Source organism: Rhizobacter sp. OV335 (genome assembly GCF_900142965.1).
Taxonomy (GTDB): domain Bacteria; phylum Pseudomonadota; class Gammaproteobacteria; order Burkholderiales; family Burkholderiaceae_C; genus Rhizobacter.
In genome coordinates, this window is record NZ_FRCQ01000029.1 from 1 (window position 1) to 104123 (window position 104123).

At 67.7% G+C, this 104123-nt stretch carries 100 protein-coding genes and 1 tRNA gene; 44 read left to right on the forward strand and 57 right to left on the reverse strand.

What is annotated here, in order from left to right; genetic code table 11:
• Positions 1 to 211: 211 nt before the first annotated feature.
• Positions 212 to 424: a hypothetical protein gene (locus tag BUE42_RS33175; RefSeq protein ID WP_073467951.1), complete on the forward strand. Its 213-nt coding sequence runs from the start codon at positions 212 to 214 to the stop codon at positions 422 to 424.
• Positions 425 to 776: 352 nt separating this feature from the next.
• On the opposite strand, the gene BUE42_RS24690 is transcribed toward BUE42_RS33175, so the two are convergent.
• The 14 genes from BUE42_RS24690 to BUE42_RS24765 all read right to left on the reverse strand — a co-directional run bounded on the left by BUE42_RS24690 (position 777) and on the right by BUE42_RS24765 (position 19162).
• Positions 777 to 1421, reverse strand: coding sequence for a dihydrofolate reductase family protein (locus BUE42_RS24690; RefSeq protein ID WP_073467952.1), 645 nt, complete (start codon positions 1419 to 1421; stop codon positions 777 to 779).
• 66 nt (positions 1422 to 1487) lie between these two features.
• Positions 1488 to 2654 (reverse strand): AAA family ATPase, encoded by a 1167-nt coding sequence (locus tag BUE42_RS24695; RefSeq protein ID WP_073467953.1) that lies wholly within the window; start codon positions 2652 to 2654, stop codon positions 1488 to 1490.
• 3 nt (positions 2655 to 2657) lie between these two features.
• Entirely contained in the window at positions 2658 to 3566 is a 909-nt protein-coding gene (locus tag BUE42_RS24700; protein ID WP_073467954.1) for an RNA ligase family protein, read from the reverse strand.
• Between the two features lie 185 nt (positions 3567 to 3751).
• Positions 3752 to 5617 (reverse strand): protein-disulfide reductase DsbD, encoded by a 1866-nt coding sequence (dsbD, locus tag BUE42_RS24705; protein WP_073467955.1) that lies wholly within the window; start codon positions 5615 to 5617, stop codon positions 3752 to 3754.
• The gene (locus tag BUE42_RS33520) at positions 5614 to 6756 is read right to left on the reverse strand and encodes a hypothetical protein (protein ID WP_200799020.1); all 1143 of its coding nucleotides are present in this window, start codon (positions 6754 to 6756) and stop codon (positions 5614 to 5616) included. The genes dsbD and BUE42_RS33520 overlap by 4 nt, the downstream gene beginning before the upstream one ends.
• On the reverse strand, positions 6753 to 8258 hold the full coding sequence (locus BUE42_RS24715) for a pectate lyase family protein (protein ID WP_200799021.1): 1506 nt from the start codon (positions 8256 to 8258) through the stop codon (positions 6753 to 6755). The genes BUE42_RS33520 and BUE42_RS24715 overlap by 4 nt, the downstream gene beginning before the upstream one ends.
• Positions 8259 to 8313: 55 nt before the next feature.
• On the reverse strand, positions 8314 to 10017 hold the full coding sequence (locus tag BUE42_RS24725) for a glycoside hydrolase family 6 protein (protein WP_143171735.1): 1704 nt from the start codon (positions 10015 to 10017) through the stop codon (positions 8314 to 8316).
• Positions 10018 to 10055: 38 nt separating this feature from the next.
• Positions 10056 to 11360, reverse strand: coding sequence for a glycoside hydrolase family 5 protein (locus tag BUE42_RS24735; protein WP_073467959.1), 1305 nt, complete (start codon positions 11358 to 11360; stop codon positions 10056 to 10058).
• Between the two features lie 18 nt (positions 11361 to 11378).
• Positions 11379 to 12554, reverse strand: coding sequence for a DUF3570 domain-containing protein (locus BUE42_RS24740; RefSeq protein WP_073467960.1), 1176 nt, complete (start codon positions 12552 to 12554; stop codon positions 11379 to 11381).
• Complete coding sequence (locus BUE42_RS24745; RefSeq protein WP_073468042.1) at positions 12541 to 12768, reverse strand: DUF4266 domain-containing protein; 228 nt, start codon at positions 12766 to 12768, stop codon at positions 12541 to 12543. Before BUE42_RS24745 ends, BUE42_RS24740 begins: the two co-directional genes overlap by 14 nt.
• A gap of 5 nt (positions 12769 to 12773) precedes the next feature.
• Positions 12774 to 13265 (reverse strand): TlpA family protein disulfide reductase, encoded by a 492-nt coding sequence (locus BUE42_RS24750; RefSeq protein ID WP_073467961.1) that lies wholly within the window; start codon positions 13263 to 13265, stop codon positions 12774 to 12776.
• Positions 13265 to 15850 carry a choice-of-anchor D domain-containing protein gene (locus BUE42_RS24755; RefSeq protein WP_083614530.1) on the reverse strand — a complete coding sequence of 862 codons (2586 nt, stop codon included), beginning with the start codon at positions 15848 to 15850 and terminating at the stop codon, positions 13265 to 13267. The genes BUE42_RS24750 and BUE42_RS24755 overlap by 1 nt, the downstream gene beginning before the upstream one ends.
• A 4-nt stretch (positions 15851 to 15854) precedes the next feature.
• Positions 15855 to 17345, reverse strand: coding sequence for a DUF1552 domain-containing protein (locus BUE42_RS24760; protein ID WP_073467963.1), 1491 nt, complete (start codon positions 17343 to 17345; stop codon positions 15855 to 15857).
• On the reverse strand, positions 17342 to 19162 hold the full coding sequence (locus tag BUE42_RS24765) for a DUF1592 domain-containing protein (protein ID WP_083614532.1): 1821 nt from the start codon (positions 19160 to 19162) through the stop codon (positions 17342 to 17344). The genes BUE42_RS24760 and BUE42_RS24765 overlap by 4 nt, the downstream gene beginning before the upstream one ends.
• 244 nt (positions 19163 to 19406) lie before the next feature.
• Between BUE42_RS24765 and BUE42_RS24770 the strand changes: the two genes are divergently transcribed.
• On the forward strand, positions 19407 to 21713 hold the full coding sequence (locus BUE42_RS24770; protein WP_073467965.1) for a winged helix-turn-helix domain-containing protein: 2307 nt from the start codon (positions 19407 to 19409) through the stop codon (positions 21711 to 21713).
• A 21-nt stretch (positions 21714 to 21734) separates the two neighbouring features.
• On the opposite strand, the gene BUE42_RS24775 is transcribed toward BUE42_RS24770, so the two are convergent.
• Positions 21735 to 23279, reverse strand: a complete 1545-nt coding sequence (locus BUE42_RS24775) for an ankyrin repeat domain-containing protein (RefSeq protein WP_143171736.1) — start codon at positions 23277 to 23279, stop codon at positions 21735 to 21737.
• Positions 23280 to 23382: 103 nt separating this feature from the next.
• Between BUE42_RS24775 and BUE42_RS24780 the strand changes: the two genes are divergently transcribed.
• Both BUE42_RS24780 and BUE42_RS24785 read left to right on the forward strand, forming a co-directional pair.
• Entirely contained in the window at positions 23383 to 24036 is a 654-nt protein-coding gene (locus BUE42_RS24780) for a hypothetical protein (protein ID WP_143171737.1), read from the forward strand.
• Between the two features lies 1 nt (position 24037).
• A complete protein-coding gene (locus tag BUE42_RS24785) occupies positions 24038 to 27898 on the forward strand; it encodes a hypothetical protein (RefSeq protein ID WP_073467968.1) in 3861 nt (1286 codons plus the stop codon).
• On the opposite strand, the gene BUE42_RS24790 is transcribed toward BUE42_RS24785, so the two are convergent.
• From BUE42_RS24790 to BUE42_RS24850, 12 genes are all read right to left on the reverse strand, one after another.
• Positions 27895 to 29010, reverse strand: a complete 1116-nt coding sequence (locus BUE42_RS24790; protein WP_073467969.1) for a Fic family protein — start codon at positions 29008 to 29010, stop codon at positions 27895 to 27897. The genes BUE42_RS24785 and BUE42_RS24790 overlap by 4 nt on opposite strands.
• 40 nt (positions 29011 to 29050) lie before the next feature.
• A tRNA-Sec gene (locus BUE42_RS24795) sits at positions 29051 to 29143 on the reverse strand.
• Between the two features lie 9 nt (positions 29144 to 29152).
• On the reverse strand, positions 29153 to 31072 hold the full coding sequence (selB, locus tag BUE42_RS24800) for a selenocysteine-specific translation elongation factor (protein WP_073467970.1): 1920 nt from the start codon (positions 31070 to 31072) through the stop codon (positions 29153 to 29155).
• A 17-nt stretch (positions 31073 to 31089) separates the two neighbouring features.
• Positions 31090 to 32289, reverse strand: a complete 1200-nt coding sequence (locus BUE42_RS24805) for a ferritin-like domain-containing protein (protein WP_235002588.1) — start codon at positions 32287 to 32289, stop codon at positions 31090 to 31092.
• The gene (locus BUE42_RS24810) at positions 32267 to 33127 is read right to left on the reverse strand and encodes a phosphate/phosphite/phosphonate ABC transporter substrate-binding protein (protein WP_073467972.1); all 861 of its coding nucleotides are present in this window, start codon (positions 33125 to 33127) and stop codon (positions 32267 to 32269) included. Before BUE42_RS24810 ends, BUE42_RS24805 begins: the two co-directional genes overlap by 23 nt.
• Before the next feature lie 440 nt (positions 33128 to 33567).
• Positions 33568 to 34683 (reverse strand): acyl-CoA dehydrogenase family protein, encoded by a 1116-nt coding sequence (locus BUE42_RS24815; protein ID WP_073467973.1) that lies wholly within the window; start codon positions 34681 to 34683, stop codon positions 33568 to 33570.
• Positions 34684 to 34696: 13 nt separating this feature from the next.
• Complete coding sequence (gene selA, locus BUE42_RS24820; RefSeq protein ID WP_073467974.1) at positions 34697 to 36175, reverse strand: L-seryl-tRNA(Sec) selenium transferase; 1479 nt, start codon at positions 36173 to 36175, stop codon at positions 34697 to 34699.
• On the reverse strand, positions 36175 to 37194 hold the full coding sequence (gene fdhE / locus BUE42_RS24825; protein ID WP_073467975.1) for a formate dehydrogenase accessory protein FdhE: 1020 nt from the start codon (positions 37192 to 37194) through the stop codon (positions 36175 to 36177). Before fdhE ends, selA begins: the two co-directional genes overlap by 1 nt.
• A 13-nt stretch (positions 37195 to 37207) precedes the next feature.
• Positions 37208 to 37831, reverse strand: coding sequence for a formate dehydrogenase subunit gamma (locus BUE42_RS24830; RefSeq protein WP_073467976.1), 624 nt, complete (start codon positions 37829 to 37831; stop codon positions 37208 to 37210).
• Positions 37828 to 38727: a formate dehydrogenase subunit beta gene (gene fdxH, locus BUE42_RS24835; protein WP_073467977.1), complete on the reverse strand. Its 900-nt coding sequence runs from the start codon at positions 38725 to 38727 to the stop codon at positions 37828 to 37830. The genes BUE42_RS24830 and fdxH overlap by 4 nt, the downstream gene beginning before the upstream one ends.
• Before the next feature lie 3 nt (positions 38728 to 38730).
• The gene (fdnG, locus tag BUE42_RS24840; RefSeq protein WP_143171739.1) at positions 38731 to 41820 is read right to left on the reverse strand and encodes a formate dehydrogenase-N subunit alpha; all 3090 of its coding nucleotides are present in this window, start codon (positions 41818 to 41820) and stop codon (positions 38731 to 38733) included.
• An 85-nt stretch (positions 41821 to 41905) separates the two neighbouring features.
• The gene (locus BUE42_RS24850; protein WP_073467979.1) at positions 41906 to 42208 is read right to left on the reverse strand and encodes a hypothetical protein; all 303 of its coding nucleotides are present in this window, start codon (positions 42206 to 42208) and stop codon (positions 41906 to 41908) included.
• 360 nt (positions 42209 to 42568) lie between these two features.
• Here BUE42_RS24850 and BUE42_RS24855 point away from each other — a divergent pair, with 360 nt between their 5' ends.
• Positions 42569 to 43669 (forward strand): hypothetical protein, encoded by a 1101-nt coding sequence (locus tag BUE42_RS24855; RefSeq protein WP_073467980.1) that lies wholly within the window; start codon positions 42569 to 42571, stop codon positions 43667 to 43669.
• A 57-nt stretch (positions 43670 to 43726) separates the two neighbouring features.
• Here the strand turns inward: BUE42_RS24855 and BUE42_RS24860 are convergent, their stop codons facing one another.
• The 4 genes from BUE42_RS24860 to BUE42_RS24875 form a co-directional block, all read right to left on the reverse strand.
• Entirely contained in the window at positions 43727 to 44128 is a 402-nt protein-coding gene (locus BUE42_RS24860; protein WP_073467981.1) for a hypothetical protein, read from the reverse strand.
• Between the two features lie 376 nt (positions 44129 to 44504).
• Positions 44505 to 44795, reverse strand: a complete 291-nt coding sequence (locus BUE42_RS24865; protein WP_143171740.1) for a hypothetical protein — start codon at positions 44793 to 44795, stop codon at positions 44505 to 44507.
• 187 nt (positions 44796 to 44982) lie between these two features.
• The gene (locus BUE42_RS24870; protein WP_143171741.1) at positions 44983 to 49602 is read right to left on the reverse strand and encodes a PIN domain-containing protein; all 4620 of its coding nucleotides are present in this window, start codon (positions 49600 to 49602) and stop codon (positions 44983 to 44985) included.
• 125 nt (positions 49603 to 49727) lie between these two features.
• A complete protein-coding gene (locus BUE42_RS24875; protein WP_073467984.1) occupies positions 49728 to 50888 on the reverse strand; it encodes an IS30 family transposase in 1161 nt (386 codons plus the stop codon).
• A 343-nt stretch (positions 50889 to 51231) separates the two neighbouring features.
• Here BUE42_RS24875 and BUE42_RS24880 point away from each other — a divergent pair, with 343 nt between their 5' ends.
• A complete protein-coding gene (locus BUE42_RS24880) occupies positions 51232 to 52587 on the forward strand; it encodes an FRG domain-containing protein (protein ID WP_073467985.1) in 1356 nt (451 codons plus the stop codon).
• 151 nt (positions 52588 to 52738) lie between these two features.
• On the forward strand, positions 52739 to 53563 hold the full coding sequence (locus BUE42_RS24885; protein WP_073467986.1) for an abortive infection family protein: 825 nt from the start codon (positions 52739 to 52741) through the stop codon (positions 53561 to 53563).
• A 160-nt stretch (positions 53564 to 53723) separates the two neighbouring features.
• On the opposite strand, the gene BUE42_RS24890 is transcribed toward BUE42_RS24885, so the two are convergent.
• Positions 53724 to 54149, reverse strand: coding sequence for a GNAT family N-acetyltransferase (locus BUE42_RS24890; protein WP_073467987.1), 426 nt, complete (start codon positions 54147 to 54149; stop codon positions 53724 to 53726).
• 39 nt (positions 54150 to 54188) lie between these two features.
• Positions 54189 to 54434 (reverse strand): hypothetical protein, encoded by a 246-nt coding sequence (locus tag BUE42_RS24895; protein WP_073467988.1) that lies wholly within the window; start codon positions 54432 to 54434, stop codon positions 54189 to 54191.
• 119 nt (positions 54435 to 54553) lie between these two features.
• Between BUE42_RS24895 and BUE42_RS24900 the strand changes: the two genes are divergently transcribed.
• The 7 genes from BUE42_RS24900 to BUE42_RS24930 all read left to right on the forward strand — a co-directional run bounded on the left by BUE42_RS24900 (position 54554) and on the right by BUE42_RS24930 (position 59352).
• Positions 54554 to 55216 (forward strand): uracil-DNA glycosylase family protein, encoded by a 663-nt coding sequence (locus BUE42_RS24900; RefSeq protein ID WP_073467989.1) that lies wholly within the window; start codon positions 54554 to 54556, stop codon positions 55214 to 55216.
• Positions 55217 to 55330: 114 nt separating this feature from the next.
• Positions 55331 to 56542: a hypothetical protein gene (locus BUE42_RS24905; protein WP_159445497.1), complete on the forward strand. Its 1212-nt coding sequence runs from the start codon at positions 55331 to 55333 to the stop codon at positions 56540 to 56542.
• Between the two features lie 85 nt (positions 56543 to 56627).
• Positions 56628 to 56840 carry a hypothetical protein gene (locus BUE42_RS24910; protein ID WP_073467991.1) on the forward strand — a complete coding sequence of 71 codons (213 nt, stop codon included), beginning with the start codon at positions 56628 to 56630 and terminating at the stop codon, positions 56838 to 56840.
• A gap of 10 nt (positions 56841 to 56850) precedes the next feature.
• Entirely contained in the window at positions 56851 to 57342 is a 492-nt protein-coding gene (locus BUE42_RS24915; RefSeq protein ID WP_073467992.1) for a hypothetical protein, read from the forward strand.
• 77 nt (positions 57343 to 57419) lie between these two features.
• On the forward strand, positions 57420 to 57938 hold the full coding sequence (locus BUE42_RS24920; protein ID WP_073467993.1) for a YcxB family protein: 519 nt from the start codon (positions 57420 to 57422) through the stop codon (positions 57936 to 57938).
• Between the two features lie 63 nt (positions 57939 to 58001).
• Positions 58002 to 58460, forward strand: coding sequence for a hypothetical protein (locus BUE42_RS24925; RefSeq protein WP_143171742.1), 459 nt, complete (start codon positions 58002 to 58004; stop codon positions 58458 to 58460).
• A gap of 343 nt (positions 58461 to 58803) precedes the next feature.
• Positions 58804 to 59352, forward strand: coding sequence for a hypothetical protein (locus tag BUE42_RS24930; RefSeq protein WP_235002590.1), 549 nt, complete (start codon positions 58804 to 58806; stop codon positions 59350 to 59352).
• Here BUE42_RS24930 and BUE42_RS24935 read toward each other — a convergent pair.
• Complete coding sequence (locus tag BUE42_RS24935) at positions 59336 to 59914, reverse strand: hypothetical protein (RefSeq protein ID WP_143171743.1); 579 nt, start codon at positions 59912 to 59914, stop codon at positions 59336 to 59338. The two genes, BUE42_RS24930 and BUE42_RS24935, sit on opposite strands and share 17 nt — an antisense overlap.
• 247 nt (positions 59915 to 60161) lie before the next feature.
• On the opposite strand from BUE42_RS24935, the gene BUE42_RS24940 reads away from it, so the two are divergent.
• Entirely contained in the window at positions 60162 to 60488 is a 327-nt protein-coding gene (locus BUE42_RS24940; RefSeq protein ID WP_073467997.1) for a DnaJ family domain-containing protein, read from the forward strand.
• Between the two features lie 16 nt (positions 60489 to 60504).
• Here the strand turns inward: BUE42_RS24940 and BUE42_RS31755 are convergent, their stop codons facing one another.
• A complete protein-coding gene (locus tag BUE42_RS31755; protein WP_083614540.1) occupies positions 60505 to 60954 on the reverse strand; it encodes a hypothetical protein in 450 nt (149 codons plus the stop codon).
• 53 nt (positions 60955 to 61007) lie between these two features.
• The gene (locus BUE42_RS24950) at positions 61008 to 61553 is read right to left on the reverse strand and encodes a GNAT family N-acetyltransferase (RefSeq protein ID WP_073467998.1); all 546 of its coding nucleotides are present in this window, start codon (positions 61551 to 61553) and stop codon (positions 61008 to 61010) included.
• A gap of 150 nt (positions 61554 to 61703) precedes the next feature.
• Here BUE42_RS24950 and BUE42_RS24955 point away from each other — a divergent pair, with 150 nt between their 5' ends.
• Both BUE42_RS24955 and BUE42_RS24960 read left to right on the forward strand, forming a co-directional pair.
• Positions 61704 to 62081 carry a VOC family protein gene (locus BUE42_RS24955; protein ID WP_073467999.1) on the forward strand — a complete coding sequence of 126 codons (378 nt, stop codon included), beginning with the start codon at positions 61704 to 61706 and terminating at the stop codon, positions 62079 to 62081.
• A 555-nt stretch (positions 62082 to 62636) separates the two neighbouring features.
• A complete protein-coding gene (locus BUE42_RS24960) occupies positions 62637 to 62990 on the forward strand; it encodes a hypothetical protein (protein ID WP_143171744.1) in 354 nt (117 codons plus the stop codon).
• Between the two features lie 2 nt (positions 62991 to 62992).
• On the opposite strand, the gene BUE42_RS24965 is transcribed toward BUE42_RS24960, so the two are convergent.
• Genes BUE42_RS24965 through BUE42_RS24985 form a run of 5 tightly spaced genes read right to left on the reverse strand, consistent with a single transcriptional unit; the run spans position 62993 to position 65421 of the window.
• Positions 62993 to 63436: a hypothetical protein gene (locus tag BUE42_RS24965; RefSeq protein WP_073468001.1), complete on the reverse strand. Its 444-nt coding sequence runs from the start codon at positions 63434 to 63436 to the stop codon at positions 62993 to 62995.
• Positions 63437 to 63466: 30 nt separating this feature from the next.
• Entirely contained in the window at positions 63467 to 63829 is a 363-nt protein-coding gene (locus BUE42_RS24970; RefSeq protein WP_073468002.1) for a hypothetical protein, read from the reverse strand.
• 2 nt (positions 63830 to 63831) lie between these two features.
• Positions 63832 to 64227 (reverse strand): GFA family protein, encoded by a 396-nt coding sequence (locus tag BUE42_RS24975; RefSeq protein ID WP_073468003.1) that lies wholly within the window; start codon positions 64225 to 64227, stop codon positions 63832 to 63834.
• Between the two features lie 21 nt (positions 64228 to 64248).
• Positions 64249 to 64764: a hypothetical protein gene (locus BUE42_RS24980; protein WP_143171745.1), complete on the reverse strand. Its 516-nt coding sequence runs from the start codon at positions 64762 to 64764 to the stop codon at positions 64249 to 64251.
• A 36-nt stretch (positions 64765 to 64800) separates the two neighbouring features.
• A complete protein-coding gene (locus tag BUE42_RS24985; RefSeq protein WP_073468005.1) occupies positions 64801 to 65421 on the reverse strand; it encodes an FMN-dependent NADH-azoreductase in 621 nt (206 codons plus the stop codon).
• 75 nt (positions 65422 to 65496) lie between these two features.
• Here BUE42_RS24985 and BUE42_RS24990 point away from each other — a divergent pair, with 75 nt between their 5' ends.
• From BUE42_RS24990 to BUE42_RS25000, 3 genes are all read left to right on the forward strand, one after another.
• Positions 65497 to 66918 carry a MocR-like pyridoxine biosynthesis transcription factor PdxR gene (locus BUE42_RS24990; protein ID WP_073468006.1) on the forward strand — a complete coding sequence of 474 codons (1422 nt, stop codon included), beginning with the start codon at positions 65497 to 65499 and terminating at the stop codon, positions 66916 to 66918.
• Between the two features lie 108 nt (positions 66919 to 67026).
• The gene (locus BUE42_RS24995; RefSeq protein WP_073468007.1) at positions 67027 to 67485 is read left to right on the forward strand and encodes a carboxymuconolactone decarboxylase family protein; all 459 of its coding nucleotides are present in this window, start codon (positions 67027 to 67029) and stop codon (positions 67483 to 67485) included.
• Position 67486: 1 nt separating this feature from the next.
• Positions 67487 to 67804, forward strand: a complete 318-nt coding sequence (locus BUE42_RS25000; RefSeq protein ID WP_073468008.1) for a DMT family transporter — start codon at positions 67487 to 67489, stop codon at positions 67802 to 67804.
• On the opposite strand, the gene BUE42_RS25005 is transcribed toward BUE42_RS25000, so the two are convergent.
• Positions 67797 to 69410: an esterase/lipase family protein gene (locus tag BUE42_RS25005; RefSeq protein WP_073468009.1), complete on the reverse strand. Its 1614-nt coding sequence runs from the start codon at positions 69408 to 69410 to the stop codon at positions 67797 to 67799. The two genes, BUE42_RS25000 and BUE42_RS25005, sit on opposite strands and share 8 nt — an antisense overlap.
• Positions 69411 to 69440: 30 nt before the next feature.
• Here BUE42_RS25005 and BUE42_RS33180 point away from each other — a divergent pair, with 30 nt between their 5' ends.
• Positions 69441 to 69860 (forward strand): hypothetical protein, encoded by a 420-nt coding sequence (locus BUE42_RS33180; protein ID WP_073468010.1) that lies wholly within the window; start codon positions 69441 to 69443, stop codon positions 69858 to 69860.
• Here the strand turns inward: BUE42_RS33180 and BUE42_RS25015 are convergent.
• Entirely contained in the window at positions 69841 to 70593 is a 753-nt protein-coding gene (locus tag BUE42_RS25015; RefSeq protein WP_073468011.1) for an SDR family oxidoreductase, read from the reverse strand. The two genes, BUE42_RS33180 and BUE42_RS25015, sit on opposite strands and share 20 nt — an antisense overlap.
• Before the next feature lie 100 nt (positions 70594 to 70693).
• On the opposite strand from BUE42_RS25015, the gene BUE42_RS25020 reads away from it, so the two are divergent.
• Both BUE42_RS25020 and BUE42_RS32590 read left to right on the forward strand, forming a co-directional pair.
• A complete protein-coding gene (locus tag BUE42_RS25020; protein WP_073468012.1) occupies positions 70694 to 71614 on the forward strand; it encodes an AraC family transcriptional regulator in 921 nt (306 codons plus the stop codon).
• A 48-nt stretch (positions 71615 to 71662) separates the two neighbouring features.
• Complete coding sequence (locus BUE42_RS32590; RefSeq protein WP_143171747.1) at positions 71663 to 72322, forward strand: hypothetical protein; 660 nt, start codon at positions 71663 to 71665, stop codon at positions 72320 to 72322.
• Here BUE42_RS32590 and BUE42_RS25030 read toward each other — a convergent pair.
• The gene (locus BUE42_RS25030) at positions 72317 to 73261 is read right to left on the reverse strand and encodes an AraC family transcriptional regulator (protein ID WP_073468014.1); all 945 of its coding nucleotides are present in this window, start codon (positions 73259 to 73261) and stop codon (positions 72317 to 72319) included. The two genes, BUE42_RS32590 and BUE42_RS25030, sit on opposite strands and share 6 nt — an antisense overlap.
• 99 nt (positions 73262 to 73360) lie before the next feature.
• Here BUE42_RS25030 and BUE42_RS25035 point away from each other — a divergent pair, with 99 nt between their 5' ends.
• The 3 genes from BUE42_RS25035 (at position 73361) to BUE42_RS25045 (ending at position 74899) form a co-directional block, all read left to right on the forward strand.
• Positions 73361 to 74110: an SDR family oxidoreductase gene (locus BUE42_RS25035; RefSeq protein ID WP_073468015.1), complete on the forward strand. Its 750-nt coding sequence runs from the start codon at positions 73361 to 73363 to the stop codon at positions 74108 to 74110.
• A 176-nt stretch (positions 74111 to 74286) separates the two neighbouring features.
• Positions 74287 to 74601 (forward strand): type II toxin-antitoxin system RelE/ParE family toxin, encoded by a 315-nt coding sequence (locus tag BUE42_RS25040; RefSeq protein WP_073468016.1) that lies wholly within the window; start codon positions 74287 to 74289, stop codon positions 74599 to 74601.
• Positions 74594 to 74899 (forward strand): helix-turn-helix domain-containing protein, encoded by a 306-nt coding sequence (locus tag BUE42_RS25045; protein ID WP_073468017.1) that lies wholly within the window; start codon positions 74594 to 74596, stop codon positions 74897 to 74899. The genes BUE42_RS25040 and BUE42_RS25045 overlap by 8 nt, the downstream gene beginning before the upstream one ends.
• A 27-nt stretch (positions 74900 to 74926) precedes the next feature.
• Here BUE42_RS25045 and BUE42_RS25050 read toward each other — a convergent pair whose 3' ends face one another.
• Entirely contained in the window at positions 74927 to 75922 is a 996-nt protein-coding gene (locus BUE42_RS25050; RefSeq protein ID WP_073468044.1) for an AraC family transcriptional regulator, read from the reverse strand.
• An 88-nt stretch (positions 75923 to 76010) separates the two neighbouring features.
• Between BUE42_RS25050 and BUE42_RS25055 the strand changes: the two genes are divergently transcribed.
• Positions 76011 to 77216 carry an MFS transporter gene (locus tag BUE42_RS25055; RefSeq protein ID WP_235002592.1) on the forward strand — a complete coding sequence of 402 codons (1206 nt, stop codon included), beginning with the start codon at positions 76011 to 76013 and terminating at the stop codon, positions 77214 to 77216.
• Positions 77217 to 77232: 16 nt separating this feature from the next.
• Complete coding sequence (locus BUE42_RS25060) at positions 77233 to 78270, forward strand: NADP-dependent oxidoreductase (protein ID WP_073468018.1); 1038 nt, start codon at positions 77233 to 77235, stop codon at positions 78268 to 78270.
• Position 78271: 1 nt separating this feature from the next.
• Here BUE42_RS25060 and BUE42_RS25065 read toward each other — a convergent pair whose 3' ends face one another.
• Complete coding sequence (locus BUE42_RS25065; RefSeq protein WP_073468019.1) at positions 78272 to 79114, reverse strand: helix-turn-helix transcriptional regulator; 843 nt, start codon at positions 79112 to 79114, stop codon at positions 78272 to 78274.
• 90 nt (positions 79115 to 79204) lie between these two features.
• Between BUE42_RS25065 and BUE42_RS25070 the strand changes: the two genes are divergently transcribed.
• From BUE42_RS25070 to BUE42_RS25080, 3 genes are all read left to right on the forward strand, one after another.
• Positions 79205 to 80095 carry an SDR family oxidoreductase gene (locus BUE42_RS25070; protein ID WP_073468020.1) on the forward strand — a complete coding sequence of 297 codons (891 nt, stop codon included), beginning with the start codon at positions 79205 to 79207 and terminating at the stop codon, positions 80093 to 80095.
• A 74-nt stretch (positions 80096 to 80169) separates the two neighbouring features.
• A complete protein-coding gene (locus tag BUE42_RS25075) occupies positions 80170 to 80397 on the forward strand; it encodes a hypothetical protein (RefSeq protein ID WP_073468021.1) in 228 nt (75 codons plus the stop codon).
• Positions 80394 to 80984 carry a hypothetical protein gene (locus tag BUE42_RS25080; protein ID WP_143171748.1) on the forward strand — a complete coding sequence of 197 codons (591 nt, stop codon included), beginning with the start codon at positions 80394 to 80396 and terminating at the stop codon, positions 80982 to 80984. Before BUE42_RS25075 ends, BUE42_RS25080 begins: the two co-directional genes overlap by 4 nt.
• An 8-nt stretch (positions 80985 to 80992) precedes the next feature.
• On the opposite strand, the gene BUE42_RS25085 is transcribed toward BUE42_RS25080, so the two are convergent.
• Positions 80993 to 82309, reverse strand: a complete 1317-nt coding sequence (locus BUE42_RS25085; RefSeq protein ID WP_073468023.1) for an aspartate aminotransferase family protein — start codon at positions 82307 to 82309, stop codon at positions 80993 to 80995.
• 159 nt (positions 82310 to 82468) lie between these two features.
• Here BUE42_RS25085 and BUE42_RS25090 point away from each other — a divergent pair, with 159 nt between their 5' ends.
• The 4 genes from BUE42_RS25090 to BUE42_RS25105 are packed head-to-tail and all read left to right on the forward strand — an operon-like array spanning position 82469 to position 84933.
• Positions 82469 to 83113 carry a hypothetical protein gene (locus BUE42_RS25090; RefSeq protein ID WP_073468047.1) on the forward strand — a complete coding sequence of 215 codons (645 nt, stop codon included), beginning with the start codon at positions 82469 to 82471 and terminating at the stop codon, positions 83111 to 83113.
• Positions 83110 to 83979: a LysR family transcriptional regulator gene (locus BUE42_RS25095; protein ID WP_073468046.1), complete on the forward strand. Its 870-nt coding sequence runs from the start codon at positions 83110 to 83112 to the stop codon at positions 83977 to 83979. Before BUE42_RS25090 ends, BUE42_RS25095 begins: the two co-directional genes overlap by 4 nt.
• A gap of 52 nt (positions 83980 to 84031) precedes the next feature.
• Positions 84032 to 84436, forward strand: coding sequence for a GFA family protein (locus BUE42_RS25100; protein ID WP_200799023.1), 405 nt, complete (start codon positions 84032 to 84034; stop codon positions 84434 to 84436).
• Positions 84433 to 84933 carry a hypothetical protein gene (locus BUE42_RS25105; protein ID WP_143171749.1) on the forward strand — a complete coding sequence of 167 codons (501 nt, stop codon included), beginning with the start codon at positions 84433 to 84435 and terminating at the stop codon, positions 84931 to 84933. Before BUE42_RS25100 ends, BUE42_RS25105 begins: the two co-directional genes overlap by 4 nt.
• A gap of 110 nt (positions 84934 to 85043) precedes the next feature.
• Here BUE42_RS25105 and BUE42_RS25110 read toward each other — a convergent pair whose 3' ends face one another.
• Together BUE42_RS25110 and BUE42_RS25115 are read right to left on the reverse strand one after the other, a co-directional pair.
• Positions 85044 to 85967 carry a hypothetical protein gene (locus tag BUE42_RS25110; protein ID WP_073468025.1) on the reverse strand — a complete coding sequence of 308 codons (924 nt, stop codon included), beginning with the start codon at positions 85965 to 85967 and terminating at the stop codon, positions 85044 to 85046.
• Positions 85968 to 86145: 178 nt separating this feature from the next.
• On the reverse strand, positions 86146 to 87324 hold the full coding sequence (locus BUE42_RS25115; RefSeq protein WP_073468026.1) for a Fic family protein: 1179 nt from the start codon (positions 87322 to 87324) through the stop codon (positions 86146 to 86148).
• A gap of 147 nt (positions 87325 to 87471) precedes the next feature.
• Between BUE42_RS25115 and BUE42_RS25120 the strand changes: the two genes are divergently transcribed.
• From BUE42_RS25120 to BUE42_RS25150, 7 genes are read left to right on the forward strand one after another with little or no spacing between them, the layout of a single operon-like run.
• Positions 87472 to 88206 carry a DUF1028 domain-containing protein gene (locus BUE42_RS25120; RefSeq protein WP_073468027.1) on the forward strand — a complete coding sequence of 245 codons (735 nt, stop codon included), beginning with the start codon at positions 87472 to 87474 and terminating at the stop codon, positions 88204 to 88206.
• A complete protein-coding gene (locus BUE42_RS25125) occupies positions 88203 to 89174 on the forward strand; it encodes an ABC transporter ATP-binding protein (protein WP_073468028.1) in 972 nt (323 codons plus the stop codon). Before BUE42_RS25120 ends, BUE42_RS25125 begins: the two co-directional genes overlap by 4 nt.
• An 8-nt stretch (positions 89175 to 89182) precedes the next feature.
• On the forward strand, positions 89183 to 90241 hold the full coding sequence (locus BUE42_RS25130; protein ID WP_073468029.1) for an ABC transporter ATP-binding protein: 1059 nt from the start codon (positions 89183 to 89185) through the stop codon (positions 90239 to 90241).
• Between the two features lie 22 nt (positions 90242 to 90263).
• Complete coding sequence (locus tag BUE42_RS25135; protein WP_073468050.1) at positions 90264 to 91778, forward strand: ABC transporter substrate-binding protein; 1515 nt, start codon at positions 90264 to 90266, stop codon at positions 91776 to 91778.
• Between the two features lie 7 nt (positions 91779 to 91785).
• The gene (locus BUE42_RS25140) at positions 91786 to 92727 is read left to right on the forward strand and encodes an ABC transporter permease (RefSeq protein ID WP_073468030.1); all 942 of its coding nucleotides are present in this window, start codon (positions 91786 to 91788) and stop codon (positions 92725 to 92727) included.
• 2 nt (positions 92728 to 92729) lie between these two features.
• A complete protein-coding gene (locus BUE42_RS25145) occupies positions 92730 to 93620 on the forward strand; it encodes an ABC transporter permease (protein ID WP_083614546.1) in 891 nt (296 codons plus the stop codon).
• 12 nt (positions 93621 to 93632) lie between these two features.
• On the forward strand, positions 93633 to 95252 hold the full coding sequence (locus BUE42_RS25150) for a gamma-glutamyltransferase family protein (RefSeq protein ID WP_073468031.1): 1620 nt from the start codon (positions 93633 to 93635) through the stop codon (positions 95250 to 95252).
• Positions 95253 to 95259: 7 nt separating this feature from the next.
• On the opposite strand, the gene BUE42_RS25155 is transcribed toward BUE42_RS25150, so the two are convergent.
• The 6 genes from BUE42_RS25155 to BUE42_RS25180 all read right to left on the reverse strand — a co-directional run bounded on the left by BUE42_RS25155 (position 95260) and on the right by BUE42_RS25180 (position 100577).
• Positions 95260 to 96570: a HipA domain-containing protein gene (locus BUE42_RS25155; RefSeq protein ID WP_073468032.1), complete on the reverse strand. Its 1311-nt coding sequence runs from the start codon at positions 96568 to 96570 to the stop codon at positions 95260 to 95262.
• A 201-nt stretch (positions 96571 to 96771) separates the two neighbouring features.
• Positions 96772 to 96831 carry a hypothetical protein gene (locus BUE42_RS34325; protein ID WP_083614554.1) on the reverse strand — a complete coding sequence of 20 codons (60 nt, stop codon included), beginning with the start codon at positions 96829 to 96831 and terminating at the stop codon, positions 96772 to 96774.
• Between the two features lie 175 nt (positions 96832 to 97006).
• Positions 97007 to 97750, reverse strand: coding sequence for a VWA domain-containing protein (locus tag BUE42_RS25165; protein ID WP_073468034.1), 744 nt, complete (start codon positions 97748 to 97750; stop codon positions 97007 to 97009).
• Positions 97750 to 98688 (reverse strand): hypothetical protein, encoded by a 939-nt coding sequence (locus tag BUE42_RS25170; RefSeq protein ID WP_073468035.1) that lies wholly within the window; start codon positions 98686 to 98688, stop codon positions 97750 to 97752. The genes BUE42_RS25165 and BUE42_RS25170 overlap by 1 nt, the downstream gene beginning before the upstream one ends.
• Before the next feature lie 34 nt (positions 98689 to 98722).
• Positions 98723 to 99364, reverse strand: a complete 642-nt coding sequence (locus tag BUE42_RS25175; protein WP_073468036.1) for a TerD family protein — start codon at positions 99362 to 99364, stop codon at positions 98723 to 98725.
• A gap of 7 nt (positions 99365 to 99371) precedes the next feature.
• Positions 99372 to 100577, reverse strand: a complete 1206-nt coding sequence (locus BUE42_RS25180) for a hypothetical protein (protein ID WP_083614548.1) — start codon at positions 100575 to 100577, stop codon at positions 99372 to 99374.
• 125 nt (positions 100578 to 100702) lie between these two features.
• Between BUE42_RS25180 and BUE42_RS25185 the strand changes: the two genes are divergently transcribed.
• Together BUE42_RS25185 and BUE42_RS25190 are read left to right on the forward strand one after the other, a co-directional pair.
• On the forward strand, positions 100703 to 101107 hold the full coding sequence (locus BUE42_RS25185) for a nuclear transport factor 2 family protein (protein WP_073468038.1): 405 nt from the start codon (positions 100703 to 100705) through the stop codon (positions 101105 to 101107).
• Between the two features lie 46 nt (positions 101108 to 101153).
• Positions 101154 to 101396: a glutaredoxin domain-containing protein gene (locus BUE42_RS25190; protein WP_073468039.1), complete on the forward strand. Its 243-nt coding sequence runs from the start codon at positions 101154 to 101156 to the stop codon at positions 101394 to 101396.
• Positions 101397 to 101402: 6 nt separating this feature from the next.
• Here the strand turns inward: BUE42_RS25190 and BUE42_RS25195 are convergent, their stop codons facing one another.
• Entirely contained in the window at positions 101403 to 101810 is a 408-nt protein-coding gene (locus tag BUE42_RS25195) for a DUF1801 domain-containing protein (protein WP_083614550.1), read from the reverse strand.
• A gap of 90 nt (positions 101811 to 101900) precedes the next feature.
• Positions 101901 to 104123: di-heme oxidoreductase family protein (locus tag BUE42_RS25200; protein ID WP_073468041.1), on the reverse strand; the 2223-nt coding region annotated here is incomplete at its 5' end.

The window sequence follows — 104123 nt, forward strand, 5'->3', positions numbered from 1 at the left end:
CCGACGATCAACGGATAGGCGTTGTCGCTCTTGTAGCCGGACGGAACGCGAACCCAGAAATCGCGCGTCACGCCATCTGAAGTCAGCGTGTATTTGCCGCTCGCGAACTGGGCGGCTTTGCCGCATCCGGCGCTCTTGTTGGAGGGAGCAGGAGCAGGAGCAGGAGCAGGAGCAGGAGCAGGAGCAGGAGCAGGAGCAGGAGCAGGAGCCGGTGCTGGTGCTGGTGCTGGTGCTGGTGCTGGTGCTGGTGCTGGTGCTGGTGCTGGTGCTGGTGCTGGTGCTGGTGCTGGTGCTGGTGCCGACCCAATCGGTGCCGCGGTGTCCGAGTCGTGGCCTCCCCCGCAGGCAGACAGCACCATGGCGCACAGCAGTGCACTCGTCGCAGTGGCGCGTCCGGGACGTCGGTTTGGCATGCTCATCGTGAAGATCCTGTTGCGTCAAAGTGGTTGCGACGCGCCCATCGCACTCGACATGCGGCGCCCTCGATTTCGGCGCTAGTGTGTGAGTCGCGATGTCAGCAAAGCTGACGAAACTTGCGGAGTCGACGGATGCCGCGCGGGGCGTTGGCGCAGCGAGACGTCATGCAACAGGATGCAATTTCGATTTACATCGAAATGCACAGCTCATTCGATGTGCTCACCCGCCATTTTCGGCCATTGTGTGAGGCGCAGTTTCAGGAGAATTGACGAGCCATTGACGATTCAATGGCCGCGGCATGGGTTGTTGCAACAGGATGCAAGCCCCTACCTCTCGCGTTCACCGACGTGGCTGGTGCCTCAGCCCTTCGCCAGCACCACGTGCTGCGCCTTCGCCGTCCCCACATGCTCGGTGCACCGGAACCCCTGTGCCGTGAGGTCGATGCCCGACAGCAGCGATTCGCCACGCCCCAGCAGCGTCGGCGAGACCGCGAGGTGCATCTCGTCGATCAGCCCGGCCTGCAGGTACTGGCGGATCGTCGCGACGCCGCCACCGACGCGCACGTCCTGGCCCTTGGCCGCATCGCGTGCGCGTTCCAGCGCCTCGTGGATCCCGCCGGTGACGAAGTGGAAGGTCGTGCCGCCCTTCATCTCCAGCGGCGCGCGCGCATGGTGCGTCAGCACGAACACCGGCACGTGGTACGGCGGCGTGTCGCCCCACCAGCCTTTCCATTGATCGTCGGGCCAGGGCCCGCGCACCGGCCCGAACATGTTGCGCCCGAGGATCCAGGCGCCCACGTTCTCGAAGCTGCGCTTCGCGAAGCCGTCGTCGGCATTGGCCTCGCCGCCTGCCTTGCCGAACATCTGCTGGAAGGTCGTGGTGCCGAAGAACCACTCATGCAGCGTTTCGCCGCCGACGCCGAGCGGGGCCTGCAGGCTCTGGTCGGGGCCGGCACCATAGCCGTCGAGGGAGATCGAGAAGGCAGCGACTCTGAGTCTGGACATGAGGGTCTCCGTGAGAGGGTGATGTCTGAAGGCGACGAACGAGGCCGGCCGGAATCGACAAGCTGCTCAGCGGATTCTGCCCGCCGCCGTGCTGCCGTCGTCCGCCAGGTACTCGACCCGATGCGCCTCCCACGGCATCGGCACCTCCCAGCGGTGCAGCATGCGCAGCAGGTCCTTGTTCGTCAGCGTCGTGTCGCGCTGCCGGTTGCGTGACAGCACCACCGCCGGCGGCACCTCCAGGTACACGAGCCGCACCTGCGCGTCGTACGCGTACAGCAGGTCGAGCGTCTTGCCTCGCATCTCGTTCGACAGGTGCGTCGCATTCCAGACGAAGGCCGCCTTCTCGCGCAGCAGCGACTTCGCCTTGTCGATCGCGTGGTGCGCCGCCCGGCCATCGTTCTCGCCATGCTTCAATCCGAGTTCGGCCTTGGCATCGTCGAACGACACCACCGGCAGCTTGGGCGCATGCTCCGCCACCCAGGTGTCCTTGCCCGACGCGGGCAGCCCGCACATCACCGTCACCTCGCTGCCCGGCACGCGGTGCAGCGGATAGGCGGGGTCGATCGCCATGCCGCGCGCGTACATCAGGCGCGTGTGCGCATCGGCCGCAGGCCAGGGCTGGTCCCAGCAACCCAGCTCGCGCGCGAGTTCGCCGAACAGCTCGATGTCGGCCAGGTGGCCAGCCTGGTCCTCGCAGCGGCGGCCCACCATGTCGGCACGCGCCACCGCAGCCAGCTCGCTCACATCGAGCTCCCACGACAGCCGGCGCACGATGTACTCCGGCGTCTCGCCGCGGCGGCTCGCGAACGCGAAGAACGGCACCTGGTGCACGGCGATGATGCGGCACACCGCCTCGCGCAGCGCGAACGGAACCCCGGCCCGCCACAGCAGCGCGCGCACGTCGATCGCGCCGCGCCGCGAATGGCCCGGCTGCCCGATCGCACCCGTCACCGGGTCGATCACCGTGGTGTCGGGCTTCGCGATGTCGTGCAGCAGCGCAGCGAGGAACATGACGGCCCGGCGTTCGGATGCGGCCGATTGCCATGCAGCATCGGCCAGCAGTGCATCGAGCACCATCCGCGTGTGGATGCCGACGTTGCCCTCGGCATGGTGCCGCGGGTCCTGCGGTGTCTGCTCCAAGGCCATCAGCCCCGGGATCAGCTCGCACCACGCCGCCCAGTGGCAGCTGGCGCCGGGTGCGGGGATGTGGGCTTGCAGTTGTTTCCAGTCCATGGCTCAGTCTCCGTGTTCGTCGACGTCAGCGCGTTCGGGCTTGAACGCCTTCAGCGCATCGAGCGACGTGATCGTGCGCAGGCCGAGCGTGGCCCAGTCGACATTCACGGTCGGCGCATACAGGTCCACGCCCTGGGCCAGCAGGTTCGGCAGGATGGGCCGCTGCAGGTGGTGCGAGCCCGAATCGAGGATCGTCTGCAGGAAGTCGTGCCGCACGAGCTTGTAGCGCGCCTCGACGTGGTCCGCGTTCTCGACCTTCAGGTACAGGCCTTCCGATGCATCGCTGTCGTTGGTCTGCTGCCAGGTCAGCGCGAGCGGCAGGCCCTCGCGCTGCACGTGCTGCTCGAAGCGGGTGCGCCAGCCGGCGCTCTTCGCGAGCGAGCGGAAGATCAGCTTGCGCAGCAGCTTCGGGTCGGTCGGCATCGGGCCGGCGTAGAGCACCGGCACCGAGACGATGGGCAGCCCGGCGAGCATCTCGTGGCGCCGCGCCGTCGACAGGAAGCGGCCGCTCGCCCGATCGAGCAGGTCGAACTCCAGCAGCAGGTGCGGCAGGCGGTCGTACCACACCGAGTGCTTCGCGTGCATCGCCTCGCCGTAGAGCAGCCAGCGATCCTCGAGCACATGCAGCAGGCGGTCCGCATGGGCATGCGCCCAGGGCTTCAGCCAGTTGAACTGGCGCTCGCTGCCGCCGCCGGTGAGGTAGTGGCCGCGCGACTGCAGCAGCAGCTCGCCGCCGTCGGTGAACGACAGGCCGCAGTTCGCGCCGTCGAATTTCTCTTCGATCACGACGTGGCGGCCGGCCAGCGCGCGCAACGGCATCTGGTCGGACGCGTCGTCACCATCTTGCAGCCGGCTGCCTTCGAGGTGGGCCGTGCGCGGGTATTTCGTGAGGTCCAGCGAGTGGAGGTTCATCGTCGTCTCCGAGGTTCAGGGGGATGAACCGACGACGATGGCCGTGGGGTACGGCAGCAAGGTGCAGACGCGGGCGCAGTGTTGCGCCTCGCGGATCAGGCGGGTCGTCGGTCAGGCGGTGACGAGGGCGCGGGGCACGTTGAACTCCAGCTGCACAGAGGCGTTGGGTGAAAAGAAGGGCGCGATCATAGCCCAGCGGCAGTCAGCGCCTCGCCGAACTCCGCCGGCGCCTGGAACCCCACCACCCGCGTACCCGCCTTCTCGCGGCCCGCGCCGTCGAAGAACACGATCCCCGGCGGCCCGAACAGCCCGAAGCGTTTCAGCAGCACCTTGTCGTCGGCGCTGTTCGCCGTCACGTCCACTTGCAGCAGCAGCGCGTTGTTCATGCGCGCCTGCACCGGTGCCTTGTTGAAGGTCAGGTGCTCCATCTCCTTGCACGAGACGCACCAGTCGGCATAGAAGTCCAGCATCGCCGTCTTGCCGCCCGCGCTGCCCAGCGCCGCGTCGAGCTCGGCCACGTTGCGCACGCGCTTGAAGGCAGGGCCTTCGACCGCCGCCTGCGCCACACCGCCGCGCGCGCCGCCACCGCTGAAACCCGCCAGCGGCTGCAGCAGGTCGCCGCCGCCCGACAGCGCGCCAGCCACCTGCGCCACGCCGACCAGGCCCAGTACCAGCGCCACACCGCGCAACAGGCGGTGCTTGCCCGACGATGGCGCCGAGCGGCCGTCGAACAGCCACGCCGCGCCGACCAGCAGCCCGGCCCCGACGATGCCCATCACGACCGCCGACGGCAGCACCGGCGACACGATCCACAGCGCCACGCCGAGCAGCAGCACGCCGAACAGGTGCTTCACGCCTTCCATCCACGCGCCGGTGCGCGGCAGCAGCGAGCCGGCCGACACGCCGACCAGCAGCAGCGGCACGCTCATGCCGGCCGCCAGGCTGAACAGCGCGAGCCCGCCGATCAGCACGTCGCGCGACTGACTGATGAAGACCAGCGCACCGGCCAGCGGCGCCGCGACGCACGGCCCGACGATCAGCGCCGACAGCCCGCCCATCGCGAACACGCCCACGTGCTGCCCGCCACGCAGCTTGCCCGCGCCGGCGTTCAGCTTCTCCTGGATCCCGCTCGGCATCTGCAGCTCGTACACGCCGAACATCGACAGCGAGAGCAGCGCCAGCAGCAGCGCAAAGGCACCGAGCACCCAGGCGTTCTGCAGCGCGGCGGCCAGCCCTTCGCCGGCCAGCCCGGCCGCGACGCCGAGCGCGGTGTAGACCATCGCCATGCCCAGCGAGTACGCGAGCGCCAAGCCGAACCCGCGCGCCCGTGACACCGGGCCGCTGGTGCCGACGATGATCGACGACAGGATCGGCACCATCGGCAGCACGCAGGGCGTGAACGACAGCAGCAGCCCGGCGACGAGGAACACGCCGGCGACCGTCAGCAGGTTGCCCGAGCGCAGCGCCGATTCGACGCGGCCGCTGGCCGACTCGGTCGCCGCAGGTGCCGCGGCGGTCGACGTGACGGGTGCTGCAGTGGTGGTGGCCGCAGCCACCGTGGCTTCCGGCAAGCCCTCCGGCAGCCACGACACCTGCTGCAGCGCGCCGTCCTTCACGCGCGCGCTGATGCCGGCGTTCTGCGGCGGATAGCACAGCCCCTTGTCGGCACAGCCCTGGTAGCTGATGGCGACACCGAAGTCACCGCTCGCGCTGCGCAACGGCAGCACCACCGTGACGGCACCCCGCAGCGTCTCGACGTACTTGCCGAAGCCCTCGTCGTACTCCTGCTTGCCATGCGGCAGCACCGGCTCGGCCAGCGCCGCAGCGCCGCCCGCCGTGGCGACCGGCGCACCGACCGTGATCCGATCACGGTACAGGTGATACCCCGGCGCCACGTCGACGCGCAGCTCGATGGTCTGCGCATCGCGAACCTGCACGCTGCTGCGAAACGCCTGCGCCGGGTCGAGGAACTCGTCCGCCGCAAAGGCCGGCGCCGCCAGCAGCGCCACGGTGGAAACCAGGCCACGCCACATCGAACGCCACCTCGTCATGATCCGCACCCGATGCGGCTGGTGTGCAGCGCGACGTCGTCGAGCCACACGGTGTTGCCATTGCCGCCGTAGGCTTCCCAGCCCAGCTTCAGGTCGGTGACCTGCGGCTTCCACGCAGGCCGGCTCGCGAGCCAGGCCTGGTCCACGTCGGCGGTCTGCGTCGAATCGAGCTGCAGTGCGGCCACGGCCGTGCCGTTGACCCAGGTCTGCATCGTGCCCATCGCCGAGTTCAGCCCGAACTCGATGCAGGTCCAGGTGGCGGCCGGCAGCTTCGCGCTCAGCGAGATGCCGGTCGGGCTCAGCGACGGCAGCGTCGCGTCGTCCTTCGAGCGGTTCCACATCAGGATGCCGCTCTGCCCGCCCATGCGCAGGTCCTGCATGCTGCCGTCGACCGATTCGATCGCGTCGTGCATCGACATGAAGGTCACGTGCGGGTCGCCCAGCGCCGTCGCGAGCCGGATGTAGAAGCGGCCGTAGACCACCGAGCCCATCGTCGCCACCTTGCTGTTGATGATGAAGGCGTGGCCGCAGTAGCTGCTGCCCGGGTCGATGCGCACCGATTGCTTGCCGCCGTGCGAGACCGCGCTGTCGATCGTCGCCTTGCCGCTGCCGTCGAAACAGTTCGGCCCGCCGACGCTCCACAGCGCCGGGTTCGGCACCGCGCCGGCGGTGGTCGACTCGAAGTCGTCGCACAGCGCGAGGTCGGTACAGGCCAGCGTGGCAGGTGCAGGGGCGGGCGCTGGCGCGGGTGCCGGGGAAGGCGCAGGCGCCGGAGCGGGCGTCGGCGCCGGGGCCGGCGCCGGTGTGGGAGCAGGAGCAGGCGCGGGCGTGGGAGCCGGCGCGGGGGCCGGTGCCGGGGAAGGCGCCGGTGCGGGCGCCGGTGCGGGTGCCGGTGAGGGAGACGGCGCGGGCGCGGGGGCCGGCGCAGGCGAAGGTGCCGGAGCCGGTGAAGGAGCAGCAGGCGACGGCGCGGGCGCGGGTGCCGGGGCAGGTGCCGGCGTGCCGGTCACCGGCCCGAGCTCCGAGCCGGTGCTGTTGCCACCGCTCCGGTTCGTGTCGTCCGATCCCCCGCCGCAGCCGGCCAGCAGAACGGCCGACACCGCGATGAACAACGGGCCCAGGCCCGCGCCGGATCTCATGGCTTGACCGTCAGCTTGCCGACGCCGGCTTGCGCCTGCACCGAAGCCTTCACCGATGCCGCCGGCAGCAGCGCGCTGCGGCTGTACGGCACCGTCCAGCCCACGTCGCTCGCGAAGCTGCACTGCGACAGGTTCAGCGCCGCGCCGTTCACCAGCGAGCCGGCGTCGGTGATCGCGCCGGTCTTGCTCGACGAGCCCGGGTTCTTCAGCACGCTCGCGCAGCTGTTGGCACCCTGGATCTCGAACACGTTGGCCTCCGAGATGATCTTCGCCAGGTAGGCCACGCCGATGCTGTAGCCGTGCGGGTAGGCCGCGTCGGCCTTGCTGCCCACGTACAGGTTGTTGTACACGTGCACCTTGCCGAAGCGGACGCGCGGTGCGCGCTCGGTGATGTTGGTGAACAGGTTGTTGTGGAAGGTCACCGTCAGGTGGCCGTTGTCGCTGGTCTTGCTGTCCGACGAGCCGATCAGGTTGTTCTTGTCGTGCTGGTCGAAGACGTTGTGCGAGATCGTCACGTAGTCCGAACCGTTCTTCACGTCCAGCGAGCCGTCATGGCACTGCTTGCGCTTGCCGTTGACGACCGGCAGCAGGTCGTCGGTGACCGGGGCGTCGGTGAACTTGTTGTGGTCGATCCACACGTGGGTCGAGTCGTCCACCGTGATGCCGTCGAACTCCGAGTTCCAGTTGCCGGTGGAGCCGTCGTTCGGGTCCCACAGCGGCGACACGTCGCACGGATCGATGATGGTCAGGTTGCGGACGATCACGTTGTCGACGCTGTTGATCTTGATGTTCGCGTTGACCAGGCCTGCGGTCGAGCCGACGCCGATCAGCGTCGTGTTGCTGCCGAGCTTCAGCTCGCCGCGATTGGCCTGGTCCGACGTGCTCTTGAACGCGCCGCCGTTGTCGGCTGCGGCCATGTCGATGCGGCCGGTGACCTTGATGATCTTGGCGTTGTCGCCGCCGGCCTTGATGGCAGCGAGCAGTTCGGTCGCGGTGTCGACCCGGTAGATCGCCGCTGCCGCAGCGGTCGAGCCGCCGCGCGTGCCGCCGGACTGGCTGGCCCAGCCGGTGGCCGGAGCGACTTCGGTGCTGGCGTCGGCCGACGGCGCGGGGGCCGGAGCCGGGGCAGGCGCGGGGGCCGGCGCAGGAGCAGGAGCAGGAGCGGGCGTGGGAGCCGGTGCGGGCGAAGGTGCGGGAGCCGGTGCCGGCGCAGGTGCCGCGGTCGGGCCGACCGCGCACTTCTTCGCCTTGCCGGGGTACGGGTCCGAGCCGAAGGTCGCGGTGGTGCAGGCGATGTTGCCCGACAGCGTCTTCGTCACGAACTTGTCCTTGATGCCGAACGAGACCGAGCGCTTGGCGCTGCCGGCCTTGCAGGTCTCTCCTTCATCGGCGCACTTCGAGTAGCCGGACGGCCAGTCCTTGGCGAAGGCGGGCGATGCGACGGTGGCGAACAGTGCGGCGACGGCAAGGGCCGCGGCGCGGGGGCGATGGGAAGGGTTCACAGTAGTTGCTCCTGGGTGGATGTCGAAGATGTCGAATGGGGTGATGCGCTGACCGTCACTTGATCGCCGGGTAGGCATTGCGCAGCAGCATCAGGAATTGGTCGTGGAACCACTGGCCGGCATGCGGCGCGCCGCTCAGCGCGTCGACGTTGCCCGAGCCGCACATCGCGTCGAAGCGCTTGCCGTCGGCGTTCGGCGTGTTGGCCGTGCTGTCGCTGGTGCCGTCGGAATCGCCGGGCGGCTTCACGAACACGAAGGCGTCCACGTAAGGGCGGTTCGCATCCGGATTGGCGCGCGGCCGTTCGCCGATGCCGGTGTTCTTCACGTTGCACCAGTTGCCGCGGTGGGCGCGACGGTCGACGCGCATGTCGTCGACGTCGGCGGCGGCCTGGGTGGGCCTGGCCGCGCCGCCCCAGCCGTTGCGCGAGGTGTCGACGAGGAACGACAGCGTGTTCGGAAAGCCGGCGTCCACGAACTTCGTGCGCAGCCTGTCGACATACGTTTGCTCGTCGACCACGTGGTTGTATTCGTAGAACTGGGTCGTGCCGCCGGTCTCGACGTACTTCGGGGAACCGTCGAAGAACGGCTCCTGCAGCGGCGTGTAGTTCGCGGTGTTGGTCGCGAAACCGCGGATGATGCCGAGGCTGCCGCTCGGCGTCGCGCCCTTCACCAGGTTGACGAAGCCGGTGATGGCCTTGCCGAGGTTGTCGTCCCAGCCGAGCCAGCCCGAGTGCGCGATGTCGAGGTACATGTACACGTTCTTCAGCGTCGACAGCTTGTTCAGCGTGTACTGGATGCCCTGCACGTAGACGCCCTTGCTGTTCACCGAGTCGCACACCGCCTTGCCGATGCCGACGTTGGTCAGCATGTTCGGGAACGAGTCCGGCTCGATCACCGTGACGATGCGCAGGCCGGCATACGCCGGGCGCGCGAGGATCTCGGCGATGCGGTCGATGTACTGGGTCTTGTACTTCGTCATGCCGTCGTTGGCCGAGCTCAGTTCGCCGTTCGACGCGAGCGCCGCGCAGTCGCGGTCGGGCAGGTCGTACACCACCAGCTGGATCGTCAGCGGCTTCAGCGTGCTGCCGCTCAGCGCCTTCTGCTGGGCAAGGGCCGCGTCGAGGTGGTCGACCAGGCCCATCGCGCCGCCGCTGGCCTTGGCGCCATCGATCGCGCCGATGCGGTCCAGCCACACGGCGGTCGGGAACTTGGCGGCGGCCTTCACCAGCGCGGTGTCGGTGGCCGACGCGGTCACGCGGGTCAGCGATTGCGCGACCTTGTTGCCGTAGTCGGGGTCGATGTAGAACAGCGCATCGGCGTACGGGTTGCCGGTGGTGATCAGGCCGGTCGCGGGGGCTGGTGCCGGAGCGGGCGACGGTGCCGGGGAGGGCGAAGGCGAAGGTGCCGGCGAGGGCGCGGGTGCCGGTGCCGGAGCCGGGGACGGCGTCGGTGCAGGCGCCGGGGCGGGCGAGGGGCTCGGTGCTGGAGCCGGTGCGGGCGACGGCGAAGGAGCCGGGGCCGGGGCCGGCGAGGGCGCAGGCGAGGGGGTCGGTGCCGGAGACGGCGCGGGTGACGGCGACGGGGCCGGCGAAGGCGACGGCGCCGGGGACGGCGTGGTCGTCGGTGCGGGCGCCGGCGCGTTGCTCGTCGGCGACGGCGCCGGGTTGTCATTGCCGTCGTTGCCACCGCAGGCGGCGAGAACGAGCGAGAACAGCAGGCTCACACCGGCGCGTCCGCGCTGGCGTTTTGGGCTTGTCATGGGGATTCCCTCGATGTGTTGAATTCAGGAAAAGCAGGTCACTGCAGGTACGGCTTCAGCACGGCCATCTGCGGCTTGTCGGTGCTGCCTGCGGGTTCGATCGAATACATGTAGCTGCCCCACCAGGGGCCGGCGGCCCACCAGACCCAGCCGGCCCAGACGTCGGCGTTGGTCTTCAGGTGGCCGAGCGCGCTGGCCACGGCCAGGTCGCAGGTGGCGTTCGATGCAGCGCCGACCTCGCCGAGCACGGCGCGGTAGCCGTTGCTGCGCGCCCAGGTCGTGAAGGCCTGCAGGCGCTCGGCGCCGATGGTGGCGCTGGCGCAGTCCGGCTTGGTGCCGGACGAGTCGGCGTCGAGGTACTGGTGCACCTCGAACACCATGTTCTTGCCCGGGTCGACGATGCCCTTCATCACGGTGCCGTTCGCGGTGCCGTACCAGTTCTCGAGCCAGCTGTGCGCGCCGGTCCAGGCGTTGCCCGGCACGGTGACGACGTTGGTGGCGCCGGTGCTGCGGATCGCGGCCAGCGCGGCGTTGGCGGCGGCCAGCCACTGCTCGGTCGCGATGTCGTGCGGCTCGTTCATCAGCCCGAACGCGACGTTCGGGTTGCCCTTGAACTGCGTGGCCAGGCGCGACCAGAAATCGGCGAAGGCCGCGTTCGGCACCTGGGCCGAGCCGATCAGGTTGCCGCGGTAGCGCGCGTAGTTGTGCGGATCGATCAGCACCGTGACGCCGGTGGCGGTCACGTCCCGCACGAAGTTGGTCAGGTTCGCCAGCTCGGTCGCGTCGAAGGCCTGGTTCAGCGACGGCTGCAGCCGCTCCCACAGGAAGGGCAGGCGCACCGCGTTCATGCCCTTCGCCTTGAAGTAGCTGACGCTCGCGGCCGTCGGGTAGACGTAGTCGGCGTTGTAGTTGCCGGGCAGGTTGCCGGGCGCGAACTCGGCGCCGGCCAGGCTGACGGCGCGCCACGAGAGCGTCGCCGCCGACGGGGCGGGTGCGGGCGAAGGGGCCGGTGCGGGCGCAGGCGTGGGGGCAGGCGCAGGCGCAGGTGCGGGTGCGGGAGCCGGTGCGGGCGCAGGCGCAGGCGTGGGAGCTGGTGCCGGTGCCGGTGCAGGGGTCGGCGCGGGCGCCGGTGCTGGCGTGGGAGCGGGTGCCGGCGAAGGCGTGGGCGCAGGCGCCGGTGCGGGCGAAGGTGAGGGAGCAGGAGACGGCGCGGGCGCGGGCGCCGGCGTGCCACCGCCCACCGGCGACGGCGCAGGTGCATCGTCATTGCCGCCACCGCAAGCGGCCAGCACCAGCAAGGCGCTCAGCGCGATTCGGCGGGAACGGAAGAGGGTGTCGTTCATGGGCGTGGTGGTGTCAGGTCAGAAGCGGGTCGCGAGACCCCACTGCACGATCGTCGCGTCGAAGGTGTCGATGCCGGGCGAGCCCTTGCCGCCGATGCGCCAGTCCGAGCGCTGCTGGTAGCGCTCGAGCTTCAGGTCGGTGGTCCAGTTGCCCAGGTGCAGCTCCAGCTTCAGCCCGAGCGTGATGCCGCCGAAGGCCGACAGCCGCTGGTCGGCCGACGAGAACTGCGGCGTGCCGACCGGCCCCGGGTACACCGCGGTGTCGGGCACCGGGTCGTAGTAGAACGACGCGGCGTTCTGCGTGTAGTAGCGGAACGAAGGCGTCACCGAGAACAGGTCCGACACCGGCTGCACCCACGCCGTCTCCAGCGTGTTGGAGCGGATGCCGAAGGTGTCGCTGTAGTAACGGTAGCTCGCGCGCAGCGTGCCCGACACCGACTCGAAGTGGTGGTTCCAGCGCAGCATGCCTATGCTCGCATCGCGCTCGCGCGGCCGGTGGTCGTACAGCTTGTAGGGGTCGTCGAAGTAGCCGCGGCCCACCGAGTAGGTCAGGCTCAGCTGCGCGATGTCGCGCGGCGACAGCGCCTGCGTCACGCCCAGCGTCAGCTCCGAGGTGTTCTTGCGCTCGTCCACCACGATCTCGTTGACCGGGTCGATGCGGTCGCGCGTGCCGGCGATGCCGATGTTGAACGTGGTGTTGTTGTCGGCGGTCGAGATGCGGCCCTCGAGCGAGATCGCGCTCGACTTGTAGTCGTGCTCGCTCGAATGCGCGGTGCCGAGCGCGAGCGCGCCGCGCTCGAAGTAGCGCGTCACCTTCAGGTCGCCGGCCTTGCGCTTGTCTTCCATGCCCGGCGAGCGCGAGGCGCCCGACACGTCGCTGTAGTAGCGCGGCGTCGCGCCCGACACGTCGTCGATCACGCCCGAGCCCTCGACCGACCAGCGACCCATCGGCACCAGCAGGTACAGCGACGGCGCCTTCACGGTGATGCGGTTCAGCCGGCTGCCTTCGCTGCCGTCGTAGTACGGGTAGCGCACGTTGACGGCCTGGCTGTCCTTGTACTGCAGGTACTTGAACGCGATCAGGCCGTGCTCGGGCGGGTCTTCGGCATGCGCCGCGCCCGCGGCCAGCACGCCCGGCAGCGCGATCGCGGCGGCCACGAGGCTGCCGACGCGTTGGCTCTTAGTTGCAGCCACAGCCACCTCCGCCGACGCCGGAGCCGCCTGAGGCTGCTTCCTTGCTGTTCAGGATGTGCACGTCGAAGCGGCCCTCGAGGGCGTCGCCGCCGAGCGTCATCTCGGGCTTCGCGAGCAGGCCCTTCTCCCACGGCTGCGGCGGCTGCAGCACGGAACAGCCGCCCAGGCCGGCGGCGAGCGCGAGCACGAGTGCGGTGGCGAGGGTCTTCTTCATGGCCATCACTTCAGTGCCGCGACGATCGCGTCTTCAAGCGCCTTGCGCTCGTCATCGCGGAAGCCGGCATGCATCTGGACGACCTTGCCGTCGGCGCCGATCAGCACCGAGGTCGGCATGCCCTTGATGCCGTAGCGCTTCGGCGTGTCGCCCTGCGCGTCGAAGGCCAGCACGAAGGTGGCCGGCACCTCGGCCAGGAACTTGTCGGCATCGGCGCGCTTGGAATCGAGGTTGATGCCGACGATCTGCAGCCCCTTCGCGCCGTACTTCGCCTGCATCTCGTTCATCCACGGGAACGACTGCTTGCACGGGCCGCACCACGAGGCCCAGAAGTCGAGGTACACGACCTTGCCCTTCATGGCACCCAGGTTCACCGCGCCGCGCGAGCCGTTCAGCTGGAACTCGGGGGCGGCCGTGCCGGCGTCGATGGCGGCTGCGGGCAGCGCGGCGAAGAGGCTGGCGCACAGGGCCAGCGTGAGGGCGGAGAAGCGGTTCATCAGAGCGTTTCCTTGGCGAAAGACACAGAAGCGGGATTCAGTGAAGCAGCGCTGCGACGGCGCAGCTGCAGCGCCGCGATGGCCAGCACCAGCAGCGCGAGCCAGCGGGCGTCGAGCGCGCCGGCGCCTTCGTTGGTCGACGGGGTGTCGGCCTGCGCCGACAGCGGCACCTGGGTGGTCTGGCCGGCCGCCGACGTCACCTTCAGCGTGCCCTGCATCGCGCCGCCCGTGCCGGGAGCGAACACCACCGTCACCGTGCACGATTTGCCGGCTGCCAGCGTCCACGGCACGCCCGGGCAGGCGTCAGCCGCCGAGCCGGACGCGACGATGAAGCCTGCCGTCGTCGTGACGGCCGAGATCGTCGCGGTGGTCGCCGAGCTGTTGGCGATGCGCACCGTCAGCGGCTCGCTGCGGTCGCCGGTGCGCACCGAGGTCGAGCGGTAGTCGAGGGCCGTCGGCGTCACGGCGAGCGTGCCGGTGGCCGGCGTGTCGGGCGGCGTCGTGCCGCCGCCACCACCACCGCCGGTGTTCGGCGGCGTGGTGCCCCCACCGCCACCGGTGTCGGGCGGCGTCGTGCCACCGCCCCCACCGCCGGTCGAGCCCGCCACGCCGCTGCCGCTCAGCGCGACCTCCGGCGGGTTGCTGCCGCTCGATGCCACCAGCAGCACCGCGCTGCGCACGCCGGCCACGTCGGGCACGAAGCTCACGATCACCGTGCAGCTCGCCGCCGCGGCCAGCGTCACGCCGCCCACGCAAGTGCCGCCGCCGACTGAGAACGCCTCGGCCTGCGCGCCCGAGGTGCCGATCGACGACACCGTCACGGGGCCTGGCCCGTTGTTCACCAGCGTCAGCGGGCTGCCCACCGCCGTCTTGCCGACCTCGGTCGACGCGAACTGCAGCGAGTTGGTGTTGCCCGACCAGGCCAGCACCGGCAGCACCGCCGTCGTGCCCTGGCCGGTCAGCACCACGCTGTTCGGCGAGCTGAACGCGTTCGACGTGATCGTCACCGTCTCGGCCGCGTTGTCGGTCGCCGGCGCGTAGGTCACCGTCAGCGTGCAGCCGATGCCCGGCGCAAGGCTGGCCGCGCAGTCGTGCGTTGCCTTGAACTCGGTCGAGCTGCTGACGATGCTGGCGATCTGCAGCGCCGCGCTGCCGGTGTTCGACACCGTCACCGTGCGCGGCACCGAGCTCGTGCCCATCGACACCTGGCCGAAGCCGATCGCCGGCTGCGACAGCGTCAGCTCCGGCGACGCGATCGCGATGCCGACCCCGCCGACCGACAGCGAAGCGGTGCCGCCGGGCGCGTTGCTCGCGATCTCGACGCTGGCCGAGCGCGGGCCGAGTGCACTCGGCTTCAGCGCCACCGTCACCGTGCAGGTGGCGGCCGGCACCACCGTCGCGGCGGCACAGGTGCCGCCGAGCACGATGTCGGCCGCGTTGGTGCCGCTCGCGCTGACCTTGCTGATCTTCAGGTCCGCCTGGCCGTTGTTCGTGACCGTCGCGGTGCGCGCGGCACCGGTGGTCGCGAGGCCTTGCGCCCCCAGGTCGAGCACGATCGCGTCCAGCGCCAGCCCGGGCTGCGCGTTCGCATTGCCGGTGCCGGCGAGCGACACCGCGGCGGCCGTGCTGCTCGCGCTGTGGCCGATCATCAGGCTCGCGGCGCGCGCGCCGGTGGCCGTCGGCTTGAAGCTGACGTCGATGAAGCAGTTGCTGCCGGCGGCGACGCTGCCGCCCGCCTTGCAGGTCGAGGCCGAGCCGATCGCGAACTCCGAAGCCTGCGCGCCGCTCACCGTCAGCGTGTTGACCGTCAGCGCCGCGGTGCCGCTGTTGCCCAGCGTCACGCGCAGCGGGTCCGAGCTCGTGCCCACCGTCTGCGCGAAGGTCAGCGCGGTCGGCGACAGCGTCACCACCGGCGAGCTGTCGACGCCGGTGCCCGACAGCGATGCGGCGCTGCTGCCGGTGGCGCCGTTGTGGCCCACCGTCAGCGTGGCCGAGCGCGTGCCGGCGAGCGTCGGCTTGAAGCTCACGGTGACCGAGCAGGCGGTGCCGGCCGCGAGCGACGTGCCCACCGCGCAGGTGCCACCGCTCACCGTGAAGTCGCTGCCGGCGGTCAACGCGATGCTCTTCAGCACCAGCGCCGCGCCCGCGCCCACCGAGTTGTTGACCGAGAAGGTCTGCGCGGCGCTGGTGGTGCCCAGCGCCTGGCTGGTGAAGCTGATGCTGGACGGGCTGATCGACGGCGCCGGCTCCGGCGTGGTCGGCAGGTAGCTCGGCGTGCGGCCGAGCTGCTGGCCGATGTAGGCCGCCAGGTCGTTCAGCTGCGCATCGGTGAGCTTGCCCTGCAGAAAGGTCATCTGCGTGTTCTTCGGGATGATGCCCTTGATGTTGGACGCGCTCGTGCCATTGGCGATGCGGTTCAGCGGGTTCGCCGGGATCGAGCCGTGGCAGGCGCCGTTGTTGCAGCTCTGCTTGCCGGCGACCAGCGTGGTCGTGAACAGCATCTGGCCGTTGGTGGCGCTCTGCGCGAGCACCGGCCCGGCGACTGCCATGAGGAGGAGAAGGGTGACGCGCTTCATGGAGTCCATCACGTCAGGCCTTCATCCACGGCAGGTCCTGCCCGGCCACCGACCAGATCGCGTCGGTGTGGTCGCCGTTGGCGCCGCGCACGTTCGGGTAGCCCCACGCGGTGGTATTGACGTCGCTGGTGCTGACGCCCATCGCGCGCAGCACCATGCCCATCCACTGCGTGTACAGCAGGCCCGAGTACCAGTGCGGGTCCGACGACCAGTTGAACGAGTTCAGGTCGCGGTAGTCGAGCGACTGGCCGGTCTTGAAGTAGCCGCCGGCATCGCCGAGCGCGATGATCGGAATGCAGCGGTTGTGGTGGTGGCCCGGGTTGCCGCCCGAGCCGAGCTCGAAGCCGCTCGCGATCAGCGCCTTGTCGAACAGCGTCTTGCCGTCGGCCGTCTTCACCTGGTCCATCTTCGTGGCCATGTCGAGCATGCAGCTCTCGAACTGCAGCTGCACCGCGGCGTTGAAGCCGGCGCGCTTGGCGCTGTCGTCCAGCGCGTGCGCGTAGTCGTTGTGCCACGCGTGTTCCGGCTCCGGGCCGAAGGTGTACGAGGTGGAACCGTTCACGTAGACGCGGCTGATGCCGGCCGAGAAGGCCGCCACCACGATGTCGTTCCACAGCTGCTCCACCTGCGCCTGGCTCGGCGGCTGGCCATAGAAGCCGGCCGCCGATTCCAGCGACGAGGTGTCGCTGGTCGGGCGCTGGAAGGTGCTGCTGACCGGCGTCTGCGCGAGCTTGCCTTCGACCTGGTTCAGCAGGTCGAGGTAGTCGCCGAGCCGCGACTTGCAGTCGGCCGAGCACGAGGCATCGGCCATCACCAGGTCGGCGTGTTCCTTCACGCGGTCGACCAGCACCGTCTTGTCGGTCGGCGTCGGCGTGCTGCCGCCACCGCCGGCGGCATTCTTGAACAGGCGGTCGAACAGCTTGACGTTGCTCTCGGCGGTCGGCGTCGTCTGCACGGTGGCCGTGCCGGATTTCGACAGCGACACCAGGTTGCGCACGATCGCCGGCTGCAGCACGGCGTTCGGGTAGAAGCTGCTCGCGCTGCCGAGCACCTGGTCGATGGTCGGGCTGGTGGCATCGCCGCCCAGCGTGCCGCCGCGGTTGTGGCCGCCGCTGACCGCGAAGTCGAGCCCGTTGATGATGTTCATGCGCGACAACATCCGCGCCGTCAGCTTCGAGCTCTTGGCCTGCAGGATGTCGCTGATCACCGTCAGGTCGCCCGAGGCCTTGGCGGCAGCCGCGAGCTGCGCCTGGCGGATCGTGATGCCGCCGTAGCTCTGCGTGGCCGCAGGCACCTGGTCGAGCAGCGGCCCGAAGAACTGGCTCTGGAACACGCCGTGCCAGGTGGTGGTGTGCACGAAGAAGCGTTCGGCCGATGCGGCCGCCTCGGTGGCGGCGCGCGCCTCGCGCGGCAGCAGCGAGGGCAGCAAGGGCAGGGCGAGCGCGGTGCCGCCGGCGCCGATCAGGAACTGCCGGCGTGACAAGGGGTTGAATGCGGGTTTCATTTCGCCCTCTGGATCGTGGTGAACTCGGTGCGCAGCGCGATCGAAGCGAACAGGCTGCGCAGGTTGGCGCCGTTGGCGGCCTGCACGCGCAGTGCTTCCATCAAGGCGCCGTCGGCGGCGGTCTCGGAACGGCCGAAGCTGTAGCGGACGTAGTTGCGTGCGAAGCAGCGCTCGAACTGGCCGCTGTCGAGGATGTACTGCTGGGTGGCCGACGGCGAGGCGACGGCGCGCGACGAGCCATCGGCCAGCCGCACCAGCGCGGCGGTGTCGATCGGCTTCTCGCCGAGCAGCCCGCCCTTGTCATCGAGCACGCGCTCGGTCTGGCGCGCCCGGCCCAGCGAGTCGAAGCCCTCGAAGGCGAAGCCCCACGGGTTCATCTGCGTCTTGTGGCAGCCGATGCACGAGGTGCCCTCCATTTCGGTGACACGCTCGACGCGCTGACGCGTGGTCAGCACGCCCGTGAGGTCCGCCTTCGAGTTCGATTGGTCCATCGCCGGGGTCGGCATCGCCTCGCAGGTCAGCCCGAACAGCACGCGGCTGCCGCGCGAGATCGGCAGCGTCGTGTCGGTCGAGCCCTGGGCGATGAAGCCGATGCGGGTGAGCAGGCCCACGCGCGAGGCTTCGGTGAACAGCGGCGGGGCGGTCTTGCCGTCCCACACCGCGGTCTTGTAGAGCGAGGCGATGTCGGCCGTCTTCGCGTACGAATGGCGGTCGGTCAGCACCTGCTGCAGCGAGGCATTGCGCCCCGCCAGGTACGAGACCATGTCCAGCACCTCGTTGACCGCCGCATCGCGCGAGGTCGACAGCGGCTTGAAGCTGCCTGCGAAGGCGTCGAACTTCGGGTCGCCGACCTTGCCGTCCAGCGCGACGAGTTCCTGCAGCCGGAACCAGCCGCCGAAGAAATCGCGCATCGCGCGGTCGGAGCGGCTGTCGGCCATCAGGCGCTGGATCTGCTGGGTGTAGACGGCCGGCTTCAGCAGCGAGCCGTCATCGGCCAGCGTGTTCAGCGCGGCGTCGGGCACCGAGTTCCAGAAGTGCAGCGCGAGCCGGGTGGCCTGCTCGTGCGCCGTCAGCGAGGTGCAGGTGGCGTTGGCATCGGTGGGCGTCTGGCCCTTCTCGACGACGAAGTAGAACTTCGGCGACGCGATCATCGTGCCCAGCACCTTGGCGACCGAGGCCTGGCTCGCGGCATTGCCGGCGGCGGTGCGGTAGACGTTGACCTCGGCGTCGGTCAGCGGCTGGCGGAACAGCAGCCGGCCGGCCTTGCGGATGAAGCCGGTGACGCACGCATCGGCGGTGCCGGTGCAGCTGCCGAGCAGCGTGTTCAGGCGCGTCGCATCAGCGGTCATCGACTTCGCCAGCGCCTCGGCGGTGTCGTGCAGTGCGGTCACCTGGCGCAGGTTCACGCTCGAGTCCAAGCGTTCGTAACCTTTGTGCCGGGATGTATCTGGATTGACCGCGACGTCCGGTGGGAACTGCGTGGTGTCGCGCACCAGCGGCCCGACGCTCGCGGCGAGCGTGGCATCGCCGGTGAGCGCTGTCGTCACGTCGGTCAGCGCGTTGACGACCTGGTCGCGCGTCAGCCGGCGCGGTGCGCCGGGCGCGCTGCAGCCGGGGCCGGCGACGTCGCCCGGCGTCACCGCGGCGATCGTCACCGCGGCAATCTGCGCATGGGGATCGGTGCCGGCGGGCACGACCACGGGGTTGCCGGCGCTGCCTGTTGGCGGCGTGCCGGCAGCGGGCGTCGATTCACTCGAGTCGCCATTGCAGGCCGCGGCTAGCGCGGCGACACAGAGGGCTAGGAGGTGCGATCGCATGGTGCTCTCGGTTGGATGGCTTGTTGCGGGGCTTCGGGGCGCGATTCTGTTGAAAACGCTACCAAGAGAATTGACGGAGGCGTGACTGAGATGTGGCTGTACGAGGAGAACAACGGCACGCAACCGGGCGCAACAGCTGTAACGGTGACGAGTTGAAACAGGCGTTCAGCGGCCTGCCGGCAGAATGCGAAGGCATCAAGACACCGGCATGTACCGGGGTCGGCACCAGTCGCAGAGGGAGTTGATGGACAACGAGGTGTTCGTTTTCGGCCGGTGCGAAGTTCGCGTCGCGACGCGCGAAGTGCTGCTCTCCGGGGCACAGCGGCCGATGGAGCCGCGGCCGTTCGAGCTGCTGGTCTACCTGATCCGGCACCGCGGGCGCATCGTCAGCAAGGACGAGCTGCTCGACAAGCTGTGGTCCTTCGATTTCGTCACCGCCAGCGTGATCGCCCGCGCGATCATGAAGATCCGCAAGGTGCTCGACGACGACGGCGACACCGGCGAGCTGATCAAGACGGTGCACCGCACCGGCTACCGTTTCATGGGCGAGGTGCGCGAGAAAGCGGTGCCGCCCGCGCCGGCCATCGTGATGCCGGCTGCGCCGTCGGCCGCTGCGGCCGCTGCTTTCCCCTCATCTTCCTCGGAGGTCTCGGCGACGTCGGGCGTGTCGATGCCGACCACGCTCGCGCTGCTGCCCTTCGAGAACCGCACCGGCAGCGGCGACCTCGACTGGCTCGAGCTCGGGCTGCTGTCGCTGGTCGTGCGCGACCTCGGCGCCCACCCGCGGCTGCAGGTGACCTCGATCCCGTCGCTGCTGAACGCCTTGCAGGCGGTGCCGAAGGAGGCCGCCTTCGCCGATCGCGCGGACGACCTGACGCGGCTGCTCGCAGTGCGCCACGTCGCCCGCGTCGAGGTGCATGGCGGGCCGCTGCGCTTCGAGCTGCGCTGCACGCTGGTCGGCGAAGGCCGCACCGAGAGCACGATGCTCGCCGCCACCGGCCTGCCCAACCTCGGCCGCAACCTGGTGCGCTGGCTGGAGGGGCGCTTCTTTCCCGGCGAGGCCGCCGCCGAGCTGCAGGCGGATGCCGGCGACAGCGTGCTCGGCCGCGCGCTGCAGGCCATTGCCGAGCAGAAGTGGACCCTCGCGCTGGAGCTGCTGGCGACGGTGCTGCGCCTCGAGCCGGCGCACCTCGGTGCGCAGGTGGAGCGGCTGCGCGCGCTGGTCGCGCTCGACGACAACGCCGCCTTCGAACTCGGCGACGCGCTGCTGGCGCGCCTGCGCGAGGAGCCGAACCAGGCGGCCGAGGCCGCGGTGCATTTCGAGCTGGCGCAGGCCCATGTGCGGCGCCGCGTCAACGACAAGGCCAAGCACCACCTCGAGGAGGCGCTGCACAGCGCACCAGGCAAGGCGGCGCGCGAGTCGGTGATCTCGACCACGCTGCTGCGGGCCAACATCGCGATCAACGAGTTCGATTTCACCGTGGCCTCGGCCTTGGCCGACCGGGCCGAGACACTGTGCAACGGCAATGGCAGCGTGTTCGACCAGCTGCGCATCCTGTCGCTGCGCATGGTGATCGAGGGCGAGACCGGCAGCATGGTGCAGGCGTGGACCCATGCGCGGCGTGCGGCCGCGCTGTACCGCGACCACGGCGTGCTGGTGGGCCAGGCGCGTGCCGAATGCAACGTCGCGAATGCGAGCGCGAGCCTGGGGCATTTCCGCATGGCCGAGGAGCACGGCGAGGCCGGCCTCGCGATCTCGCGCAGCCTGCAGGTGCCGACCGATTCGGCCGTGTCGGCGATGCTGCTGTGCGGCGTGTACCGGCAGCTGCGCAAGCCGGCGAGCCTGGCGCGGGTGCTGTCGATCCTGGAGGCGGTGGACACCGGCGATGCGCCGCGCAACGAAGGTTTCCGGCTGGTGGGCCGGGCGCACTACGCGCTGGCGATCGGCCAGGTCGGCGATGCGGCGTGGAAGCTGTCGCAGGCGGCCGACGAAGCGGCCGCGAAGGGGCAGGAGATGCAGCTGCATTTCGTGCTGCCGCTGCTGACTGGCGCGCTGATCCACGACGGGCAGCTCGACGCGGCCGATGACGCCTGCCGCCGCATCGCGTCGCTGACCAAGCTGGCGCGCGACCGCAACCTGCAGGGCGCGCTGTGGCACAGCCAGGCGCAGCTGGCGCTGGCGCGCGGCGACCGCGAGCGCGCGATCGCGCTGTTGCGCAAGGGGCGCGACGTGACGCCGCTCGGCTGGTGGAATGCGCACGCGCGGCTCGACGGCGCGTGGCTGTGCATCGAGCAGGGCCGCTCGACCGAGGCGGTCGAGCTGCTGCGCGGGCTGGAGACCTGGCTCGACGAGCACCCGGCCGGGCTGGCGCTGTCGGCGCGGCTCGCGCACGCGCAGGGCCGCGCCGGCGAAGCGCGCGCGGCGCATGCGCGGCTCGCGGCGAGTATCGATGGGGCCTTGCCCGAGTGGCTGGCCGAGCTGGGCGATTGCTACGAGGGTCAGCGCGTGACCGAGCTGCCGCGCGCGCCGTGCGTGGTGACGTGGATGTGAGGCCAGCGACCTGACAGCGGATCAGGCTGCGCGCCAGGCCAGGCGCTTCGTGTCGAAGATGAAGTCGGTCGTGTTGCGGGATTCGACCGTCTCGTCCCCGTGGCCGGTCAGCACGTTGCCGCCGCTGACGCGGATCTCGTGCGGTGACACGCGCGTCGCGCGATGGCGGTTGATCCAGCCGGGGCCGTTGTCGAGACCGAGCAAGGTGACGGGCTCGATGCGCCAGTCGCGCAGCCGCAACCGCCACACCGGCGTGTGCCCGGGTCGCCGCGCGGGCGGGTAGCCGATCGAGCCGATCAGCCAGATCGAATCGTCCATCAGCGTCGCGCTGTGGAAGTCGGTCGGCGGGAAGTCTTCTTCCGGGTAGCCGAAGATCTCGATGCGCCCGTCCGGGTGGTGCACGAACACGTCGTTGTAGATGCAGAAATCGGGGTCGTAGTGGTCTTCGTGCTCGCCGCCGACCTGCACGATGCGGCCGTCGGGCAGCACCGTGAGCGACTGGCCGAAGCGTTCTGCGCACCACACCGGCGGCGCATCGAACGACGACGGGCCGTCGAAGTGCTCCGTGGCCTGGTAGCCGCTGACCCCGGCGCGGATCATCGCGAGCCAGAATGGTTCGTCGATGCGCTCGGCATTCGTGCGGCCGAAGCGCGGGCTGCGGGCGCGCAGGAAATCGCCGCGCGTCACGCCATTCAGCGGCGCGATGTCCGGATCGGGCGGCAGGCCGATGAACGCGCGGCTGCCCTCGCGGGTCATGAAGCGCGGGTCGGCGCCGGCATCGAGCAGGCGCTTCAGCGTCGCGGGCCGGCGGGATTCGCTGAGCGCTGTGCTGCCGTTGTATTCGTGGTCGATCGATGCACCCGCTTGCAGCAGCAGGTCGATCGCACCGAGGTGATCGATCCGGGTTGCCTCGATCAATGCGGTCCAGCCGAATTCGTCGGGCTGGTCGATGCCGAAGCCGGTGCGCTCGTGGTCGCCCTGGTCGATCAGCCAGCGCAGCATCGGCAGCTGGCGGCTGTGCACCGCGTAGCTCAACGGCGCGTGGCTGCAGCGGCCGACGGCGTCCACGTCGGCGCCGCGCTCGCGCAGCAGCGCGGCCTTGTCGATGTCGCCGCGCAGCAGCGCGACCAGCCACGCGGTGCGCGACCACGTGTCGATGGCTTCCAATGCGGCGCCGTCGTCGAGGCAGGCGCGCACCTCGTCCAACGTGCCGATCGCGACGGCGCGGATCAAGGGTGTCCACCCGAGATGAGATTCGTCGGCACCGGCCGTGAGCAGCAATTGCACCGCATCGAAACGGCCGAGCCGTGACAGCACGCGCAGGCCTGATTCGCTGTACTTGCTGATGCCGCTCAATGCGACGCCGTGCGAGATCAGCACCTGCAGCAGATCAAGCAGGCGCGGGTCGGCGAACACGTCGCGGCTGTGCACCGCATTGATCAGCGCGTCGTAGCCGTCGGCATTGCGGTAGTGCAGGTCGGCGCCGAGGGCGACCAGCGCCTTGACTTCATCGGGGTCGCCGGCAGCGAGCGCGCGCAGCAGGGCGTGGTGGAGGTCGAGTCTCATCGGGTGCATTGTGGCGACCGGGCTTCTCCACAACGTGAAGGACGACGCGCGGGCGAGTCGTCGGTACAACGGGCACCCATCAGAAGACCGCCGGGAGGACCTCATGCGTTTACTGGGTTGCTTCGCTGCTTGCATGGTGGCGGTGAGCGCCGTGCTGACAGGGTGTGGTTCAGTGGCTGCCCGCAATTCGCTGCTTGCCGTCGCGGGAACGGCTCAGCTCGGGCAAACGCCGTCCAACACCATCAAGCAGGTGTACTACCTCGGTGTCTTCGACCCGCGCGACCAGCTACCGCCCACCATCTACCGGGTGAGGGTGCAGGGCCAGGCGAGCGCTCTGAACGCCACCAAGTTCGCATCGGGCTGGGTGCGCGCGGAGCTGGTGGACTCGTTGTCCGGCCAGGTGGAGTTTCCCGGCGAAGGCACGAAGACGCGCCCGGATGCGGCCGATGGTTCGGGCGTGGATGTGGTCGACAAGGGGCTGCTGACCGGGCGGCGGCTCATCATGTTCGGGCCCGAAGGGTTTCGAGAGGCGCCGAAGAACCACCGGCTGGTGGTCGTGATGGGCTCGAACCCGGACGCGTTCTTCTCCGCGGTCGACCAGGCGCTGGGCGTCGTGGCAAGCGTGACGCAAGGCGCACAGGCCGGGCCGGAGATCGAGAAGGCTTTGTGGGCTGATCTGGTCACCTTGAGGGAACAGGCGCAACGCCTGGACATCCTGCTCGACGGCGCGAAGAACGACTACTTCCCGGGAGGCTGACATGAAGCGCTACCACCGCATCGCGGCTTGCGCCGCAGTGGTCCTGTTCGCCGGCTGTGCGGCGATCGAGATCGACGTCGATGTGTACAAGGGGCCGCTTGCGCATGAGGAGGAGATTCAGTTGCGGCAGTTTGCCGCGACGGCGATTGCGGCCAAACCACTGCTGGTGACACTGCGGGATGAGCTGGAGCTCGCGAAGCGGCGGGAGACGCGGGACGACTCGGCGTTCTACCGGGCGGTGCGGCGAACCGGCGGCTCGCTGGACACCTTCATCAGCGGGGACGTGACCTTCCAGTCGCGGCTGGCGAAGTTCGTGAACGGGGCGACGTTCTACTACGAGGATCTGGGGGATGCCGAGGTGTCGAAGGCACGCCGGCATGTCGAGGAGGCCGCTCGCCTTCAAAAGATCATGATGATGACGGAAGGCGATCTGAAGCTCGCCGAGCAGATCGAGAAGGTGCGCAGTTCGTCCGACAAGGACAGTCTGCAATGGAAGCTGGCGGTTGCCTACCTTCAAATCGCATGCGGGGCTTTCGAACTGAAGGATTGCGCCGGTGTCGGCAAGCTCCCCTACCGTTCCGTGAGAGATCTTTCGCCGGCGTGCGAGGGCAACAGCCAGAAGCTGAACTGCCCCGCTGAGGGCGGTTCAAATGCCGGATACCAGTTTCTCAGCGACCCAAGGAACGCACGGGAGCACGCCAAGGCACTCTTCAAGAAGGACGATCCCGACTTCGTGACCCGTATCACCGAGTTGTCCCAGGCCTTCATCGGCATGCGCGTCTCGATGCACGGCATGCTGGTGCATTCGCTGAATGCATTGGAGCGTGCGCGGGAAGGCTCGCCGGAGCAGATCTACATCGCCAAGCTCGTGGCCGGGGCGACGCAACCGCGCATGCTGGCCTGCTACACGTCGCATCGTGCCAGTGTGGAGGCGCCGCAGGTGGCCTCGTTGCCGTCCGGCTTTGTCGAGTCGATGCGAGGACCGACGCAACGACCGAGCGGACTGTTTCTGTCGACGGCTTCGGGCACCGCACCTGTCCAATGGGACGCAGCGCGGTACGCCGCCGCCACTGAAGCCATTGAACGAACCGGTCCGCGTTACCCGAAGGAGCTGGCCGGCTTCCTGCGGGCCACCGACGCCACGCTGATGCAACTCGACCGGTCGCGCACCGGCGACAACCACGTCAGTGCGCTGAGCGGTTGTACCGCCGTCGATCCTGTGGCCGTCAAACCACGTGCCGGGTCTTCGCCCATTGCCACCCGCGTTTCCGAGTTCGATCACGTCGGTCGCCCGCATTCGCTGGATTTCGGCCTGGCGCGCGGACCCACTGACGATGTCCTGCGGCAGACCTGGGTCGAGTACATGGAGCTCACACTCTTCACGCTCACGTCCACCGAAGCCAAGACCGCCAGCGGCTTCGATCGTGCTCGCCTGCAAGACGGCATCGAGACGCTGACGCGCGAGTTCGAGAAGGCACTCGACGAGAAGGACGAGGAACCGAAGCTGCATGCCGAGAAGGTCACGAGGGCCCGGCAGCGCCTCGAAGAAACACTGATCTTTTTCGCCGAGCGCCTGCTGTTCGTGGCCAACAACATCACCTCGGCCACGTTGAAGGCCGATCTGGGCAAGGAAGACGGAACCGGGCAGGACGAGCCGCTCTACAACAAGGGAATCCCCGCCCGCGTCGCGGTGCTGGAGACGCTGGGGAACACGCTGGTGCTGCACGCGAACGACCTGCGCCGACGCCAGCGGCACAACCAGCAGCTGGTCGACGGGCTCGCATCGGAGCGGGCCGCCGCGTCGCGGGCCTATGCGCCCGGCACCGCCACCAGTTTCGACGCCGTGCTGCTGCAGGCGCGTGCCGAGCTGAAGGAGAGCGCCAAGGTCGCGGAGAAGGCCACGCCCGCGTTGGCGGCCGCCAGTGCGGCCGCTGCCGGGCTGGAGGCTGAACTGGGCACCGCGCGGGGAACGACGCTGTCGTCCCACCGCCAGCTCGAACAGAGAAGGGCGGATCTCGCGCCGCTGGAGAGCCTCGTGCGGACCACCGTGCCGAGCAAGAACCGGTCGGGCATCTACCGCACTGACAAGCCGCAGGAGGAAGACGGCGATGCCGCCGAGCTGGCCGCCTTCATCAAGCAGGAGCTGGATCCGGCCGCGAACACCACCGTGGTGCAGTACCTCGACAAGGTGTCGACATGGCTCGAAGTACAGACCAGTGGCCCGAGTGCCGACACGCCTCGGCTCAAGCGGATCGGTGCTGCGCGCGGCCTGTTGAGCAAGCAGCGCGAGGCGCTCGAGGCAGCGGTCTCGCGTGCACAGAAGCCCGATGCGATCGTCGTGGGCGTGCGCGAGGTGGTGCTGCGCTGGGCGCGCGATGCCGCGAGCGAGCTGGCCACGCTGGAGGGCAACGCCAAGGATGCCGCAACCAAGGAGGCCGCGCTCAAGAAGAAGGTTGAGACGGCCGCGACCATCCAGACCACCGCCAAGGCCAAGGTCGACAAATCCACGGCGACCAAGAGTCAGTTCGACAGGATCATTCCGGTGTTGGAGGAGCAACGCGATGCCGTCGTGCGCGAAGGCGAGAAGGTGGGCGCCGCCGACCCGCGCTCGACCGTGCTGCTGTTGCGCCACAGCCTCGCCGCGCGTCAGGCGGCGAAGAAGGACACGGGCGACAAGGCAACGGCCGTCGACGACGCGGCCAAGTACCTGGCCGGCTTCAACCCGCCCGACTGGTCGCAGGTGAAGGATGCGAAGAATCGCGTCGAGGTGCTCGATCACGTGATCACCACGTTGCAGCACCAGCACATCAGTGCGCTGGCGGCCGGCCACCCGGACGAAGCCAGGAATCTGACCATCGCGCTGAACGTGGCGTACCAGACCCGGGCCAACGCGGCGTACCTGCGGCCGTCGAGCGACTACCTGAAGAACGTCTACTCGGCGACGACGCTACAGGACGGCACGCCGTCGGAAGACAGGAACATGTTGCGAGAGTGGACCAGGAACTTCGGCAGGGCGGACGACTTCGACGTGGCCACCGCCCAGGCCAAGGAGAAGGTCGAGCGCCTCTATTGGCAGAACATCAACAGCGTCAAGCTGAACGGTGGCGGCTCGGTCAACTACGTGATGGCCAAGGACGACATCGGCAACTGGTACGTCAAGGCCTACAGCACCGATCCGTCGAGCATCTTCAAGTCGGCGCAGGGCTTGGCGCTCTTCAACACCGGCGGTCGGATGGGTGTCAACCTGCTGAAGCGGACCGAGCTGCAACGCGTGTTCGACGACAAGAGCACCTCGGTGGAAGACAAGGTGCGCATCGGCAAGGAGCTCTCCGGCACCTCGCCCGATGCGAACGCAGCGCTGCTGAAGGTGCGCGACCGCTACCGGGCACGCTATGCCATCGCTGCCGACACGGCGAGCGAGGCGTTGTTGCAGACGACCCAGGCGCTGCCGGAGGAACTGCGCACCGCCGTGAGCAAGGACGGCAACCTGGCCGAAGTGGATGCCGAGGCCTTGCTGAAACGCTTGCAGGCCGTGCAGGCCGCCGAGCTCGATGGCGTGGCGACGGCACTGACCTCGGCGCGTGCGCTGGCGGCCGACGACAAGACGCGTCTCGTCAAGCTGGAGGCGGCGATCGCCAACGGCGCGGTCGCACTGAGACGCTTCCGGCAAGTCGCGTTTTCCGATGTCAGCTCGAACGCAACCGTGTCGACCAATTCGGTCCAACGCGCGGCCGCGGCCTCGCTGGTACAGCGCAAGGTGCTGGAGAAGCTGACGACGACGCTTGCGCCGTACCGATTGGCGTTGGGCGCCTACGAGCAGGCGCTGATCAACGTCGGTGACGTCGCGGCGGCTGGTCCCTAGTCGGCCAGGTCATAGGCGGTGCTGCGCCCGCCCGCGGACGACTTGCGCAGCACGCCGAGCGCAAGCAACTGCGCGATATCGCGCAGTGCCGTGTCCGGCGAGCACTTGCCGATGGCGGCCCACTTGCTGCTGGTGAGCTTGCCGTCGAACCCGTCGAGCAGGCGGTTGAGCAGCTTCATCTGGCGTTCGTTCATCGGCGTGCCCGCCCAGCGTTGCCAGAACCGCGCCTTGGCCAGCACGCCGTCGAGCGTGGTCTGCGCGCTGGCGACGGCCCGGCCCAGCGTGCCGAGGAACCAGGCCAGCCAGCCGGTGACGTCCAGCGCGCCCTTCTGCGTGCGTTCGAGGATGTCGTAGTAGTCCTTGCGCTCGCGCTGGATCTGCGCCGACAGGCTGTAGAAGCGCTGCCTGGCGCCATCGGCACGCACCAGGAACAGGTCGCCCACGGCGCGCGCGATGCGGCCGTTGCCGTCGTCGAACGGATGCAGCGTCACGAACCACAGATGCGCGAGGCCGGCCTTGATCAGCGCGGGCTCGCCGGTGTCGCGGTTGGCCCAGGCGAGGAACCGCGCCATCTCGGTCGCGAGCGCGTCGGCCGGGGGCGCCTGGAAATGGACCTTGCTGCGGTTCACCGGGCCGGAGACGACCTGCATCGGGCCGGTCGCGTCATCGCGCCACTGGCCCACGGCGATCTTGCCCATGCCGGAGTAGCCGGTGGGGAACAGCGCGGCATGCCAGCCGAACAGCCGCTCGGCGGTCAAGGGCTCGGCGCTGCGCGAGGTGGCATCGAGCACCATCTCGACGACGCCGTCCACGTGCCGGTCCGCCGGCGCGAGTGCGCCGATGTCCATGCCGAGCCGGCAGGCGATGGAAGCCCGGACCACGGTGGCGTCCAGCAATTCGCCTTCGATCTCGCTGGTCTTGAGCACCTCGTCGGTCAAGGCGGCCAGGCTGGCCTGCTCGCGTTGCCCGGGCTCGCCGTCGGCCAGGCGGCCGAGCAGCAGGCCGTGGTCGCGGCGCACGTCGGCCAGCGACTGGGCGAGCGCGGGCAGGTCGACGCGCCACTGTGGCCAGTCACCGTCTTGCCAGACGTAGAGGTTCTCTCCGCGGTTCATGCGGAGATCAGGCCTTCGATTCCCCGCATTGGCAAGAGGGCGGAGGGGCATGGGAGTCGAACCCACCCGGCGGCGCATGGCACCACCCACCGGGTTTGAAGCCCGGCCGTCCCACCAGGGACGTTCCCCCTCCTCGGGTCGCTCAGCGCATCGCAGGTGACCTGAACAGCTCAGTGTCGCTGCGCAAACGGTGCTCGTCGCCGACGCGGCGCAGCAGGCCGATGCGGTCGAAGTACTCGAGGATCTGGATCGCGCGCTTGCGGCCGAGGGCGGTCGCGTCGCGGAAATGGGCGGCGGTCACGGCGCCGTCGGGAGCGGCGGCGGCGACGCTGCGCACGTGGGCTGCCAGCTGCGCCATCGCGGCGGGCGCGCAGTACAGGTCCTTCGCGACCTGGTGCAGCTCGCCGCGTTGCGCCAGCCGCGCGAGCGTCGTGCGCATCAGCAGCTCGCCCTCACGCGTGTCGCGGGCCAGGTCGCGCACCCAGCTGCCGTCGAAGCCGGCCGCCGCGAGCAGCGGGGCCACCTTCTGCGCGATGCGCTCGTCGGCGGCCGACAGGCGAAGCGCATGCTCGGGCAGGTGCACGAACGCGCCGCGCACCGTGACCGCGCCGTCGGCCTGCAGCTCGGCGAGCACGGCGCTCCACAGCGGCAGCGGCAGGCGCGGGGCCGCGAGGCGGCGCAGGCGGGCCGCGTCGGGGCCGGGCACCTCGGGGTCGCGGGCGTGGAAGCTGCGCAGCGTGTCGATCACTGCGGCGTGCACCGCCGCGCGCTGCGTGCGGCCGAGTGCCCAGTCCGGCGCATCGGCCTCGGCCTGGGGCGCCAGGCCTTCGGCACTGGCCCAGCGGTGGCGCGACAGGCCGTGTGGCGCAGCGTCGAGCAGCGCGTCGAAGCGTTGCGCCGCGGTCGGCAGCGACCATGCCGCCAGCTCGGCCAGGCGCTGCGGCGTGCGCCGGTACCGCACCGGCGCGAACGGGTCGAGCACGGAGCCGCCGGCGATCGTGCGGGTCGCCGAGTTGTCGCGCAGCACGATGCGGTCGCCATGCCAGGCGCCGATGGGCGCCTGCAGCACGATCTGCACGAAGGCGCGGCAACCGGGGGCGAGGGCGTCGGCCGCGGCGTCGACACCCGCGAGCACGGCCACCGTGCCCATCGTGTCGCTCGCGCCGAGGTGCACGTGCACCGGCGTGCCCGAGCGCAGAGGGCGCGGCTCGCCGTGCCACAGCGTCAGCAGCGCATCGAGCCGGTCGGTCGCGACGCCGGCCCCGGCCGACACCAGCCATTGCCCACGCGCCACCTCGTGCTTGTCGACACCGGCCAGCGCCACCGCGCAGCGTTGGCCGGCATGCGCCTGCATCGCGGCCTGGTTCTGCGTGTGCAGGCTGCGCACGCGGGCGTGGCGGCCGGTGGGCGAGGGGCACAGCGCCAGCTCGTCGCCGACCTGCACCCGCCCGGCATGCACCGTGCCGGTCACCACGGTGCCGACGCCGTCGAGCGTGAACGCGCGGTCGATCGCGAGTCGGAAGGCGTCGCTCGCACCGTCGCGTGGTGGCGTGGCACGCGCCGCGGCGAACAGCAGCTCGCGCAAGGCCAGCAGGCCCTCGCCGGTGGGGGCCGCGACGGCGAGCACCGGCGCAGCGGCGAGCGGCGTGCCGACCAGCAATGCGGCCACTTCGCCGCGCACCTGCACGAGGCGCGCCGCATCGACGCGGTCGCATTTCGTGATGACGACGGCCGCGCGCGACAGCCCCAGCAGCGACAGCACGGCCAGGTGCTCGCGTGTCTGCGGCATCACGCCGTCGTCGGCGGCGACCAGCAGCAGCGCGAAGTCGATGCCGGTCGCGCCGGCGAGCATCGTGTGCACCAGGCGCTCGTGGCCGGGTACGTCGATGAAGCCGATGCGCGGCACGGCTTCGTCGCCCGGCACGTCGAGGAACGCGTAGCCGAGCTCGATCGAGATGCCGCGCGCCTTCTCCTGCGGCAGGCGGTCGGTGTCGACGCCGGTGAGCGCGCGCACCAGCGTGGTCTTGCCGTGGTCGATGTGGCCTGCGGTGCCGACGATCATGCTCAGGCGTCCGGGGGCTACATGAAGTTGCGCGTGTGCAGGTCGGCCAGCCGCTCGGCCTCGGCGCGCTCGAAGCCGAGCCGGCTCAGCCGCGCGCGCCGCCCGGCTGCCATCTCGCGCTTCAGCTGCTGCACGGCCGCATGCCCGCGCGCCACCGCGTCCGGCGTCAACGCGCCCGCGGCCAGCAGCACCAGCGCATCGAACACCTCCTCGTTCAGCCCCGCAGTGTTCGCCAGCGCATCGAAGCGCTGCTCGATCGCGTTGCGCAGCCGCACCTGGTAGTCGGGCTCGACCGCGAGCCGGTACTCCAGGTGCGCCATCCCGAAGGCCACGTGCCGGCCTTCGTCGCGCGCCGCCAGCCGCGCGACCTGGCGCGTGACCGGATCGGGCCCGTGCTCGTGCAGGAAGTTCAGCAGGTTCACGAAGCTGCCTTCGCCGAGCACCGAGAGCAGGAAGGTCGCCGTCGAGAAATCCGGCGCGTCGAACAGCGTGCGCAGCGAGGCCTGCCCGCCGGCCGTCGACAGCGCCGGCGGCAGGCCACGCAGTGCGGCGCGGCGCGTGAACACCTCGACATGCCGCGCCTCGTCGGCGCACTGCAGCGCGAGCAGTTGCAGCACCTCGCGGTAGTGCGGGTGGATCTGCCCGAGGTGCCGCGCCGGCACCAGCAAGGCCGCGTTCTCGTTCTCGACCAGGTAGGTCATCACCTGCACGACGGCGGCCTCGATCTCCGGGGCGAGCTCGAACGGCGCGGTCCAGTCGATCGCGGTGGCCGGGTCCCACTGCGCGGCTGCCGCCTGCGCGTAGAGCTCGCCGGCGGTGGCGGCCCACAGCTCGTGGCGCTGCCGCAGCCCGAACGCGAACGCCGGGCTGCCGGCCTCCACCGTCGCGCCGCGCGCGGCGAGGCCCCAGTCGGCGCGCGCTTCGGGGGCGGTGGTTTCGTCGTCGGTCGTGGGGCCGGCGCGCTGCGCACCGCGCCAGCGACCTGCGGCCGACGGGCCGCGCGTCAGGATGCCGTGCAGACAACCCTGCGCATCGGTCTCGAAGCGCAGCGCATGGCCCTGCTGCCGGCACCACGCGGCCAGGTGCAGGTCCCACGCGTCGGCGCGGCCACGCACGCGCAGCTCGTCGCCATCGGCGAGGGTGGCCAGCGCGCGGCGCACCAGCAGCAGCGCGCCCTGGTCCAGCGCCAGCGACTCAATATCGATAGTCGCTGGCAAGGATGCGGCCGTCATCGCTGTAGAACCCTTCGTCGTCGACTGCTCGCTCGAGCAGCGTGTAGCCGCTGGTGCGGCCGGTGCGCCACGCGCGCAGCCCCTCCAGCTCGAGCAGCGGACGCACCTCCGGATCGTCCCAGCGCATCGCGAGCAGCAGCGACGTGAAGTGGTCGATCAAGGCCGCCGGCGCACCCGGGCTGGTCGTGAAGTTGCAGTGGTCGTAGGGATCGGTGCGCGCGATCACGCGCGTGCTGCCGGCCGGCAGCGTGCCGTCGAGGCCGAACGCGAGGTGGTTGCTGTCGATCAGGCAGCAGGCGTCGACCTCGCCGGCCAGCAGCGCGACGGCTGCATCGCGCTCGCCGCCGATGTGGTCGCCGTGCTTGCCGCCGAGCACGTCGAAGCGGCGCAGCGTGAAGTCGCGGCCGGCCACCAGCCCGTGCGCACGCAGCAGTCCGAGCGGAATCAGCGTGGCCTGCGGCGAATCGATCGCGCCGGTGCCCACGCGCGCACCGCGCAGGTCGGCGAGTGCCTGCAGCGGGCTGTCGGCACGCACGACGACCACCGAGCGCAGGTCGCAATCGGTGTCGCGCATCGCGACCGCCCGCACGGCCTGGCCGCGCGCGCGGGCCAGGCGGTCGGCGCGCACCCACGCGAGCGGCGAGTTCCAGGCCAGGTGGATCGCGCCGTCGAACTGCGCCTCGACCTGACGCTCGTAGTTTGAATAAAGCAGGTAGTCGAAGGCCAGGCCGTGGCGCGCGAAGAAGGCCTTGAAGCCTTCCCAGATCGTGACGACCTTGGGCGCGTAGGCCACGGCGCCCATGATCAAGGTGGAGTTGCTCATTGTCCTGGGTGTCCTTGGAGGCGAATGGGTCTGCGAATGCGTCGCTGGCATGGCGAACAGGGCTTCGACAGGCTCAGCCCGAACGGGGGAGGGGTGAAGATTCCGTTCGCCATGAGCACATCAGGTCCTTGAAGGGACCGGGCGGTTGCACGGAAACCCCGTTCGCCCTGAGCAGGGACTGAGCCTGTCGAAGGCCCGTCCGTCGAAGGGTTGTGCCCGAAGCGCGCGAGGCCTTCGACAAGCTCAGTCCGTCCCTTCGACAGGCTCAGGGCGAACGGGGAGGGGCTCAGGGCGAACGGGGAGGGGCTCAGCCCGAACGGGGAGAGGCCGAGCCCGAGCGGGGAGAAACTCAGCCCGAACGGGGCGCCATGCGCCAGTCGGGCAGGGTGCACGAATCGGTCGCCGTCCATGTTCCGGATTCCTTCGACCCTGCGTCGCTTTCAGAACAGCGGCAGGCCGGTGATGGCCTTGCCGATGAAGTCGTACAGCACGTCCGAGGTCGGCGCCATCACGCTCGATGCGCGCGCGTCGCGGAACAGCCGCTCGATGCCGGCCTCCTTGCGGAAGGCCGCACCACCGCACACGCGCATCGCGGTATCGGTCACCTCCAGCGCGGCTTCGGCCGCGGCGGCCTTCACCTCCAGCACGCGCAGCATCGTGTCGGCGCGGCCGCTGCCGATCGCCGCCAGCGTGTCGTCGATCAGCGCCTGCACCATGTCGGCTTTGATGCGCGCACGGGCCAGGTAGGCGCGGATCGTCGGCAGGTCGGCCAGCGAGCTGTCGAGGTGCAGGTGGCGGGTCTGGCCGACGTGGCCGATCGCGCGCGACAACGCACCTTCCATCAGCCCGGCCGAGCACGACGCGCTCAGCACCGAGAACCACGGCAGCACCACGCCCATCATCGTGTCGAAGCCCTTGCCGTCCTCGCCCAGCCGGTCGGCGGCGGCGATGCGCACGCCGCGCGCGGTGATCGGCGTCGACGCGTTGCCGCGCAGGCCCAGCCCGTCGAACGCGCCGGGCTGGCTCAGGCCGTCACTCCTGGCATCCACGAACCACAGCGTGCTTGCGCCGTCCGCCGCCAGCGGCTTGCTCGACCAGACGTAGCTGTCGGCCTCGAACGCCGAGGTGACCCAGCTCTTGCGCGCGTCGAGCAGCACCGCGCTGCCGTCGGCGCGGGCCGTGCCGGTCGGCGCCCAGAAGTGGCTGCGCGAATCGGCCTCGGAGAACGCGAGCGTGCTCAGGTGCCGGCCGCGCGCGATGGCCTCGCGGATGGCGGGCTTGTCAGCGGACTCGATCACCGCGACCGCGCAGTAGTGCATGCAGACGATCATCGCGGTCGACGGGCAGGCCTGCGCAAGGCGCGAGACGACCTGGCTGGCCTCCTTCAACCCCAGGCCGAGCCCGCCCACCGCTGGGGCCGACATCAGGCCGAGCAGCCCGGCTTCGCCCAGCGCGGTGATCGTCTCTCGCGGGAAGCGTCCCTCTCGGTCCGTGCGCAGCGCGAGCGGCTCCACGGTGTCGGTGACGATGCGGGCGAGCGTGTCGAGCGGATTCATCGGGTCTCCTTGGCTACATCAACAGTTCATGCAAGGCCTGCAGCTGGCGGGTGAACAACGAAGCGTCTTCCAGGCAGCGCAGGTCGAGCAGCAGCCTGTCCTGCGCGATGCGGCCGATCACCGGCTGCGGCAGCGCGCGCAACGCCGTTGCCAGCGCATCGAGCGCCGAGCCGATGCCCTTCTTCGACGCACCGGCCGGCGCGAACGCCAGCCCGGCCGACGGCAAGCGCTCCACCGGCAGCGAGCCGGAGCCGATCTGCCCCATCAGCTCGACCACCTGCACCTCGAAGCGCGGCGCCACCGCGGCCGCGACCGCCGGCAACAGCCCCGCGGCCATCGCGCGGATCGCGTCCGCCGGCCGCGTCAGCAGCCGCAGCGTCGGCAGATCGTGCGACAGCCGCTCGGGCCGCAGGTACAGCATCAGCGTCGCCTCCAGCGCCGCCAGCGGCAGCTTGCTCATGCGCACCGCGCGCTTCATCGGGAACTTGCGGATGCGCGCGATCGCGCCCTGGCTGCCGACGATCAAGCCCGCCTGCGGCCCGCCCAGCAGCTTGTCGCCCGAGAACGTGACGACGTCGCAGCCGGCCGCCAGCATCTCCTGCGGCAGCGGCTCGCGCGGCAGCCCGTACTGCGCCAGGTCGACCAGCGAGCCGCTGCCGAGATCGGTGGCCAGCGGCAGCCCGTGCGCATGCGCGATGCCGGCAAGCGTCGCCTCGTCGACCGCGTGCGTGAAGCCCTGCACCGCGTAGTTGCTGGTGTGCACCTTCATCACCAGGCCGGTGCGCGGCGTGATCGCGCGCTCGTAGTCCTGCGCGTGCGTGCGGTTGGTGGTGCCCACCTCGACCATCTCGGCACCGGCACTGGCCATCACGTCGGGCATGCGGAACGCGCCGCCGATCTCGACCAGCTCGCCGCGCGAGACGATCACCTCGCGCTCGCGCGCCAGCGCCGCGATCGTCAGCAGCACCGCCGCCGCGTTGTTGTTGACCACCGTCGCCGCCGCCGCGCCGGTGATCGTGCACAGCAGGTCCTCGACGATCGAATCGCGGTCGCCGCGGCCGCCCGACGCGAGGTCGTATTCGAGGTTGTTCGGCGCCGTCATCACCGCCAGCAGGTGCTGCAACGCGCTGTCGGCCAGCAGCGCGCGGCCGAGGTTGGTGTGGATCACGGTGCCGGTCAGGTTGATCACCGTGCGCAGCCGCGGCGCGAGCTTCGCCTGCACGCGCGCGGCGAGCGCCGCCGCCAGCGCGCCGGGCTGCAGTTCGAGCGAGGCAAGTTCACCGGCCACCGCCTGCGTGCGCAGGCCGTCGAGCAGCGCACGCGCCTCGCCGGCCACCAGCGTGTGGCCGTGCACGTCGAGCAGCGCGCGCGTGGCGTCGGTGCGCAGCAGCTTGTCGATCGACGGCAGGTCCTGCGGCCGGGCCCGCTCGCCGCGGTGCCCGTCTTCGCCCGACCCGCCGCCGTGAACCACGGACGTCTCGGGTCGGTCCATCAGCCGCCTCCGCCGTCGTCGCCGCTGGGGTCGTCAGGGTCGCCGAACAGCAGCATCAGGTTGACGCCGTGGCGCTGGAAGCCGGCCTCGCTGACCAGCAGGTCGAGCGTCACCGAGCCGAGGTCGTCGGCGACCGGTTCGACGAAGGCATCGCGTTCCATGTGGACGATCTTCAGGTAGTGCCCGCAGGCGTCGCAGGTTTCGGCCTCGATCGCCGGCTTGGCGTCGGTGCTGTCGGTGCCCACGCGCTGCGGCGATTGGTAGTGGATGCCCTGGGTGCCCAGGCAGTGCGTGCATTTGATCCGCACCATGTGCCACTGTCCAGCGCAGAGCGCGCAGTGCAGGTAGCGGAAACCCGCATCGCCGCCGATGCGCGAGATGCTGGCCGTCGGCCGGCTGCCGCAGCAGGGGCACAGCGTCGCGTCGTCGGTGCGGCCGAAGGGCGGCAGGCGGTCGGCGCCGCGCGCCTGCTGCGTCGCGAGCACGAGGTGGGTCCAGTACACCTGCAGCGCCGCGGCGATCAGCGGCGCGGCGGCCAGGTCCAGCCCGAGCATCACGCCGGTCAGCAGGCGGTCGGCCTGTTGATCGAGCCAGGCGTCGTAGCGGCTGCTGGAATCCTTCAGCGCACGCACCGCCGCCAGCGCGGGGCTGCCGGCCAGCCGCGGCAGCAGCGCATCGAGCAGGCGGCGCAGGCCGCCGCGCCACGCCGGGTCGCGCGGCCAGTGCTCGGCCGGCAGCGGCGGCAGGCCGGCGCGCGAGGCGGCGTCGAGCGCGGCCGCATCGGGCAGCGCGACCGCGGGGTACGCCTGCAGCAGCTCGTGCTGCACATGCGCCAGCTCGGCCATGAACACCAGGAAATCGCGCATCGCATGCCCGCCGGCGGCCAGCTGGCGCAGCCGCATCTCGCGCTCGGCGAACAGCGTGCTGCGTTCCGGCAGCCGCAGGTACGGCACCTGCTGGCCGGCCTGGACCGCGATCTCTTCGGGCGACAGCAGCCGTGTCGTGGAGCTCAGTGCCATCGCGCGCGGTTCATCATTTCTTTCCGGTGGTTTCCTGGTACCAGAGCGGATGATTCTGCCGCGCCCAGGCCTCGGTGACGGTGCCGCGCGTCATCGCCCGCATCGTTCCCTTGACCCAGATCGCGGCATACACGTGCACGATCACGCTGAGCACCAGCACCACCGCCGAGGCCGCGTGCACCACCACCGCGATGCGCCGCAGCGGGATCGCGAAGTAATCCGCGAACCACGGCTGCCAGAACACGAAGCCGGTGATGAACAACAGCAACAGGCTGATGCCGAACAGCCAGAACACCAGCTTCTGCCCGGCGTTGTACTTGCCCACCGCCGGCATGTCGCGCTCGTGGCCGGTCTGCATCAGGTGCGGTGCGGCCTTCAGCCACTCGGTGTCGCGCGGCTTCCAGGTGTTCTCGCGCCACACCTTCGCGAACAGCAGCACGAAGCCCAGCACCATCAGCACGCCGAAGAACGGATGCAGGATGCGCGTCCACGGCCCGCCGCCGAACAGCATCGTGAAGAAGTAGAGGGCAGGGTGGAAGAACGCCAAGCCCGACAACGCGGCGCAAAAGAACAGCATCGCCACCGCCCAGTGGTTCATGCGGGTGCCGTCGGCATAGCGCTGGATGAAACGCTTCATGGCCGTTCCTCCTCTTCAGCGGGTTCTTCGATCGGCCCGACCTTCGTGTAGTGGAAGAACCCGACCACCGCGGCGCCGATCATCGCGGCCAGCGCGAGCGGCTTGGCCGCGCCCTTCCACAACGAGACCCACGGGCTGATCGACGGATCGGCCGGTAGCCCGTGGTACAGCTGCGGCCGGTCGGCGTGCTGCAGCACGTAGACCACGTGCGTGCCGCCGACGCCGGGCGGGTCGTAGACGCCCGCCTGCGCATAGCCGCGTTCCTTCAGGTCGGCGACGCGCTCGCTGCCGTACTCCAGCATGTCTTCCTTGCTGCCGAAGTGGATCGCGCCGGTCGGGCAGGCCTTCACGCAGGCCGGCTCCAGGCCGACGCTGACGCGGTCCGAGCACAGCGTGCACTTGTAGGCCTTGTTGTCTTTCTTGCTGATGCGCGGCACGTCGAACGGGCAGCCGGTGACGCAGTTGCCGCAGCCGATGCAGTTCTCTTCGATGAAGTCGACGATGCCGTTCGTGTACTTCACGATCGCGCCCGGCGCCGGGCAGGCCTTCAGGCAGCCGGGGTCGTCGCAGTGCATGCAGCCATCCTTGCGGATCAGCCACTCGAGCTTCATCTCCTGGTTCAGCGATGGCTCCGGCGGCTTGACCTCGACCTCGGAGAAGCGCATCACCGTCCACGATTCGGCGCTCAGGTCGGCCGGGTTGTCGTACACGCCGACGTTGTTGCCCACCGTGTCGCGCAGGTCGTTCCACTGCATGCAGGCCACCTGGCAGGCCTTGCAGCCGATGCAGCTGGAGACGTCGATCAGCTTCGCGACCTCAGGCGTCGTCCGCGCCCGCGGGCTCGGCGTGGTGGTGGCCGAGCGCGCGGCGATGTCGAGAGATTGCAGTGAACTCATGGCTCAGGCTTTCTCGATGTTGACGGTGAACGACTTGTATTCCGGCGTCTGCGTGTTCGCATCGCCGACGAAGGGTGTCAGCGTGTTCACGAGGTAGCCCTTCTTCGCCAGCCCGACGAAGCCCCAGTGGTTCGGCAGTCCGACCGTGTCGACCTTGATCCCGTCGACGTCGAGCTGCGGAATGCGCTTGGTCACCAGCGCCACCGCCTTGATCGAGCCGCGCTTCGACGAGACCTTCACCGTGTCGCCGTTCGCGATGCCCTTCGCCTTGGCCAGCTCCTCGCCGATCTCGACGAACTGCTGCGGCTGGATGATGGCCGAGGTCTCGACGTTCTTGGTCCAGTAGTGGAAGTGCTCGGTCAGCCGGTAGCTGGTGGCGACCAGCGGGAAGTCCTTCGGCGAGCCCATCATCTCGAGATCGCCCTTGAACACGCGGGCCGCCGGGTTGGCGCGGGCCTTCGGGTTGTTCGGGTGCATCGGGTTGGTGGCCAGCGGCGATTCGAAGGGCTCGTAGTGCTCCGGCAGCGGTCCTTCGGCCATGCCGGTGGGCGCGAACAGCCGCGCGACGCCTTCGGACGTCATGATGAAGGGTTGCACGCGCTCGGCGTCGCCCGGGTTCGCATCGGGCCGGATGTCGGGCACGTCGGAGCCGCCCCAGGCGGTGCCGTTCCATTGCACCAGCTTGCGCCGCGCATCCCAGGGCTTGCCGTCGGGTGCGCTCGACGCAGCGTTGTACAAAATGCGTCGGTTCGCCGGCCAGGCCCAGGCCCAGCTCAGCGTCTGGCCGATGCCCCACGGGTCGCTGTTGTCGCGCCGCGCCATCTGGTTGCCGGCCTGCGTCCACGCGCCGCAGTAGATCCAGCAGCCGCTGGCGGTGCTGCCGTCGTCGCGCAGCAGGCCGAAGCCCGAGAGCTGCTCGCCGGCCTTGGCCAGCACTTTCGGCGGCGCCTTCGGGTCTTTCGGGTCGGGCGGGGCCAGCACGTCGGCCAGTGCCTTGCCGTTGTATTCCATCGCCAGCTCTTCGGCCGACGGGCTGTGCGGGATCTTGTACGGCCAGGTCAGCTTGACGATCGGGTCGGGGAAGGCGCCGCCGTCTTTCGCGTAGGCGGTGCGCATGCGGTTGAACAGGTCGGCGATGATTTCCGGATCGCCGCGCGCTTCGCCCGGCGGCTCGGCGCCCTTCCAGTGCCACTGCAGCCAGCGGCCTGAGTTGGTCAGCGAGCCGTCTTCTTCGGCGAAGCAGGTCGACGGCAGCCGGAACACCGTGGTCTGGATGGTCTCGCTCTTCACGTCGTTGAACTCGCCGAAGTTCTTCCAGAACTCCGAGGTCTCGGTGTTGAGCGGATCGATCGTGACGAGGAACTTCAGCTTCGACAGCCCCTCGATGATCTTCTTCTTGTTGGGGAACGAGCCGACCGGGTTGAAGCCCTGGCAGATGTAGCCGTTGAGCTTGCCCTGGCTCATCAGCTCGAAGGCCTGCAGCACGTCGTAGACCTTGTCGATCTTCGGCAGGTAGTGGTAGGCCCAGGAGTTCTCGGCGGTGGCCGCGGCGCCCCACCAGCTCTTCTGCAGGCTGACGAAGAACTTCGGGTAGTTCTGCCAGTAGCTCATCTGGTTGGGACGCAGCGGCTTCAGTGCCCGGGTCTTGTAGTAGGTCTCGAGGTCTTGCTCGGATTCACGCGCGAGCGACAGGTAGCCCGGCAGCGAGTTCGACAGCAGCCCGAGATCGGTCAGCCCCTGGATGTTGCTGTGGCCGCGCAGCGCGTTCATGCCGCCGCCGGCGATGCCGATGTTGCCGAGCAGCAGCTGCACGATGGCCGCGGTGCGGATCATTTGCGAGCCCTGGCTGTGCTGGGTCCAGCCGAGCGCGTACATGATGGTCATCGCACGGTTGGGCACCGCGGTGGTGGCGATCATCTCGCAGACCTTCAGGAACTTGTCCTTCGGCGTGCCGGTGATGCGGCTGACCAGCTCGGGCCTGTAGCGCGCGTAGTGGCGCTTCATCACCTGCAGCACGCAGCGCGGGTGCTCGAGCGTCGGGTCGACCTTGGCGAAGCCCTTGTCGTCGAGTTCGTAGCCCCAGCTCGCGCTGCTGTAGCTGCGCTTGGCCTCGTCGTAGCCGCTGAAGATGCCGTCCTGGAAGCCGTAGGCCTCGCCGACGATGAACGACGCGTTGGTGTACGCCTTCACGTACTCCTTCTGCAGCTTGTCGTTGCTGATCAGGTAGTTGATGACGCCGGCCAGGAAGGCGATGTCGCTGCCGGCGCGGATGGGGGCGTAGTAGTCGGCCATCGCGGCCGAGCGCGTGAAGCGCGGGTCGACGACGACCAGCCGGGCCTTGTTGTGGTGCTTGGCCTCGATGACCCACTTGAAGCCGCAAGGGTGGGCTTCGGCGGCATTGCCGCCCATGATCAGCACGAGGTCGGCGTTCTTGATGTCCACCCAGTGGTTGGTCATCGCGCCGCGTCCGAACGTCGGGGCCAGACTGGCCACCGTCGGTCCGTGTCAGACGCGCGCCTGGTTGTCGAAGACCAGCAACCCCATCGAGCGCATCACCTTGTGCGTGATGTAGCCCGATTCATTGCTGGACGCCGAGGCGCACAGCATGCCGGTGGAGGTCCAGCGGTTGACGACCTGGCCGGCGGCGTTGGTGGCCATGAAGTTGGCGTCGCGGTCGGCCTTCATCAGCGTGGCGATGCGCGACATGGCGTCGTCCCACGAGACGCGTTTCCATTCGGTGCTGCCGGCCTCGCGCACCTCGGGGTACTTGAGGCGGTTGGGGCTGTGCACGAAGTCGAGCAGGCCGGCGCCCTTGGGGCACAGCGTGCCGCGGTTGACCGGGTGATCGGGGTCGCCCTCGATGTGGATGATGTCGGCGACGACGTTCTTCGCCTTGTCGCCCAGGCTGTACATGATGATGCCGCAGCCCACCGAGCAGTACGGGCAGGTGTTGCGGGTTTCGGTGGTGCGCGCGAGCTTGAAGTTGCGCGTTTCGGCAAGCGCCGTGGCGGGCGAGAAGCCCAGCGCGACGAGGCTGGAAGCGGCGAGTCCGGCGCCGCTGACGCGGAAGAACTGCCTGCGGTTCATGTCCATCAAGGGCCTCCTGCGGGGATCGCGTGCTGCGCGAAACGTGGGAACGGCGATGTCGGATGCGAGCGGGGATCTTGGCGCGGAATCGTCAAGGCCGCAATGGGGCCGACGCGCTGCCGTCGCCGGCGGTGGGCGCGGGGGTGGCGGTTGCGCCGGACTTGGACTCGGTGGGGTGGGCTTCCATGCCACCGATGGCGGTGCCGCCGGCCGGGCCGCTGCCCGTGGCGGAGGCGGCGCTGTCACCCGGTGGTGGCGTGACGGCCGACTGCGGGGCGCTGGCCGCACCGCCTGCGGTGGTGGGCGGCGGTTCACTTCGGTTGCAGGCCGACAAGGCGAGCAGCAGGCCGGCAAGCCAAGCCACGCGGACCGCGCGAGCACGCATCAGGTTCATGCGATTCCCCCTACGACGACGACAAAGGGCAGCGAAGTAAGCCACAGGGGAGGGGTGACTGCAAGTTGAGGGTTTTGTGCGCGGATCGGGATCGCGTCAGGGCGGCGTCAAAGGAAGGAAGTTCCATGACCACACCGCTTCACGAACTCGAGGCGGGGTACTCCAAGCTGATTCCTGGATCTCAAGCCACGGCACGGGTGCGAGCGAGACTGCAGCAACCGGGCAGGTGATCGGCCAGCGGCTCGATGCCGCTGGCGGAACCCTCAAATCAGCTCAGAGCTGATGGCGTCGGGCGGGGAGCGCCGCTATAACGGCTCGCAACAGGGGCGCCATGCGCCTTGAACCTGCGAGGAGCCGACGATGAGACACACCCGCGCCACGCCGACCGCCGAACAGCACAACGCGGCAGCCGAGAAGCCTTCCACGTCGCGCGCGACGGCGCAGACGTTTCCGGACAAGCGCATCGGCGCCATCGACGACCACATCCACAACAGCCCGCGCATGCTGGCGCAGCGTCGGCAGCTCGGCCAGGCTTTGCCCGCGGCGCCGGTGCAGCGCAAGAACCTGGGCCAGACGCCGCTGGCGGGCGGCTTGACGCTGGTGCAAGAGGGTCAGCGCAGCTTGGTTGGTGATGGCCGCGGCGCGAACATCTACTACCGGTCGGCCGATGTCGATGGCGACCGCACCGATGCCCTCGTGGCGGCGGCGGCCATCAATGGAGAGGTGGGCAAGCGGGTGGACGTCTGGGGCCGCACCGGCCGGGTGGGAGAGCGCGAGGGTGTCGACTGGAAACAGAACCACATGTACACGCCTGCGGGAACTGCCTTCAACTCCGACCTGGTCGCGAACCTCGACCCCTACTTTCTGTACGTCACCATCCGCTATGGCGTGGGCGAGGAGCTGGAGCAGCTCGACCTGGTGTATCAGCACGCGCCGGCGTTCACCGGATACGTCGAGCAGATCATGGACAGCTCGAACGACAACACGAAGGACTACCCGTCGATGTTCACCAACGGCAAAGAGGTCTCCGGCACCAAGCTGGACACCGGCAATGTCGCGAAGGAGCGCAACCTGCAGTACAGCAACATCCACCACAAGGACGACAGCGACACGATCACCGCGATGACGGAAGACGGCACCGCCAAGGGGCTGGATGCCTACACCAAGCTCGCCGGCGAGGGTGCGCGATGGCAGGCGGTTCGCAGCCACGCGCGCGTGCTGAAGGACAGCTCGCGCTTCTTCATCCCCGTTCCCGGGACGGAGGCTGAGCCGAAGGTGTACGCGGTGGATTTCGTCAGCCTGTGGTTGAGCTGGGACTCGGCGTTCGGCAAGCAATACGACATCTCCAACGTCGACTTCGGGAACGCCCTGCTCACCACCCGCGGGGCCTTCAAGGGGAAGGGCGTCAAGTCGGTGGATGCGGCAGCGATCACGACCGACGACTACGACCTGGGCCAGTGAACGAGGGATCGAGCCGAGGCAAGACCCGCCAGCGGATGCCGCTGGCGGATCGGGGCGTCACGCTGGGGGCCTGCGCCGCCGCGGCTGCATCACACCGAACTCGGGCACGTGGAACTGCTGGTCGCCGACCCAGCCGGTGAGACGCTTGGCCTGGTCGCCGATGAGTTCGAGCGAGGCGATGCACAGGCCGCGCATCGCGACGTTCTGCGCGTGGTGGATGGTGGGCGACACGTCGTCGGGCGGGGGCTTGGGGCGCTCGCGCTCGTCGACCTCGAGCCACGCGGCGACGCCGTCACTGACATCGATGACGTGCTCCAGCAGGCGATGCACCAGGCCGGCCTTGAGCGTGAACTCGACGCTGTCGATCGGGGAGCTGCGGCAGGCGTGGAGCCGGGGCTTGAAGCGCGGGCCGTGGGGCTCGCTGGATGCGGGGGAGGCGATCGGATCGGTGGCGGTCATCTTGACGGCCTCCTCGCGGCGGAGGGAGAACCCGCTTGGTCGGACTGCGATGAAGAAGCGGGAAAGGTCGGCGCGTGCGGGGCGCCAACGGGGGTACCAGCCATGTGAAGGGCTCCTTGGTTGCGGTTAAAGCCGCCAAGCGCGCTGTCAAACACGGGTGGCGGCCCAAAGCAGGGTTGACAGACCGGAACCAAGGGACCGGCGAGCCCGAAGGCTCCCCCACCCGGGCCGCCCAAATCTGGAGTGGCATAGGTGTGTGACGCGCAAAAGAAAAGCCGCTGTGGCGGCTGCGCGCCTTGGTTCTCAGGCTGTCAAACCCGACCTGCGATGTGGCAGGCCGGGGGACTTTAGCACTGGCGATGCGGGCGGTTTTCAGTCAGTCCCGCGGGTCGCCAAACGTCTCGATGAATTCATCGATGAATCGCTGCGATCCGGTGAGCGTCAGCGTGATCGCATGCCACCCACCGTCTTCGACGTTCACCTGCAGGTCGTGATCCCAGTCCATGCCTTCATCCGCAGGACCGTGCGTGTGCGGGAAGCGGCGCCAAGCCCAATCGAGGAGGTGTTGGGCTTCGGCCAGCGCGGCGGGGTGGTGCTCGGCGGCGGTGGAGGCGAGGGCCTCCAGGGTGGAGATGCCTTCGGAGTTGTCGCTGAGGTCGAAAGTCAAATACTGCATTGGTCGAGCATACAAAGGATGACTGCTTCAGACGGCGGATTCAACCGGTCCCGTGACAACTTTCCGGCAAAGCTGTCGCTCGATGCGCCTAGCGACAAGGAACCGCAGTTGTCCTACCCGGTTGGAGGACCGTCTTGACCAGCGGAGTCATGTGCACTATTCCACGGATTGATCGGGATCAGCCTTTCGTTGGCGTGAAAGGCGGTGCAGCTGGGAAGGGCGCGGGTGGCTGCGTTTCCGCATTTATAGCGGGCTCCTCATCGGGGACGCTCGCCATGAGCAGCACGGGCTTCTCGTCTGAGTGCGGGTTTTCCGGAGTCTTTTCAACTGTCTCAACGAGCGGGGTCGTCCGGCTTGTCTCTGCGGCGTCCTCAGCCGTTTTCATCAGCCAAGGGGTACGGCCAACCATCAATACCTTGACGTTGACCGGTCGGAGTCGCGGGGGAGCTTCCTTTGCCCGATGCAGACCTTCCTGAATGAAGGGTGCCAGATACTCGAGCGTTCTTCTTACTGCCCGAGTACGCTCCATGTCTGCCGGCTTGTAGAGGTACACCGCATCCGTTGGCGTGAGCAGGTTCATGAGGAACTGCACTAGCTTTTCCGGCAGGTCAGCCGGGCAGTTTTTGTTCCTTGCCAGACCCTCGGTGACGTGACACAACAGCTCACCGAAGGCGCCCATGGTCGTGGATGACTGTGATAGCACCTGGAGACATTCGAGAGTCGCGGTCAGCACTGAGTCGAACAGAATGGTGTCGCTGTTCAAGTACTGCTTGAACCGTGCGACACCTCCCTTGAGCCAATTGGTGCCCTGTTGGCAGAGCAATGCAAGGTCGAAACCCCCGAGCATCACGAAAGAGCGGTTTGAAAGAAACATCCTTGCGGCAGCTAGCGAATACGCCGACTGCATAAGCGCCAGCAGCTGCAACGCGTGCATCAGGACAACCTGAGGCCAGACTCCCTGAATCTGCAAGTGTCCGGCCCACGAACGAAGACGCCCGTCGACGGTAAAGATGTGCGCACCCGTCTCAGCAGCAACAAGCAAGACCGAATAGTCCTCTTCGCCGATGACCTTGCGCAGACTCTGCAGAAGTGGCTGCTGCTCTTCCGGGCCGTAGGCAGCCACGACCGTCGTAAACCCGTCGATTGCGTCAGCGATTGATTGCAGGAACTGAATGTTGCGCGCATGGTCGGCCGGCGTAATCTCAACGAAGCCCAACTTCCCATTCGCCTCGAAAGCTTGACCCCAGGACCGGGCCAATTTCGCCTCTTCCAGCGCCCCGACGACCCTGTCACGTGTACGAGAGCAAACGAGAATCTTAGGTAGGATAGACAGCACGTCAAGCTGGTCCAGAGCCGCGAGTTCACACAGTGTGGCTGCGTCGATGACGTAGGCGGCCGAGGCCTCTTTCAGCACCGACAGTGCGGACTGAATCTCTGGTTCGGTCCCTTCGCACACAAAAAGCGAAGGCCCGTCCGACGGCCACCCACGCACCAACTCCAAAGTGCTGCGCCCCACAAGGCGAGCAAGGCCGCCCAGGGTAATCGGAATCTTCGAGTAGTTCTCGAACGCGTTTCTTGAGTGCTCACCATTTCGCTTTAACTGCTCGAGGACACCCGAGAAGTCCATGCCATCCGCGGTCTTTCGGATGGGCACTGACATTGCATTGGGAACTGGCGTCAGCGAGGCGTCGATGGCTTGTTTCGCCAAGCCGAGCAACCGGCGGTGCGAAGACTCGATGGCGACAACCGTGAACCTTCGTACTGAACCAAAGGCCCCCTCAACGGCAACCTCTTCGTCGACCGCACGACCGATGAAGGGCTGAACGTGTTGAGACGCTGAACTCTTGAACTCAACCGTCTCTGGCAAGTCAGTCAACGGCTCCGGGTCCAAGGTAATCCATACCCGCATTCCATCGGCATCGCGGACCGTGACCGCGCAACCCGGGCCAACCAAGGGGAGCTTCTCCTCCATGTTCGGAAGCTCGTCCGTAATGGCGCAGCACGTGAGAAGGAAGGCCGACGCGGCCTCGACGTTCTCCATGTTCTCGCGCCGAAGCCGATACATCCGGCGCATTCCGTTCTCTGCGAGCCCATGCCGAAGCTCCAACGCAGCGACCTGGCTGACTTGCTGAATGCTGCCTTCGAGCCGCTCCGGGAAAGTCTTGAGCAACTCGATGAGTGCGGAAGTCGGTTCGCCGCGAACGGCCACCATGAACTTGAACAACCAACTCGACGCGTGGTTTGGCGCAGCCCGATGCTGCGCAGTGGCGAGGGTCTTGAGCAATGCCCAGTCCCCAGCGCTCTGCCCCAGCTCCATGGCGAGTGAGCGCGCGTTGTCGTCCTCAGCCCATCCAGTAGGAAACGACTCAATCAGCTTCTTGGCACCCCGGAGGCCGCCGGAACGGACCGGGGCGTGCAACCAGCGCGTGTGCAATTCGCAGTGGTGGCCAAGTGGAAGCACCTTTGCATAGGCCGCAGACGCTTCCTCGTAGCGCTTCGCCTCAAACAGGAGTTCTGCAAGGAGCAGGGTTGTCTCAGGCCCATCCTCTCGGCTCGCAGCAACCGTAGCCAACTCAATTGCGTGCTCGGCTGCGCCCGAGTCCTTCGATAGCAGCAGAATGCGGGCCGCACCAAGCAGAGTCGTGAAGGTCGTCTTCTCGTCCAGGGGCTGTGCCTTGACTTCTTCGACCGCTTTGTCACGCAGCGGCGAGAAGTACATCCCCATCCAACGGATAGACCGCATCGCGTCCAGCGTGTCAGGACGAGAGCGCTCGACTTTTTCTGCGGCGGCAATTGCCAGGTCGACCAAGCCGATGTCGGCCGCGTGCGCTGCCGCCTGCGCCAAGCTGACCAAGCCTCCTTCATCAAGCTGGCCGACAACCTCGCGCCCACGCGTCTTCAGTTTGTCGACTAAGCCAGCTTGGTTCAATGCATCCAGCTCCATGCGAAGCAGGCCTGATGAGGCAATACCATGTGCCGCGGCCTCCTGCGCCACTGTGATTGCATCCATTGGCCGCTTGAGCATGAGATAGGCGAATCCGAGGTGTGAGGCCGCGTCAGCGACCGTCCGCTTCGACTGAACGGACCAAAGCCGGTCCAGGCGCGGCTCGAACGCAGCGACGGCGGTGTTCAGCGCATCAGCAATAGAGGCGTCGACAAGTCGATAGGTTGAGCGAACTCCGTTGGTAGTCGCCGCCTCCAGCGCAATCGTCAGGGCCGCATGGCGCGTGTAGAAGCCCGCGTCCGACGCCTTCAGGGACCGAATGCTGAAGTCAATGGCTGCTGGAAACTCGTTGGCTGACCGCCGCCCCCAGGCCAGCATCTGCAGAACGTCTGCGCTGTCCCGATCGGCCAGTGGCGCGTCCGTCTGTTGAATGGAGTCGCCATGCACGATTCGGGCGCTGGCCAGCGCAATCCAGACGTAGACCGAGTTGGGGAAGCGCTCTTTCGCGGTCAAACCAGCGGCAATTGCTCCGTCGACATCCTTCTTCAGCAAGAGACCTCGGATGCGCGCAGCAACCACCTTATCGTCATCACTCGACAGGTCAGCAGCCTTCAAGAAATCGTCAGCTGCTTGTTCGATGTTGCCGAGGTGCCAATGGCAGGCGCCTCGCTGCAGATACCAGTGAGCGCGTTGATGCGCGTCGAATGGACCGAGGTCCTTGCCCAGCGTCGTGATGTCTGCCAGGGCGTCCTCGTATCGAAACTGCTTCAACTTCTCATTGATGCCGTCGAGTTGGCCGCCGATAACCTTGTTGACGGCATCGGGGCGTCCGCTGGGCAACGCAATTTCAGACGCGCGTGCTTCGACTGCTCGCGGTGTCGCACCGACGCCAATCCCAAGCGTGGCGGCACCGGTGCCTTCCAGAACACGTTCGTAGACGGATTCCGCAGCACCACCCAGCGCGGCAAGAGTCGGTTGAGGAAGCCTCGACGCACCACTGCTGCGATGCCTTGCAAATGCCGCTGAGAGCGTGCTGCTGATCTGGCCGTCCAGATTCGCGGCGGTGACGTGCGCCGCAAGGGGGTTCAGGCGCTGACAGGCGCCAACCAACTCTGCCCAAATCGAGGTAGGTGCGACGGGGTGAGCCAAGCCGAACACCCGCTGAATGCGCGAGAGAATGTCGGCAAACTCCGGGGTGGTTTGCGTCGACAGTCGATGGGATACAAACCACAGGTGCGAGCAGAAGCTGCGCAGCTCGTCGGGATGCATAGGTCCTTCGACAATGTCTCGCACAATCCCTTCGATGGTGGCGAGCGCACCCCGGATAGGTTCGGAACTGAAGCGCGGCGCTGTCACTTTCAAGACGAAGTCTGCGCCGTTGGTTGAGGTCCGAGCGAACTCCGATACTCGCTCGGCGCCGCGGACGTTGGAGTCCCCGTCGCCGTCGTACACCACCGCGATGCGGTCTACCCAAGGCGTAAAGAGGGCCACATTCTTGAAGTCAAACCAAGCGCCTGTTAGCGCCTCCCGGAAGGGGCCATTGGACGCTGTCGACTTCAGAGTCTGCTTGACCTGCAGCAGTACCTTGTGGACAGTCCCCGCACGGTCTTCAACGAGGCAGACCAAGTCGTCGGTGTTGTAGGTCAGGACCCTGACCTGAAACTGCAGGCCAACGACGGTTCCTTCCGGAAGCAGGGCGGTGGGCTCCCCGGTGAACTGGGCAAGCAGATAGACCGCCTGCACCCGGGACTCGTACGAGCCACCCTCGTTGCTCGTTGAACGCGGGTTGGACACCTGCTTAGGCTTGACCTTGGTAGGCGCTTTCGCTGGGGGCTTAGTCTTTGGCTTGGCCATGAGGTCAATGCTGGCGCTTGTTGCGTCGGTGGCTTCCCTCAGCGAGGTCTGGGACCCGCGGAGGGGAGACATTGAATGGGTAGGACGTATGTTTATACGGCTAAAGACAGCAACCGCTGGCGGATTCAACCGGTCATCGCAACACATTCGCTGAATCTCTCAGCGGGCGTTTGGAAGCCGAGCGTCTTGCGCGGCCTCTCGTTCAATTGTCTGGCGATCGAGTTGAGCTGAAGCTGTGAGTAGCCCGAGATGTCGATGCCCTTTGGCAGGTACTGCCTGAGCAGCCCGTTGGTATTCTCGTTGCTACCCCGTTGCCAAGGACTTCGAGGGTCACAGAAGTAGACCTGGATGTCGGTGGCCATGGTGAATCGCTTGTGCCCATGCATCTCCGTGCCTCGATCCCAGGTGAGCGATTTGTAGAGCTCCTGCGGCAGCTTGCGGGCGTTCCTGATGAGTGCGTTGACGACCGTCTGCGAGTCCTTGCCGTCCAGCTTCACCAGCATCACGTATCGCGTCTGGCGCTCCACCAAGGTCGCGATCTGGCTGTTGCCGCTGCCAAAGACCAAGTCGCCTTCCCAATGACCAGGCACTGCCCGGTCCTCGATTGATGCGGGCCGCTCGCTGATCGACACCGCGTCGGCGATCTGACCGTGGATCGCGGTCTTCTGCGTGTAGGAACGAGCGCGACGCATCCCGCGCGTGCGCCGCAGATGCTCCAGCAGTTCCTTCTTCAAGGCACCGCGCGCTTGAATGAACAGACTGCGGTAGATCGTCTCGTGTGACACGTGAAGGCTCGGGGCGCTCGGATAAGTATGCTTGAGCCAACCAGCGATTTGCTCCGGTGACCACAGCATCCGAAGCATGTCCGCCACGATGCCAGCCAGAGCGTGGTTCTTGGCCAATTTGCAGAGCTTCGGTCGAAGAGCGCGCTCCCAGGCAGCTTGGTCTGCCAGGGTCGCCCGATAGCCATCCAGGCCGCCGTTGCGTCCGATCTCCCGGCTGATGGTCGACGGCGCTCTTCCAAGGCGGGCGGCGATTGAACGCATCGAATGACCGACTGTCAGCGCACGTGAGATCTCTTCTCGTTCTTCCAGCGACAGCGCGGTTGCGCAGCGCCGACGCTCGAGCGGTCGAATGCCACCCGTCTTCGACAGGATGTTGTGGATCGACGTGTGCGGCCGGTCAAACAGCTTGCCGATCTCATGAAGCGTCCAGCCTTCCTTCCAACGCGCCCACATCAACGCCTTCTGCGTGGCGGTGTAGTACGTTCGCGTGCGGTACTTCATTTGCAACACTCCTTCTGCCTGAGCAGTGGTTAGTGTGTTGCGTCGACCGGTTGAATCCGCCCTGCAAAGCCGTCACCACAGAGTCGCTGACTGCCTCAGGCTGAATGCAGTCAACGTGCGCCTGCTGAGCGACCGCTCCGGCCGAAAGAAGAAGCTTCTATCATCAATGATGATGACGCTACTACGTCGGCGAACTCCTCTCCGGCGCGGCAGGTATGTCCGTAGCAAAGCGACCGAGGCCGAACCAGCTTCGTCGATGAACGCCCGCTTTTGGCGAGGTAGCAATCCTCGCTAAACTTCGTAGCCAGCGCTCACGATTGGTGGGCAACGCAGGGCAAAGTCCATGTACAACTTTCTCGTTACGAGTCAAGACGGCGCATGGGAGGGGGACGACTACGAGTACGAGCGCAGCCGCTTTCTCGAATACACGAACAGTGACATCGCCTCGCGGTTCGAGGAGCTCAAGACGCCTCAGATAGAAACCCTGCTGAAGTTCCCTTGCCTGTTCGCCTACGAGGGCTCCGTGAAGCCGATGCGCGTCGGCCGGCTGCTTGAGGTCAAGCGTCGCGACAACGGCCGCAAGCTGTACCTCCGGTTCAGCATCGATCTGAACATACAACCGATTCCGCACGAGAGTATCGACCAGCTGAAGCGCGCGCTGGACATACGCAATTGGGAGCTCAACCGCACCCATTGGGCGATCAAGGAAGAGGATCTGCTTGCGATCCTGAATCGCGAGAACTTGGCCGACGCCTCCTCGGTGGCGGAGTCCCCCAAGATTCAGCAAGGAGATCTCCCCCCGGTACCAGCGCCCGACAATCTGGCGGCTTCAGTTGACGCGTTCATCAAGTTGGTAGTCGAAATGGCTGACGCATCGAGAGAGGTGTTCTATCGCGGACACTCGAACCGAACGAAGTACAAACTGCTGCCATCACTCTTTCGGACCAACGAGGGAGGCGAGCCCATATACCGGGACGCAGAGGACACGATGTGTCGCGAACTCTTGGTTTCCAACTCCGCGGACTTTCAAGGCGACGTCTACACACTGGATCGACTAGTGCGAATGCAGCATTACGCTCTCCCGACGCGTCTTTTGGACATTACGTCCAACCCTCTGATCGCCTTGTACTTCGCGTGCATGAGCAACCCTGACGATCAAGGCGAAGTGATTAGCTTCTCGATGGAACGCGCAACGGTGAAATACTTCGACTCCGACACGGCCAGTTGCATCGCCAATCTCTCGCGCCTCTCCAAAGCATCGAAGGACTCGTTGGACCTGCTCAACGATGCCAACATTGCCGATTTCAATCAGCGTCAATCGGTGAAACAGCTGCTGCACTTCATCAAGGAGGAGAAGCCTTACTTCGATGATCGAATCGACCCTGAGCACCTGCGCTCGGTGATCTGCGTCAAAGGAAAGCGCACCAACAGCCGCATCTCGTTCCAGTCGGGTGCATTTCTCTTGTTCGGTGAAGAAGCAACTCTCAAGGAGGAGGGCTCATCCACGATCTCAGTCGCGCGTATTGCCATTGAAAATAAGGCCGGGCTGCTGCGGCAACTCGATACGCTCAATATCAACCAGAGCACCGTGTTCCCATACATCGAGAATTCAGCTAAGTACATCGCGCATCGATACCGACTCCAGTCTCTCAATGAGGTCGTCACTGGCGAGGCGAAAGGCTCGGCCGACGGCTCCTGAGATGCTCCACGGCTCTGTGCTGCCCCAGCAGCCCATCAAAGAACTCGCACATGATAGGAACTCTGGCTGAGCCACAAGGCTATTCGGCTACGACCGGCTAGGTACCTTCACCGGCGGTTACCCGGCGACCGCTTCAACTCCACGCGCGACCATGGCAGCTTCGCAAACCGCACCGCTCAACGACGAGATCATTGTTGCACTCGGGCAGCTTGTCGACGACGCTCAGACGGGCCGGCGCGATCCGAGCCATTCGGATATCGAGCACTTGATCCTGCGGCACTCGCTGCGGGCGGGGGATCCCAACAGCAACGGGCAGACCGTCGGCAAGATGAAGCGGATTCGAGCCGTCCTGAGCTGGGCCTTGGAAGGTGCGCCCGATGCTGGCGGTTCGTTCGCGATCTCGTTTGTCTCACTGGTACGCGGGCACGGAGGTTTCAGAGTTGGATCACCCAACTACGTCGGTGCGGATGCTCTCGGCAACTGCATAGCGGCGTTTGCGTCGGAGGGATTCGTCCTGGGAGTTGACGGAGACCTTCGGGCCAAGGTGCTCGACGCACTGACAGGCATGGCGCTGACCGATGCACTAATGACGTACGTGCGTCGCGCCAAAAAAGGCGCGGAAGACGCCGCGCTGGAGGTGGGGACCGGAAAGGATTTGGTCGAAGCGGTGGCGGCACATGTCCTTCAGCAGAAGTTCGGTGCGTACTCGCCTCAGGCCAACTTTCCGACGCTGCTCGGTCAGGCCTTTGTAGCGCTGAACTTGTCCACGCCGCAGAGCCCTGTCCTGGCAGGAGAACCGGCGCAACGGCGTGTGGAGCGTGCCATGTATGAACTCGCCTGCGCTGTCAATCAGCTTCGCAACAAGCAAGGCACGGGACACGGTCGCCCATGGCTGCCTACTTTGACCGATGCCGAGGCACGCTCTGCGATTGAATCTATGGGGCTTGTTGCCGAGTTTCTGCTGCTTCGTATGTGATGCGGTGCAGGCTACTCGCACGACGCGCTGCGAAGGCTACCGGAAAGCAGTCGTCGATCAACGGCAGCAACTGGCCCGGCTACAGTCAATCGACCAAGCGGCGCGAATGGTAGCTACCGCTGCATAGAAGTCAAAGCGATCGCTGATGCTTCGTGCCAGGTCAGGTCGCCTTGTAAGTGTCGGGCACATGAACCTCCATCATCCGGTCGGGTGCCGCGAGCGGCGTGAAGCCGAACTTTGCATACAGACCGTGCGCATCCCGCGTCGCCAGCATCATGCGGCGCAGGCCCTGCAATTCAGGATGGGCCTTGACCGCTTCCATCAGGCGGAGGGCGAGGCCTTTTCCGCGATGCTCTTCCAGCACATAGACATCGGCCAGGTACGCGAAGGTCGCCTTGTCCGTCACGAGCCTGGCAAAGCCTACTTGCCGACCTTCGAGCAGAACGCCGAAGCACAGTGAGTTGTCGATGGCGCGCTGGACAATGTGGCGCGGGATGCCAGGCGACCAATAGGCCGTCGACAAGAAGGCGTGGATCGCATCGACGTCCAAGCGGGCAGCATCGGAGGTGATTTCGTAGTCAGGCATGCCTGGATTCCGGACGATGCGGGGGTTGGGAATGCTTGGTCATTCGCGCCGGGGAGCCTCAACCCAGATCCTCTGACCCGGGTGGTGCTCTTCAACGGTCGCGATGGCGCCATCATCCAGCGTCAGATCTGCAAGGCTGTAGCTGAACCGACTCATGTTCGGGCGCCGCAGCTTCACATACTCAACCTCGGAAATCGCATCGCTGCCGCACCAGATTGCGTCGCCGGCCGCAGCCCGGTCAAGAGCTTCCGCCAAACCAGAGGGCGTGATCGCAACGAAGACCATTGGGGTGTCCTTCCATGTTTGGCCAGCGGTCAGTTTGCCAGCTGGGCTGGTAGCCGAAACGACCAGTGTCTGATTGGAGAGCTGGGCGCTGCAGTCGCACCAGCACGCAGAATCCCCGAATGACTGAAGCGATCATCAGCGAGTTGCAAAACATCGTGCGGCGACACGCCCAGCTGGATACCGACGCGCACGGACCGGAACTTCGGCCGGTGCTCCCCCGCGGGCCGCGAGACGCCGCCATCTGTTTCGTGGGCAGGGATCCCGGCGAAAAGGAAGCGAAGTGCGGCCTCCCCTTCATCGGCGAATCCGGGCAGCGCCTGCGCAATGGCTTGCTGGAGTTCTACACGCCGTCCGTCCTGCCCAGCGAGCAAAGCAGGCTCGAAGTCGGCGAGCGCTTCTTCTGGATGAGCACGGTGCCGTTCAAGCCCAGGGGCAACAAGTCCTGGAGCCAGCAGGTTCGGGTCGCGTGCCAGCCGATGCTCCTGCAGCTGATGCAAGACCAGTGGGGCGGTCGCGATGTCGTGACGTTCGGGACCGAGGCGTTCTTCTGGTTCGGCATCGGTCAGCCGGACGAGACCCGGCAGAAGCTCCGCGCCTTCTGGGACCAGGGCGACATCAAGTACGAGCGGAGCATCGAAGTGCCGTTGCCCGGCCTGGCGCGCACTGTCTGCCTCCACCCGATGCCGCATCCATCGCCCGCCAACGCCCGATGGCGCGCGCGGTTCCCAGAGCTGTTCAAGCAGCGGCTGTCGTCGTTGTCATCGCCGTCGCGGCCTGCTTGACGTTATCTGTCGGCTGGTGTGGCTCGGTCCTCGCCCGCGTCCCTCGAACTAGGGGGTACGCCAGCCCCACGAATTCCTATGCTGGATTCACTTCATCCACAGGGGGATCCGTCCATGAAGACAGCATTGCGCCTCATCGCTTCACTCGTTGTCGGCTCCGCGGCCGCCGTCTGCGCGCCTGCCCATGCCAGCGGCTATTCGGTGTTCGACATCGGTCAGCTGTCCGCCGGCACCGCAACCTACGCCACCGGCGTCAACAGCAGCGGCCAAGTCACGGGCTACTCGTACCAATTCGACAACGAAGGCGACGAGATCAATTACCAGGCCTTCGTCACCGGCGCCAACGGCGCGGGCATGACCGGGCTGGGCACGCTCGGCGGCGCGTGGAGCAAGGCGTGGGCCATCAACGACTCGGGCACCGTGGTGGGCCAGTCGCAAACAGCCAGTGGCGATGCACGCGCCTTCATGAGCGGCCCGGGCAACACGCTCACCAACCTGGGCACGCTGGGCGCGGGCACCCACAGCGTTGCCACCGGCATCAACCGGTTCGGGCAGGTGATCGGCATGACGATGTCGTACTCAGACCCCGCCTACTTCTACGCCTACGGGCAAGAGGGCTTCATCACCGGCGAACATGGCCAGAACATGCGTTCGCTCGGCACGCTCGGTGGCGAACCGTTGCTCGGCACGGCCATCGGAGACACGGAGCAGATCGTCGGCCGCATCGGCAACAGCGGGGGCTCGCCAAGCAAGCATTTCGCCATTGGCGTCTACAACGGGCAACCAATGCCCCTGGCGTTCTCCGTGAGTCGCATGGATGCCATCAACATCAGCGGGCAGACGGCCGGAGAATATTCACCCGACGGTGTCAGCAACAACGTCTTCATCGGCGACGTCAACGGCGTCCTGATCCCGCTCGATTTCCACCACACCACCGGCTACAGCTACGGCTGCGCGGGCGCCTTCTGCCAATATGGCCCGGCGTCGCGAAGCTACGCATTCGACATCAATGATTCCGGCCAGATCGTCGGGCACTTCAACAACGCCACGCTCACGACGCACTTCGACTGGGGCTTCGTCACCGGCCCCAACGGGCAAGACCCGGTGAGCCTGGACGACATCGTGACCCTCGCCGGCGGGGACCGGTTCATCTCGGCCACCGGCATCAACAATGCCGGCCAGTTCATCGCCAACACGCAGTACGGGCACGCCTACCTGATCTCGCCGATACCGGAGCCCGCCATGGCGGCGCTCTGGCTTGGCGGGCTGGTGCTGGTCGGCCGCCGCACCCTTCGCGCAGGCGGTCGCCGATTCGCGCCGGGGTAGTCACACGCCATTGGCACAATGACCGCTGCTGCATCAACTGCAACGGCCTACTCAATCATGCTTGTCAACGATGCCTTCGCGAGCGATGGTTCACTACAGCTATCTCGCGATGCCGGGGCTACCCGAAGGCATTGTTCCCATCGTCATGACGATGCCCGCGGTCGCGCAGAACTTCGTCGTGGCCGAGAGCTTCGACGAGTTCCTCGGTGTGGGGTATCGCGTGGGCTGGTTCGCGCTCAAGCAGATCACCTCTCACGCGACCGAAGCAGAGGTGTACTCCGCAGCCGAGTTCAAATAGGAATCGAGGAATGGAAACCCGCAACCACTACGCTCCGCCACGAGCGCCGCTCAACAAGGGGCCAGCGCTCTGGGGCAGCCGGGTCTCGCTGCGCGCTCGCACGAGGATCGCATTCGTCGCGGGTGCCGTGGCCTTCGCGATCTTTCATACCGCGCTCGTCTACTCGCCGGTGGCGTTGCCCTGGTCAGAAAGCATCGTCTGGGGTCTGATCAGCTCTGCCGTGTCTATCGCAGGGTACCTGGTGATCATCAGTCCCGCATGGGTGCCGATGTTGATCCCGCAGAGATACCCGAAGGTCGCGCGCGCGGCGTTTGTGTTGGGCGGGCTGATGTTGCTCGCCGCGGGTGGCGGCGCCGCCTTCGCCGAAGTTCGCGGCATTCCGCACGACGGGTTCAGCTTCCTTGCGCTGTACGGGCTTCTCGCATCGATCATCGGCACCTGCTTTCTTTGGTTGGCGGCGTCTCGGACCGATGCGAACGAGCCGCCTGTGAGCGACAGGTGACGACATGCATTCGGTAAGCCCGTTCCGACGCCTGCCTCCCGCTGGTGCAACTCAGTTCGTACCCTCCAATCCTTCAAATGACTGAACAAACCTTGAACGTCATCGGCACCTACACCGCGAGCGACATCTTGTCTGCCACGTGGCTGTCCCTTCGGCCGCGTCGCAGCTGGCGCGTCGCCGGCGTTGTCCTCATCCTCTTTGTTCTGTGGGCGGGGTGGGCGGAGTTCTACGGGCCTCACGCCCAGACCGACGGCTGGATGCGATGGATTGTTCCCGGTGCCGCGCTCTACTTTGCCTTTGTCTTCGCGGCCGTCCTCCCGATCAAATCGCGCCGCGCCTACGAACAGCGGAAGGACCTGCAGCGACCATGCTCATTCACCACGAGCGATGCCGGGCTTCTCTTTTCCGCGGAGGGCGTGGCGGACCTGAAGCCCTGGAGCGACTACCTCAAATGGAAAGAGAGCGATTCGACGCTGCTGCTCTACATGTCCGACAACATGTACCAGATCATCCCGAAGCGCTTCTTCACGTCGACCGCCGATCTGGATGCGTTCAGGGCGGTGGTGAGCCATAAGATCGCAAACCGAGTGACATGACCCGATGACAAGCTCGCAGCGGCGAGCCATCAAGAACAATGAACGGAGCGGGAGGATGTTGATATGAAACCATTTCTGATGGCCGTGGCCCTGCTGGTCATCGCGGCGCAGGCGCATGGCCAGACCACGCCTCTCGCGAAATATTCCTCCAGGGAGGAGTACCGCGCGTGCTTCAAGGAAGAAGACGCGCTCAAGGCACAAAAGGCGGTGTTCAGTGAGCAGACCAAGGCTCACGGTGCGAACCTGAAGCGCGTGCAGGATGAATTGCAAGCCCATGTGGCGACACAACCGAAGCCGGGCCAGGCCGATGATGCGGCGGTGGATGCGTTCAACGACAAGATCGACGCCCTGAATGCGCGTGTCGATGCGTCGAACCAGGAAGCCGAACGCCTCAACCAGGAAACTCGCAGCCTGAACGCCAAGGTCGCCGCATTGAACCAGCGCTGCGCCGGCATGGTGGTCTCACATGCAGACCATGTGGCCGTCTTGAAGGAGCGAGCCGCATCCGGGAAGCAGAAGTGAGGCCGCGAAACTCACCTCCCATGTCATGACGCTCACTTCGTCCCTCGAAATGCTCATCCCGCGCTGGCGATCTCAAACGCGACGGAAGCAGAGGCGTACTTCGCGCAACCTGATCGGGACGCAGGTTCACGCAAGACGGCGTTGATGGCGTTGCTGCGAGAGCGGCTGGCAATCCCGCACGTGCCACTCCGGCGGGAACGAGTCGAGTTGCTGACGCAGCGCTACGCGGAGCATCTTGTTGTTCGTGATGTTGATCGGTCTTTCAGATAAATGACAGTCGGAGCGATATGGAGGAGGGTGTATGGCGTTGATTGGTGCCTGGGGCCGCGCGATTGGAACGTTCATGATCCTGTTCCTCTTGCTGGCGGTCACGTCGATGTTGGGCCGCAATGTCTGGGCCGCGCTCTTGTCCATCGGCCTCGTCATGTTCTGGCGTGGCGCCACATGGTGGCTGCTCCCATGGCGTGCTCGCAGATGGCGAAAGATTGAAGTCGTGGTTCGAGGGGCGACATTGCGCAAGCGCGGCGAAATCGTCGCTGGGACGATTCGCACCGATGTCGCACCCGAACTGATCCTCTGGCGCGAGGACGAACGCAGAGAGGTGCGAGGCTTCGGCTTGCTTCGAGGCGACCACCGGATCGGCGCGACGGAAGATGAACTCGAGAGCATCCTGGCGGCGAACTTTCCGCGCGGAATGCAAAGACCCGCCCTGGTTCACCCAGGTGATTCCGAATGGGTCGTCCTGGTTCCAAAGCTGTCCCGGCGTTTGCTCCAGCGCAGCATCGTGTTGACCGTGGGCGGGCTGCTTTCCACCGCCTGGGGCGTGTGGATGGTGGTGAACGACCTTCACCGATTTGCGTCGTCGTCGGCGACGCTCAGGGCACTTCTTTGACGGCAGTGATCGAATCGACTTTGAACTGCAGCAGCGTCCCCTCCTGGCCGCCGTTGATCTGCAAGACCCCGTACGACAGGGCCTCGTAGGCGTCGAACGCGGGCACGTCAACCTTGCGCGGAAGCTTCGTGCCTTTCAGTACGTCGCGGTGCAGTGGCGCGCTCGACAAGACGAATCCAAAGACGCCCTCGGGGAAGGTCGTGCCGTCCAGGACCATGGACTCGCCCATGACAGTCAGCGAGTCTTCGATGTTGCCCTTGAAGTTGTTCACGACGGTCACCGTCAGCCTTTCCGTCGTGATCGTGTGGCCGGCCACAGTCGCAGAGATGATGTGAGGCGCAGGGATCTGGTAGGACGAGGACCCCTTGAAATGGATCGCCGGCTCGGTCTTCGCGTCGTACGAATAAGACCCGGTGATGGGCGTGCCGACCGGTACGGACACGCCCGCACCATAGGTGACGGTGCCGGTGAACTGGAACGTGAAGGTCGCGGCGGTTGCAGCACCCGCTGCAGCCAAGGCAGCCGTGGCGACAAGAGCACGAGCGACATTTTTGAAAGACATGGAACCTCCTGATGTTCATTGGCATGCGCACCCGCGCAAGCCTTCTTCTCGCCGACCATCACGGCATCGGCTGCTGCCATGCTCACAAAATGAACGGCGCGATGCCATCCCTCTCGCGGGGGCACCCGATTTCGGATCGCGGATCGTGGGGTCGGCCGCTACCACAGACGGCGCGCAGCGCCGTGCTGCAAATGCGCTGATAGACTTTCCCGCGCCTTGATTGACGACTTCGAACCTGGGAGGGAACGTGACCGATCACAGAACGCTGGACCAGCACATCGCGGACAGCCTGAAGAAGGACGCAGCCAACGGAGAGTTGCAATCCGCCAAGAGCTGGGGAAAGCCGCTTGATTTCGGCGACGGCTTCAGCGAGACGCCTGAAGAGCTCCGAACGGCATTCAAACTTCTCAAGGACGCGGGCTACGTCCCCCCAGAGGTGGAAATGCTTCGCGAGCTTGAAGCCCTGAGAGCCCAGCTCCAGCACGCATCAGGCGTTGAGCGACAAGAGCTGATCGCGAAGATCACTGACCTCCAACTGCGGGTACAGGTTCGGATGGAAAACATCCGCAGCTAGCAAGGATTGCTCATCCCTACGCACCAAAGTCAAAGTCTTCGTCGAGGGCAAACTCGCCGCGCTTGTATGCAGCGATGACCTCCATGGCTTCCGGGGCGAACTGCACCGGGACGCGCAAACAGGCTCCGCCAACGGCGCCAGCCAGCAGCGAGTGTGCTTGGACCAGATTGGTATCTCCCGTCTCGGCAGGAACTCCGGCCGCCTGAAGGCAAGAACAGAGCATGTGTGCTTCCGTCGGCGTGAGGTAGCGCGCGACGATCTGCATGTCGCCGTGATACGCCCCTTCGGCTGGATTTGCTTCATCCATCGGCTGCAGCGCAGGCAATGAGAGGCCGCGCGCCTGGGCCTCTGCAATGGCAACGGATTGCGCGAGTGCCGTGAGGCCTCCGGAGGTTCCACGCGACACAAGCTCCTCATCGGACAGGCGTTGGAACTGCGCGGCGAGGTGGTCTCGATCTGAATTCATAGGATTGATATTTGATGCTTGATACCGCCCTGAGCATTCTGCAGCTTCACTGTCTAGTCGTGGGGCCCACGCTGCACCTCACCGGGAATGACCGAATACATCCAGTAGTCGGTTGGCTGGCCTCGCACGAGCCTGAAGTTTCGGACGAGCCCCTCGCGCTTGAAGCCACAGCGTTCCAGCACGCGCTGAGAGCGCACGTTCGGCAGGACCGTGGTCGCCTGAATCCGGTGCCAGGCCTTTGCTTCGAAGCCCCAGCGTGCGGCCGCTCGACATGCGGCGGTCGCGATGCCCAAGCCCCAATGGGAGGGCGCCACGTCGTAGGCGATCTCTGCCGTACCCGACACCGCGGATATGGTGTGAAAGCCGACCGTGGCGATGACAAGCTCGCTCGCCGGTGAAACAAGAACGAATCGAATGGGTGTGTTGGGTTCGCCGGCAAGCGTGCGCTGAATCTCGGCCTTGACGTCATCCACGGTCATCGCGGTAGAACTCGTGTGCTCCTTCACTTCGGGCAGGCATGCATAGCGTGCCCACGAAGCAGCGTCTTCGAGCAACGCGGGACGGACCGTGAACCCTGGAACCTGTGGCAGCAGCGTCATGAGATCCGCATGATGCCAGCCTCCGCGCGACCGACGGCAGCACGAACGAAGAGCGATGCCCCGACCTCTTGCCGGAGCTGACCGCAGGCGACGAGAATGCCGCCTGAACTTGGCATGCAGGCATTGCGCAGGCCCACACAAGGAGAGTTCATGTTCGACCACGTCAAATTCGGTGTCAGCGACTACGCGGCGAGCAAGTCGTTCTACCTCAAGGCGCTCGCGCCGCTCGGCGTCGTTGCCGTCTCGGAGGGCGTGCCGACCTACGGTATCGAGCTCTGCCCACCCGAGGGCAAGGTGTCGCTGTGCCTGTTCCAGACCGAAGAGAAGCCGGCGCACCTCCACATCGCGTTCGTGGCCGAAACCCGGCAGCAGGTCGACGCGTTCCATCGCGCGGCGTTGGAGGCGGGTGGCAAAGACAACGGCGAGCCCGGCCTGCGCCCGAAGTACCACGCGAACTACTACGCCGCATTCATCATCGATCCGGATGGGCACAACATCGAAGCGGTGTGCCACGCCGCTGGGGCTTGAAACATGTCGAACGCGCCTGATGCCCGAGCACCCGCGCCAGTCTTGCTCGCAGCACTTCTTCTTGTCGCTTCCATTGGCGTGGGGATTTCGGACTTCCTTGATTTCCTGCATGCCGGATACGGAATGGCCGGCGGGAATTTGCCGGCCACCTTCTTGGTCGTTCTGATTCCTACGGCAGTGCTCACAGTCTTTCCCCTCGCTGTCGTCTATGGAATCCTTCGCGGCGTCGGTTGGGTCAGGTACCTCGTTGTTCTACTGGGTGCGTACGCACTGTTGGGCATCAGTGAACAGGACGGCACGGGATCATTCTTCTTTCGAGCCTGGCCTTGGCTGGACAGTGCGCTTCACCTCGTGGCGATTGTTCTTTTGTTTCTGCCCAGCTCCCATGTGTGGTTCCGAGCGCGACGAGCGCGACGAACCCGACGTGCTGACGCAGCGCACCCCTGATCCCTCCATTACGTTCTCATCACCCTTGCCATGTCCAATACGCAGTACGCCTTCATCGACAAATCCCGTGTGCCCGACCGCGCCGCGCTGCAGGCATCGATCGACGCCTTGGGCTTCGACCTGAAGCTGCACCCCGATTTCACGCCGTTCTCGGATTCAGGCTTTTCGCCGTTCGTCCTCAACGGTGAAGTCGGCCCGGGCTTCGAGATCTTCTACCAGCCCACCGACGATGTGGTCGGTGGCGACAAGGCCTTCCGCGCGCTGGCCGCAGGGCGCGACCACTGCATCAGCATGTCGTGGCGCGGCAGCATGAAGGACCTGGCCTGCGTGATGATCGTCAGCTGCGCGCTCACGAAAGACTTCGGCGCGATCGTCAGCTACGAAGGCGATGACCCGGAGCCGCTCGATGAGATGCTGGAGGGCACCAAAGAGATCATTCGTGACGCCGCGGATGAGGCTTGACCTCAGCTCGGACGGAACGGGTGGGCTCCGTCGCACTTCCCGCAATGACATGAGAGCTCGATATCGGGAACCTGCGCTGCTGTCGCGAGAACCCGTCTCGCACTGATGCGGCCCTTGCACATGAGGCACCTCGTGCGAACGCTGCCTTCGGCGCGGAACTGCTGCAGGGCTTGCTGGATGGCTTGAGCCGAAGTCGTTGGAGTGGATTCGGCTGCTGCCTTCCTGTGGAACAGCGACCCGAACCCCACGCAGATTGCCGTTCCAGCGAAGAGGACACCGCCGCCATAGCCCAGCAGGAGGATCACGACATCCCCCAGGACGGAGATCGCGATGCCGATCCCGACGGACAGCAGCACGGCCATGGTGATGCAGCCGAACTTCACGTCCAGGATGGCGCCGCAGAAGACGGCGATGAGTGCCAGGGCGATCAGGCAGGCTGGAACCATGGCATCAACAGCAGAAGGGGCTGGTCAGCCTCATACCCTGAGAAATCCCCGCCCGGATCGCGCCTGGTGCCAGCCACGGACCCGATACAGGAGCCACAGGGCAGCCGTGCACATGGCCCAATCCGCGATGAACGCGAGGGGCACGAACTGGTCTTCGCCCAGGAAAAGCTGGTTCTCAACAGAGACGCCGGGCGTGTCCACCAGGAAGGCCAGGGGATACCCGCCCTTGAGCGACGGTCGCATGCAGGGCTGGTCGTGCGTCGTGCCGCACAGGTTGCCGAATTGCACGAACTCGGGGCCTCTTCGTTCGATCTTCACGGACAGAAAGGCAACAGCGGCTGAGACAAGCAACAGGCCGGCAAGCTTGGCGAGTGTCCTGGTGGTTCCTGGCATGCCTAATCCATGTGCTCGATGTCGACGGGCATCTCGACCCAGCTGTGCATGCGCTCTTCGTACACCGAGAACGTGGGTGCGGGAAAGGCCGGATCGGCGAACGCACCGACGGGAATGGCGATGTTGTCTTCACCGCCCTGGCAGGTGTAGTACACGGTGGCACCGCAGGTGGAGCAGAAGTGGAACGTGCAGCTGCCTCCGCCATCACCGACCCGAACGTACGTGGTCGCAGCGCCGGCAATGGCCACCGAGTTGGCGGGAAATCGCGCCTGCGCAGCGAACACGCTGCCTGTTCTGCGCTGGCAGGCAAGGCAGTGGCAGACGGAGATGCGAATCGGCTCGGCCGACGTGACGGCCGTGAGCTGGCCGCAAGAGCAACTGGCAGTTCGGGTCGTCATGTCGATCAATGCCTCAGTAGATCAGGAGCACCCTTCGGCACGCCGTATCGCCGGCTCTGCGCCGACAAACAATTCGTCGACCGCCTGCTTCCCGTCGACGCGAATCGCGAACTGCTTGTCGCCCGACACCAGCACGATGCTGCGGTCTCCCGCGTCTGCGGATCTGTGCTGCTGAACTTCTTCGATGCGCGATCCGAAAGAGCGCCGAACCCTGTCGAGACTGGAGCCGACCCGGATGCCCGATGGCGTCACCACATCCGGCTCACGCGTCTCGATCCGGACGATCTTCTGGTCTTCGGTCATGAACTGCAGGTCTGCCGACGCCTGGTAGAAATCGCAACCGACCTTCGCCACGCCGCGGGGGTTCGGCAGGTTCTTGCGCCCCAGCTTGGTCAGCAGCCGGTGCGCTTGCGCGATCGGCATTCCCACTTGAACAGGCCCATACGAATTCATCGTCAGGACCGTATCGGCCGCGAACGCGGCGGTGGACGCAATCAACTGCGCCGCGACAAAAGCCAAGGTGGCGAACTCTCTCATGATCTCGGGGGTGCCAGGCGAGTGGCGGTGATGGGGTCAGCCGGACTGTACCGTCTGGGCAAAGTGCGCCTCCAGCGCCGCCTCCGCCCGAGCCCGCGCCGCCTCCACCGCCTCCGGCCCGCCACCCGTCCCCTCCACCGAGAAGAAGCGCACGTCGTGCAGCCCGATCATCTCGAGGATCACCTTGAGGTACGGCGTCAAGAAATCCGGCTGCCGCGCCTGCTCGCCCGAGAACCTCCCGCCTGACGCGATGGCCACGAACACCGGCCGATCGCGCAGTGCGCCCACCTTGCCCTCGGCCGTCACATGAAACGTGCGCCGCGCCCGCACCACGTGATCGATCCACGCCTTCAGCATCGAAGGCACGCCCAGGTTGTGCATCGGCGTCGCAATGACGATCACGTCTGATCGCTCCAGCTCGCGGATCAGCACGTCCGACTGCGCAATGCCTCCCAGCGCCGACACCTCGGCCGTGGCCGAATGCTGCGCCAGCGCGTAGTTCGCGTCGACGTGCGCCAGGCTGCCGTCGCCGATCACCCGCTCCACCACGCTGGCCGCCGGCTCGCGCGCCAGCAAGCGGTCGACGATTTTCTGCGAGAGCCGTTGGCTCTCGGACGACGGCCCGCGCGGGCTGCAACTGATGCGAAGGATGTTCATGCGATCAGTGTGGCGCCGCCGTGGATCAGGCCAAAGAGCCAAGAGTGGTCTTCCCGGCCGGTCCATGATGGCCGCATGCCCATCGACACCCCCAGCCCCCTCGCGCCCTTGGATCCCTCGGCGGCCGAGCCCTTGTACCGCCAGATCTACGACCGCTTCCGCGCCGCCATCGCCGCCGGCGTGCTGAAGCCCGGCGACCGCATTCCGTCGGCCCGCGCGCTGATGAAGGAGCTGGGCCTGGCGCGCGGCACCATCGAATCCGCCTACGCGCTGCTGACGGCCGAGGGCTACATCCAGGCCCGCGGCCAGGCCGGCACCGTCGTCACGCCCGACCTGAAGCCGCAGGCCCCGCTGCCCAGCGCACCACCGCCCACCGACCCGGCCACCGCCGAGCCCAGCTTCCGCCCCGACACCACGCTGCCCTTCCAGATGGGCCTGCCCGCACTCGATGCCTTCCCGCGCAAGATCTGGGCGCGCCTGGGTGCGCGCTGCATCCGCGCGATGCAGCCGGCCGACATGGCGCATCCGTCGGTTCCGGGCCTGCCGTCGCTGCGCACCGAGATCGCCGCCTACCTGCACCTGTCGCGCGGTGTCAGCTGCTCGCCTGCGCAGGTCTTCGTGACCACCGGCTACCGCCACAGCATCCAGTTGATCGGCCAGGCGCTGTTCAACGCAGGCGATCGCGTCTGGCTCGAAAACCCCGGCTACCCGCCGACGCGCGAGCTGCTGCAGCACATGGGCATCGCGGCCACGCCGGTGCCGGTCGATGCCGACGGCATCGTCGTCGACGAAGGCATGCGGCTCGCGCCGCGCGCGCGGGCGGCCATCGTCACGCCGGCGCACCAGAGCCCGCTGGGCGTGTCGCTGTCGCTGCCGCGGCGCCTGGCCTTGCTCGATTGGGCGACGCGCAGCAAAGCCTGGATCGTCGAGGACGACTACGACGGCGAGTTCCGCTACGTCAGCCGCCCGCTGCCAGCGCTGAAAAGCCTCGATCGCGATGGCCGCGTGCTGTACGCCGGCACCTTCAGCAAGCTGCTGTTCCCGAGCCTGCGGCTGGCGTACCTGGTGGTGCCCGAAGCGCTGGTCGAACGCTTCGAGCAGATCAGCCAGGCCTTCGCTGGCGGCAGCCCGCAGATCACGCAGGCCATCGTCAGCGCCTTCATCACCGAAGGGCATTTCGCGCGCCACATCCAGCGCATGCGCCGGCTCTATGCCGAGCGCCGCGAAGCCACCGTGGCCGGCCTCGACAGCGTGCTGGGTCAGCACCTGCAGATCGACGCGCAACCCGGCGGCATGCACCTGATCCTGCGGCTGCAAGCCCGGCGCTCCGACCGCAAGCTGGCATCACGCATGCTCGAAGCCGGCCTGTTTGCCGAGGCGCTGACCGACTGGACCTTCGACCGCGACGGCCCGTCGGCGCTGATGCTCGCCTTCACGAACATCGATTCCCGGCGCACCGCCGAGAAGCTCGCGAAGCGCATCCTCGATCTGTTGTGATTCGGTGCGTTGAACATGGCCCAGTCCGCAAGCCATATCTTGGCTCTTCTGTGATGGTCCAAGACGGCGCACGATGACGACCTTCCATCACCGAACCACAGGATCGTCATGAGCCATCGCATCGACTACGCCAAGGCCGCCCCCGAAGGCTACAAGGCCTACTTCGGCGTCTACACCGCCGTCCAGAAAAGCGGCCTGCCCAAGGAACTGATCGACCTCGTCTACCTGCGCGTCTCGCAGATCAACGGCTGCGCGTTCTGCATCGACATGCATTCGCGCGACCTGCTGAAATCCGGCCTCGCCATCGACAAGCTGGTGCTGGTGCAAGGCTGGCGCGAAGGCGGCGCGTTGTTCAGCACCCGTGAACGCGCGGCACTCGCCTGGGCCGAGACCGTGACCCTGGTCGCCGACACCGGCGTGCCCGATGCCGAGTACGAGGCCGCCACCGCCGAGTTCAACGAAAAGGAACTGGCCGACCTCACCTACGCGATCGGCCTGATGAACGCCTTCAACCGCCTCGGCGTCGCGTTCCGTGCGACCCCCGCCGCGGCGGCCAAGGCAGCCTGACATGGCCTGGCTGATGCTCGTCGTCGCGGGCGTGCTCGAGATCGCGTTCGCCTACGGCATGAAATCGTCCGAAGGCTTCACGCGGCTGATGCCGTCGCTGCTGACGGTGGCCACCGGGCTGACGAGCGTCGTGCTGCTGTCGCTCGCGATGCGCACGCTGCCGATGGGCACCGGCTACGCGATCTGGACCGGCATCGGCGCGGCCGGCACCGCCATCGTCGGCATCCTCGTGATGGGCGATTCGGCGGCGCCGCTGCGCGTGCTGTGCATCGTGCTGATCCTGGCCGGGGTGATCGGGCTGAAGCTGGTCGTCAAATGATGTCGAGCACCGCATAGACGCTGGCGAAGATCCCCAGGGCCCACGCCGCGGGAACGATGTTGAACTTCCCGCCCCAGAACACAAGGAAGCCGGCCCCGATCACCAGCCCGAGCACGACCACCTTCGCCAGGTACGGCATGCTGTTCGAGAGCTGCCGGTAGTAGCCCGGCGTCGTCAGTCCGGTGGGCGCGATCGTCGTGTCGCCGAGCGCAAAGCCGGCCAGCATGTCGAGGCGCTCTTCCTTCAGCGCCTCGCCGTGCCCGCCGGCGTAGTACGCGACCTCGTCCGTCATGCCGCCGAGAAAGCCCGAGAACCCTGCCGTGCCGACGTCCTTCATCCGGATGCCGCTCAGCGCATTGCACAGCAGCGCCACCGGCCAGTCGCGGTTGGCGCGGTCGTTGCGGATGCGGCCCACCTGGCGTTCGAGGTTCCGGAAGCGCTGCAGGAAATCCTGCGGCAGCACGCTGCCGGCCAGCGCCACGTTGGTGAAGCGCATGCCCGGCGTGCGCAGCAGGCTGTGGCCGAGGAGGTAGGTGCCGTTGCTGTGGGCAATGATGTCGAACTCGGCGGCGGGGTGCTTCGCGAGTTCTTCGGTGTACCAATCCTGGAACACGCGGATGTTCCTGCGGCGCACCGACGGCAGCGCGAACTGTGCGGCCGTGAAGTAGCCGTAGGTCGGGTTGCGCACGACCACGCGCGCGCCCTCGCGGGCCTTGATGCGCGCCTCCAGCCCCTCGACCCAGCCGTCGACGTTCGACGCGCGGATGCCGTGCAGCAGGAACACGACGCGGCGCACCGGGTCGTCCGGCGCGGCAGCCTTGCTCGGGAAATCGCCCAGCAGCGCCTGCCGCAGCACCGAGTAGCGCAGCTCGGGATCGTCGGTCAGGTCAAGCCGGTAGATGCCGCGGTGATTGGCCTCGGGCACCTCGAGGTAGTGCCCATCGGGGAACGCGAGGATGTCGCGGCTGTCGTCGGCATTGACCAGCCCGTCCGACGTGCCCAGCACCTGGATCACCGACGGCGCGCCCGAGGCCGGTGCCGGTGCGCGGAAGTGGCGGATCCAGTCAATGCGCAGGTTGGTCAGGAAATCGGAGCCGCGCAGGATGTCGATCGCGGTGAAGTGCGGCACGAACGGCACGACGCGGGCGAGGTACGCCATCAGCCGTTCCGACCACGAGGCCGAGCGCAGGTCGATGCCGCGGTTGAGTGAGGCCATCAGCACGATGCGCGACACGCGCGCGGACCACGCGGACGGGCTCACGTCGGCCACGCCGCCCGCGGCCAGCAGGTAGGCCTGCCGCACGACCAGCCCGCCCATGCTGTGGCCGATCAGCAGGATGTCGTCGTAGCCGCCGCTGCGCAGCCACTCGGCCGCCACCAGCGCATTCAGCCGCTTGCCCAGGCTGTCGAGGCGGCCCATGCTGAACCATTGGGTCTTGTGGTCGAAGCGCAGCCACGTCACCTGGGCCTGGCTGAAGGACGGCTCCTTCTCGATCCGGTCGATCAGCGGCTTCCACAGCCGCGTGTCGCCGCCGATGCCCGGCACCAGCACGACCAGGCGTTTGCGAGGCGGGGTCTCGGGAACTTGCGCGATCTCGTCCGTCATGGCATTCCTCCTGGCGGGCAGAATACGCGAATGACCCGCATCAACCTCAAAGCCGTGGCCCTCGGATTCCTGCTGACCCTCGGGCTCGACATCCTGACCGGCATCGTCATGCTGTTCCTGCACGGCGACGAGGTCAGCGTGGCCGGCCGGTCGTCCGAGCAGGTGTCGCAAGACCTGGCGAACGTCACCGGCAGCACGAGCTTCCTGGTGGTGAGCATCGTCCTCGGCACCTTCACCACGATGGTCGGTGGCTGCGTCACCGCACGGCTGGCCAAGCGCTACCCCTACTTCAACGGGCTCGCCGTCGGCGTGCTCGGCGCGCTGTTCGGGCTGGTCTTCTGGTCCGAGAACCCGATGTGGTTCAACCTGTTCGCGCTCGCCACCGTGATCCCCACCGCGCTGCTGGGCGCGCACATCGCGGTGCGCATGGCTACACCGGGCGATCGTTGACGGCCCGAGCCACCGCATCCGCACCCGCCGGGTAGCGCAGCTGCCCGCTCGCGTCGTTCGCGGCGCGCCAGACGGTTTCCGCCACGTCGGCCGCGGTGGTCACTGCGGCGGGGTTTCCCAGCGCGGCAAAGATCGCCTGAGCAAATGGCGCATAGGCCTCGGGGATCAGGCCCTGCATGCGCTCCGTGCCGTTGGCCGTGAAGCGTGTGCCGGGGCCGTACCCGGGCTCGACCAGCTTCACGCGCACATCGAACGGCGCCAGCTCCAGCGCGAGCGATGTACTGAAGCCCTGGATCGCCGTCTTGCTCGCGGTGTAGGCCGCGACGAGCGGCATCGGCGCCATCGTCACGGTCGAGGTCACGTTGATCACCAGCCCCGCGCGGCGGCTGCGGAATTGCGGCAACACGGCCTGGGCCATCGCCATCATCCCGAAGGTGTTGGTCTCGAAGATCTCGCGCACGGTCGCCATCGGCGTCGCTTCGAAGGCGCCGAACAGCCCGAGGCCGGCGTTGTTGACGAGCACGTCGATCGGCCCAGCCGCCTCGATGGCGGCGGCGATGCTGTCGGGCCGGGTCACGTCGAGCGGCAGCACGCGCAGGCGCTCGGCGGCGGGCAGCACGTCGGCGCGGGGTGTCCGCATCGTGGCGATCACGTTCCAGCCTTGTGCGTGGAAGTGGCGGGCGGTCTCGAGTCCGTAGCCGGACGAGCAGCCGGTGATCAGGATGGTTTTCATTCGGAAGCCTTGGCGGTGTGTTGAGGTGATCGAACGATACCGACGCCAGGCGGGACGATCTACAATCAAGAGTCCGTCATTAGTTTGCAGGAGTCCGGCCATGGTCGATCCGCTGGCAGAGGTGATCGCGCTGCTGCGGCCGCGGGCGGTGTACTCCAAGGTGATCAGCGGCGCCGGGTCGTGGGCCGTGCGCTATTCAAGCTTCGGCCAGCCGAGCTTCTGCACGATGCTCGAGGGTGAATGCGTGCTGGCGGTCGATGGGCAGCTGCCGATCACGCTCCTCGCGGGCGACTTCCTGCTGATGCCGGCGACGCCCGGGTTCACGATGTCGGGCACGTCGCCGGCCGTTCCGGTCTTCGTCGATCCGAAGGCGCAGCCCGCACCCGAGGGCGAGGTTCGCCATGGCCGGCGCGAGGGCCCGCCCGATGTGCGCATGCTCGGCGGCTACTTCGCGTTCGATTCGCCCGATGCGGCGTTGACGGTGTCGCTGCTGCCCAGCGTGCTGCATGTGCGCGGCGTCGAGCGGCTCACGCTGCTGGTGCAACTGGTGCGGGGCGAATCCATCGAGCAGCGATCCGGCCGCGAGCTGGTGCTCACGCGTTTCGTCGAGGTGCTGCTGATCGAGGCGTTGCGCTCCGCGCCCGGCGGCACCGCACCGCCGGGGCTGCTGCGTGCGTTGGCCGATTCGCGCCTGGCTACCGCGATCCGGCACATGCACGGCGAACCGGCGCGCGCCTGGACGGTCGATGAACTGGCGAAGCAGGCAGCGCTGTCACGCTCGGTGTTCTTCGAGCGCTTCACTCGCGCGGTGGGCGTGTCGCCGATGGCCTACCTGCTGGGCTGGCGGATGGCCCTCGCGAAAGACCTGCTCAGCCGCAGCGATGTCGCGCTGGCCGACGTGGCCGAGCGCGTCGGCTACGCCTCGGCCAGCACCTTCAGCACGGCGTTCAGCCGGTATGTGGGGCTGGCGCCCGGGCGGTTTGCGCGGCAGCAGTCGGCGGTCGTTTCTCAGCCTCTATGATTCGCCGCCCACCTCGGGCACCGACCCGTTCGATCTCGAAAGGCCGACATGCGGAACTTCCTGCTGGGTGCTGTGTGTGGCGCGTGCGCCATGGCACTCGGGCTCTATCTGTGGTCACCGTCCTCGACCGAGTGGGCGGTGGCGAAGGCCAACCCGAGCGCACCTGAACCGGCACGGATTCCGATGCCCGCGGTCGCACCACCCGCTGAGCCTGCTTCGCAGGTGCAGTTACCCCCGCAGCGCATTCAGCCGGCGGTGCCCCCCGCTTCCGAACCCAAGGCCGCCGCGCCTGTGGTGCCGGATCGGCCCACTCCACCGATCCTGCTGTCCGCGGAGCACGCCAAGGTGCTGCTCCCGCCGCCGAACGTCGGCCGCCCGCTCAGCCTGGCCGAGCTGCACATGCAGCTGTCGTCCGAGAGCAAGGACGCGAACTGGGCACCGGACCTGGAACAGTCCATCCGCCAAGCCCTCACGGTGGGCAATGCCTCGGCGGAGTTCGAGATCCTGAGCGTCGAGTGCCGGGCCACGCTGTGCGAAGTCCTCGCGTTCGGCAACTTGCCGTCGTCCGGCCAGCGGTGGAACCAGGTCTGGGACGACATCCAGATGCAATCCTGGTACGCCGGCTTCCAGGGCAACACCACCTCGTCCTTCGTCCAGAACGGTCGCTACACGATCGTCACGATTCTTCAGCGCGTCAAACGATCATGAGGCGTGCGCCGGCGCAGCCCGCGTGTTGAATCCATTGGCTGCGGCTGCCTGTTCGCGCGCGTATTGCGTCGGCGGCCGTCCGACGTGGCGCGTGAAGGCGACGCTGAAGGTGCTCGCCGAGCTGTAGCCGACGCGCTCGGCCACGTCGGCCATCGCGACGCCGTCGCGGCGCAGCAGCTCCTTCGCGAGGGCCATGCGCCACGCGAGCAGGTACTCCATCGGGGCCACGCCCACCGTGCGGCTGAAGCGCTCGAAGAACGCCGAGCGCGACAGCGCGGCCTGCTTCGCCAGCTCGACGACGGTCCAGGTCCGCGTCGGCTGCTCGTGCATCGCGCGGATCGCGGCGGCCAGGCGCGGATCGGCGAGCCCGCGCGCCAAGCCCGGCGAGGCGGCTGTCCCGGCCGTCGAGCGCAAGGCCTCGATGAACAGCACCTCCAGCAGCCGCGCGAGCACCACCTCGCGCGCAGGCCGCTGCTCGCGCGTTTCCTCGCCCACCAGTTGCACGAGGGTCGCCAGGCGCTGCTCGCCGTGAACGTGAACGAGCTGCGGCAGCAGCGATACCAGCAAGGCCGCGTCCGGTGAACCGAAGCTGCAGTGGCCCGCCAGGATGCGCAGGTCCGTCGGGCCCTCCGGCGCGCCGATCCTGAACAGCCCCTGGCCCAGCGCGACCGGCAGCGAGTCGGCCGCATCGGCCGGCGGCTCGATGCTGGACATCGCGACGCCGAAGGCCGCGGGGATCAGCACGAAATCGCCGGTCTGCAACACGATCGGTTCGTGCCCGTCGAGCGCGAGGCGGCAGCTGCCCTCGAGGACGACACAGTAGAACGGTTGCCCGGCGTCCGAGCGGCGAATCTGCCACCGGCCCGCGCCGACGACGTGCTTCGAAAACCGGGCAGTCGGCTGCAGCAGCGTGACCACCTCGGCCATTGGATCCACCATGACCGGACTCTCGCCAATGAGATATGGACTCGTGATTGTAGGCAGTACGGTCCTCGCGACCTATCGTGAAGCCATCGCTCATCTCCACGAAGGAATCCCATGAAAACCGTCCTGATCACCGGCTGCTCGTCCGGCTTCGGCCTCGAGACCGCTCGCTACTTTCTGGAGCGCGACTGGCAGGTGATCGCCACGATGCGCACGCCGCGCGAAGACGTGCTGCCGCCGTCCGCCCGCCTGCGCGTGCTGCAGCTCGACGTGACCGATGAGCAGAGCATCCGCCGCGCCATCGCGGCCGCAGGCCCGATCGACGTGCTCGTCAACAACGCCGGCTTCGGCGCGCCCGCGCCGTTCGAGCTCACCAGCAGCGAGACGGTGCGTGCGCTGTTCGAGACCAACACCTTCGGCACGATCGCGGTCACGCAGGCGGTGTTGCCGCAGATGCGCGAGCGCAAGTCCGGCGTCATCGTGAACGTGACGTCGAGCGTCACGCTGAAGCCGCTGCCGCTGGTGGGCATCTACCGCGCCGCCAAGGCGGCGGTGAATGCGTTCAGCGAATCGCTGGTGAGCGAGCTCGAGCCGTTCGGCGTGCGCGTGCGCATCGTGCTGCCCGGGTCCTCCGGCGAGACGAACTTCCGCGACACCGCGCGCACCCGCTTGCGTGGCATCGACGACGAGGTCTACGGCGAGTTCATGAAGCAGACCATCGCCCGCATGATGGCGTCCACCGGCCCCGGCACGCGCGCGACGGACGTCGCCGAGGCGGTGTGGCGCGCGGCGACCGATCCGTCGGCACCGCTGCGCATCCCGGCCGGTGCGGATGCGGTGCAGTGGGCGGCCGAGGCGAGCTGAGCCGACGAGGTTGCAGTCCTCGTGGCGACCGGCCGCCGCCCACCAAGTCACTATGAACCGGTCGTCAGCGAGTGAGCTTGGCGATAGGCTTCGCCGCGCCGACGGCAGTGGGGTCGGATCCCAGCCACCTCGTCTGTACGTCATTGACGTGCATACGTCTCAGACGTACATTCCCAATGCTGACCTTTGCCGAGACACCGACCTTCGCCGCCGAAGCAGACAAGGTCTGGACGGAAGAAGAACGGATCGATTTCTTCCGCTGGCTCGCAGCCAATCCGCAAGCGGGGGATCTGATCCCGGAGAGCGGGGGATGTCGCAAGGTGCGATGGTCGCGTGCCGGCATGGGCAAGCGAGGCGGCGTCCGGGTCATCTACTTCGTTCGCCTGGCTTGCGGCGAAATCTGGCTGCTGTTGGTGTATGCGAAGTCCGTGCGAGACAACATTCCCGGCCACTTGCTCAAGGCGATACGAGAGGAGATCGAACATGGCTAGCCGCCCATCCACGAAGAAAACGTCTGCTGGCGAGGCGCTGGGGCTCAAGTTGCTGCAATCGGTGCGCGAAATGAAGGCTGGCCAAGCCGCGCGCACGACGAAGGTCGAGCCGAACGAAGTGGTGCAGGCACGCGAGAACACCGGCTTGTCGCAAGCGCAGTTCGCCGAGGCGCTGAGCATCTCGAAGCGCACGCTGCAGGAATGGGAGCAGGGGCGTCGATCGCCATCGGGTGCTGCCCAGACCTTGATCCGCATTGCGATGAAGCATCCCGAAATCGTTCGCGAGGCACTCGCGTGAACAGAAGTCAGGTGGATACCCGACGCGCTACGCTCTGACAGCGGCGAACGCCCGATCCCCCACCCGCGACGCGCTCGGCGGGTGCCCGATCACCCGCTTGAACGCCCGGCTGAACGAGGCCTCGGAGTCGTAACCGAGCCGGTCCGCCGCCACCGCGATGCGCATGCCGTCGTTCGCGATCCAGTGCCGGGCCTGGAACATCTTCACCTTGGCCACGTACTTCGCCGGGCTCTCGCCCATCGTGCGCGTGAAGGCCTCGGCGAAGCTGGAGCGCGACGCCCCCATCAGGTCGGCCATCATCGGCACGCTCCAGTCGCGGTCGGGCGCCGCGTGGATGGCCGCGATCACCTTGCCGATCTTCGGGCAGCGCACCGCGGCGATCCAGCCGGTGGAGTCGCTGCAGCCGCACTCGACCCACGCGCGGATGATGCTGGCCGCCAGCACGTCGGCCAGCCGCGCGAGGATGCCGCAGGCGCCGATGCGGTCGAGCGCCACCTCGCGCTCCATCGCGTCGAGCAGCGCCGGCACGGTGACGTCGCGCTTCGCGAGGTCGCCGGCGTGCATCACGTCCGGCATCATCGTCAGCAGCGGGTGCAAGGGGTCGAGGTTGAAGCGCAGCGCGCCGCAGAACATCACGTCGGGCGGCACGGCGCCCTCCACCTCGCCCACCGGGTCCCGCGGCCCGATGTTCTCGGCACCCACCAGGTAGATGTTGTCCGACACCGCCACCCGCGCCAGCGAATCGATGTCGACCGCCGGCACGTCGGGCGAGCTGGCCAGGATGTGGAAGCTGCCGCGCGGCAGCAGCACCGCATCGCCCGGGTTCAGCCGCTTCCAGTCGGTCGACGGGGTGCGCAGCCAGCTGCCGCCGCTGCCGACGAAGTGAAAGCGCGCCGCCCGCTGCGCCGGAAACGCCACCGCCCACGGCGCGCGCAACACGCAGCGGCCGTACTCCACGCCATCGAGCCGCAGCCCCAGCAGGATCTCGGTGAGTTCGTCACGGTCGGACAAAAAGTCATTCATTTCGGCTCTTCCGGCATTCAAACGCCGAAATCCTAGCCCTAAGCTCCCAACCCAGTCCACCACAAGGCCACTCGTCGGCCTGCCCACCGTGTCTTCTGCCCCGATCGCCGCACTTCCAGAGTCCCCCGCCGGCCATGCCGACTGGCCCGCCATCGCCTCGCTGACGCTGGGCGTGTTCGGGCTCGTCACGGCCGAATTCCTGCCCGCCAGCCTGCTGACCGCGATGGCCACCGACCTCGGCGTCACCGATGGCGCGGCCGGCCAGGCCGTGACCGCCACAGCGTTGATCGGCGCCATCGCGGCGCCATCGATCCCGCTGCTGACGCGCCGGCTCGACCGCCGGATCGTGATGCTCGCGCTGACCGCGCTGCTGATCCTGTCCAACCTGATCGCGGCCACCGCCAGCAGCCTGCCGGTGCTGCTGGTGGCGCGCGTGATGCTGGGTGTCGCGCTCGGTGGCTTCTGGTCGATGTCGGCCGCGCTCGCGTTGCGGCTGGTGCCCGAGGCGCAGTTCGCGCGGGCGATGTCCGTCATCCTCACCGGGGTCTCGGTGGCCACCGTCGGCGCCGCGCCGATCGGGGCGTGGATGGGCTCGGTGTGGGGCTGGCGCAGCGCGTTCATCGCGGCCGGCGTCGTCAGCGTGCTGACGTTCGCGGTGCAGTTCTTCACGCTGCCGGCGCTGCCGCCGCGCGACAACCCGAACCTGCGCGTGCTGGGCGAGCTGCTGCGGCGCCCGCCGGTGCGCGTCGCGCTGCTGGCCGTGCTGCTGGTGGTGTCGGGGCACTTCGCCGGCTTCACCTACATCCGCCCGCTGATGGAGCACGTGACGCACCTGTCGGTGAGTGCCGTCTCGGCGGTGCTGCTCGGCTACGGCATCGGCGGCTTCTTCGGCAACTTCGCCGGCGGCTGGGTGGCCCAGCGCAGCGAGCGCCATGCAATCGTCTTCGGCGGCGTGCTGATCGCGCTGCTGGCGGCCAGCTTGCTGGTGGGCGGCAGCTCGGTGTGGGTCACCGCGATCGCGGTGCCGCTGTGGGGCTTCGCGTTCGGCGCGTTCCCGGTCGGCTTCCAGACCTGGATCGTGCGGGCCGCGCCCGACCAGGCCGAAGGCGCGGGCGGGCTGCTGGTGGCGGCGTTCCAGATCGCGATCGCGAGTGGGGCGATCGGCGGCGGCTTGCTGGTGGATCACATCGGCGCGCTGGGCGGGCCGGCCTTCGCGGTGGTCGCGCTGGTGCTGGGCACGCTGCTGACGCTGCGCCACGGGCCGCGGCCGGTGCCGGTGCCGGTGCCGGCTTGATCAGGCGGCGGCGACCATGAGCGACACCCTCAGCCGCCGCATCGTGCTCGCCGCCCGACCGCACGGGCTGCCGGCGGCGCACGATTTCCGCATCGAGACGCAGCCGATCCCGATGCCCGGCGAGGGCCAGGTGCTGCTGCGCACGCTGTACTTGTCGATCGATCCGTACATGCGCAACCTGATGGACGCCATCGGCCCGGGCTATGCGCCGCCGGTGGCGATCGGCGCGGCGATGGTCGGCGGCACGGTGAGCCGCGTGATCGCGTCGCGGCATCCGCGCTTCGCGGTCGGCGAGCTGGTGCTGGCCAACGCCGGCTGGCAGGACCACGCGTTGTCGAACGGCGATGACCTGCTGGTGCTGGGCGACATGGCGCAGCCCTCGCTCGCGCTGGGTGGCTTGGGCATGACCGGCTTCACCGCGCACGTCGGGCTCGAAGACATCGGCCAGCCGCGGCCGGGCGAGACCGTCGTCGTCTCGGCGGCCACCGGGGCGGTCGGCGCGGTGGCGGGCCAGTTGGCCCGGTTGAAGGGCGCCCGCGTGGTCGGCATCGCCGGTGGCACCGACAAGTGCCGGTATGCGGTGGAGGTGCTCGGCTTCGACGCCTGCGTCGATCGCCGCGAACCCCGGTTCGGCGAACAGCTGGCCGCCGCGTGCCCGGCCGGCATCGACGTGTACTTCGAGAGCGTCGGCGGGGCCGTCTTCGACGCGGTGCTGCCGCTGCTGAACATCGGCGCGCGCGTGCCGGTCTGCGGCTTCATCGCGCACTACAACGAGGGTGATGCCCCGGCCGGGCCGGACCGCCTGCCGCAGGTGCATGCCGCGCTGCTGCAGCGGCGGATCCGCATGCAGGGCTTCATCGTGCTCGACCACTACGGCGACGACGGCGAGCGCTTCGCAGCGTTCCGCCGCGAGATGGCGCAGCGGCTCGCCGACGGCGCGGTGACCTTGCGCGAGGATCTCGTCGACGGGCTGGAGAACGCGCCGGCCGCGTTGCGCGCACTGCTCGAAGGGCGCAACTTCGGCAAGCTGGTCGTGCGCGTGGCGCAGGGGTGAGTCAGCGCACCACGCGCTGCTGGTCGATCAGCGACGCGATGGCAAGCGTGGCCTCGGGCGTGATCGGCGTGAAGACCACCATGCTCAGCCCGTCGGCAGCGTCGAAGGCGAAGCTCGAGTACTCCAGCGTGATCGGCCCGGCGATCGGGTGCGCGATGCGCTTGCGGCCGACCCAGTGCCGGCTCACCTCGTTCTCGGCCCACATGCGGCGGAAGTCGGGGCTGCGCGCCTGCAGTTCGGTGGCGAGCGCGACGGCCTCGGGGGACCCGCCGGCGCGGGCCACGTCGATGCGGAACACCGCGAGCGCGAAGCGCGCATCGGATTCCCAATCGGGCCAGCGGTCGGTGGTGCTGAGTTCGCCGAACAGGCGGCGCAGCAGGTTGCGCTCGCCGACCGGCAGCGCGGCGTAGTCGGTCAGCACCGCGGCGGCGGCCGTGTTCCACGCGACGATGTCCCAGGTCGGCGTCTTCACGATGGCGGGGCTGGTCGCGAACGCATCGAGCACGCGTTGCAGCGATGGCGGAACGGCAGAGGGCGGGGCCGGGCTGAGCGGCGGCGGCCGCTGCTGCGCGAGCAGGAACAGCATCTCGCGGCCGGCGGCGTCGAGTTCCAGCGCGTGCGCCAGCCGCTCCAGCACCTCGTCCGACGGCGGGCCGCCGCGCCCCTGTTCCAACCACGTGTACCAGGTGATGCTCACGGACGCGCGCGTCGCGACCTCTTCGCGCCGCAGGCCGGGTGTGCGACGCCGGCCCGGCGCATCGGGTGCGGGCAGCAAACGGGCGCGGCGGTCGCGCAGGAAGGCGCCGAGCGTGAGGACCGGGTCGGGAAGGGTGTCAGCGCCCATGCCTGTTAACTCTCATACCTGTATGCGCTCTCGGCTTTTCGCGGCCCCGGCAACGAAGGACAGTACGCCCTTCACCAATCGGGAGTCAGTATGCGTGTATTCGTGACGGGAGCCACCGGCTTCATCGGGTCGGCCATTGCGCGGGAGCTGCAGGCCACGGGGCACCAGGTGCTCGGGCTGGCGCGCAACGATGCGGCCGTCGCCAGCCTGGCGGCGATGGGCGTCGAGGCGCATCGCGGCGAGCTGTCGGACACCGACAGCCTGGCCGCTGCGGCGCGGGCCTGCGACGGCGTGATCCACATGGCGTTCATCCATGACTTCAGTGCGTACGCGGCGTCGGTCGAGACCGACCTGCGCGCGGTCGACGCGATGACCCGCGCGCTGGAGGGAACCGGCAAGCCGTTCATCGGGACCTGCGGCACGGCGCTGCTCGCGGGCGGGCGCGTCGGCACCGAAGCCGACGCGCCGACACCCGGCACCGCGGGCCACATGCGGGCCGCGTCGGAGGGCAAGGTGCTGGCCTCGGCGGCCAGCGGCGTGCGATCTGCCGTGGTGCGGCTGGCGCCCACCGTGCATGGTGCCGGCGACCACGGCTTCGTGCCGATGCTGATCGACATCGCGCGCCGCACCGGTGTCGCGGCGTACATCGGCGACGGCGCGAACCGCTGGCCGGCGGTGCACCGCTCTGACGCGGCGCGGCTGTATAGGCTCGCGCTGGAGGGCGCCGTGCCGGGATCTCGCCTGCATGGCGTCGCCGAGCAAGGCGTGCCGATGCGCGCGATCGCCGAAGCGATCGGTCGCGGCCTGGGCGTGCCGGTGCGCAGCCTCACGCTCGACGAAGCCCGCGCGCATTTCAGCTGGATGACCGGCTTCGTCGCGATGGACAACCCGTGCAGCAGCGAGATCACACGCAGCACGTTGGGATGGCAGCCGAGCGGGCCAGGGCTGCTGGCGGACCTGCGGGACGGGGGATACTTCTGACCGATCGATCCGCGGAGTTCCGTTGACCACTGCAGCCGTTTTCACCACGGCGGTCTCGATCGCGCGGTTCAGGCATGATCCGGCCCGCCGAAGCTGCAAGAGGTCGTCTCGCCGTGAAGAGAATCCGGGTCATACAGTTTGTCTTTTTCGCCATGGCCATGGCGCTGTACGTGGCGGACTGGAAAAGCGCTGGGGCCGGCTTCGGTCTGCTGGGCGTCGCGTTCGAAGTGGCCGCGTGGATCTCCTGCTTCGCAGAGAAGCGACCGCTGGTGCACGAGCACCGCGACGAGTCGAGCCGATGAACCGAACCGCACAGAGAAAGATCGCGCAAGGTCTCTACGTCGCCGTGAGCCTGTGCGTGGGGCTGTGGATCGGAACACGTCCGCACCTGGGGCTGGGCATCAAGATGGCGATGGCATTCGTGCTGCTGATCCCCGGGCGGATCAACAGCTTTCTCTACCGCGATCTCTACACGTCGTTGCGGGCCTTCAACCGCGAGGACCACGATGGAGCGCATGTGGCCGCGACCCGCTTCGTCGATGACCTTCGACGCCACCCGTGGAAGCAACGGGTGCGGCTTGGTTGGAGCGGGATCTATTCCAACGACCTCGCGTCGCTCGGCTTCAACAACATCGGTGCGGCGGATCTTCACTGTGGCCGAGCCGAAGCGGCCGAACGCGCGCTGCGCACCTCGATCGAGCACGATCCGCTGAACCCGTTGCCGTACTTCAACCTGGCCGTTCTTGAGAGTCTGCGCGACGCCCCGGACAAGTCCGATGAATTCAGGCGGCGGGCATTTGAATTGGGCTACAGCGGCAGCACCGGCGATGCGATCGTGCAGCAGGTGCATGCCATCTACGCTCGCCTGGAGGGGCGCAAGGCCGCCTGATGTCGCGCTCAGCGGCGAGCCGCCACCGCTCCCTCGATCGCCTTGTCCAGCAGCTCCAGCCCCAGGTCGATCTCGCCATCGCTCACCGTCAGCGGCGGCGCCACCCGGAACACCCCGCCCATCGCCGGCAGCTTGACGATGTTCATGCTGAGCCCGAGCTTCATGCACTCGCGCGTGATCGCTTCGCCGAGCTCGAAGGCCGGTTCCTTGCTGTCGCGGTTCTTGACCACCTCCAGCCCCAGCAGCAGCCCGCGCCCGCGCACGTCGCCGATGCATTCGTGCTTCGATTGCAGCCGCCGCAGCCCTTGCAGCAGCCGCTCGCCGGCGACGCGGGCGCGTTCGACGAGGCCGTCGCGCTCCACCACCTCCAGCACCTTCAGGCCGACCGCTGCCGGCAGCGGATCGGACACGTGCGTCGTGTAGAACAGGAAGCCCCGCGCATGGGCTTCTTCCTCGATCGCTGCGGTGGTCACCATGGCCGCCAGCGGCAGTCCGGCGCCGAGCGTCTTCGACAGCGTCAGGATGTCGGGCGCCACGCCGTCGCGCTCGCACGCGAACATCAGCCCGGTGCGGCCGACGCCGGTTTGCGCCTCGTCGAGGATCAGCAGCATGCCGCGCTCGACGCACTTCTGCTTCAGCGCCGCCATGTAGCCGGTCGGCAGCTCGAGGATGCCGCCGCTGCTGAGGATCGGCTCGGCGATGAACGCGGCCAGCGCACCGGTGGATTGGCGGTCGATCTGCTCGAAGCCGTCGTCGAGCTCGTGGCGCCAGTCGAGCGCGCCGTCCGACCCGGTGAAGCGCGGCCGGTACGCATTCGGTGCCGGGATCGCCATCGAGCCGACCGATGCCGGCCCGTAGCCCTTGCGCCCCGCGCTGTAGGTGGCCGATGCCGCCGCACCCGTCATGCCGTGCCACGACTGCGTGAAGCCGACCACCTCGTGCCCACCCGTCACCAGCTTGGCCATGCGCAACGCGGCCTCGTTCGATTCGGCGCCGGTGCTCAGCAGCAGGCAGCGTTCCAGCCCCGGCGGCGCGTGCTGCGCGATCTTCGCCGCGAGTGCGACGACCGGGCGCGACAGCATGCCGCTGAACAGGTGGTCGAGCGAATGGATCTGCTCGGTGACGACCGCCGCGATGTCCGGATGAGAATGGCCGAGTACCGCGCTCATCTGCCCCGACGTGAAATCGAGGATCGCCCGCCCGTCGGCGTCGTAGACGAAGCTGCCCTTCGCGCGCTCGATGATCAAGGGCTCGAAGCTGCCGCCATAGCGCACCAGGTGCCGGCGGGCCTGCTGCCAGAACTGCGGATCGTCGTTCCTGCTCATGATGTCGGTGCCTCGTGGTGGAGTTGTGGCACCTTACGCACCGGCACGCGCTTCGTGAAGCGAATAGTTTTGGAACGAGTTATCAGCGGCGCTCATGGCGGGCGGTTGCCGCAGCGCCGGCTACAGTTCGCGCATCAACTTCCATCGAGCGTGCTCCCCGTGCGTGTCCTGCTTGCCGCAATCTTCGTGTACGGCGCCATGCTCGGCGCGATCGGCTGGCTGAGTTCGGCCTACGGAGAAGGCCGATGGCCCGCATGGACCACGGCATTGGCCCCGCTCGTGGTGGTTGCGGCACTCGTGTCGGCGGCGGTGTTGTTCAACCGCTCCGGCTTCAGGCCGCGCTTTCGGCGCATCTCGCCGGACCAACGGGTTGCTGAACTCGAGGCAAAAGGTTTGCTGCTGCGACAGTCCTTCCAGGCGCGTCGGGCCTTTGCCGTCGAAGCGTACGAAGACGAGGGGCCCCACTACCTGATCGAGTTGACCGATGGCGGGCCGGCGGACGGGCGGGTTCTCTACCTGAACGGACAGTACCTGCACGATCACGAGCCCATCACCGACGATCCGTCGATGAACCAATCGAGAACGTTCCCGTGCACCGAGTTCGAGGTGCTGCGGCACCGGAAGGCCGGCTGCGTTCTGCAGATCCGATGCGGCGGGACGATGATCGAGCCCGAGCTGATCGCCTCGCGCCGCATCTGGGAGGAGTCCCGGATCGAGCGACATGAAGACGGAGACCTCATCGCCGACAAGACCTATGACACGCTGAAGCGCGAATGGACTTCTCGAGGCGTCGCCGCATCGTGAGCCAGTCACTCGACATCGACCTCTTGCGCAGCTTCGTCGCCATCGCCGAGACCGGCGTGCTGGGCCAGGCGGCCGCGCGCGTCGGGCGCACGCAGTCGGCGCTGAGCATGCAGATGCAGCGGCTGGAGGGCGTGGTCGAGCAGCCGCTGCTGTTCCGCACCGGGCGCGGCGTCACGCTCACCGCTGCCGGCGAACGGCTGCTGGCGCATGCGGCGCAACTGCTGCGCCTGCATGACGAGACGCTGGCCGAGTTGCGCGGCGAGCAGCTCTCGGGCGTGCTGCGCTTCGGCTGCCCGGACGACTATGCGGTGGTGTTCCTGCCGCACCTGTTGCGCGGCTTCGCGAGCCTGAACCCGCGCGTGCAGCTGGAGGTGGTGTGCGCGCCGACGCCGCGGCTGCGCGAGCTGCTGGCGCGGCATGCGATCGACCTGGCGCTGGTGTCGGTGATGGTGTCAGAGACAGGCCAGCCGGACGGCGCTGACGTGATTCGCCGCGAGCCGCTGGTGTGGGTCGGGCAGCGCGGCGGCCATGCCGCGTCGCTCGACCCGCTGCCGCTCGCGCTGGGCGCGCCGGATGGGTTCGATCACCAGGCGCCGCGGCAGGCGCTCGATGCCGCGGGCCGCGCGTACCGGCTCGCCTGCGCGAGCAGCAGCCTGGCCGGGCTGGTCGCGATGGCGCGCTCCGGCCAGGCCATCACGGTGCTCACGCAGACCGCCGTGCCCGACGACCTGCAGGTGCTGCCCGCCGATGCCGACCTGCCGGCGCTGCCGACGGTCGGCATCGCGCTGGCCTTCGACCGCGAGCAGCCGTCGGCGCTGGTGTCGGCCTTCGGCGCGCATGTGCGGCAGGCGCTGCCGCTGGCGTAACGCGGCAGCCGCGGCCGGCTACAGTTCCCTCTCCACCCTGACGGAGCCCACCTTGCACACCGGCACCTGCCTCTGCGGCACCATCCACTACGAGATTGCCGGCCCGATCGGCGCAGCCGTCTACTGCCACTGCTCGCGCTGCCGCAAGGCGAATGGCGCGGCGTTCGCGGTGACGGCGCCTGTCGCGACGAAAGACCTGCGCTTCGTCTCGGGCGAGGCTGCGCTGAAGAGCTTCAGCACACCCGAAGGGGTTCACCGCGTGTTCTGTGCCGAATGCGGCTCGCCGATCCTGAGCCGGCGCGATTCCGCGCCCGACATCGTCAGGCTCCGCGTCGGGACCTTGACCACGCCGTTGCCGCAGGCGCCTGCGGCGCACATCTTCGTCGGGTCGAAGGCCGAGTGGTTCGGCATCCACGATGGCCTGCCTCAGCATGCCGAGCGGCCCCTGTCGCCATGACACGAAAGCTTGCAGCGCTGCATCTTTCACTGGCGATGCTGATTGCGGGCAGTCCGGGCGTGGCGCCTGCGGCCGACCTCTTCGATGGACCGAATTGCGACCTGGTGGAACCCCCGGCGGAGGCCGGCGACGTCATCTCCCCCAAGGGCATTCATGGAACGATGTCCGGCCGCATCTTCCCTCGTCTCTCCAGCATGTCGCCCGACTACACCGGCTGCCAGGTGCTTTGGTCCGTCATCAACAACGGTGCGCGATATCGCTCGCTCATTGCGCTTCGCCATGGCCGCGTCGAAGCGGTCCGACCGAATCCGCCGGTGCCTCTGTGTGCATCGGGAGAGAAGACCATCGACACCGGATGCTCACCGCGACAGCGGGGGCTTCTGATCTCGTTTCCCGCAGGTTGCGCCAAACGGACGGTCGACCTGGGAGTCATTCCGGTCGATTGCATGAAAGAGTTTCGGCGCGAAGCTGCCATCTACGACTTGATGGAGGAATGACGCACGCGTCGAAGCGAAAGGAGAGGCGGCGACGGCCGCCGCCAACCGCGAGACCATCTCGCGGGACGGGCGCCGATCTCGCCCGTCCCGGCGCCTGATGCCTGATCTGATCAGGGGGTCGTGCTGCTCGCCGACGAAGCCGGCGGCGACGGCGGGGTCGGCGTCGGCTTGACCAGCGCGGTGGCCTGCCAGGTGCCGGTGTCGTCGGTCGCCGGACCGGCGAGCGTGCCTGCCAGGCTGCCGTCGGCCGCCAGCGTGCCGGTGCCGGTCAGCACCGTGCTGCCGGCCGTGAGCTTCAGCGTCAGGCTGCCGTCGGCCGCTTGCGTGCCGGTCACGTCGTAGACCGTCTTGCGACCGTGCTGCTTGCCGCCATGGCTGCCCCAGGGCGTGATGCTGCTCGCGTCGCCGCCGGCTGCCGTCACCTTCTCCTGGTAGCTCGTCACCAGCGCGGTGCTGTCGGTCTTGAACTGCTCGCTGCGGGTCTTCACCGCATCGATGAAGGTCTTGATCGCGGCACGCTGGGCCTCGTTCAGGCGGTGGCCGGCATCGGGCGTCGCGGCGGCTTCGAGCGCGGCCTTCAGCGTCGCCTGCAGGGCCTCGACGTCGGTCTTGTAGGCCGTCTTCAGCGCTTCCAGTGCGGTGGCGAATTCGGCTTGCAGCGCGATCACCGCATCGCTCGGCGTGGCGGTCAGCTTGCCGCCGATCAGCTTGCCGGTGAGGGCGGTCGTGCCGTCGTCCTGCGCGACGCTCTGCAGCACCAGCGTGCCGTCGAGCGCCTGGCCGGCATCGGTGCCGGCGGCGATCTTGGCCGCGAAGGTGTACAGCGCCGCCTCGACATGGCTGCCGTTGAAGCGGCTGCCTTCACCGGTGGTGGTCTTCACCGACAGGCCGGCCGCCGACTCGCTGACGGTGACCGATGCGGCGCTGGCGGATCCATCGTCCGTGCTCTTGTCGGCGCCGCCGCAACCGAAGAGCAGGGCGCTGGCCAGGGCCAGGGCGGACCATTTGAATGCGGGGGCGTATTTCGATGTCATGTTCGAACTCCTCTGATGGCGTTGTGGGTCTTGGGCAGCGCAATGTAGGAGGCCGATCGCACGCTGTCGCGGCTTCGTAAGCCGCTTCGGCCTGCACTTACCAAATGCGGCAGAAGCGGGCGAAGTGCTTACGCACTGCACCGAAATCACACGACTGTGTCGCCGCTGAAATGAACGGTCACCGTGCCGGTTCGGCCTGCGCGGTCTCGCCGCGGTGGGTCCATCCCGGCACGTTGACGAAGTAGCGCAGCGCCCGGCCCTGGCCCGTCGTCCACAACAGCCGCTGCCGCACCAGGTCGGCCAGGTCGCGGGTGGCGGTCGGCTTCGACGCGCTGGTGAGCCGGATGTATTTCTCGGCGTTCAGGCCATCGGCAAAGCCGCCGTCGCCGTCGTCGAGCAACCGCTGCAGCACCGTGCGCTGGCGTTCGTTGAGTTCGAGGCCGGACTGCCGCGACCAGAACCTCGCCTTCTCGATCGCACGATCGATCACCTGGCTCGAGCGCTCGCACGCCAGCGCGAACTGCTGCGCGAACCACAGCACCCACTCGGTCGCGTCGCCGTTGCCGCGCTGGGCGACGTTCAGCGCGTCGTAGTAGCCCTTGCGAGACGCGAGCAGTTGGCGCGACAGGCTGTACAGCCGCACCGGAACGCGGTGGTCTTGCGCGATCGCCATGTCGACGAGGGCGCGGCCGACGCGGCCGTTGCCGTCTTCGAACGGATGGATGGTCTCGAACCAGAGGTGGGCCAGCGCGGCACGCGCCAGCCCGTCGAGCGGAGGCAGGCGACCCGGCACCGGCGTGGTCTTCGCGAACCACGCGAGAAAGCGGTCCATCTCTTTCGCGACCCGGCGTGACGGCGGGGCGTCGTAGCTGACGACCTCGTGGCCGGCCGGGCCGGTCACGATCTGCATCGGCCCGGACCGAAAGCGGCCCACGGCCATGGGGCGGATGCCGCTCGCCCCGCCGGCAAACAGCGCCGACTGCCAGCGCTGCAGGCGCTCGCCGTCGAGCGGCGCCGCAAACCCGTTCATCGCATCGTCGAGCACCTCGACCAGGCCCTCGACATGGTGATCGCGCGGACCGGTCGCGTCCAGGCCGAGCTGGCGCATCACCGAGGACCGCACCGCGGCGAGGTCGAGGCGCTCGCCCTGGATGGCGGCGGTGGAGATCACTTCGTCTTCCATCAGTTCGCGCGCGACCTGGCCGTCGCGCTCGATGCCGATCGCCAGGGCCTTGCCTTCGACCACGCCCTGCAGGCGGCGGGCGTGCGCCAGCGCAGGCCCCACCCGCTGGTGGTCGAAGGTCAGCGCGGGCCAGCTCGGCCGCTGCCAGACATAGAAGCGCTTGGTGGAAACCATGAGCCGAATTCTAGGGGTCTCGGCTCAAATCATGAGCCGCAAACAGGGCGTGGCACACAGCTTGCAACCCTGTCGGTCTTCTGCCAGAGAACACAAATATGTCGTTGAGTTCATGTTTGCACGCGCTTCGCTGAAGCGCCTGCGGCGATGACCTGGTCCCTCATCGCGCGCGACGGCCAGGGGCGTTTCGGTGTCGCGATCGCGAGCCGCTTTCTCGCGGTCGGTGCGCTGTGCGTGCACACGCGGCGCGATGTCGGTGCGTTGTCGACCCAGGCCCTGATGAACCCGCTGTACGGTGCTGCGGGCCTGGCGCGGCTGTCCGACGGCCAATCGGCCGAGCACGCACTGCAGCAGCTGCTGGCCGGTGACGAGGGCCGCGCGCACCGCCAGGTTCACCTGATGCCCGCGACCGGCGCACCGGCCGCGCACACCGGCAGCCGGTGCATCGACTGGTGCGGCCACCAGCTGTTCGACGACTTCAGCGTGGCCGGCAACATGCTCGCCGGACCGCAGGTGATCGAGGCGACCGCGCAGGCGTATCGCGAATCCCATTCGCTGCCCTTCGCCGAACGCTTGCTGGTCGCGATGGAGGCCGGCGATGCGGCCGGCGGCGACAAGCGCGGCAAGCAGGCCGCTGCGCTGCGTGTGCACGCCGACGAAGACCACCCGCAGCTCGACCTGCGCGTCGACGACCACGCCGAACCGCTCGCCGAACTGCAGCGCCTCTACGCCAAGAGCCTGGAGCGCTACCAGCCCTTCATCGCCTGCCTGGCAGGCCGCCACGACCCGGTCGGGTTGACCGACCGCGCCGAGATCGAGGCGCGCATCGAGCGCTTCCGGTCCTCGCTGCAAGACAAGGCCTTGAAGGACACCACGCCATGACGGCCCTGCTCGAGGTGCGCCAGCTGCGCACCGTCTTCAAGACCGATGACGGCGAGTTCCCCGCGGTCGACGGCGTCAGCTTCGAGGTGCAGGCCGGCCGCACGCTGGCGATCGTCGGCGAATCGGGCTGCGGCAAGAGCGTGACCTCGCTGTCGATCATGGGCCTGGTGCCGTCGCCGCCGGGGCGCATCGACAGCGGCTCGATCCGCTTCGAAGGCCGCGAGCTGGTCGGCGCGCCGGCGCAGCAGATGCAGGACCTGCGCGGCAACGGCATCGCGATGATCTTCCAGGAGCCGATGTCGTCGCTGAACCCGGTGTTCACGATCGGCGAGCAGATCGTCGAAGGCCTGCTGCGCCATCGCCGCATCGGCCGCGCCGAGGCCCGTGAACACGCGCTCGCGATGCTGCGCAAGGTGCGCATCCCGGCGCCCGAGCAGCGCTTCCACGAGCACCCGCACCAGCTCTCGGGCGGCATGCGCCAGCGCGCGATGATCGCGATGGCGCTGGCCTGCGAGCCGCGGCTGCTGATCGCCGACGAGCCGACGACCGCGCTCGACGTGACGATCCAGGCGCAGATCCTCGCGCTGATGCGCTCGCTGCAGCAGGAGACCGGCACCGCCGTCATCCTGATCACGCACGACCTGGGCGTGGTCGCCGAGGTGGCCGACGAGGTGGTCGTGATGTATGCCGGGCGCATCGTCGAGCGCGCGCCGGTGCAAGCCTTGTTCGAGGCGCCGCAGCATCCGTACACGATCGGCCTGCTCGGCTCGGTGCCACGGCTCGACGGCGAACGCACGCGGCTCGCGTCGATCGATGGCCAGGTGCCGAGCCCGCTGCGGCGCCCGCCGGGCTGCGGCTTCGCCGACCGCTGCCCGTTCGTCGAGCCGCGCTGCCGCGAGGCGGCGCCCGAGTTGTACGAGCTGGCGCCGCGCCATGAAGCGGCATGCTGGAGGGCGCCCCTTCCATGACTGACACCATGAGCGATCCGTTGTTGAAGGTCGAGGGCCTGGTCAAGCACTTCCCGGTGCGCCGCGGGCTGTTCGGCCGCGCGAAGGGCGCGGTGCGCGCGGTCGATGGCGTCGACCTGGTGATCGAGCGCGGCGAGACGCTGGGCGTGGTCGGCGAATCCGGCTGCGGCAAGTCGACGCTCGGCCGGCTGGTGCTGCGGCTGATCGAGCCGAGCGCCGGTCGCGTGCGCTTCGACGGGCAAGACCTCGGCACGCTCGACGCCGCCGCGTTGCGCGCCCGGCGCCGCGCAATGCAGATCATCTTCCAGGACCCGTTCTCGTCGCTGAATCCGCGCATGACGGTCGGCCAGACGCTCGCCGAGCCGCTGATGCTGCACGGCCTGCACACCGGCCGGCACCGCGAGCGCGTGGCCGAGCTGCTGCACACCGTGGGGCTCGCGCCCGAGCATGCGCAGCGCTTTCCGCACGAGTTCTCCGGCGGGCAGCGCCAGCGCATCGGCATCGCGCGGGCGCTGGCGGTCGAGCCGCGGCTGATCGTCTGCGACGAAGCGGTGTCTGCCCTCGATGTGTCGGTGCAGGCGCAGGTGGTGAACCTGCTGCAGGACCTGCAGCGCCGCTTCGGCATCGCCTACCTGTTCATCGCGCACGACCTGGCGGTGGTCAAGCACATCGCGACGCGCGTCGCAGTGATGTACCTCGGCCGCGTGGTCGAGCTGGCCGACAAGCGCGCGCTGTTCGCGGCGCCGCGGCATCCGTACACGCAGGCGCTGCTGTCGGCGATTCCGGTGCCGGAACCGGGGCTGCAGCGCCAGCGCGTGCTGTTGGCCGGCGACGTGCCGAGTCCCGTCAACCCGCCCACCGGTTGCCATTTCCACACGCGTTGTGCGCATGCACGCGAGCGCTGTGCGCAGCAGACCCCGGTGCTGGAGCTGCACGACGGCCATGCGGTCGCCTGCCATTTCTGGCGCGAGCTGCCGGCACCGCCGCCGCTGAAGCCGGCGACCGCGACCACGCCCGCCAGCATCCGCCTCGCCCGCCTGCAGGCGGCTTTCGAACCCACCCCTTGATCTGTTGTTCCCGGAGTTCACGATGACGTCCCTGATGACCCGATGGATCCCCACGCTGCTGCTGGCGGCCGTGCCCTTGTTGACGCAGGCGCAGACGCTGCGCGTCGGCCTGGCCGAAGACCCCGACGTGCTCGATCCGTCGCTCTCGCGCAGCTTCGTCGGCCGCGTCGTGTTCAGCGCGCTGTGCGACAAGCTGTTCGATGTCGACGAGAAGCTCGCGATCCAGCCGCAGCTGGCCACCGGCTACGAATGGTCGGCCGACAGCAAGACGCTGACGCTGAAGCTGCGCCCCGGCGTCACCTTCCACGACGGCGAGAAGTTCGACGCCGCGGCCGTCAAGTTCAACATCGAGCGCCACAAGACGCTGCCCGGCTCGAACCGCCGCGGCGAGCTGGCACCGGTCGCCACCGTCGACGTGGTGGACCCGCTGACGGTGAAGCTGAACCTGTCGGCGCCGTTCTCGCCGCTGCTCGCGCAGCTGGCCGACCGCGCCGGCATGATGGTGTCGCCGAAGGCCGCTCAGGCGGCCGGCGACAAGTTCGGCACGAAGCCGGTGTGCGCCGGGCCGTTCAGGTTCGTCGAGCGCGTCGCGCAGGACCGCATGGTGTTCGAGCGCTACCCGCCCTACTGGAACAAGGACGTGATCCACTTCGACAAGATCGTCTACACGCCGATCCCCGACGCGACGGTGCGGCTGGCCAACCTGAAATCCGGCCAGCTCGATTTCATCGAGCGCGTCGCCTCCAGCGACATGGAGAAGCTGCAGTCCGACAAGAAGCTGAAGACCTCGCGCATCACCGAGATCGGCTACCAGGGCATCACGATCAACCTCGCGAAGAGCGAGAAGGCGAAGCAGAACCCGCTGGGGCGCGACGCCCGCGTGCGCGAAGCCTTCGAGCTGTCGCTCGACCGCCAGGGCATCGCGCAGGTGGTGATGGACAACGAGGCGACGGTGGGCAACCAGTGGGTCGCGCCGGGCAACGCCTGGTACGCGAAGAACGTGCCGGTGCCCAAGCGCGACATCCCGCGCGCGAAGGCCTTGCTGAAGGAAGCCGGCATTCCGAACCCGAGTTTCACGCTGGTGACGCCGACCACGTCGGACGCGCAGCGCCTGGCATTGGTGGTGCAGGCGATGACGCGCGAGGCCGGCTTCGACGTGAAGATCCAGGCCGCCGAGTTCGCGACCTCGCTGAACCTCGCCGACAAGGGCGACTTCGAGGCGCTGGTGCTCGCGTGGAGCGGCCGCGCCGATCCGGACGGCAACCTGTTCAGCTTCCACGGCTGCAAGCAGCCGCTGAACTACGCCGGGTATTGCGATGCCGAGACCGATGCGCTGCTGAACCAGTCGCGTGCGCTGCGCGACCCGGCCGAGCGCAAGAAGGTGTTCGAGCAGGTCGCCGCGCGCGTGCTGAAGGAGCGGCCGATCGTCTACCTGTACCACCGCAACTGGCTGTGGGCCTACAACGCGAAGCTCGGCGGCGTGCGCAACGTGCCCGACGGGCTGCTGCGCGTCAGCGGCCTGAAACTTACGCCGTGATGCACTGATGTTCGAGTACCTCGTCAAGCGCGTCGCGACGCTGCTGCCGACGCTGCTGTTCGTCTCGATGCTGATCTTCGGGCTGCAGCAGCTGCTGCCCGGCGACCCGGCCAAGATCCTGGCCGGCGAAGACCAGGATCCGACGGTGGTGGCCTACCTGCGCACCAAGCTGCACCTCGACGAGCCGCTGCCGCTGCGCTACGCCCACTGGGTCGGTGGCGTGCTGCAGGGCGACCTCGGCGAATCGGTGCGCAACCAGCAGCCGGTGACCGAGCTGATCCTGCAGAAGCTGCCGGTCACGGTGGAGCTGGCGCTGCTGGCGATGGCGATCGCGCTCGCGATCGGCATCCCGTCGGGCATCGTCTCGGCGGTGGGGCGCGGCACGGCCTGGGACTGGGCGGCCAACGCGTTCGCGCTGTGGGGCATCTCGACGCCGAACTTCTGGCTCGGCATCCTGATGATCCTGCTGTTCTCGGTGCAGCTCGGCTGGTTGCCGGCATCGGGCTACGTCAGCCCGTTCGAGGACCTGGGCGCCAACCTGGCCGCGATGATCATGCCGGCCTTCGTGCTCGGCAACGCGATCGCCGCGGTGCTGATGCGCCACACGCGCAGCGCGATGCTGCAGGTGATGTCGGCCGACTACGTGCGCACCGCGCGCGCCAAGGGCCTGAGCGAGCGCACCGTGGTGCTGAAGCACGCGCTGCGCAATGCGCTGACGCCGATCATCACGCTGGGCGCGCTGGAGCTGGGCACGCTGCTGTCGGGTGCGGTGCTGACCGAGCAGGTGTTCACGATCCCGGGCTTCGGCAAGCTGGTGGTCGATGCGGTGTTCAATCGCGACTACGCGGTGGTGCAGGGCGTGGTGCTCGTCACCGCGTCGGCGTACATGCTGCTCAACCTGCTGGCCGACCTGGCCTACTTTGCGGTCAACCCGCGACTGAGGCGCTGACGATGGCTGCCGTGCTTCCTGTTGCCCACACCAAGACCACCGCGCCGCGCTCCGAGGCCGGCCCGTGGCGTCGCGCGTGGCGCCGGCTGAAGCGCCGGCGCGGCGCACTGCTCGGCCTCGCGGTCGTGCTGCTCTTCATCGCGATGGCGGTGTTCGCGCCGTGGTTCGGGCTGCAGGACCCGGTTGCCACCAGCTGGAGCGCGATCCGCAAGGCGCCGAGCGCCGAGCACTGGTTCGGCACCGACGAGATCGGCCGCGATGTGCTGTCGCGCGTGGTGTGGGGCACGCGCGCGTCGCTGCTCGCCGGGCTGGTGTCGGTGAGCATCTCGCTGCTGCTGGGCGTGCCGATCGGGCTGGCGGCGGGCTTCCTCGGCGGGTTCGCCGATGCGCTGATCTCGCGCATCACCGATGCCTTCCTGGCCTGCCCGTTCCTGATCCTCGCGATCGCGCTGGCGGCCTTCCTGGGCCCGAGCCTCAGCAACGCGATGATCGCGATCGGGGTGTCGGCGACGCCGATCTTCGTGCGGCTCGCGCGGGCGCAGGTGCTGAACGTGAAGGTCGAGGACTACATCGAGGCGGCGCGCGCGGTCGGCAACCCGCCGCTGCGCATCGCGCTGCGGCACGTGCTGCCCAACATCACGCCGCCGGTGATCGTGCAGGCGACGCTGGCGATCGCGTCGGCGGTGATCGCCGAGGCAAGCCTGTCATTCCTCGGGCTCGGGCAGCAGCCGCCGGCGCCGAGCTGGGGCAGCATGCTGAACACTGCGAAGAACTATGTCGACTCGGCACCGTGGATGGCGATCTGGCCGGGGGTGTCGATCTTCCTGCTGGTGCTGTCTTTCAACCTGCTCGGCGACGGCCTGCGCGATGCGCTCGATCCGCGCCAGCGCTGACCCATTCACACCATGAACTTCGACTGGACGAATCCTTATCCCACCATCCGCAGCCCGCTGATGGCCCGCAACGTCGTCGCGACCTCGCAGGCGCTGGCCTCGCAGGCCGGGCTGCGCATGCTGCTGAAGGGCGGCAACGCGGTCGATGCGGCGATTGCCGCCGCGGCGGCGCTGACCATCGTCGAACCGGTGTCGAACGGCCTGGGAAGCGACAACTTCGCTATCCTGTGGGACGGCAAGGCGCTGCACGGGCTCAATTCATCGGGCGTGGCGCCGGCCGCGTGGAACCCCGGCTACTTCCGCCGCAAGTACGGCGAGGCCAACGGCCACAAGCTGCCGATGCGCGGCTGGGATGCCGTGACCACGCCGGGCGCGGTGGCGGGCTGGGTGGCGCTGTCGGAGCGCTTCGGCAAGCTGCCGTTCGCCGACCTGCTGGAGCCGGCCATCGAGCTGGCCGAGCGCGGCCATGGCGTGGGCCGCATCGTCTCCGACAAGTGGGGCCGCCAGGTGCCGGGCCTGAAAGACCAGCCCGGCTATGCCGAGGCCTTCATGCCGCGCGGGCGGGCGCCGGAGCCCGGCGAGCGCTTCGTGTTCGCGGCGGCGGGGGCCACGCTGCGGCAGATCGCGCTGACCAAGGGCGAGACGTTCTACCGCGGCGAGATCGCCGAGAAGCTGGTCGCGCATGCGAAGGCGCAGGGCGGCGCGATGGTGTTGTCCGACCTCGCGAATTTCCGGCCGGAGTGGGTCACGCCGATCGCCAAGGACTTTGCCGGCCACACGGTGCACGAGATCCCGCCGAACGGGCAGGGCATTGCCGCGCTGATGGCGCTGGGCATGCTGGAGCGGCTGGACCTCGGGCGCTTCCCGGTCGACAGCGTCGAATCGCAGCACCTGCAGATCGAGGCGATGAAGCTCGCGTTCGCCGACACCTACCGCTGGGTGGCCGACGAGCGCGCGATGACCGAGGTGACGGCGGCCGACCTGCTGAGCGACGGCTACCTGCGCGAGCGCGCGAAGCTGATCGACCCGAAGCGTGCGGCCGACCCGGCGCACGGCACGCCGCCTGCGGGCGGCACCATCTACCTGAGCGCTGCCGACGAGAGCGGGATGATGATCAGCTTCATCCAGTCCAACTACATGGGTTTCGGCAGTGGCGTCGTGGTGCCGGGCACCGGCGTGAGCCTGCAGAACCGCGGCCACGGCTTCACGCTCGACGAGGCGCATCCCAACGTGGTGGCGCCGGGCAAGCGGCCGTTCCAGACCATCATCCCCGGCTTCCTGACGCGCGACGGCCGGCCGCAGATGAGCTTCGGCGTGATGGGCGGCAACATGCAGCCGCAAGGCCATTTGCAGACGCTGGTGCGCATGCTGGTGCACCGCCAGCAGCCGCAGGCCGCGTGCGATGCGCCGCGCTGGAAGGTGGGCCACGGGCTGGCGGTGGATTTCGAATCGACGATGGCGCCGGCGCTGGTCGACGGGCTGAAGGCGCTCGGCCATCGGTTCGAGCCGACGCCGGATGCGTACATGGACTACGGCAGCGGGCAGTTCATCTGGAAGCTCAGCGACGACCTGGAGGACGGGTATGTCGCGGCCAGTGATTCGCGGCGGGATGGGCAGGCGGTGGGGTACTGAGCGAGGGTCATGCGCGCCGGGGCCTGACGCGCTTCAGCATGTCGTTCACCACGATGTGCCGGATCGCGCGCAGCACCAACCCTTCTTGCGCGCGATCGGCCGCTGTGAGTTTGGGCATCGTCGCGTTCTCGGCGTCGACCTCGGCGAGCAGCGTGTCGATTTCGGCGGGCAGCAGCTTCACCATCCTGTCGATCGTCCGGTCGCAAACGGCCGCGGGCATACCCAACGCATCGCCGGCCGAGTGAAGTGCCTTGCGATCGACGTCGCCGAACAGCGTGCACGAGCCCATCGCGTACATCAGCGGCACCGACGGCCAGATCGCCCGCTCATCGGCGAGTGCCTTCGCGTGGTAAACGCAAGTCGACAACAGATCGTAGTGGTCCGCCATCGCGATGCCCTCAGGGCTCACCGAGTACGACAGGTTCTTCAGGTGGTTGTCGTCGTTGCCGATGAGGACGTTGAACAGCAGCCAGTTGAACATCCGCGGTGCCGTCGCGATGCGGTTCGTGCAGGCACCCACCGCTTCGGCGAGGGATTCGAGCGACGCAGACGACTGCTTGAATGCCCTCGACTTGTTGAGCAGCTGGCAGGTGTCGATGATGTGGCTGCGTTGCGTGCGGCCCTGGGAATCGGCGTGCCTGTCGAAGCGTTGGACGAGGTACACCGGCTCGGGTGTGTAGAAGCGATGCACGGCGGGGACTGGCAGGCCCACGCGGGCGGCCAAGCGCATCACGACGTACTCGTTGATGACCGATGCCGCGTAGTCCGCGCTCGGATGGCTGGGCTTCAGGATGTGCGTCGACGGTTCGCTGCCGACCGGCTCGTACAGGACGCCATCGCGGTAGACGACGGCCAGCTTGTTCTGCGCGCCCGCCAGCGACATGCGCTTGGGTGCGCCCGCACTCAACGGAATGCGTTCGATGTTGCGGATGCGTTCGCGCAACGCGCCGTCCGGGAGCGCCTGCAAGCGACCGCTCGTGGTGGGAGGCGTGCCGGGAGGGAGCAGCACCAACGAGCCAGCTGATTCGGCGCCCAGGTATTCGAGCAGGGCGAACGCATCGTCGCCCTTCAGCTTTGCGGACTTCGTGAGCGTCTCTCGCAGTTTCTCCTCCGGCAACAGGTTGTCGAAGTACCACTGCACGGCGCGGTTGGACGCGCCGTCGAGGTGCTTGCGCTGGGCGCGGGGGAGGCCAGGGGCGAGGTCGAATGCGAGCGGATCGTTGGCCCAGTTCTCGGCGTACTCGAAGCTCCAGATGTCGTTCTCATCCGTGATGACGCCAACACGGGTGTCGTTGAGCCATGCAACGAGTTGACGCATGTGATCAGGCCTTCGGCTTGCGAGTGGCGCGGGGCTTCAACGGCCGCAGGCCACCCTGGGCATGGAGGGTTTCCAGGTGCTGGTGGGCCGAGGCGGGGATCTCGGCGCTCACCTCCACGCCGAGGTCCTGCAAGACCTTGAGCGCGAGGCCGATCTGCAGCGTCGGCTTGCCATGTTCCAGATCCGCGGCGAACTGTTTGCTCACGCCCGCCAAGCCGGCGAAGTCATCGATGCGCACGTTCGACACACGGCGCATCGCACGGACGACGAGCCCGAGGTCGGTCGGGGACGAAATCTTGACCTTCATCGGTAATTCCTGCGTTTGCAGGAATACTATAGAAAACTTGCTTAGGAAGGAAGCCCTTCCTACTTACGCAGGAATATCCGATTCTGGCTCGCACAGATGGCAATTAATTCCTGTGCTGGCAGGAATTTCCTATCCCTTCAGCCAGGCGATCAATTCTTCGTCGATCAACTGCTCATTCAGCTCTTCATCCGACTGCGCGACGAACTTGCGCAGGTTGTGGATGGCCTTGAAGCCGGTGTTGCCGAACTGGTCGCCGATGCGCTCCAGGAACGGAAAGGTCGAGCCCTGGTTCGAGATGCCGAGGAACAGGAAATAGACCTGGTCCTGGCGCTGCTCCGACTCGCGCAGCACGCGCATCGTGCGCTCCTTGTCGGCGTTGTCGCCGTCGGTCGCGACGATCACCAGCGAGCGCTTCTTCGCGACCGGGATCACCTCGTCCTTCTGCCCCATCAGCCGGCCGAAGAAGCCGGCCTTCTTCTCGATCGGGCCGGCCCAGCCGAAGTGCTTCAGCATGCGCTCCAGCAGGTGCGAGTAGTCGGTGCCGCCGTTCCAGCCGGGCACCTTCGCGATGATGTTGTTCGCGACGTAGCCGTCGTAGTTGCGCGCATCGACCGAGCCCACTTCGTGCACGCCGGCCGCGCCCGACGAGAACGTGAAGACGTCGACCTTCTTGTCCGGGTCGAACGCCAGGCCCCACGGCACCAGCCGCGTCAGCAGCCGGTCGGTGATGCCGGCGCGATGCTCGTCCTCGAACGAGCCGGAGACGTCGAGGCCGAAGCCAACCTCCAGCGCCGGGGGCTTGGCGATGCCGGCCTTCTCCAGGCTCAGCACCAGCGTGCGGGCAGACTTCTCGAGGTTCAGGGTCAGGGCCATCAGAGGGCTCGCTTCAGGGTTTGCAGGATGTCGGTGAGTTTCTCGGCCGCGAGGAAACGCTGCGTCTCGCTCGGGCGCGAGGCCAGCCGGGCCAGTTGGGCGTGGACCGCGGGCAGCTTCAGCAGCACGCCGTCCTGCACCCAGGTCATCAGTTCTTGCAGTCGGCTCGCGTCCTGCTCCAGGTGCAGGCGGTGCTCCTGCAGCATGGCCTGCGATCCGGTCAGCGACGTGAGCCGTGCGAGCAGCAGGCCGCCCGCCTCGGGGCCGACCTGGTCCAACAGGTACTCGGCGGCCAGTGCGCTGGCCTCGAGCCGCTGCGCGCAGGCCAGCACCGGCTGCTGGAGCTGGCCGAGCGCCTGCAACTGATCGGAGAGCGCCGCCTTCGAGGCGCCGAGCAGCGATTCGAGCTGCACGACCTCGGCCTCATGCCCGGCCCACACGGCCGCGGCCGGCCTGCGGAAGAAGCCGCCATCGAGCGCTTCGAGCACGTCGGACAGCAGCTCCTGCAGCCGGCGCAGGTGCTGCGGCACGCTGCGCGTGGTGGCTTCTTGCGCCACTTGCAGGCGTTGCCGGATCAGGGCCGCGAGCTCTTCCTGCTCGGCCATGCCGAAGCGCAGCCAGCCGGCTGCATCGACGCTTTGCACGTGCACGCCGGCCAGTACGCCTTGCGTGCGTTGCAGCGCCGCGGCGTCGGCCTGCGGGAAGCGGCGCGCCAGCGCGGGCAGCGCCACTTCGACCGGCTTGCGCTGCACGCCGGGCAGCGCGGACGCGGTGAACGAGGGGGGCGTCGTGGCCGCAAGAGGCGACGTGGACGGCATCGCGGTGGCCGGCAGCGTCGCGCCCGGCAGCACTGTCGGCCTGACGCGCGCCGCGGGCCTGGATTCGGCACCGGGCTCAGGCTCGGGCGCGCCGCCGATCACGGTGACCTTGATGTTCATGCGCTGCGCCGGTCGCGGACCATCGAGACGAGCATCAGGAGAAGTGGCCCAGCACCTGGTTGAAGTCGTTGTTGAAGCCGACCCCGACGCCGACGAAGGACGAGCCCGAGGCCTCGACCATGATCGAGCCCATCTGCACGCCGACGAACTCGCCGAACTGGTCCGACAGGCTGACGTTCAGCAGCTCCTTGCCGAGCGCGTTCTCGACGACGACACGCGCGTTCTTCACGGTGCGGAACGAGCGGCCGGAACCTTGCGGGTGGATCATCGCGACCAGCGGGATCTCAATGACGCCGGCCGCCGGCGGGGCCAGGCGATCGGGCTGGATCGACACCCACTCGTCGTCGCCGGCGGCCAGGCCGTCGGTTGCATCGGGGCTGTGCACCAGCGCGCCGCCGTGCACCGAGAAGGTCTTGTCGGCATTCAGCGGCAGCGTGCCGGTGGCCTGGCCGCGGATCGTGCGCTGCACGTTGTAGGTCGACAGGATGTCGCCGAAGTCGGACACCTTCGCGCCGCCGCCGGTGTTCACCGCCACCAGCGCATGCAGGTCGATGTCGGTGTCGCCGTCCCAGGCCAGCCGCACCCGGAAGCGCTCGCCCTTGTCGAGCGACAGCGACAGCTTCGGGGCGGCATCGCCGGGCTTGGTCAGGTTCAGTTTGAGCGAAGGCGTGGTCATGGGCGTCTCAGCGGAGGGAGGTGTAGGTCTGGGCCGCGACGGTGGCGGCGGGGTTCATGCTCTTGCCGAGGGCCAGCATGTCTTCGCGGGCCTGGGCCATCAGCGCACGGGCTTCGTCGAACTTGCGCTGGTTGGTGTCGCGCGCGGCGTCGACCAGCGCGACCAGGCTCTGCGTGTCGGCCACCACCGATTGGAGCTGCTGCGCCTGCGCGAGGCGGTTGTCGCCGGGCGCGGTGGCGGCTGTCTCGACGACGTCCTTCATCAGCATGCCGCGCACCTTGTTCAGGTTGCTGTCGAGGTCGGCGCCCTGCTGCGCCAGGCGCTGCAGGTCCTGCACCATGCGTGCGCCGTGGATCGTCAGCAGCGTCATCTTGATGCTCGCGAAGCGCGAGGCCATCGTCGTCGCCAGCTCCTGCAGCGTCGCGACACCGGCGTTCTGCAGCTGGCGGATCACGAGCTGGTCGGCCGGCAGCTTGGTCAGCGTGCCTTCAACGGCCAGCGCGCGCGATTCGAGCGACTGCAGCTTGTCTCGCACGTCGTGGCGGCGCTGCGGGTCAGCGGCGAGTTCGGGCTCCATCGCGGCGACCTCGGTGCGCGCCTTGGCCAGCACGCTGTTCAGGAAGGCCGCGTCTTCCGCGAACGCCACGAAGCTCTTGCGGTACTCGGCCTTCACGGTGTCGAGGTGGCGCAGCTCCTCGTTGAGGCGGGTCATCTCGGCGCGCAGCTTGGTCTCCATGCCGCCGATCAGCTCGGACAGCGCCTTCGACCGGCCCGAGGCGATGCGCGCCGCCTCTTCATAGGCGCGGTTGGCCGCCTGGCGCAGCGATTTCGGGTTGAAGAGACCGAGGAGGCGCGCCAGCAGCGACGGGCGGGCGTTCAGGATGCGGTTGGCCAGTTCGGGCAGGTTCTCGTCCTGCACCTGCTGGTTCAGCGACGCGACCAGCGTGAACAGCTGCGGCGAGGTGGTCTTGTCGATGCGCGACAGGAAACCGTCGAGCGTGCGGTTCAGCGCCAGTTCGGGTTCCAGGCCCAGCGACGCGATGTCGTGCTGCGAGATCTCGGCGAACCGGAAGGCGTCGACCCGGGCGAGCAGGCTGTCGTTCTGCTGCGGCGTCAGCGCCAGCGGGAAGTTCTGCGGCAGGCTCAGCGTCAACGACGACTGCGTGGTGGACGCGGAGGGCACGGTGGCCACGATGGCGTTGGGGTCGGTCATGGGCGCCATTCTCATACAAGCGCTGCGGATGTAGGAGCACCCCTACGGGGGAACGCCGTCTTCTCCGATGTCCCTGGCGCGCAGGAGTCGCAGGATGGCAGTCCTGTTCTTGAAAGGAGTCCCAGATGCCGACACCGCAAAAGACACTCATCGACCTCGAGAAGAAGTTCTGGCAATCGATGGTGAACCAGGACACTGACACTGCGCTGGAGATGCTCAGCGAACCGTCATTGATGGTCAGCTCGCACGGCGCGATGAAGTTCGACCATGCGTCCTACCGCAAGATGGCGGAGCAGGGCAACATGGTGGTGACCTCGTTCGAGCTGAGCGACGTGGAGGTGGTGTTCCCGAACGACGCGACCGCCATCGTGACCTACCACGTCAAGCAGGCCGTTGCCCCGCGCGGCGACGGCAAGAAGGCCACCCAGCAGGAAATGAACGACAGTTCGACCTGGGTGAAGAACGGCAAGGGCTGGCAGTGCGTGATGCACACCGAAACGCCGGCCGAGGCCGCGCCGACGAAGCACTGAGGGGCGTGCGCAGCGGGCGATGGAGGGCGCCCGTAAACTGCGGCGCATGAACCTGAACATCGTCGTTTATTCGAAATCGGCCTGCCCGCAATGCGACTCGGCCAAGATGCTGCTGACCTCCCGGGCCCTCGCGTTCGAGGAGATCCGCATCGATGACGAGGCCGAGCGCTTGGCGTTCTTCGAGAAGTGCGGGCCGTCGGTGCGCCAGATGCCGCAGGTCTTCATCAACGACCAGCGCGTCGGCGGGCTGGCCGGGCTGCAGGCGGCGTTGGTGCAGCTTGGGCGGTGAGCGGCCTCACATCCGCTCTCCCGGCAACCGGCTCGCCTGCTCGACCCACGCGATGAACTGCGCCTCGTCCAGCGGCTCGTCCTCGCGGATGTGCAGGTAGCGCGTCTCCTTGCTCTTCGACTCGACCGGCGGCACGGGCTCAAGGAGCGCCCCGCGGAAGAACGCCACCTTCACGTAGTTCGTGAACACGTGGAAGCTGAGGAACCAGCCCTGGCCCTCGATGCCATAGAGCGGTGAGTTCCATTTGACCGCCTTGTGCACGGCGGGCACGGTGCGCACCACCAGCTCGTCGATGCGTCGCCCCACATCGCTCTTCCACCCCGGCATCGCGGCGATGAAGGCCTGCACGGGTGCATTGCCTTCTCCCTTCGGAATCTGCGGATTGCCGCCGGCCAGCAGGACAGGTGCGTTCATGACCGTGAACCTTACCGGAATAAAAAAAGCCGCCCCGAAGGGCGGCTTTCTTGCGGTGCCGGGCCGAACAGGCCCCGGCAGCAGCGTGCGTTACAGCGAACCCAGGAAGGCCAGCAGGGCTTCCCGATCGGCCTTGCTCAGCGCGATGAAGCGGTCGCGGCTGGCTGCTCCTTCACCACCGTGCCACACGATGGCTTCGGTCAGGTTGCGAGCGCGGCTGTCGTGCATGTAGCCGACCTTCGCGGTCTTGCCCGCGACCATCTCGGTGTAGCCGATGCCCCACAGGGGCGACGTGCGCCACATGTTGCCGGTGGCCAGGCCTTCGGTCAGGCCGTCGCCCAGGTCGGAGCCCATGTCATGCAGCAGCATGTCGGTGTAGGGCTTGATCTTCTGGTCGCGCACTTCCTGGAACTCGCTGGTGGAGCCGGTCGTCATGGACTGCACGTGGCAGCTCTGGCACTTGAGGGTGTTGAACACCGTCTCGCCGGCGGAAACCTTCTTCTCGTCCGGGCTCAGCGCGGCCAGCGGCGTCACACCCTTCGGGTAGCCGCTCGCGTAGCTGCGTTGCGCCGGCACGGCCAGCAGGGCCACGTAACGCTCCAGCAGCTTCAGCGCGTCTTCCGACAGGCCGGTGTCGACACGGTTCGCGGTGGTGCACTTCGCCGGACCGTACAGGCAGTCGCGGTTCGGGAACACCGGCGACGTGACCGACATGTCGAGCAGCGCGGCGGCCGAGGCCTGGTGGCGCAGGCTGACCTTCGATGCCTTCCAGCCATAGCGGCCCAGGCGCACCTTGTTGGTTTCCGGGTCGTACGCGAAGTTCGCGACACCCATGACGCCGTCGGCATCCGGGGTGCTCTTGGCACGCGCAATGATGTCGGCATCCGGGATCGCCTCGAGCAGGCCCATGCCGATCACCGGCTGCGCGGTGCGCACCGAGAACACGGCCGGCGTCGGGCCGTCGAACGAGATCGTCGGCTTGCTCAGCTCCACCGAGCTGCCGTCGGCCAGCTTCACGGTCTTCAGCTCGAAGCCCGAGACGTGCACGCCGGTGCCCCAGTCACGCCGGACGCCGTCGGTGGACGCCTTCGCGTTCATCTGCGCGCCCAGGCCGTACATCGGGTGCGGCAGCTGCTGTCCGTTGGCATCGATCGCGGCGGTGCGCACCGCCATCGTGTCCAGCTTCTGGTTGACCACGCTCGGTGCCAGGCTGCGGCCGTTGTTGATGTGGCAACCGAAGCAGGTCGACTGGTTGAACATCGGACCTTGCAGGCCCACGGCCGGATCGTTGCGGTCGTTGCCGTTCTCGGTGTGCTCGCCGGTCTGCATGTTGGTGTGGAACCAACGGCGACCTTCCACGAAGCGCTGCATGTTCTGCATGCCGATGTGGTTGTGCGGCTGCTGGAACATCAGCGGGCTGTTGTCCGAGTAGTCGTACGAGGTCGATCCGATGCCGCCTTGCAGCGCCGATTCCGGGATCGGCGCGTTCATCAGGCGCGGCTGCACGCCGTACCAGGGACGCAGGCCCACGCCCATCACGTAGGTGACTTCGTTGGTGTAGTAGCGGAAGTTGCCGCTGTCCTTGATGGCGTCCATCGCCGCGCGCGACGAGAAGAACGAGCCGGTGAACTCCATCACGTCGCCGGATTTCAGCGCGCGGCCGTCGACGTGCGGGCCGTTCGGCACCATCACGCCGTTGGCGTCCGCCACGAGCGAGTTGTAGCCGGGGTACTCGCTGAGCACCACGCTGCAACCGTCGTTGGCGCCGAAGACGCCGGGGTAGCCGTTGGTCGTCTTCAGCAGCGCGGTCTGCGGCGGCTTCGGCACGACCGGGCACGAGGTCTTGTCGGCGAAGCCGTCGGTGTAGGTCGTGTCGTCCAGCAGGTCGCCCGGCGACATCCAGCCGTAGTCGGTGACGCCGGCGTTGTCGAAGCGGCGGAAGAACGAATGGCCGCCGCCGCGTTGTGCTTCCTGGAAGTACTGGTTGACGACCAACGTCGGCTTGGTGACGCCTGCCACCTTGCTGTTGTCGATGAACTCGGTGCCCCAGGTGCGGTTCTTGAAGTAGTTGGCGACGAAGTTCAGGTAGACGCCGCCGCCTTTGTCCTGCGGGTTGCCGTTGGCATCGACGGTGTCGTTCGGGCCGTAGCCGACTTCATTCCAGGCCTCGCCGCGCTCGCGGGCGTGGCGCGGGCGACCGACGAAACCGAAGCGGGTGACCAGCGTGCCGTCCGGCAGCGAGAACTGGATGGTGTCGATCGGTGGCTGCTGGGCGGCCGCCGGAATCAGGTTGCTGCCGTTGGCCGGGTGCGG

Excerpts from the sequence above, each read along its gene's own strand:
- BUE42_RS24745 (WP_073468042.1), bottom strand. The coding sequence starts at position 12,768 with ATGAAGAAGACCCTCGCCACCGCACTCGTGCTCGCGCTCGCCGCCGGC.
- BUE42_RS25115 (WP_073468026.1), bottom strand. The coding sequence starts at position 87,324 with ATGGTTTCCACCAAGCGCTTCTATGTCTGGCAGCGGCCGAGCTGGCCC.
- BUE42_RS25030 (WP_073468014.1), bottom strand. The coding sequence starts at position 73,261 with ATGGTGGATCCAATGGCCGAGGTGGTCACGCTGCTGCAGCCGACTGCC.
- BUE42_RS32590 (WP_143171747.1), top strand. The coding sequence starts at position 71,663 with ATGCGGAACTTCCTGCTGGGTGCTGTGTGTGGCGCGTGCGCCATGGCA.
- BUE42_RS25140 (WP_073468030.1), top strand. The coding sequence starts at position 91,786 with ATGTTCGAGTACCTCGTCAAGCGCGTCGCGACGCTGCTGCCGACGCTG.
- BUE42_RS24975 (WP_073468003.1), bottom strand. The coding sequence starts at position 64,227 with ATGACGACCCGAACTGCCAGTTGCTCTTGCGGCCAGCTCACGGCCGTC.
- BUE42_RS24765 (WP_083614532.1), bottom strand. The coding sequence starts at position 19,162 with ATGCGATCGCACCTCCTAGCCCTCTGTGTCGCCGCGCTAGCCGCGGCC.
- BUE42_RS24695 (WP_073467953.1), bottom strand. The coding sequence starts at position 2,654 with ATGGACTGGAAACAACTGCAAGCCCACATCCCCGCACCCGGCGCCAGC.
- BUE42_RS24905 (WP_159445497.1), top strand. The coding sequence starts at position 55,331 with ATGAAGACAGCATTGCGCCTCATCGCTTCACTCGTTGTCGGCTCCGCG.
- BUE42_RS24735 (WP_073467959.1), bottom strand. The coding sequence starts at position 11,360 with ATGAACGACACCCTCTTCCGTTCCCGCCGAATCGCGCTGAGCGCCTTG.
- BUE42_RS25185 (WP_073468038.1), top strand. The coding sequence starts at position 100,703 with ATGCCGACACCGCAAAAGACACTCATCGACCTCGAGAAGAAGTTCTGG.
- BUE42_RS24850 (WP_073467979.1), bottom strand. The coding sequence starts at position 42,208 with ATGAACCTGATGCGTGCTCGCGCGGTCCGCGTGGCTTGGCTTGCCGGC.
- BUE42_RS25080 (WP_143171748.1), top strand. The coding sequence starts at position 80,394 with ATGAACCGAACCGCACAGAGAAAGATCGCGCAAGGTCTCTACGTCGCC.
- BUE42_RS24970 (WP_073468002.1), bottom strand. The coding sequence starts at position 63,829 with ATGCCAGGAACCACCAGGACACTCGCCAAGCTTGCCGGCCTGTTGCTT.
- BUE42_RS24790 (WP_073467969.1), bottom strand. The coding sequence starts at position 29,010 with ATGAACCGCGGAGAGAACCTCTACGTCTGGCAAGACGGTGACTGGCCA.
- BUE42_RS24980 (WP_143171745.1), bottom strand. The coding sequence starts at position 64,764 with ATGAGAGAGTTCGCCACCTTGGCTTTTGTCGCGGCGCAGTTGATTGCG.
- BUE42_RS24870 (WP_143171741.1), bottom strand. The coding sequence starts at position 49,602 with ATGGCCAAGCCAAAGACTAAGCCCCCAGCGAAAGCGCCTACCAAGGTC.
- BUE42_RS25175 (WP_073468036.1), bottom strand. The coding sequence starts at position 99,364 with ATGACCACGCCTTCGCTCAAACTGAACCTGACCAAGCCCGGCGATGCC.
- fdhE (WP_073467975.1), bottom strand. The coding sequence starts at position 37,194 with ATGGCACTGAGCTCCACGACACGGCTGCTGTCGCCCGAAGAGATCGCG.
- BUE42_RS24760 (WP_073467963.1), bottom strand. The coding sequence starts at position 17,345 with ATGAAACCCGCATTCAACCCCTTGTCACGCCGGCAGTTCCTGATCGGC.
- BUE42_RS25130 (WP_073468029.1), top strand. The coding sequence starts at position 89,183 with ATGAGCGATCCGTTGTTGAAGGTCGAGGGCCTGGTCAAGCACTTCCCG.
- BUE42_RS33520 (WP_200799020.1), bottom strand. The coding sequence starts at position 6,756 with ATGAGATCCGGCGCGGGCCTGGGCCCGTTGTTCATCGCGGTGTCGGCC.
- BUE42_RS25005 (WP_073468009.1), bottom strand. The coding sequence starts at position 69,410 with ATGACGGACGAGATCGCGCAAGTTCCCGAGACCCCGCCTCGCAAACGC.
- BUE42_RS25065 (WP_073468019.1), bottom strand. The coding sequence starts at position 79,114 with ATGGGCGCTGACACCCTTCCCGACCCGGTCCTCACGCTCGGCGCCTTC.
- BUE42_RS25110 (WP_073468025.1), bottom strand. The coding sequence starts at position 85,967 with ATGACATCGAAATACGCCCCCGCATTCAAATGGTCCGCCCTGGCCCTG.
- BUE42_RS24690 (WP_073467952.1), bottom strand. The coding sequence starts at position 1,421 with ATGTCCAGACTCAGAGTCGCTGCCTTCTCGATCTCCCTCGACGGCTAT.
- BUE42_RS25060 (WP_073468018.1), top strand. The coding sequence starts at position 77,233 with ATGAGCGACACCCTCAGCCGCCGCATCGTGCTCGCCGCCCGACCGCAC.
- BUE42_RS25045 (WP_073468017.1), top strand. The coding sequence starts at position 74,594 with ATGGCTAGCCGCCCATCCACGAAGAAAACGTCTGCTGGCGAGGCGCTG.
- BUE42_RS24910 (WP_073467991.1), top strand. The coding sequence starts at position 56,628 with ATGGTTCACTACAGCTATCTCGCGATGCCGGGGCTACCCGAAGGCATT.
- BUE42_RS25125 (WP_073468028.1), top strand. The coding sequence starts at position 88,203 with ATGACGGCCCTGCTCGAGGTGCGCCAGCTGCGCACCGTCTTCAAGACC.
- BUE42_RS24815 (WP_073467973.1), bottom strand. The coding sequence starts at position 34,683 with ATGAATCCGCTCGACACGCTCGCCCGCATCGTCACCGACACCGTGGAG.
- BUE42_RS24830 (WP_073467976.1), bottom strand. The coding sequence starts at position 37,831 with ATGAAGCGTTTCATCCAGCGCTATGCCGACGGCACCCGCATGAACCAC.
- BUE42_RS25075 (WP_073468021.1), top strand. The coding sequence starts at position 80,170 with ATGATCCGGCCCGCCGAAGCTGCAAGAGGTCGTCTCGCCGTGAAGAGA.
- BUE42_RS24810 (WP_073467972.1), bottom strand. The coding sequence starts at position 33,127 with ATGAGCAACTCCACCTTGATCATGGGCGCCGTGGCCTACGCGCCCAAG.
- BUE42_RS24700 (WP_073467954.1), bottom strand. The coding sequence starts at position 3,566 with ATGAACCTCCACTCGCTGGACCTCACGAAATACCCGCGCACGGCCCAC.
- fdxH (WP_073467977.1), bottom strand. The coding sequence starts at position 38,727 with ATGAGTTCACTGCAATCTCTCGACATCGCCGCGCGCTCGGCCACCACC.
- selA (WP_073467974.1), bottom strand. The coding sequence starts at position 36,175 with ATGGACCGACCCGAGACGTCCGTGGTTCACGGCGGCGGGTCGGGCGAA.
- BUE42_RS25070 (WP_073468020.1), top strand. The coding sequence starts at position 79,205 with ATGCGTGTATTCGTGACGGGAGCCACCGGCTTCATCGGGTCGGCCATT.
- BUE42_RS24935 (WP_143171743.1), bottom strand. The coding sequence starts at position 59,914 with ATGTCTTTCAAAAATGTCGCTCGTGCTCTTGTCGCCACGGCTGCCTTG.
- BUE42_RS24895 (WP_073467988.1), bottom strand. The coding sequence starts at position 54,434 with ATGGTCTTCGTTGCGATCACGCCCTCTGGTTTGGCGGAAGCTCTTGAC.
- BUE42_RS25040 (WP_073468016.1), top strand. The coding sequence starts at position 74,287 with ATGCTGACCTTTGCCGAGACACCGACCTTCGCCGCCGAAGCAGACAAG.
- BUE42_RS24915 (WP_073467992.1), top strand. The coding sequence starts at position 56,851 with ATGGAAACCCGCAACCACTACGCTCCGCCACGAGCGCCGCTCAACAAG.
- BUE42_RS24750 (WP_073467961.1), bottom strand. The coding sequence starts at position 13,265 with ATGAACCGCTTCTCCGCCCTCACGCTGGCCCTGTGCGCCAGCCTCTTC.
- dsbD (WP_073467955.1), bottom strand. The coding sequence starts at position 5,617 with ATGACGAGGTGGCGTTCGATGTGGCGTGGCCTGGTTTCCACCGTGGCG.
- BUE42_RS25180 (WP_083614548.1), bottom strand. The coding sequence starts at position 100,577 with ATGACCGACCCCAACGCCATCGTGGCCACCGTGCCCTCCGCGTCCACC.
- BUE42_RS24880 (WP_073467985.1), top strand. The coding sequence starts at position 51,232 with ATGTACAACTTTCTCGTTACGAGTCAAGACGGCGCATGGGAGGGGGAC.
- BUE42_RS24785 (WP_073467968.1), top strand. The coding sequence starts at position 24,038 with ATGAAGCGCTACCACCGCATCGCGGCTTGCGCCGCAGTGGTCCTGTTC.
- BUE42_RS33180 (WP_073468010.1), top strand. The coding sequence starts at position 69,441 with ATGACCCGCATCAACCTCAAAGCCGTGGCCCTCGGATTCCTGCTGACC.
- BUE42_RS24725 (WP_143171735.1), bottom strand. The coding sequence starts at position 10,017 with ATGACAAGCCCAAAACGCCAGCGCGGACGCGCCGGTGTGAGCCTGCTG.
- BUE42_RS25085 (WP_073468023.1), bottom strand. The coding sequence starts at position 82,309 with ATGAGCAGGAACGACGATCCGCAGTTCTGGCAGCAGGCCCGCCGGCAC.
- BUE42_RS24890 (WP_073467987.1), bottom strand. The coding sequence starts at position 54,149 with ATGCCTGACTACGAAATCACCTCCGATGCTGCCCGCTTGGACGTCGAT.
- BUE42_RS24925 (WP_143171742.1), top strand. The coding sequence starts at position 58,002 with ATGAAACCATTTCTGATGGCCGTGGCCCTGCTGGTCATCGCGGCGCAG.
- BUE42_RS24950 (WP_073467998.1), bottom strand. The coding sequence starts at position 61,553 with ATGACGCTGCTGCCACAGGTTCCAGGGTTCACGGTCCGTCCCGCGTTG.
- BUE42_RS24955 (WP_073467999.1), top strand. The coding sequence starts at position 61,704 with ATGTTCGACCACGTCAAATTCGGTGTCAGCGACTACGCGGCGAGCAAG.
- BUE42_RS24775 (WP_143171736.1), bottom strand. The coding sequence starts at position 23,279 with ATGAGACTCGACCTCCACCACGCCCTGCTGCGCGCGCTCGCTGCCGGC.
- BUE42_RS25105 (WP_143171749.1), top strand. The coding sequence starts at position 84,433 with ATGACACGAAAGCTTGCAGCGCTGCATCTTTCACTGGCGATGCTGATT.
- BUE42_RS24900 (WP_073467989.1), top strand. The coding sequence starts at position 54,554 with ATGACTGAAGCGATCATCAGCGAGTTGCAAAACATCGTGCGGCGACAC.
- BUE42_RS25035 (WP_073468015.1), top strand. The coding sequence starts at position 73,361 with ATGAAAACCGTCCTGATCACCGGCTGCTCGTCCGGCTTCGGCCTCGAG.
- BUE42_RS25020 (WP_073468012.1), top strand. The coding sequence starts at position 70,694 with ATGGTCGATCCGCTGGCAGAGGTGATCGCGCTGCTGCGGCCGCGGGCG.
- BUE42_RS24965 (WP_073468001.1), bottom strand. The coding sequence starts at position 63,436 with ATGGTTCCAGCCTGCCTGATCGCCCTGGCACTCATCGCCGTCTTCTGC.
- BUE42_RS25190 (WP_073468039.1), top strand. The coding sequence starts at position 101,154 with ATGAACCTGAACATCGTCGTTTATTCGAAATCGGCCTGCCCGCAATGC.
- BUE42_RS24920 (WP_073467993.1), top strand. The coding sequence starts at position 57,420 with ATGACTGAACAAACCTTGAACGTCATCGGCACCTACACCGCGAGCGAC.
- BUE42_RS25165 (WP_073468034.1), bottom strand. The coding sequence starts at position 97,750 with ATGGCCCTGACCCTGAACCTCGAGAAGTCTGCCCGCACGCTGGTGCTG.
- BUE42_RS24875 (WP_073467984.1), bottom strand. The coding sequence starts at position 50,888 with ATGAAGTACCGCACGCGAACGTACTACACCGCCACGCAGAAGGCGTTG.
- BUE42_RS24755 (WP_083614530.1), bottom strand. The coding sequence starts at position 15,850 with ATGGACTCCATGAAGCGCGTCACCCTTCTCCTCCTCATGGCAGTCGCC.
- BUE42_RS25155 (WP_073468032.1), bottom strand. The coding sequence starts at position 96,570 with ATGCGTCAACTCGTTGCATGGCTCAACGACACCCGTGTTGGCGTCATC.
- BUE42_RS24990 (WP_073468006.1), top strand. The coding sequence starts at position 65,497 with ATGCCCATCGACACCCCCAGCCCCCTCGCGCCCTTGGATCCCTCGGCG.
- BUE42_RS25150 (WP_073468031.1), top strand. The coding sequence starts at position 93,633 with ATGAACTTCGACTGGACGAATCCTTATCCCACCATCCGCAGCCCGCTG.
- BUE42_RS24995 (WP_073468007.1), top strand. The coding sequence starts at position 67,027 with ATGAGCCATCGCATCGACTACGCCAAGGCCGCCCCCGAAGGCTACAAG.
- BUE42_RS25120 (WP_073468027.1), top strand. The coding sequence starts at position 87,472 with ATGACCTGGTCCCTCATCGCGCGCGACGGCCAGGGGCGTTTCGGTGTC.
- BUE42_RS24930 (WP_235002590.1), top strand. The coding sequence starts at position 58,804 with ATGATCCTGTTCCTCTTGCTGGCGGTCACGTCGATGTTGGGCCGCAAT.
- BUE42_RS24985 (WP_073468005.1), bottom strand. The coding sequence starts at position 65,421 with ATGAACATCCTTCGCATCAGTTGCAGCCCGCGCGGGCCGTCGTCCGAG.
- BUE42_RS25195 (WP_083614550.1), bottom strand. The coding sequence starts at position 101,810 with ATGAACGCACCTGTCCTGCTGGCCGGCGGCAATCCGCAGATTCCGAAG.
- BUE42_RS24855 (WP_073467980.1), top strand. The coding sequence starts at position 42,569 with ATGAGACACACCCGCGCCACGCCGACCGCCGAACAGCACAACGCGGCA.
- BUE42_RS24780 (WP_143171737.1), top strand. The coding sequence starts at position 23,383 with ATGCGTTTACTGGGTTGCTTCGCTGCTTGCATGGTGGCGGTGAGCGCC.
- BUE42_RS24885 (WP_073467986.1), top strand. The coding sequence starts at position 52,739 with ATGGCAGCTTCGCAAACCGCACCGCTCAACGACGAGATCATTGTTGCA.
- BUE42_RS25000 (WP_073468008.1), top strand. The coding sequence starts at position 67,487 with ATGGCCTGGCTGATGCTCGTCGTCGCGGGCGTGCTCGAGATCGCGTTC.
- BUE42_RS31755 (WP_083614540.1), bottom strand. The coding sequence starts at position 60,954 with ATGAATTCAGATCGAGACCACCTCGCCGCGCAGTTCCAACGCCTGTCC.
- BUE42_RS25145 (WP_083614546.1), top strand. The coding sequence starts at position 92,730 with ATGGCTGCCGTGCTTCCTGTTGCCCACACCAAGACCACCGCGCCGCGC.
- BUE42_RS25170 (WP_073468035.1), bottom strand. The coding sequence starts at position 98,688 with ATGAACATCAAGGTCACCGTGATCGGCGGCGCGCCCGAGCCTGAGCCC.
- BUE42_RS25015 (WP_073468011.1), bottom strand. The coding sequence starts at position 70,593 with ATGAAAACCATCCTGATCACCGGCTGCTCGTCCGGCTACGGACTCGAG.
- BUE42_RS24770 (WP_073467965.1), top strand. The coding sequence starts at position 19,407 with ATGGACAACGAGGTGTTCGTTTTCGGCCGGTGCGAAGTTCGCGTCGCG.
- BUE42_RS24860 (WP_073467981.1), bottom strand. The coding sequence starts at position 44,128 with ATGACCGCCACCGATCCGATCGCCTCCCCCGCATCCAGCGAGCCCCAC.
- BUE42_RS25050 (WP_073468044.1), bottom strand. The coding sequence starts at position 75,922 with ATGAATGACTTTTTGTCCGACCGTGACGAACTCACCGAGATCCTGCTG.
- BUE42_RS25135 (WP_073468050.1), top strand. The coding sequence starts at position 90,264 with ATGACGTCCCTGATGACCCGATGGATCCCCACGCTGCTGCTGGCGGCC.
- selB (WP_073467970.1), bottom strand. The coding sequence starts at position 31,072 with ATGATCGTCGGCACCGCAGGCCACATCGACCACGGCAAGACCACGCTG.